At 63.9% G+C, this 112488-nt stretch carries 111 protein-coding genes and 1 pseudogene (1 of these 112 only partly in view); 71 read left to right on the forward strand and 41 right to left on the reverse strand.

The annotated features are described in order from the left end of the window. The 3 genes and pseudogenes from FJ951_RS03125 to FJ951_RS03130 form a co-directional block, all read left to right on the forward strand. Positions 1 to 659 (forward strand): annotated as a pseudogene (locus FJ951_RS03125) (EmrB/QacA family drug resistance transporter); the annotation flags it as partial. 101 nt (positions 660 to 760) lie between these two features. Next, complete coding sequence (locus FJ951_RS28355) at positions 761 to 925, forward strand: hypothetical protein (RefSeq protein ID WP_181165226.1); 165 nt, start codon at positions 761 to 763, stop codon at positions 923 to 925. 145 nt (positions 926 to 1070) lie between these two features. Continuing rightward, positions 1071 to 1514, forward strand: coding sequence for a PPC domain-containing DNA-binding protein (locus FJ951_RS03130; protein ID WP_140513575.1), 444 nt, complete (start codon positions 1071 to 1073; stop codon positions 1512 to 1514). Positions 1515 to 1533: 19 nt separating this feature from the next. On the opposite strand, the gene FJ951_RS03135 is transcribed toward FJ951_RS03130, so the two are convergent. Continuing rightward, positions 1534 to 2142 (reverse strand): isochorismatase family cysteine hydrolase, encoded by a 609-nt coding sequence (locus FJ951_RS03135; protein WP_140513576.1) that lies wholly within the window; start codon positions 2140 to 2142, stop codon positions 1534 to 1536. Between the two features lie 238 nt (positions 2143 to 2380). On the opposite strand from FJ951_RS03135, the gene FJ951_RS03140 reads away from it, so the two are divergent. The 3 genes from FJ951_RS03140 to FJ951_RS03150 are packed head-to-tail and all read left to right on the forward strand — an operon-like array spanning position 2381 to position 4235. Further along, complete coding sequence (locus FJ951_RS03140; RefSeq protein ID WP_140513577.1) at positions 2381 to 2797, forward strand: GFA family protein; 417 nt, start codon at positions 2381 to 2383, stop codon at positions 2795 to 2797. Beyond that, positions 2749 to 3804, forward strand: coding sequence for an ATP-dependent DNA ligase (locus FJ951_RS03145; protein WP_140513920.1), 1056 nt, complete (start codon positions 2749 to 2751; stop codon positions 3802 to 3804). The genes FJ951_RS03140 and FJ951_RS03145 overlap by 49 nt, the downstream gene beginning before the upstream one ends. Positions 3805 to 3818: 14 nt before the next feature. Continuing rightward, on the forward strand, positions 3819 to 4235 hold the full coding sequence (locus FJ951_RS03150) for an HD domain-containing protein (protein ID WP_140513578.1): 417 nt from the start codon (positions 3819 to 3821) through the stop codon (positions 4233 to 4235). Between the two features lie 77 nt (positions 4236 to 4312). On the opposite strand, the gene FJ951_RS03155 is transcribed toward FJ951_RS03150, so the two are convergent. Then, entirely contained in the window at positions 4313 to 4651 is a 339-nt protein-coding gene (locus FJ951_RS03155; RefSeq protein ID WP_318012459.1) for a DUF427 domain-containing protein, read from the reverse strand. Between the two features lie 363 nt (positions 4652 to 5014). On the opposite strand from FJ951_RS03155, the gene FJ951_RS03160 reads away from it, so the two are divergent. Continuing rightward, positions 5015 to 5296: a hypothetical protein gene (locus FJ951_RS03160; protein WP_140513579.1), complete on the forward strand. Its 282-nt coding sequence runs from the start codon at positions 5015 to 5017 to the stop codon at positions 5294 to 5296. A gap of 94 nt (positions 5297 to 5390) precedes the next feature. Here the strand turns inward: FJ951_RS03160 and FJ951_RS03165 are convergent, their stop codons facing one another. Next, a complete protein-coding gene (locus FJ951_RS03165; protein WP_140513580.1) occupies positions 5391 to 6008 on the reverse strand; it encodes an NAD(P)H-dependent oxidoreductase in 618 nt (205 codons plus the stop codon). Between the two features lie 151 nt (positions 6009 to 6159). Between FJ951_RS03165 and FJ951_RS03170 the strand changes: the two genes are divergently transcribed. The 3 genes from FJ951_RS03170 (at position 6160) to FJ951_RS03180 (ending at position 8690) form a co-directional block, all read left to right on the forward strand. Beyond that, positions 6160 to 6873 carry an MgtC/SapB family protein gene (locus FJ951_RS03170; RefSeq protein WP_181171972.1) on the forward strand — a complete coding sequence of 238 codons (714 nt, stop codon included), beginning with the start codon at positions 6160 to 6162 and terminating at the stop codon, positions 6871 to 6873. 162 nt (positions 6874 to 7035) lie between these two features. Further along, the gene (locus tag FJ951_RS03175; protein ID WP_140513581.1) at positions 7036 to 7422 is read left to right on the forward strand and encodes a hypothetical protein; all 387 of its coding nucleotides are present in this window, start codon (positions 7036 to 7038) and stop codon (positions 7420 to 7422) included. Between the two features lie 77 nt (positions 7423 to 7499). After that, on the forward strand, positions 7500 to 8690 hold the full coding sequence (locus tag FJ951_RS03180) for an NADH-quinone oxidoreductase subunit D (protein ID WP_140513582.1): 1191 nt from the start codon (positions 7500 to 7502) through the stop codon (positions 8688 to 8690). Between the two features lie 54 nt (positions 8691 to 8744). Here the strand turns inward: FJ951_RS03180 and FJ951_RS03185 are convergent, their stop codons facing one another. Both FJ951_RS03185 and FJ951_RS03190 read right to left on the reverse strand, forming a co-directional pair. Then, positions 8745 to 9182 carry a CBS domain-containing protein gene (locus FJ951_RS03185; RefSeq protein WP_140496149.1) on the reverse strand — a complete coding sequence of 146 codons (438 nt, stop codon included), beginning with the start codon at positions 9180 to 9182 and terminating at the stop codon, positions 8745 to 8747. A gap of 121 nt (positions 9183 to 9303) precedes the next feature. After that, positions 9304 to 9477, reverse strand: a complete 174-nt coding sequence (locus FJ951_RS03190) for a hypothetical protein (protein ID WP_140496150.1) — start codon at positions 9475 to 9477, stop codon at positions 9304 to 9306. 202 nt (positions 9478 to 9679) lie between these two features. Between FJ951_RS03190 and FJ951_RS03195 the strand changes: the two genes are divergently transcribed. Beyond that, a complete protein-coding gene (locus FJ951_RS03195) occupies positions 9680 to 9865 on the forward strand; it encodes a hypothetical protein (RefSeq protein WP_140496151.1) in 186 nt (61 codons plus the stop codon). Between the two features lie 24 nt (positions 9866 to 9889). Here FJ951_RS03195 and FJ951_RS03200 read toward each other — a convergent pair whose 3' ends face one another. Further along, entirely contained in the window at positions 9890 to 10639 is a 750-nt protein-coding gene (locus tag FJ951_RS03200) for a metallophosphoesterase (RefSeq protein ID WP_140496152.1), read from the reverse strand. Further along, a complete protein-coding gene (locus FJ951_RS03205; protein ID WP_140496153.1) occupies positions 10632 to 11441 on the reverse strand; it encodes a nucleotidyltransferase family protein in 810 nt (269 codons plus the stop codon). The genes FJ951_RS03200 and FJ951_RS03205 overlap by 8 nt, the downstream gene beginning before the upstream one ends. A 269-nt stretch (positions 11442 to 11710) precedes the next feature. On the opposite strand from FJ951_RS03205, the gene FJ951_RS03210 reads away from it, so the two are divergent. After that, positions 11711 to 13414 carry an HAD family hydrolase gene (locus FJ951_RS03210; protein ID WP_140496154.1) on the forward strand — a complete coding sequence of 568 codons (1704 nt, stop codon included), beginning with the start codon at positions 11711 to 11713 and terminating at the stop codon, positions 13412 to 13414. 99 nt (positions 13415 to 13513) lie between these two features. Here FJ951_RS03210 and FJ951_RS03215 read toward each other — a convergent pair whose 3' ends face one another. From FJ951_RS03215 to FJ951_RS03235, 5 genes are all read right to left on the reverse strand, one after another. After that, positions 13514 to 13711, reverse strand: coding sequence for a hypothetical protein (locus tag FJ951_RS03215; RefSeq protein ID WP_140496155.1), 198 nt, complete (start codon positions 13709 to 13711; stop codon positions 13514 to 13516). A 173-nt stretch (positions 13712 to 13884) separates the two neighbouring features. Continuing rightward, positions 13885 to 15231: a sorbosone dehydrogenase family protein gene (locus tag FJ951_RS03220; RefSeq protein ID WP_140496156.1), complete on the reverse strand. Its 1347-nt coding sequence runs from the start codon at positions 15229 to 15231 to the stop codon at positions 13885 to 13887. Then, a complete protein-coding gene (locus FJ951_RS03225) occupies positions 15218 to 15676 on the reverse strand; it encodes a DUF2231 domain-containing protein (protein ID WP_140496157.1) in 459 nt (152 codons plus the stop codon). The genes FJ951_RS03220 and FJ951_RS03225 overlap by 14 nt, the downstream gene beginning before the upstream one ends. Before the next feature lie 106 nt (positions 15677 to 15782). Next, entirely contained in the window at positions 15783 to 16964 is a 1182-nt protein-coding gene (locus FJ951_RS03230) for an acetate/propionate family kinase (RefSeq protein ID WP_140513583.1), read from the reverse strand. 27 nt (positions 16965 to 16991) lie between these two features. Next, positions 16992 to 19379, reverse strand: a complete 2388-nt coding sequence (locus FJ951_RS03235) for a phosphoketolase family protein (RefSeq protein ID WP_140513922.1) — start codon at positions 19377 to 19379, stop codon at positions 16992 to 16994. A gap of 164 nt (positions 19380 to 19543) precedes the next feature. On the opposite strand from FJ951_RS03235, the gene FJ951_RS03240 reads away from it, so the two are divergent. The 6 genes from FJ951_RS03240 (at position 19544) to FJ951_RS03265 (ending at position 24362) form a co-directional block, all read left to right on the forward strand. After that, on the forward strand, positions 19544 to 20146 hold the full coding sequence (locus tag FJ951_RS03240; RefSeq protein ID WP_140513584.1) for an alpha-ketoglutarate-dependent dioxygenase AlkB: 603 nt from the start codon (positions 19544 to 19546) through the stop codon (positions 20144 to 20146). A gap of 147 nt (positions 20147 to 20293) precedes the next feature. Beyond that, positions 20294 to 20734 (forward strand): DUF2267 domain-containing protein, encoded by a 441-nt coding sequence (locus tag FJ951_RS03245; RefSeq protein WP_140513586.1) that lies wholly within the window; start codon positions 20294 to 20296, stop codon positions 20732 to 20734. Positions 20735 to 20783: 49 nt separating this feature from the next. After that, positions 20784 to 22553 (forward strand): thiamine pyrophosphate-dependent enzyme, encoded by a 1770-nt coding sequence (locus FJ951_RS03250; protein ID WP_140513588.1) that lies wholly within the window; start codon positions 20784 to 20786, stop codon positions 22551 to 22553. Positions 22554 to 22907: 354 nt separating this feature from the next. Further along, the gene (locus tag FJ951_RS03255) at positions 22908 to 23372 is read left to right on the forward strand and encodes an Hsp20 family protein (protein WP_140513590.1); all 465 of its coding nucleotides are present in this window, start codon (positions 22908 to 22910) and stop codon (positions 23370 to 23372) included. Positions 23373 to 23438: 66 nt separating this feature from the next. Further along, on the forward strand, positions 23439 to 23906 hold the full coding sequence (locus tag FJ951_RS03260; RefSeq protein ID WP_140496162.1) for a hypothetical protein: 468 nt from the start codon (positions 23439 to 23441) through the stop codon (positions 23904 to 23906). Between the two features lie 153 nt (positions 23907 to 24059). Further along, positions 24060 to 24362, forward strand: a complete 303-nt coding sequence (locus tag FJ951_RS03265) for a DUF982 domain-containing protein (protein WP_140496450.1) — start codon at positions 24060 to 24062, stop codon at positions 24360 to 24362. Positions 24363 to 24503: 141 nt separating this feature from the next. On the opposite strand, the gene FJ951_RS03270 is transcribed toward FJ951_RS03265, so the two are convergent. Genes FJ951_RS03270 through FJ951_RS03285 form a run of 4 tightly spaced genes read right to left on the reverse strand, consistent with a single transcriptional unit; the run spans position 24504 to position 27740 of the window. Beyond that, on the reverse strand, positions 24504 to 25292 hold the full coding sequence (locus FJ951_RS03270; protein ID WP_140513592.1) for an SDR family oxidoreductase: 789 nt from the start codon (positions 25290 to 25292) through the stop codon (positions 24504 to 24506). A gap of 54 nt (positions 25293 to 25346) precedes the next feature. Beyond that, complete coding sequence (locus tag FJ951_RS03275; protein ID WP_140513594.1) at positions 25347 to 25682, reverse strand: hypothetical protein; 336 nt, start codon at positions 25680 to 25682, stop codon at positions 25347 to 25349. Beyond that, positions 25682 to 26548 (reverse strand): DUF6772 family protein, encoded by an 867-nt coding sequence (locus FJ951_RS03280; RefSeq protein WP_140513923.1) that lies wholly within the window; start codon positions 26546 to 26548, stop codon positions 25682 to 25684. The genes FJ951_RS03275 and FJ951_RS03280 overlap by 1 nt, the downstream gene beginning before the upstream one ends. Before the next feature lie 52 nt (positions 26549 to 26600). Then, positions 26601 to 27740, reverse strand: a complete 1140-nt coding sequence (locus tag FJ951_RS03285) for a mandelate racemase/muconate lactonizing enzyme family protein (RefSeq protein WP_246671676.1) — start codon at positions 27738 to 27740, stop codon at positions 26601 to 26603. A 133-nt stretch (positions 27741 to 27873) separates the two neighbouring features. Here FJ951_RS03285 and FJ951_RS03290 point away from each other — a divergent pair, with 133 nt between their 5' ends. The 17 genes from FJ951_RS03290 (at position 27874) to FJ951_RS03370 (ending at position 47495) form a co-directional block, all read left to right on the forward strand. Next, positions 27874 to 28632, forward strand: coding sequence for a FadR/GntR family transcriptional regulator (locus FJ951_RS03290; protein WP_140513598.1), 759 nt, complete (start codon positions 27874 to 27876; stop codon positions 28630 to 28632). Then, the gene (locus FJ951_RS03295) at positions 28629 to 29417 is read left to right on the forward strand and encodes an SDR family oxidoreductase (protein WP_140496167.1); all 789 of its coding nucleotides are present in this window, start codon (positions 28629 to 28631) and stop codon (positions 29415 to 29417) included. The genes FJ951_RS03290 and FJ951_RS03295 overlap by 4 nt, the downstream gene beginning before the upstream one ends. Before the next feature lie 79 nt (positions 29418 to 29496). After that, positions 29497 to 30741: a sugar ABC transporter substrate-binding protein gene (locus FJ951_RS03300; RefSeq protein WP_140496168.1), complete on the forward strand. Its 1245-nt coding sequence runs from the start codon at positions 29497 to 29499 to the stop codon at positions 30739 to 30741. Positions 30742 to 30764: 23 nt separating this feature from the next. Continuing rightward, a complete protein-coding gene (locus FJ951_RS03305) occupies positions 30765 to 31685 on the forward strand; it encodes a sugar ABC transporter permease (RefSeq protein WP_140513924.1) in 921 nt (306 codons plus the stop codon). A gap of 41 nt (positions 31686 to 31726) precedes the next feature. Next, on the forward strand, positions 31727 to 32524 hold the full coding sequence (locus FJ951_RS03310; RefSeq protein ID WP_140513925.1) for a carbohydrate ABC transporter permease: 798 nt from the start codon (positions 31727 to 31729) through the stop codon (positions 32522 to 32524). Positions 32525 to 32533: 9 nt separating this feature from the next. Next, on the forward strand, positions 32534 to 33559 hold the full coding sequence (locus tag FJ951_RS03315) for an ABC transporter ATP-binding protein (protein WP_140513600.1): 1026 nt from the start codon (positions 32534 to 32536) through the stop codon (positions 33557 to 33559). Positions 33560 to 33683: 124 nt separating this feature from the next. Beyond that, a complete protein-coding gene (locus tag FJ951_RS03320; RefSeq protein ID WP_140513602.1) occupies positions 33684 to 35147 on the forward strand; it encodes a phosphatidylserine/phosphatidylglycerophosphate/cardiolipin synthase family protein in 1464 nt (487 codons plus the stop codon). A gap of 107 nt (positions 35148 to 35254) precedes the next feature. After that, positions 35255 to 36055 carry an endonuclease/exonuclease/phosphatase family protein gene (locus tag FJ951_RS03325; RefSeq protein ID WP_140513604.1) on the forward strand — a complete coding sequence of 267 codons (801 nt, stop codon included), beginning with the start codon at positions 35255 to 35257 and terminating at the stop codon, positions 36053 to 36055. A gap of 112 nt (positions 36056 to 36167) precedes the next feature. Beyond that, a complete protein-coding gene (locus FJ951_RS03330; protein WP_140496173.1) occupies positions 36168 to 36500 on the forward strand; it encodes a hypothetical protein in 333 nt (110 codons plus the stop codon). Positions 36501 to 36625: 125 nt separating this feature from the next. Beyond that, positions 36626 to 37228, forward strand: a complete 603-nt coding sequence (locus FJ951_RS03335; RefSeq protein ID WP_140513606.1) for an ANTAR domain-containing response regulator — start codon at positions 36626 to 36628, stop codon at positions 37226 to 37228. A gap of 2 nt (positions 37229 to 37230) precedes the next feature. After that, positions 37231 to 38457 (forward strand): CmpA/NrtA family ABC transporter substrate-binding protein, encoded by a 1227-nt coding sequence (locus tag FJ951_RS03340; protein ID WP_181172201.1) that lies wholly within the window; start codon positions 37231 to 37233, stop codon positions 38455 to 38457. A gap of 210 nt (positions 38458 to 38667) precedes the next feature. Further along, entirely contained in the window at positions 38668 to 38988 is a 321-nt protein-coding gene (locus FJ951_RS03345; RefSeq protein WP_140496176.1) for a hypothetical protein, read from the forward strand. A 68-nt stretch (positions 38989 to 39056) separates the two neighbouring features. Continuing rightward, positions 39057 to 40358 carry a nitrate/nitrite transporter gene (locus FJ951_RS03350; RefSeq protein WP_140496177.1) on the forward strand — a complete coding sequence of 434 codons (1302 nt, stop codon included), beginning with the start codon at positions 39057 to 39059 and terminating at the stop codon, positions 40356 to 40358. A gap of 20 nt (positions 40359 to 40378) precedes the next feature. Beyond that, the gene (nirB, locus tag FJ951_RS03355) at positions 40379 to 42829 is read left to right on the forward strand and encodes a nitrite reductase large subunit NirB (RefSeq protein ID WP_140513609.1); all 2451 of its coding nucleotides are present in this window, start codon (positions 40379 to 40381) and stop codon (positions 42827 to 42829) included. 208 nt (positions 42830 to 43037) lie between these two features. After that, on the forward strand, positions 43038 to 43367 hold the full coding sequence (gene nirD / locus FJ951_RS03360; protein WP_140496179.1) for a nitrite reductase small subunit NirD: 330 nt from the start codon (positions 43038 to 43040) through the stop codon (positions 43365 to 43367). 3 nt (positions 43368 to 43370) lie between these two features. Continuing rightward, on the forward strand, positions 43371 to 46259 hold the full coding sequence (locus tag FJ951_RS03365; protein ID WP_140513610.1) for a nitrate reductase: 2889 nt from the start codon (positions 43371 to 43373) through the stop codon (positions 46257 to 46259). Between the two features lie 381 nt (positions 46260 to 46640). Beyond that, positions 46641 to 47495 (forward strand): hypothetical protein, encoded by an 855-nt coding sequence (locus tag FJ951_RS03370; RefSeq protein ID WP_140513611.1) that lies wholly within the window; start codon positions 46641 to 46643, stop codon positions 47493 to 47495. Positions 47496 to 47683: 188 nt separating this feature from the next. Here FJ951_RS03370 and FJ951_RS03375 read toward each other — a convergent pair whose 3' ends face one another. The 8 genes from FJ951_RS03375 to FJ951_RS03410 all read right to left on the reverse strand — a co-directional run bounded on the left by FJ951_RS03375 (position 47684) and on the right by FJ951_RS03410 (position 60300). Further along, the gene (locus FJ951_RS03375) at positions 47684 to 49198 is read right to left on the reverse strand and encodes an aldehyde dehydrogenase family protein (protein WP_140513612.1); all 1515 of its coding nucleotides are present in this window, start codon (positions 49196 to 49198) and stop codon (positions 47684 to 47686) included. Between the two features lie 172 nt (positions 49199 to 49370). Next, positions 49371 to 50633, reverse strand: coding sequence for an RNA polymerase sigma factor (locus FJ951_RS03380; RefSeq protein ID WP_140496183.1), 1263 nt, complete (start codon positions 50631 to 50633; stop codon positions 49371 to 49373). After that, entirely contained in the window at positions 50630 to 51004 is a 375-nt protein-coding gene (locus FJ951_RS03385; RefSeq protein WP_140513613.1) for a YciI family protein, read from the reverse strand. The genes FJ951_RS03380 and FJ951_RS03385 overlap by 4 nt, the downstream gene beginning before the upstream one ends. Positions 51005 to 51088: 84 nt before the next feature. Then, positions 51089 to 52192 (reverse strand): DNA topoisomerase IB, encoded by a 1104-nt coding sequence (locus FJ951_RS03390; protein WP_140513614.1) that lies wholly within the window; start codon positions 52190 to 52192, stop codon positions 51089 to 51091. Positions 52193 to 52322: 130 nt separating this feature from the next. Next, the gene (locus tag FJ951_RS03395; RefSeq protein WP_140513615.1) at positions 52323 to 53207 is read right to left on the reverse strand and encodes a transglutaminase family protein; all 885 of its coding nucleotides are present in this window, start codon (positions 53205 to 53207) and stop codon (positions 52323 to 52325) included. Between the two features lie 14 nt (positions 53208 to 53221). Next, positions 53222 to 55633 carry a circularly permuted type 2 ATP-grasp protein gene (locus tag FJ951_RS03400; protein ID WP_140513616.1) on the reverse strand — a complete coding sequence of 804 codons (2412 nt, stop codon included), beginning with the start codon at positions 55631 to 55633 and terminating at the stop codon, positions 53222 to 53224. Between the two features lie 6 nt (positions 55634 to 55639). Continuing rightward, positions 55640 to 58999: a transglutaminase family protein gene (locus FJ951_RS03405; protein WP_140513617.1), complete on the reverse strand. Its 3360-nt coding sequence runs from the start codon at positions 58997 to 58999 to the stop codon at positions 55640 to 55642. Between the two features lie 104 nt (positions 59000 to 59103). Further along, on the reverse strand, positions 59104 to 60300 hold the full coding sequence (locus FJ951_RS03410; RefSeq protein ID WP_140513618.1) for an acyl-CoA dehydrogenase: 1197 nt from the start codon (positions 60298 to 60300) through the stop codon (positions 59104 to 59106). 104 nt (positions 60301 to 60404) lie between these two features. Between FJ951_RS03410 and FJ951_RS03415 the strand changes: the two genes are divergently transcribed. Continuing rightward, positions 60405 to 61316, forward strand: a complete 912-nt coding sequence (locus FJ951_RS03415) for a LysR family transcriptional regulator (RefSeq protein ID WP_140513619.1) — start codon at positions 60405 to 60407, stop codon at positions 61314 to 61316. Here the strand turns inward: FJ951_RS03415 and FJ951_RS03420 are convergent, their stop codons facing one another. The 8 genes from FJ951_RS03420 to FJ951_RS03455 all read right to left on the reverse strand — a co-directional run bounded on the left by FJ951_RS03420 (position 61317) and on the right by FJ951_RS03455 (position 71929). Continuing rightward, positions 61317 to 63638 carry a Tex family protein gene (locus tag FJ951_RS03420; protein ID WP_140513926.1) on the reverse strand — a complete coding sequence of 774 codons (2322 nt, stop codon included), beginning with the start codon at positions 63636 to 63638 and terminating at the stop codon, positions 61317 to 61319. A 121-nt stretch (positions 63639 to 63759) separates the two neighbouring features. Further along, a complete protein-coding gene (locus FJ951_RS03425; RefSeq protein WP_140513620.1) occupies positions 63760 to 64938 on the reverse strand; it encodes a serine hydrolase in 1179 nt (392 codons plus the stop codon). 33 nt (positions 64939 to 64971) lie between these two features. Next, positions 64972 to 66168 carry a serine hydrolase gene (locus FJ951_RS03430; RefSeq protein WP_140513621.1) on the reverse strand — a complete coding sequence of 399 codons (1197 nt, stop codon included), beginning with the start codon at positions 66166 to 66168 and terminating at the stop codon, positions 64972 to 64974. Between the two features lie 64 nt (positions 66169 to 66232). After that, positions 66233 to 67267 (reverse strand): extracellular solute-binding protein, encoded by a 1035-nt coding sequence (locus FJ951_RS03435; RefSeq protein ID WP_140513622.1) that lies wholly within the window; start codon positions 67265 to 67267, stop codon positions 66233 to 66235. A 22-nt stretch (positions 67268 to 67289) separates the two neighbouring features. Then, positions 67290 to 68090, reverse strand: a complete 801-nt coding sequence (locus FJ951_RS03440; protein WP_140513623.1) for an ABC transporter permease — start codon at positions 68088 to 68090, stop codon at positions 67290 to 67292. Further along, on the reverse strand, positions 68083 to 69003 hold the full coding sequence (locus FJ951_RS03445) for an ABC transporter permease (protein WP_140513624.1): 921 nt from the start codon (positions 69001 to 69003) through the stop codon (positions 68083 to 68085). Before FJ951_RS03445 ends, FJ951_RS03440 begins: the two co-directional genes overlap by 8 nt. Beyond that, positions 69003 to 70097: an ABC transporter ATP-binding protein gene (locus tag FJ951_RS03450; RefSeq protein ID WP_140513625.1), complete on the reverse strand. Its 1095-nt coding sequence runs from the start codon at positions 70095 to 70097 to the stop codon at positions 69003 to 69005. Before FJ951_RS03450 ends, FJ951_RS03445 begins: the two co-directional genes overlap by 1 nt. A gap of 152 nt (positions 70098 to 70249) precedes the next feature. Then, entirely contained in the window at positions 70250 to 71929 is a 1680-nt protein-coding gene (locus tag FJ951_RS03455) for an amidohydrolase (protein ID WP_140513626.1), read from the reverse strand. A gap of 246 nt (positions 71930 to 72175) precedes the next feature. Between FJ951_RS03455 and FJ951_RS03460 the strand changes: the two genes are divergently transcribed. From FJ951_RS03460 to FJ951_RS03475, 4 genes are all read left to right on the forward strand, one after another. Next, positions 72176 to 72829, forward strand: coding sequence for a TetR/AcrR family transcriptional regulator (locus tag FJ951_RS03460; RefSeq protein WP_140496198.1), 654 nt, complete (start codon positions 72176 to 72178; stop codon positions 72827 to 72829). Between the two features lie 23 nt (positions 72830 to 72852). Next, a complete protein-coding gene (locus FJ951_RS03465) occupies positions 72853 to 73884 on the forward strand; it encodes a histone deacetylase family protein (protein ID WP_140513627.1) in 1032 nt (343 codons plus the stop codon). Between the two features lie 476 nt (positions 73885 to 74360). Then, a complete protein-coding gene (locus tag FJ951_RS03470) occupies positions 74361 to 75071 on the forward strand; it encodes a helix-turn-helix transcriptional regulator (protein WP_140496200.1) in 711 nt (236 codons plus the stop codon). Further along, the gene (locus tag FJ951_RS03475) at positions 75068 to 75838 is read left to right on the forward strand and encodes a helix-turn-helix transcriptional regulator (RefSeq protein WP_140513628.1); all 771 of its coding nucleotides are present in this window, start codon (positions 75068 to 75070) and stop codon (positions 75836 to 75838) included. Before FJ951_RS03470 ends, FJ951_RS03475 begins: the two co-directional genes overlap by 4 nt. Here FJ951_RS03475 and FJ951_RS03480 read toward each other — a convergent pair whose 3' ends face one another. Genes FJ951_RS03480 through motA form a run of 6 tightly spaced genes read right to left on the reverse strand, consistent with a single transcriptional unit; the run spans position 75839 to position 80678 of the window. Beyond that, positions 75839 to 76273, reverse strand: coding sequence for a hypothetical protein (locus tag FJ951_RS03480; RefSeq protein WP_140496202.1), 435 nt, complete (start codon positions 76271 to 76273; stop codon positions 75839 to 75841). Then, positions 76270 to 77352, reverse strand: coding sequence for a flagellar biosynthesis protein FlhB (flhB, locus tag FJ951_RS03485; protein WP_140513629.1), 1083 nt, complete (start codon positions 77350 to 77352; stop codon positions 76270 to 76272). The genes FJ951_RS03480 and flhB overlap by 4 nt, the downstream gene beginning before the upstream one ends. Before the next feature lie 9 nt (positions 77353 to 77361). Continuing rightward, positions 77362 to 78375, reverse strand: coding sequence for a flagellar motor switch protein FliG (locus FJ951_RS03490; RefSeq protein WP_140513630.1), 1014 nt, complete (start codon positions 78373 to 78375; stop codon positions 77362 to 77364). 43 nt (positions 78376 to 78418) lie between these two features. Further along, positions 78419 to 78805 (reverse strand): flagellar motor switch protein FliN, encoded by a 387-nt coding sequence (fliN, locus tag FJ951_RS03495; protein ID WP_140496205.1) that lies wholly within the window; start codon positions 78803 to 78805, stop codon positions 78419 to 78421. 17 nt (positions 78806 to 78822) lie between these two features. Next, positions 78823 to 79770: a FliM/FliN family flagellar motor switch protein gene (locus FJ951_RS03500; protein ID WP_140513631.1), complete on the reverse strand. Its 948-nt coding sequence runs from the start codon at positions 79768 to 79770 to the stop codon at positions 78823 to 78825. 32 nt (positions 79771 to 79802) lie between these two features. Further along, the gene (gene motA / locus FJ951_RS03505; protein ID WP_140496207.1) at positions 79803 to 80678 is read right to left on the reverse strand and encodes a flagellar motor stator protein MotA; all 876 of its coding nucleotides are present in this window, start codon (positions 80676 to 80678) and stop codon (positions 79803 to 79805) included. A 157-nt stretch (positions 80679 to 80835) separates the two neighbouring features. Here motA and FJ951_RS03510 point away from each other — a divergent pair, with 157 nt between their 5' ends. The 31 genes from FJ951_RS03510 (at position 80836) to FJ951_RS03660 (ending at position 109398) form a co-directional block, all read left to right on the forward strand. Next, entirely contained in the window at positions 80836 to 82647 is a 1812-nt protein-coding gene (locus FJ951_RS03510) for a DUF1217 domain-containing protein (RefSeq protein WP_140513632.1), read from the forward strand. 2 nt (positions 82648 to 82649) lie between these two features. Beyond that, the gene (flgF, locus tag FJ951_RS03515; protein WP_140513633.1) at positions 82650 to 83372 is read left to right on the forward strand and encodes a flagellar basal-body rod protein FlgF; all 723 of its coding nucleotides are present in this window, start codon (positions 82650 to 82652) and stop codon (positions 83370 to 83372) included. 1 nt (position 83373) lies between these two features. After that, complete coding sequence (fliI, locus tag FJ951_RS03520; protein WP_140513634.1) at positions 83374 to 84771, forward strand: flagellar protein export ATPase FliI; 1398 nt, start codon at positions 83374 to 83376, stop codon at positions 84769 to 84771. Continuing rightward, a complete protein-coding gene (locus tag FJ951_RS03525) occupies positions 84752 to 85411 on the forward strand; it encodes a hypothetical protein (RefSeq protein ID WP_140513635.1) in 660 nt (219 codons plus the stop codon). Before fliI ends, FJ951_RS03525 begins: the two co-directional genes overlap by 20 nt. Before the next feature lie 86 nt (positions 85412 to 85497). After that, entirely contained in the window at positions 85498 to 85878 is a 381-nt protein-coding gene (flgB, locus tag FJ951_RS03530) for a flagellar basal body rod protein FlgB (RefSeq protein ID WP_140496212.1), read from the forward strand. Between the two features lie 2 nt (positions 85879 to 85880). Further along, complete coding sequence (gene flgC / locus FJ951_RS03535) at positions 85881 to 86297, forward strand: flagellar basal body rod protein FlgC (RefSeq protein ID WP_140496213.1); 417 nt, start codon at positions 85881 to 85883, stop codon at positions 86295 to 86297. Continuing rightward, on the forward strand, positions 86294 to 86617 hold the full coding sequence (locus tag FJ951_RS03540; RefSeq protein WP_181168599.1) for a flagellar hook-basal body complex protein FliE: 324 nt from the start codon (positions 86294 to 86296) through the stop codon (positions 86615 to 86617). The genes flgC and FJ951_RS03540 overlap by 4 nt, the downstream gene beginning before the upstream one ends. An 11-nt stretch (positions 86618 to 86628) precedes the next feature. Continuing rightward, positions 86629 to 87417: a flagellar basal-body rod protein FlgG gene (gene flgG / locus FJ951_RS03545; RefSeq protein WP_140513636.1), complete on the forward strand. Its 789-nt coding sequence runs from the start codon at positions 86629 to 86631 to the stop codon at positions 87415 to 87417. A 5-nt stretch (positions 87418 to 87422) separates the two neighbouring features. Continuing rightward, a complete protein-coding gene (flgA, locus tag FJ951_RS03550) occupies positions 87423 to 87947 on the forward strand; it encodes a flagellar basal body P-ring formation chaperone FlgA (RefSeq protein WP_140496215.1) in 525 nt (174 codons plus the stop codon). Next, positions 87944 to 89185, forward strand: a complete 1242-nt coding sequence (locus FJ951_RS03555; protein ID WP_140513637.1) for a flagellar basal body P-ring protein FlgI — start codon at positions 87944 to 87946, stop codon at positions 89183 to 89185. Before flgA ends, FJ951_RS03555 begins: the two co-directional genes overlap by 4 nt. 3 nt (positions 89186 to 89188) lie before the next feature. Beyond that, positions 89189 to 89767: a MotE family protein gene (locus tag FJ951_RS03560; protein WP_181167714.1), complete on the forward strand. Its 579-nt coding sequence runs from the start codon at positions 89189 to 89191 to the stop codon at positions 89765 to 89767. Continuing rightward, entirely contained in the window at positions 89764 to 90468 is a 705-nt protein-coding gene (gene flgH, locus FJ951_RS03565) for a flagellar basal body L-ring protein FlgH (RefSeq protein WP_140513639.1), read from the forward strand. Before FJ951_RS03560 ends, flgH begins: the two co-directional genes overlap by 4 nt. Before the next feature lie 21 nt (positions 90469 to 90489). After that, on the forward strand, positions 90490 to 90984 hold the full coding sequence (locus FJ951_RS03570) for a flagellar basal body-associated FliL family protein (RefSeq protein ID WP_140496219.1): 495 nt from the start codon (positions 90490 to 90492) through the stop codon (positions 90982 to 90984). Next, positions 90981 to 91712 carry a flagellar type III secretion system pore protein FliP gene (gene fliP / locus FJ951_RS03575; RefSeq protein ID WP_140513640.1) on the forward strand — a complete coding sequence of 244 codons (732 nt, stop codon included), beginning with the start codon at positions 90981 to 90983 and terminating at the stop codon, positions 91710 to 91712. Before FJ951_RS03570 ends, fliP begins: the two co-directional genes overlap by 4 nt. A gap of 214 nt (positions 91713 to 91926) precedes the next feature. After that, positions 91927 to 92925, forward strand: coding sequence for a flagellin (locus FJ951_RS03580; protein WP_140496221.1), 999 nt, complete (start codon positions 91927 to 91929; stop codon positions 92923 to 92925). Positions 92926 to 93188: 263 nt separating this feature from the next. Continuing rightward, complete coding sequence (locus FJ951_RS03585) at positions 93189 to 94253, forward strand: flagellin (RefSeq protein ID WP_140513641.1); 1065 nt, start codon at positions 93189 to 93191, stop codon at positions 94251 to 94253. Positions 94254 to 94377: 124 nt separating this feature from the next. Beyond that, positions 94378 to 96027 carry a flagellar basal-body MS-ring/collar protein FliF gene (gene fliF / locus FJ951_RS03590; RefSeq protein ID WP_140513642.1) on the forward strand — a complete coding sequence of 550 codons (1650 nt, stop codon included), beginning with the start codon at positions 94378 to 94380 and terminating at the stop codon, positions 96025 to 96027. 3 nt (positions 96028 to 96030) lie between these two features. Continuing rightward, complete coding sequence (locus tag FJ951_RS03595) at positions 96031 to 96651, forward strand: hypothetical protein (protein ID WP_140513643.1); 621 nt, start codon at positions 96031 to 96033, stop codon at positions 96649 to 96651. After that, on the forward strand, positions 96648 to 97973 hold the full coding sequence (locus tag FJ951_RS03600; protein ID WP_140513644.1) for a MotB family protein: 1326 nt from the start codon (positions 96648 to 96650) through the stop codon (positions 97971 to 97973). The genes FJ951_RS03595 and FJ951_RS03600 overlap by 4 nt, the downstream gene beginning before the upstream one ends. Beyond that, entirely contained in the window at positions 97970 to 99334 is a 1365-nt protein-coding gene (locus FJ951_RS03605) for a chemotaxis protein MotC (protein WP_140513645.1), read from the forward strand. Before FJ951_RS03600 ends, FJ951_RS03605 begins: the two co-directional genes overlap by 4 nt. Next, on the forward strand, positions 99331 to 100698 hold the full coding sequence (locus FJ951_RS03610; RefSeq protein WP_140513646.1) for a flagellar hook-length control protein FliK: 1368 nt from the start codon (positions 99331 to 99333) through the stop codon (positions 100696 to 100698). Before FJ951_RS03605 ends, FJ951_RS03610 begins: the two co-directional genes overlap by 4 nt. Further along, the gene (locus FJ951_RS03615) at positions 100628 to 101215 is read left to right on the forward strand and encodes a transglycosylase SLT domain-containing protein (protein WP_181167718.1); all 588 of its coding nucleotides are present in this window, start codon (positions 100628 to 100630) and stop codon (positions 101213 to 101215) included. The genes FJ951_RS03610 and FJ951_RS03615 overlap by 71 nt, the downstream gene beginning before the upstream one ends. 222 nt (positions 101216 to 101437) lie before the next feature. Continuing rightward, positions 101438 to 102106, forward strand: coding sequence for a response regulator transcription factor (locus tag FJ951_RS03620; RefSeq protein ID WP_140496228.1), 669 nt, complete (start codon positions 101438 to 101440; stop codon positions 102104 to 102106). 79 nt (positions 102107 to 102185) lie between these two features. After that, positions 102186 to 103442, forward strand: coding sequence for a flagellar hook protein FlgE (locus FJ951_RS03625; RefSeq protein WP_140513647.1), 1257 nt, complete (start codon positions 102186 to 102188; stop codon positions 103440 to 103442). Between the two features lie 28 nt (positions 103443 to 103470). Continuing rightward, positions 103471 to 104922 (forward strand): flagellar hook-associated protein FlgK, encoded by a 1452-nt coding sequence (gene flgK, locus FJ951_RS03630; RefSeq protein WP_140513648.1) that lies wholly within the window; start codon positions 103471 to 103473, stop codon positions 104920 to 104922. A 3-nt stretch (positions 104923 to 104925) separates the two neighbouring features. After that, positions 104926 to 105969, forward strand: a complete 1044-nt coding sequence (locus tag FJ951_RS03635; RefSeq protein ID WP_140496231.1) for a flagellar hook-associated family protein — start codon at positions 104926 to 104928, stop codon at positions 105967 to 105969. A 30-nt stretch (positions 105970 to 105999) separates the two neighbouring features. Continuing rightward, positions 106000 to 106347, forward strand: coding sequence for a flagellar biosynthesis regulator FlaF (flaF, locus tag FJ951_RS03640; protein WP_140496232.1), 348 nt, complete (start codon positions 106000 to 106002; stop codon positions 106345 to 106347). After that, a complete protein-coding gene (gene flbT / locus FJ951_RS03645; protein WP_140496233.1) occupies positions 106344 to 106784 on the forward strand; it encodes a flagellar biosynthesis repressor FlbT in 441 nt (146 codons plus the stop codon). Before flaF ends, flbT begins: the two co-directional genes overlap by 4 nt. Next, a complete protein-coding gene (gene flgD, locus FJ951_RS03650; RefSeq protein WP_140513649.1) occupies positions 106784 to 107191 on the forward strand; it encodes a flagellar hook assembly protein FlgD in 408 nt (135 codons plus the stop codon). Before flbT ends, flgD begins: the two co-directional genes overlap by 1 nt. A 21-nt stretch (positions 107192 to 107212) precedes the next feature. Then, on the forward strand, positions 107213 to 107479 hold the full coding sequence (gene fliQ, locus FJ951_RS03655; protein WP_140496235.1) for a flagellar biosynthesis protein FliQ: 267 nt from the start codon (positions 107213 to 107215) through the stop codon (positions 107477 to 107479). Positions 107480 to 107754: 275 nt separating this feature from the next. After that, positions 107755 to 109398, forward strand: a complete 1644-nt coding sequence (locus tag FJ951_RS03660; protein WP_140513650.1) for an MFS transporter — start codon at positions 107755 to 107757, stop codon at positions 109396 to 109398. 54 nt (positions 109399 to 109452) lie between these two features. Here the strand turns inward: FJ951_RS03660 and FJ951_RS03665 are convergent, their stop codons facing one another. The 3 genes from FJ951_RS03665 to FJ951_RS03675 form a co-directional block, all read right to left on the reverse strand. Further along, positions 109453 to 110190: a DUF4336 domain-containing protein gene (locus FJ951_RS03665; RefSeq protein ID WP_140513651.1), complete on the reverse strand. Its 738-nt coding sequence runs from the start codon at positions 110188 to 110190 to the stop codon at positions 109453 to 109455. 96 nt (positions 110191 to 110286) lie between these two features. Next, the gene (locus FJ951_RS03670; protein ID WP_140513652.1) at positions 110287 to 112083 is read right to left on the reverse strand and encodes a chloride channel protein; all 1797 of its coding nucleotides are present in this window, start codon (positions 112081 to 112083) and stop codon (positions 110287 to 110289) included. A gap of 129 nt (positions 112084 to 112212) precedes the next feature. Next, positions 112213 to 112488, reverse strand: partial view of a putative quinol monooxygenase gene (locus FJ951_RS03675; RefSeq protein WP_140496239.1) — the 3' portion only. 24 nt of this gene lie beyond the right edge of the window; 276 of the gene's 300 nt are visible here — the last part of the coding sequence; the start codon falls outside the window, past its right edge — the gene reads right to left on this strand; its stop codon occupies positions 112213 to 112215.

Raw genomic sequence — 112488 nt, forward strand, 5'->3', positions numbered from 1 at the left:
CCACCTTCGACTACACCGCGACGCTTTCGGGGCTTTCGATGATGCCCGGCGGCATCGCCATGCTGATGCTGATGCCGATTTCCGGCTTCGCCTCCGGTTTCGTCCAGCCGAAATACCTGATCATGATCGGCATGTCGGCGGTTGCCGTCGGATTGTGGCATCTGACCTCACTGTCGCCGGATGCCGGTTTCAGCTATTTCACCTATGCCCGCATTTTCATCACGGTAGGGCTTCCCTTCCTGTTCATCCCCATTTCGACGGCCGCCTATGTCGGCCTGCCGCCGCAAAAGACCAACCAGGCCTCGGCGCTGATCAATGTCGCCCGCAATATCGGCGGCAGCGTCGGCGTATCGCTCTCCAACACCGTCGTGGCGCAGAACGCACAACTGCATCAGACCCATCTGATCGGCAACACGGCGCAGTCCTCGCCTGTCTATCAGCAGATGCTTCGGCGCATGACTGACTATTTCGTCGCTCAGGGCTCGCCCGCGGTCGAGGCGAAAGTCCAGGCGGTCGGCTGGATTGGCCAGACGATAGGCCGGCAGGCGACGCTTCTGGCTTACGTGGACTTGTTTCGCTACTCCGCGTTCGCGACCGCCCTGCTCGTGCCGCTCGCACTTTTGCTGCGCTCTCCCAAGTCGAGTTCCTCCGCGAAATAGCTTCTACCGAGGCAGGCGCTCCTTCGAGCAAGGCAGTTTCATGGAACCGGGCGGCGCTTGTCTGGTTACGTCCCATGACACGGAAAAAAGGAGACAGACCGATGGCCAAGGAAAAGATCCGGCCACAAGACGAAGATCGCGAAGCCGTGCATCTGGCCGAAACGACCGACGTCTCGCCCAAGCAGGCGAAAGATCTCATCCGCAAGCACGACAACGACAGGAAAGAGGTGAAAAAGGAAGCCAAGAACTTCAAGGCTGAGGGGTAGGCGTTCGGGCGGATACTGCCGGTCGCTTCGACGCCGCGCGCCTGCCGCAATATGGAACCGGGACGCGAACGGTTCGTTCGAATAAGTGGGCCGGCCTGAAAATTCACCGCCAAGGTTTCTGCACCTTGGCCACAGGACAACGGCAATGAAATCGAAACTGGTTTCGAAAGTCGCGGGACAGAGGACCTTCGTGGTGGTGCTCGAGCCTGGCGAAGAGGCGATTGGCGTGCTCACTGCCTTTGCCAGCGAAGAACAGATCGACGGCGCATCGCTGACCGCGCTCGGCGCGTTCGAGCGAGCAGCGGTCGGTTGGTTCGATTTCGAGGCAAAGGACTATCGCAAGATACCGGTCAACGAGCAGTGCGAGGTTCTCAGCGCGATCGGCGACATTGCCCTGGGCGATGACGGCAAGCCCAGCCTCCACCTGCATGCCGTGCTCGGACTGAGCGACGGAGCGACGCGGGGCGGACATCTGCTGGGCGGCGTCGTGCGACCGACCCTGGAGGTCACACTGGTCGAGTCCCCCGCTCATCTGCGCCGCAGGAAACACGCCGATCTCGGCATCGCCTTGATCGACCTGAGCGCCTGACCTGGACATTGCTTCGAGATCAGGTCCAGTTGGAAAGAACCGTCTCCATCTCGACCGTTTCGACCTGCTGCGCGAACCGCTGATGATAGACGGTCATCAGCGCGTCGTGTGTTGCATCCGAAGAGCTGCACAGGGCATCCGTCACCAGAACGACGCGGTAGCCGATATCGATCGCGCCAAGCACTGTCGCCAGAACGCAGACGTCGGTCTCGCCGCCGGTGATGACGAGAGTGTCGATCCGGCGGGATGAAAGCAGCGTGTGCAGATGCCCTTCGGGCCACGGTGAGTAGATGTGCTTGTCGACAACGATCGCCGGCGGGCAGCATGCCGCCAGCGGCGGCAGGAGTTCGATCATCTCCTCGCCGATCCTGTCGATGGTCATCGATGCCCAGCGTTCATAGTACCGCTTCCAGGTGCCGGCGCCCTGCCCCGGGCGTCGCGCCGGAAGGAAGCGAGTGAAGATCGTTTGTGAAGGATATCTTTCGGCAAGGCTGACGATCCGGGGAAGGACACGGGTGATCCAGGGTGTCGCCCACTCCGACGGCTCGGCGAACAGCCGCTGCATGTCGACACACAGATGGGCACAATGATCGCCCAGAGGTCCATATGCCAGACCCGGAGCCGACATCAGCAGCGACCCGCTTTGTCGTCTTCGGCGTCGAGCCGGCACAAGGCGGCCAGGGACGGATACCTGAACGCACATGCCAGCCGCATAGGGGTTCCGTTCAAGTCGACATCCTTGCGCTAGTCCCCAGTTTCTCGAGTGCCGACCAAACGCGAGGCAGCGAAACTCGTTCCCCTCGGGCTTTCGGAAACCACATCATCGGTGGAACGTTGACCAGCATCGAGGTTCGAGAGATCGGCCAATGGTCGCGCAGCAAGAAATGAGAGAACGAACCGGGGGGTGCCTGTGCGGCAACGTCCGCTATCGCACCATCTCCAGGCCGCGCGCTCACTATTGCCACTGCGACATGTGCCGACGCTCGACCGGCAGTGCGTTTGCAGTCCTGGCGTGGGTACCATCGGCCAGCTTGCAATGGCTTTCCAACAAGCCTTTCGGCCGCAGGTCATCACCCATCGCACAAAGAAGCTTCTGCCGCGACTGCGGATCGCCCATCGCGTTGGCCTACGATGCATCGCCGGATGAGATCGCCCTGCATGTCGGAACCTTCGACGATCCCGCCGATCTCGAGCCAGGCTACAATTACGGATCCGCGCAACGGCTCGGATGGACATGCTGCGGTGTGGACCTGCCGCACCACGACGCCGAAGAGCGGTGGTAGAGGCCGTGGCCGCTGCTTTTCCGCTGCCTTTGGATACCCGCCCCATGGAGGCCAAGGCGGCCGACGCACTGCCGGGCGACGACGGTCTCTGGCAGTATGAGCCGAAGTGGGACGGATTCCGCTGCCTGGCCTTCAAAGGCGCCGCAAGCGTCGATCTCAGGGCCAAGTCCGGCAAGCCGCTCGGCCGGTATTTTCCGGAAATAACGACACTGTTGCGCGATCTCGATACCCAGTCTTTCGTTCTCGACGGCGAGATAGTCATCGAGGTGAATGGCGATCCCTCCTTCGAGGCCTTGCAGATGCGGCTTCACCCTGCCGAAAGCAGGATTCGCATGCTGAGCGCGCAAACCCCGGCCCATCTCGTTCTGTTTGATATTCTCGCCGATCCGGACGGCGGGATCATGCTCGACAAGAGCTTGACGGAACGACGGGCCGCGATCGAGCGCTTCGTCACGAGGTCGGGCGTTTCCTCGTTGCGGTTGTCGCCGCGCACCACCGACGTGACCACCGCCAGGCGCTGGCTGGGCGAGGCCGGCCACGGCTCCACCGATGGAGTTGTCGCCAAACTGCTGACGGACCCTTATCGGCCGGGCGAGCGCACCATGATCAAGGTGAAGCGGCTGCGCACCGCGGACTGTGTCGTCGGCGGGTTCCGCTACCTGACGGGCAGCAGCCAGGTCGGATCCCTGCTGCTCGGACTCTATGACGACCACGGCAAGCTCGACCATGTCGGGTTTACGTCGACGATCGGCAAGGACGACAGGGCAGAAATTACCGCGAAGCTCGAGAACCTGAGAGGCGGACCCGGCTTTACCGGCAAGGCTCCCGGCGGACCGAGCCGCTGGAGCACCGAACGCAGCGGGGAGTGGGAGCCCGTGCGGCCGGAGCTGGTGGTCGAAGTCCGTTTCGATCATGTCACCGGCAATCGGTTTCGCCATGGAACGAAACTGCTGCGATGGCGGCCGGACAAGGCGCCGCGGCAATGCCGCTTTGAACAGATCCAATGAAGAAAGGGCTGGCAATGAGCATGCTCTACCGGGCGGCCAAGATTGCCGAGGACGCGCATCGATCGCAGACCGACAAGACCGGGCAACCCTATATCGAACACTGCAGGCGCGTGGTCGACACGGTCGAAACCCTTGACCAGAAGATCGTGGCATATCTGCATGACGTCCTCGAAAAAGGGGAGGGCTGGACAAGGACGAGGCTGAAATCCGCAGGCTTTGGTCCCTCGATTGTCGCCGCAGTCGATGCACTGACGAAGAGGCCTGGCGAGAACGAAATCGCTTTCGTGCGCCGGGCTGCGTCAAATCCCCTGGCGCGGCCGGTCAAGCGTGCCGATCTGGCCGACAACCTGTGGCAAGCGCGGCGGGCCGGGATTCCCCTCGCGAAATTTGAAGAGGGCCTGCGCATTCTCGACGAAGACCGCGCAGCGTGAAGGCGACCTGGGCCCGGTGTCATCGCACGACAACCCAATGGAATCGGTTCCCTTGGATAAATCCTGCCGCTGCCCTGCTATTCCACTATGTGAGGCGTGTGGCGCTCGTCTTCAGCGGGATCGGCGTCTATGCGAGCCTTGCCGGGATCGAAGGCGGCGTGGCGAGCAAGCACCCGGACAGGCGCCTCGGGCTCTTCATACGCCCACATGAAATCATCCGCCGATCCGCCAACGGCATGCACGCGCCAATAGCTCGCAGTGCCTTTTGGCGATATCGAGGTGGTATCGGTTTTCTCGAGCAGGTCGAAATAGATGTCCTGGAACGGGATGTAGAACACAGGATCCCTCCCCGTTTCCTGGACCTGCAGCGCATGTTCGGTGGAGGCGATGATGGCGTCGGAGAATCTGACAGTCACCGTTCCATGGAAAGGCTGAATATGGAGATTGTTTCCCGACGGTGATCGGGGCTCGGCTGAAGGGTTCATTTGAGTGTCTCTGAGATTTCCAATCGGTAAAGTTCAAGGGCGGTCTCAAAGGCAAAACGAGGTAATGCGGGATTGGTTGCGCGAATGCGGCGGCTACCCCGCGATGCTGCATCCCAGGCCCAAGGCGGAACACCAACCGATCCCGCTGAGAGGAACAACGGGCCGGGTCGGCGGTTATCCGCTAGCCTTTCCGATTCCACGATCCATCAGGATAGCCGAGTTCTGGCGGCGGAAAGAGACGCAACTGGCGACAAAGGGGCCACATGAGGCACCCGTTCATATCGGAGACATGAGATGGAACCGCGCAAGAAGCAACGATCCGAACAACGGGACGAAACTGAAGCCCCGGCAATCCAGCAGGCGGACTGGGATGCAATCAAGGGCGGCAGGGTTCTTCCAGACAAGGTGTCCGACAACGTCGACGCCGTCGTCGACGTCGAGAAGGAAGGCGACCTGCCGGAGGAGGACGATGACAACGCCTACCAGAACAGCGACGAGGCATTGCCCGACGACGAAGAGGAAGGTGCCATATCGCGCGATCTGGCCAGGCGAGCCGGGCCTTTTGACGAGACGTGACCCCAGGGGCGCCTACACTGATCTGGCGCCCGGCAACCATCGAGTGGCCGAGGGTGTCAGGGCAACGGGCACTCCGTGCGTCACGAAAATCTCTTCACTTTCCGACGCCGGGATACTGCCTTTCCTTCAGCACGCTGGCCAGATGGGCCGCATTCGAAGCCGTCATTTCGATCATCTCGACCACGGCTTCCGGCGTTCCGGGCAGGTCGACATAGTTGACGTCGCCCATAGCCTGCCCAACCCAATACACGCCGCCATTGGCAGGAATCGTGAAGCCGACGTCGTTTAGCGCCTGAAAGCACGCCGCGTGACAGGCGTGAGCGCCGTCTTCATTGCCGACGATCGCCACGATCGCGACCTTGCCGGCGGCCGGCATCCGGCCTTGTTTGTCGGTCTCCGATAGAAACGCATCCATGCGCTCCAGGATGCGCTTGGCGACACTCGACGGCTGGCCGAGCCAGATGGGCAGGCCTAGCACGAAGATGTCGGCGTCGAGGATCTTCCTGCGGAGCTGCGGCCAACCGTCTCCCTCGCCCATGTCCGACAGCACGCCGGGTTTGACGTCATGGTCGAGGGCGCGAACAATCTCGCCGCGCACCCCATGCGGCACCATTGCCGCCAGCAGATCCGCCAGCAGGCGGTCCGTGGACGATTTCTCGGCGTCGTCGGAGGCCTTCAAGGTGCAATTGAGCGCAAAGGCGGTGAGCGGCATGGAAAGATCTCCCGAGTGCGTTCTGTGCCAAACGCACCGGGACGTCGTGGGTTGCCTGAAACCCGACAAGAAGCTTCACCTTCCACCCTTGGGAACCATCGAACGCTCCGCGGTGTTGGAGAACGAGCCCATTGCGTGAGTCGTCCCCGCTATGACCATGCCGCTTCATCCAACCTTGACCGACCTCGCCCTACGCCTGGCTCTTGCTTTTGTTGCCGGCGTGATCATCGGAATGAACAGGGAAGCCCGCGGCCACACCGCCGGGCTCAGAACAACCGTTCTGGTCGGCCTGGCGGCCGCGATAGCGATGATGCAGGCCAATATCCTGCTCGAGGTGGGCGGCAAGGGCCCCGATTCGTTCAGTGTGATGGACGTGCTCCGTTTTCCGCTGGGCGTGCTGACGGGCGTCGGCTTCATTGGCGGCGGAGCCATTCTCCGCCGCGGCGACTTCGTGACAGGTGTCACCACGGCCGCCACCTTGTGGGTCATGACCGCAATCGGCCTCGCCTTCGGCGGCGGGCAACTGGCACTTGGCACAGCGGGGACGGTTTTGACGTTGATAACGCTTCAGGTGCTGAAGCAGGTCGATCTGTGGGTCCCACGAACCCATCATGCGATCCTGGCGATCTCGTCGGCGAACGGCGTTCCGCCTGACCTCGACGCGCTGGTTCAACCGCTGGGCTATCGCTGGCGCTTTCTCGGAATGCAGCACGACATCGAGCGCGGCCGGTTCGTATTCTCCTTCGAGCTGAGCTGGAAACAGCCCGACGCGGCCAAACCCTCCGTCGAGATACTGGCGCGGATCAGTCCGCGCTACGACATCGAACGGTTTGACGCGATCAGCGATAAAGGTCCCCGACCATAGGCAGGGCAGCGATGCGTCCTCGTCCCTGCCTTGGATTCGACCGGAGCCGGAACAAATCCGGACTTCGCGCTTTGAACACGCAACACTGTTCGAGGCGATGGCTTGCTGTCCCTGTCGCGCGTCATCCCGATCGACCCTCCTCGAACAAGGAAGGAAGATATCATGAACAAGGCAATCATCATCCTGGCGGCACTCACTCTGGCTTTGCCTGCCCATGCTCAGTCCCAAAACGCACCCCTTCCCCCGGACGCACCGGCACCGGAAGCCGTGCCAGGTCAGACCGGCCCCGACCAGGGCATCACCGGACAGACATTCACCAACATAGCCATCGTCGCATTGGCGGACTTGCCACCCGACCTCAAGGCCAAGGTCGAGACCGTGGTTGCCCAGACCAGCCAGGAAGACCTTCACGTCCTGCAGCGTTCGGTCAGCGCATCGCCGGAAGCTTCCTCGGTCCTGGCCGCGAATGGACTTGATGCCTCCGAAGTGGTGGCGGCCAACATTGACGGCGACGGCACGCTGACGCTGATCATCCAGACCACGACCTGACGGCGTGGGGCAGAACCCGGTGCTTCGGCGGATGTCCCATTCCCGGTACCAGGCGGCAACGGTCGAAGGAGGGCGTCATGGCTGACGCGACGGTCCGCAATTTCACGATAAACTTCGGGCCGCAGCACCCTGCGGCGCATGGCGTCCTGCGGCTGGTGCTCGAACTCGACGGCGAAGTCGTCGAACGCGTCGATCCGCATATCGGGCTGCTGCATCGAGGCACGGAGAAGTTGATCGAGTACAAGAACTACCTACAGGCCCTGCCCTATTTCGACAGGCTCGACTATGTGGCGCCGATGAATCAGGAGCACGCCTTCTGCCTGGCGGCGGAGAAGCTGCTCGGGATCTCGGTTCCACAGCGCGGCCAGCTCATTCGCGTGCTGTATTGCGAGATCGGCCGGCTGCTGTCCCATCTGCTCAATGTCACCACGCAGGCAATGGATATCGGCGCCCTCACGCCGCCGCTCTGGGGTTTCGCCGAACGCGAGAAACTGATGGTGTTTTATGAACGGGCATCGGGCGCCCGCATGCACGCCAACTATTTCAGGGTCGGCGGCGTACATCAGGATCTTCCCCCGGACCTGTTGGACGATATCTGGGATTTCTGCGACCCGTTCCTCAAGGTCTGCGACAATCTCGAAGAACTGCTCACCGAAAACCGCATCTTCAAGCAACGCAATGTCGACGTCGGCGTCATCGGTCTCGACGATGCCTGGGCTTGGGGGTTTTCGGGCGTAATGGTGCGTGGGTCGGGCGCGGCATGGGATTTGCGCAAGGCGCAGCCTTACGAATCCTACCCGCAGATGGAATTCGATATTCCCATCGGCAAGAACGGCGACTGCTATGACCGCTACCTCGTGCGAATGGAGGAGATGCGCCAGTCGGTCCGGATCATGAGGCAATGTCTTGACAAGCTACGGTCGCCGCAAGGCCAAGGACCGGTCGCAATTCCCAACCGGAAGATCACGCCGCCACGCCGCGCGGAGATGAAACGCTCCATGGAAGCGACCATTCACCATTTCAAGCTTTACACGGAAGGCCATCACGTGCCCGAGGGCGAGGTCTATGCCGCCGTCGAGGCGCCGAAAGGCGAGTTCGGCGTCTATCTGGTTTCGGATGGGGGCAATGTTCCTTACCGGTGCAAGATTCGCGCGCCGTCCTTCGCACATCTGCAGGCGATGGACTATCTGTCCCGGGGGCACATGATCGCCGACGTCTCGGCGATCATCGGCTCCCTCGACATCGTCTTTGGAGAGATCGATCGCTGAACCGCCGTCGCCGCCCGCGGGACGCGGGCAGCGCTCTCGCAATGTCATCGATGGTCAGTGTGCCGTCTGCGAATGCGCGCCGCCTGCCTGTGAGATGCCGTTCAGCGCTTCGCCGGCTCGTGCTGCCTCGCCGTTTTTCGTGAGATCGCCAAGCGAGATGATGCCAACCAGCCGTTTTTCACGGCTGATCACCGGCAGCCGTCTAACCTGAAGGTCCCCCATCTGCTGGAGCACGTCTTCGATCTCCTCGTCGTCGTAACAGTACCTGATCTCGGCACTCATCACTTCGCGTATCCGCGTATCCGGGCCCCTACCCTGGGCGACGCCACGGACGGCGATGTCGCGATCAGTGATCATTCCGACCAGCCGGTCGTCCTCGCCTACGGGCAGAGCGCCGGCATCGAGGCTGGCCATGGCGGCGGCGGCCTCCCGCAGGGTCTGGTCCGGACTGGCGACCTGAACGCCTTGCGTCATGCAGTTGCCAACTTTCATGATGTTCTCCTTTGGTTGAAGCGCCCCTTGCCGTTGCTGCGATGGAAACACGATGGGGGGACAATGGCGCCGGCCCAAGACGTTCCATTGCCACGGGATCGGGATCTCATGCGTCGCACGTTCAGACGACGCGGCTCCCGGCATGCATCGGCGATTCTTCGTTCTCGTCGGGATTGGGCAGAGGCGTCTCGTCCGGGAGTTGTTCCGGATCAGGCTCCTCGATCGGTTCGGGCTTCCAGGTCGGCGCCGGCATCGGCACGTCGCGATTGGGATCTGGTTTTCCTGGGTTTGGCATCGGGATCACCTCCCTTCATTCGGGACGCAACTCCTGGCCGGCGTCATTTGTTCCATCGCCAATTCGCGGTCGCCTCCGGCCTTGCCGCCACGGATCGAGACGGCGCGCTGCCGATCGGATCCGCCGGTCGACTTCAGCCCCGTCTTTCGGAACCGGACGGTTTTCCAATCCGTTGTCTCGGCATCGATCGAGGAGAAAGACGATGGCTGGTGACGAGAGAATTTCCGGCAGCAACTTGCCCCAAGTCGCGGTCGACAGTGAACAGGTCCGGCAACTGGTGGCGACAGCCGATCTGCCGTCCAATCAGGCACGCGAGCTCGTGCGCCGTCACGGCAACGATCCGCACAAGCTCGAAGAACTGGCAAAATCTATCAAAGCGGTAAGCTGACCGTCGGGACGGCGTCCGACTCCGTCAGATTTCAAGCAAGGCATAGGGTCGGCCGGTCGGTTTGGAAACGTGCATGGCGACGTTGTAGACCCTCGCCCCGCCGGGCGTGCGGCCCTCATAGCTTCCCCGATGCGCATGGCCGTGCACGACAGCACTGACCTGGAACCGGTCGATCGTTTCCGCCAGCCGCGACGAGCCCAGAAACGGAAATATCTCCAGGGGTTCGCCGGCGATGGTCTCGACGATCGGAGCGTAGTGCAAAATGACAAGCGTGCGTTTTGCGCGAACCTGGCGCATCGCGTTCTCAAGCCGCATGGCCTCGCTGACGCTCTCGGCGACCATCGACTTGATGGCCGGCTCGCCGAAGGAGCCGAGCATGCGTGAACCGAACCCCCCGACGAACCCTTTCACGCCGACAAAACCGACCTCCTCTATTTCGGTCGTCTGCCCGTCGAGGAGATGGACGCCCGCTTGACGCAGGATTTCCGCGACGTCCTCGACCGCACCGGATTCATAATCATGGTTGCCGAGCACGCCGACCACCGGGATAGAGCAGGCGCGCAGGTCTTCGGCGAGGATCTCGGCTTCGCGGGGCTTGCCCAGATTGGTCAGATCGCCTGGAAGAACGAGGATATCGGCCTCGCGCGACATTTCGCCGAAGAGATCGCGATACGATGTCTGGGCGTCCTCCTTCACATGCAGGTCGCCAACGGCCGCCACCTTGATCGTGGCGGTGCCCTCCATCGCCGGAGCGTCTTCGGTCCGTTCAGCCATCACGAAATTCTCCTGTACCGCCGACGCCGGCGAAGCCCCATTCCTTGACGTCGATTTCGTAATCGGTCTGCGAAAGCAGGCGCCCGCGGCAGATCTTCATTCTGGGGGAAGGCAATTGGCGCTGCTTGGCAAGGCGGTCGAGCAGTTCGTCAAGCAGCCATGTGGGGATGCGGTCGCGCTCGCTCGGATAGATCCATCTGAAACTGAGAATCTGCATCAGCAGCACTTCCCAGTGGACTTCCAGGTAGGAGAGCAGCCTGTGCCAGTCGATCTGGTCCTGCGCCTTGAGGATCGTATGGGCGATGTCCGCCCCGTCATGACGCCCTCGGTCCTGGATGAAGCATTTGGACCATATGAGCTCGGTCGGGCCGACGATCCTCACCCGGCTTCCCAGCAGTTCGGTTTGGCGGGCATGCTCCATCCACTGGTCGCTTACCGGCATCGTTCCATTCGCCGAGGCGAATATGATGTCGAAGAAATGCGTGCCCTTGAAGACCTTTCCAAGCCACCGGTCGTCCTCGATTTCGACCGCGTAGCCGAGCTGCTTGAAATGGGCCAGGATGCGCGAGAAGTCGCCTGCCTTGCAGAAGATATCGAGATCCTTGGTCTGACGGATGACGCCGGTGTAGGCGCTTACCGCATAGGTTCCGGCGACAAGGAAAGGAATGTCGGTGGCGGCGAGTTCGCGAATGGCTTCGGTATAGAACACCTCCGCCTCGGCGTTCTTGAGCGTCGGGGCGGCCTTTGCGTCGATCGCGGGAAGGGATGCCGGAACAGTTCCCGGCAACGGATCGTTGATCATGGCACGCATGGCTCCCACACATCGGCAACCGATTGATCGCCCGCGTTGTTAACAGCGGGAACCCTGCCTGGTTCCGCCATGGTCGCGTTGCGGCCTGAAGGAAATCGGGCGCAACGGGCAAAATTACCCGCGGAGTCCCGGGTTTCAATATGGTTGCATGGGCCGTTTCCCTGCATGGAACCATCGCCATTCGGCATCGTTAGCCCGGACAGCCAAAGCTGCCTTCGGGCGATCGGGGTGTCTGGTTTCAAGCGCAGACGATATCCAGGATGTATGTTCTTGCCCTAGCGACAGACTATGACGGCACGCTCGCCGAAGACGGGGTCGTCTCCGATGCGACCTATGCTGCGCTCGAACGGCTGAAGCAGACGGGCCGCAAGCTGATCATGGTGACCGGCCGCGAGATTGCCGATCTTGAGCGGGTCTTTCCGGCACTCGACATCTTCGACAGGGTGGTCGCCGAAAACGGCGCGTTGATCTATACGCCCGCTTCGAAGAAGGAACGGCTTTTGGCGCCGGCGCCCCCGGCTGAATTCGTCGACCGGCTGAAGCGTCGCGGGGTCGCGCCGCTGTCGGTCGGACGCTGCGTCGTGGCCACTTGGGAACCACAGGAAGCCGCCGTGCTGTCGGAGATCAAGGAGCTTGGACTTGAGCTCGAGATCATCTTCAACAAGGGCGCGGTGATGGTGCTGCCAAGCGGGGTCAACAAGGCCACCGGCCTTGCCTGCGCACTCGAGGAATTGGGGTTTTCCGCCCACAACGTCGTCGGTGTCGGCGATGCCGAGAACGACCATGCATTCCTGCGCGCCGTCGGCTTCGGCGTCGCCGTAGCCAACGCGTTGCCGACCGTCAAGGAGACGGCGGATTTCGTCACAGCCAGCCCTCGAGGTGCCGGCGTGGTGGAACTGATCGAACAGCTCATATCGCGCGATGCCGGCTTCGTGGAGACGGCTCGCCAACATGTGGAAGTGGGAACCGACATATCGGGCGCGCAGGTGCACCTTTCACCGCATGGCGGCGGCGTGCTGCTGGCCGGCACATCCGGCATCGGCAAATCCACGCTTGCCACCGCGTTGACCGAGCGCTTTGTCGAGAAGGGTTTTCAGTTTTGCGTTCTCGACCCCGAAGGCGACTATCAGGAACTCGAGAATGTGGTGGTGGTTGGCGACGCCAAGACCCCGCCGATCTCGCGTGAGGTCTTCGATCTTCTGTCCAAGCCAACCAACAATGTCGCTGTCAACATGCTGGGGCTGAAGACCGCCGAACGGCCCGGCAATTTTGCCAAGCTGCTGCCGGACATGGCTAGCATTCGCGCGCGCACCGGCCGACCGCATTGGCTGATCATCGATGAGGCGCATCATCTTTTGCCCCAGGCCCGTGACGGCGCGTCTTTCGCGCTGCCCAAGAGCCTCCCCGCGACCATCCTGATCACCGTGCACCCCGATCTGGTTTCGCGCGACGTCCTGGCTGGCGTCGAAACCGTCCTGGCGCTTGGACCGGAAGCCGACAAGATCGTCGCAAGCTTCTGTGCCGCCACCGGCATAGACGTTCCCGACGGCGCCGTGCCGCCGCCAAAGGACGAGGTCCTGTTTTGGAACCGATCATCGGGCGAGCCGATCAGGACGGTCAAGGTCGAACGGCCCCGCCAGGTTCGCAAGCGGCACATGCGCAAATATGCCGAGGGCGACCTTGGCGACAACAGCTTCTATTTCCGGGGGCCGGACGGAGCGCTTAACCTGAAAGCGCAGAACCTGATGATGTTCCTTCACATCGCAGAAGGCATCGACGATCGCACCTGGGAACATCACCTGCGCGCCGGCGACTATTCGAAATGGTTCCGCAGCAAGATCAAGGACAAGAACCTCGCCGACGAGGTGGCGGACATAGAAACGGATACCGGCACGGACATGCAGGAGAGCCGCGCGGCCATCGCCGAGGCCATTGGCCGCCGTTACACTGCTCCCGCGGACTGACCTTGAGCCGGGGTAGACACAAGCCCATCCCGATTCCTCGGGATGGACCTTTCTCATGTCATGATACGGAGCGAGCGTCAGCGCGCCTGGCTGAAATGCCTAGCGGTTTTTGTGGCTCTGTTGGCCCGCTCTTACATGTTGTTCGTGCGAGCCGCCCCGCATGTTGGAGCCGTCGCCCTGTTGCCGCTCATTGTTGCCTGCGGCCTGTTGCTGCTGGCGGTTCTTGTTTTCCGTGTTCTTGTGGCTCTGCTGGCCCGCCTTCACATGTTGCTCGTGGCTACCACCTTGATTGGGCATGGTAATTCTCCTTTCAATCCAACTTCGAGACGACGGTCGTCTCCCCCGGAGAATGCAGATTTCGGCGCCGACGTTCCCTCACATAATATTTCGTGACATCCTGCCAAAGGGACGAAGGCGGACCGAGCTTGATGCCGACCGGCGGGAGAGCGACATGCCTGAAGCAGCGATCATCACCCCGAGGGTGTGACGCGCCACACTGTGTTTCCGACATCGTCCGCGATCAGCAGCGCTCCGGTTTTGTCGATGGCAACGCCGACCGGCCGACCACGCGCCTCCTCCTGGTCGTTGAGGAAACCTGTGACGACGTCTTGAGCCATGCCGCTCGGACGGCCACCGCTGAATGGCACGAAGACGACTTTGTAGCCATTCAGCCCGGGACGGTCCCAGCTGCCGTGCTCGCCGACAAAGGCGCCGCCTCGATATGTCTGCGGCAGGCTGGTTCCGGTGTAGAAGGCCATGCCCAGCGGTGCCACATGCGAGCTCAGCGCATAGTCGGGAACGATCGCCTTGGCGACCAGATCGGGGCGCTGCGGCATTACCCGGGGATCGACATGCTGGCCGTAATAGCTGTACGGCCAGCCGTAGAAGCCGCCATCCTTCACCGATGTCATGTAGTCTGGAACCAGATTTGGCCCAAGTTCATCGCGCTCGTTGACGACAGTCCAGAGTGCTCCGGTCTGTGGCTCGAAGCTCAAGCCATTCGGATTGCGCAATCCGGTGGCAAAAATGCGCGATCGCCCGGTGGCCCTGTCCACCTGCCAGATCGCGGCGCGGTCCTTTTCCGCGCCGATGCCGTTTTCGGTAATGTTGCTGTTCGAACCCACCCCGACATAGAGCAACGAACCGTCCGGACTGGCGACGAGGCTTTTGGTCCAATGATGATCGATCGGACCGCCCGGCAATTCCGTCAACCTGACGCCCGGCGCGGTGATCTTGGTGTCGCCTGGCTTGTAGGGGTAGCGCATGATCGCGTCGGTGTTGGCAACGTAGAGGTCGTTTCCCACCAGGGCGACGCCGAAGGGCGAATTCAGGTGATCGAGGAACACATCCCGGACGTCAGGCACGCCGTCGCCATTTCTGTCACGCAGCAAAGTGATGCGGTTGCTCGGTCCCGTATCGCCGCCCGAGGTGACAAGCGATTCGATCAGGCCCATCACGATATCCTTCGGCCGTTTGGCTGGCGGTTCCGGCGGGGCCTTCGATTCGACGACCAGCACATCGCCGTTCGGCAGGATGTAGAGCGAGCGCGGATGCTGAAGCCCGGTCGCCAGCGCATGGATCTGCAGGCCCTGCGCTACCGTCGGCGTTTCGTCCTTCTTCCAACCGACGACGGATGCAAGATGCATCGGCGGGAACAGATATTGCTTTATCTCCGGCAAATTCGGGTTGGGGCCGATCTGAGTGCTTGGGTCGGCGGCGTCGTCGCTGCAGCCCGCGGCGCCGAGCGTGGCAAAGCAAAGGAACGCAAGCCCTGTACCATAAGCGCGTCGCTTGCCGGATCGATCAAACGGTTTCATCGGCCACTCCCACGTGGTGGCGGTAGACAAGGGCCCAGCCCAGCCAGCCGGTAAATATCAGGATGAGTACCACCAGCGCCGACAGGATCAGGCCTGTCGGCAGGACCGAGGTCCAGGCATCACGGGTATGTATGAGCATGTTGAAGAAGGAGAGTATGACCGCCAGCGCATTGCCCAGCATGTGCAGCCACGCAGTTTTATGTGCGCGCACCCGGCGATCGCCCAGGAAGTCGGTGAAGCCGGCAATGGCGGCTAGGACGCCGACGATCACCCCGACCGTCAGCAGCCAGGCGGAGAAATTCGCCCACATCATCTCCGCCGTCCGCCAGTAGTTCAGGTCCGTCAGCAATGCGCCGACGAAGCAGGCGATGGGAATGGGCACGAGCATCGGATGGATGGGATGGCCGGCGATGCTGGCCGTGGAAGCCGGATTCTCCCTTGCCATGAGGAAGTCCTTCCATATCAACTCTTGGTTGGCCCATAAACAATCCCCAAGGCCGGAGGTTCCTGCCTGATGGTCCCGGCGGGTCGCCGCGGACCGAGTTCAGCGGTCAGATCGGCACGGTCGCCAGCTCCTGGCGGGCGATGATCAATTCTTCGTTAGTGGCGATTGCGTAAACATCGACCGCGCTGCCCTCGCCGGTGATCCGCCCTTTTCCCGACCGGTTTGCATTCGCGTCGAGCAACACGTCCAGCCATCGCAGGCGCTCGCAAACCGCTTCACGGATCTGCCAGGAATGCTCTCCGATCCCTCCCGTGAACACCAGCGCCTCGATACCCTGGAGCGTGGCTCCCATCGCCGCGATCTCGCGGGCGATCCGAAACGTGAAGAGATCGATCGCCTCCGCCGCACGAGGATCCTTGCTGCCAAGCAAGGTCCGCACATCTGCCGACACTCCCGAAACGCCGAGCAGGCCGGACTTGTGATAGAGCAAGGTCTCCAACTCTTTCACGGACATGCCGCGCGCCTGCTGAAGGTAGAGAAGCACGCCGGGGTCGATGGCGCCCGGCCGCGTGGCCATCATCAACCCGTCAAGCGCGGTGAACCCCATGGTGGTGTCGAGACTTCTGCCTTCGCGCATGGCGCACAGGCTGCATCCGCTGCCGAGATGCGCGACCACGCAACGCTTGCCCCGGAGTCCGGGCGAAAGCGCCTGCAGCTGGCCTGCGACGAATTCGTAGGAAAGGCCGTGGAAGCCGTAACGGCGGATCCCGCTTTCCTCGAACTCGCGCGGCAGCGCATAGCGGTTGACGGGCGGCTCCAGCGTGCGGTGAAAGGCGGTGTCGAAGCACCCGATCTGGGGCACGCCCGGCAGCAGTTTGGAGATCGCGCGAACCGGCGCCAGGCCGGCTGGCTGGTGGAGCGGTGCCATCGGCGTCAGCGCATCGAGTGCCTCGATGATCTCGTCGGTCAGCACGACCGGAGCCGAAAACCGCTCGCCGCCATGGACGATGCGATGGCCGACGGCGCTCAGCGGAGCCTGCGCAAGATACGGATCGAGGACATCGAACAAGTCCCGCAGGAGAACCTCTACGGGCGGGCTTGCGGGCTTGACGGAGCGTTTGACGATGGATTTGCCCGACGCGTCCTTGGCGACGAGGCTTGGCTCGTCATCCAGGTCTTCGAACGCGCCGCTCACCGTGAGCACCGATCCCTCCTGTGATCCGGCTTCGAACAGGCCGAACTTCAGGCTGGACGAGCCCGCATTGAGGGTGAGTATTGCGCTGGTCACGAGCGGCGCTCCCCGGCGGGCGCGGCCTCAATCATCCGCAGCGCCCGCCCTGTCGCGCCAGGCCCAGTTCCGGATCTCGGGCATGTCCTCGCCATGTTCGCGAACATAGCGCGTGTGCTCGCTCAGGCCGTCGGCAAATCGGGCCCTCGCATCGGCTGCCGTGGCGCTCAGCCCCGGCACCCGGTCGATGGCCTCGATGGCAAGGTGAAAACGGTCCAGTTCGTTGAGCACCGCCATGTCGAAGGGCGTGGTCGTCGTGCCCTCCTCCTTGAAGCCGCGGACGTGGAAGTTGTCGTGATTGGCCCGTTTGTAGGTCAACCGGTGAATGAGATAGGGATAGCCGTGATAGGCGAAGACCACCGGACTGGCGGTCGTGAACAGCCTGTCGAATTCCGCGTCCGCCAGGCCGTGGGGGTGCTGCTCCTTGGGTTGCAGCGCCATCAGGTCCATTACATTGACGACGCGTATCGCGAGATCCGGTATCGCCTGGCGAAGAAGGTCGACAGCCGCGAGCGTCTCCAGCGTCGGCACGTCTCCCGCGCAGGCCATCACCACGTCGGGATCCTCCCCTCCACGCTCGGTTCCCGCCCAATCCCAGATCCCGATGCCGGCCTCGCAATGACGTATGGCGTCGTCCATCGGCAGCCACTGGGAAGCCGGCTGCTTGCCGGCAACGATCACGTTGACCCGATTGTAGGTTCGCAGGCAGTGATCCGTGACCCAGAGCAGCGTATTGGCATCCGGCGGGAAGTAGATGCGCACGATGTCCGCCTTCTTGTTGGCGACGAGATCGACGAAGCCGGGATCCTGGTGGCTGAAACCATTGTGGTCCTGCCTCCACACATGGGAGGTCAACAGATAGTTGAGCGACGCGATCGGCCGCCGCCAGACAAGTTCACGCGAGACCTTCAGCCATTTGGCGTGCTGGTTGAACATGGAATCGACTATGTGGATGAACGCCTCGTAGCATGAGAAGAGGCCGTGCCGGCCGGTCAGCAGGTATCCTTCCAGCCAGCCTTGGCAAAGATGTTCGCTCAGCACCTCCATGACGCGGCCGTCGCGCGCCAGATGCTCGTCATAAGGCTCGATCTTTTCCATCCAGACGCGCTCGGTCGCGTCGAAGACCGCATCCAGCCTGTTGGACGATGTCTCGTCCGGTCCCATGAGCCTGAAATTGCGGGCATCGGCATTCAGCCGTATGACCTCCTCGATGAACGCTCCCATGAGCTTCGTCGCCTCGGCCCTTGCGCCGCCGGGTTTCGGGACCGCGACCCCGAAGTGGCGGAAATCCGGCAATCGCAACTCCTGCTTGAGCATCCCTCCATTGGCATGTGGATTGCTGCCCATGCGCCGCTCGCCATCCGGTGCCAGGGCCTGTAGCTCGTTTCGAAACCTGCCCGCTTCATCGAAAAGCGTCTCGGGCCGGTAGCCGCGCATCCAACTTTCCAAAGCTGCGAGATGGCCTGCATCGTTTCGCGGGTCGGTGATCGGCACCTGATGCGCACGCCAGAAACCCTCGACCTTCTTGCCATCCAGCTCCTTCGGGCCGGTCCAGCCCTTCGGGCTTCTCAGCACGATCATCGGCCAGCGGGGACGATGATCCATTCTGCCGGTCTCGCGCGCTTCCTTCTGGATTTCATCGATCCGATCGAAGACAGTATCGAGCGTTTCGGCCATCAGCCGGTGCATCACCCGGGGTTCGTCGCCTTCGACGAAAAAAGGCTCATAGCCATATCCAGCCAGCAGGCTTCGCAACTCCTGCGCCTCGATCCGGGCGAGCACCGTCGGATTCGCGATCTTGTAGCCGTTGAGATGAAGGATCGGCAGGACAGCCCCGTCCTGGACCGGATTGAGGAATTTGTTCGAATGCCAGGAGGCTGCCAGCGCGCCCGTTTCCGCCTCGCCGTCGCCGATCACGCAGGCCACGACGAGGTCCGGGTTGTCGAACGCGGCGCCATAGGCGTGAGCCAGCGCATAGCCGAGTTCGCCGCCCTCATGGATCGATCCCGGCGTTTCCGCGGCGGCATGGCTCGGGATGCCGCCCGGAAAGGAGAATTGGCGAAAGAGCTTGCGCAACCCATCCTCGTCGCGACTGACCTCGGGATAGATTTCGCTGTAGGTCCCTTCGAGATAGGTATTGGCGACCATCCCCGGTCCACCATGGCCTGGGCCGCAAATGTAGATTACGTCGGCATCACGCTGCCTGATGATGCGATTGAGATGGACGTAGATGAAATTCAGCCCAGGCGTGGTCCCCCAGTGGCCAAGCAGGCGAGGTTTGATGTGCTCCGGCCGCAACGGCTCCTTCAGCAGCGGGTTGTCGATCAGATAGATCTGTCCGACCGACAGAAAATTCGCCGCCCGCCAATAACGGTCGATAAGATCGAGCTCTCCTTGTTCAGGCCGGCTACGCATTGCCCGCACGAGTTTCTCCTTGGCAAAGCTGGTTGAAATACGATGCGTCCCGCCCGCATTGAATAATCCGACAGCGAAGTCGAGGTTCCCATGAAATGCGAGCCGCACCACGCGGCCGGCCGGGTAAATCTTGCCTCAGCCGCGGATTTCACCATCTAAGGGCGATGCCATCGCCCGGATCCAGCAATCCCACGGACCCTCGCCAGGACGACCTCTTTGGTGCGCCCGACAGCTTGCCGGAAGGATTTCGTTACCGGCCCGAACTGATCGCGCTGGCGCAGGAAGCTGAACTGGTGCGGGAGCTCGAGAGCCTGCCCTTCCAGCCATTCGATTTCCACGGCTATCTCGCCAATAGGCGCGTGGCAGGCTTCGGCCTGCGCTACGACTATGAGCGGCGCCAGGTGATGGAGGCGCCGCCCATACCAGGTTTCTTGCTGCCCTTGAGGGACAAGGTAGCCGGCTTTGCCGGCCTGCCTGCCACCAATTTCGTGCAGGTCCTGATCAACGAATATCGACCGGGCGCCGGCATCGGATGGCATCGCGACAAGCCGCACTTCGGCATTGTCGCCGGAGTGTCGCTGTTGGCTGCGTGCAGTTTCCGCCTGCGCCGCAGGAACGGTGCGAAATGGGACCGCGAAACCGTCACGGTCGAGCCGAGATCCGCATATCTGATGGCGGGCGCCTCGCGGACCGAGTGGGAGCACAGCATACCGCCGGTGAAAGAGCATCGCTATTCGATCACGTTGCGGACGCTCCGGCCGTTGTGATTGTCGGACAGCGACTGCGACAGCCGGTGCAGCATCTCGCGTGAACTGCCGAAGCGAAGAAATTTCGGCCGGGCATGAAACTTTCCCTGCCACCGATGGTTTTGCCGACGGGTTTTGCGGGTGAGCGATTCGATTGAGGAGGCGGCGATGAGCGCTACCGGACTCGAGATTTTCGACAAGACCACCCAAACCACCAATGTCTGGCTGGACGAGATCATGGCCGACCACGGACAGGATCGCCAGTTCGCTTGGCACCTGCTCGGCGTCGTCTTGCGCACCGTCAGGGACCGGCTTCCGGTCGACATGGCTTCGCATCTTGGAGCGCAGTTGCCGCTGCTCGTGCGCGGCACCTACTATGAGCAGTTCGAGCCGTCACGCATGCCGCAACAGAGCCGTTCCCTGGAAGAGTTTCTCGGCCCCGTTGAGCAGGGCATGGACGATACGCGTCCCGTCGACCCGAAAGCCGCGGTTCAATCGGTCTTCAAGGTCCTCTTTCACCATATCGACCCCGGCCAGATCAGAAAGGTCCGCGCCTCGCTGCCTGAGGACGTACGGCAGCTCTGTCCCGATCCCGATACGAAACACTGAACCTCCTCCCGGTTCGAGAGGCCGGCGTGCTCAATAAAGGAAATCCGCCATGCCCAATGCCGCCGAAATCCTCGTCGACACGCTGATCAACTGGAAAGTGGAGGTCGTCTTCGGCCTGCCGGGCGACGGCATAAACGGCATCATGGAGGCGTTGCGCACCCGTCAGGACCGCATCCGGTTCGTCCAGGTCAGGCACGAGGAATCTGCCGCCTTCATGGCGTGCGCCTATGCCAAATGGACCGGCAGGCTGGGCGTCTGCCTGGCCACCTCGGGACCGGGGGGCACACACCTCCTTACCGGGCTCTATGACGCCAAGCTCGACCAGGCTCCCGTGCTTGCCATCACCGGCATGCAGTTCCACGACCTTATCGAGACTTTTACGCAGCAGGACGTCGACCTGACCCGCGCCTTCAACGACGTAGCGATCTTCAACGCACAGGTCTCCGATGCCGCCCATATGGAAAACCTGGCCGGTCTCGCCTGCCGCTCGGCCCTTGCCCGGCGCGGCGTCGCCCATCTGTCGATTGCCAGCGATGTACAGGAAAACGAGTTGCCCGAGGCGGACCGCTCGAAGCGAAACCGGCCCTCGCACACCCCCGATCGATGGTTCGAAGGCAGCCGGCTTCCGGCTGCCGACCAGCTCGACCAGGCGGTTGAGATTCTCAATGCAGCGAAAAAAGTCGCTATCCTGGCCGGGCGCGGCGCACTCGGCGCGCGCGAAGAACTTGAACGCGCGTCGGACCTGCTGGCGGCTCCCGTCGCCAAGGCGCTGCTCGGCAAAGCCGTGCTGCCCGACGACCATCCGAATACGACCGGCGGCATCGGCATTCTCGGCACCCGCGCTTCGCAGGATGCGCTGAGCAAATGCGACGCCCTGCTGATTGTCGGATCGACGTTCCCCTACATCGAATACTATCCCGAACCCGGCAAGGCGCGCGGCGTCCAGATCGACCGTGACGCGCAGAGGATCGGCCTGCGCTACCCCGTCGAGGCAGGGCTCGTAGGCGATGCCGCCGACACCTTGCGTCTTCTCAACGAACGCCTCGAGCGCAAGAGCGACCGCTCCTTCCTGGAAAAGGCGCGGCAGGAAATGACCCGCTGGCGCGATGCAATGGCATTATCCGAAGCCAAGCCGGATGTGCCGCTGAAGCCGCAACTCGTGGTCAAGGCATTCGGCAGGCGTATGCCTGAGAACGCGATCCTGGCAGCCGATTCAGGACAGAATACCGAGATGGCTGCCAGGCACATCGACATGAAGGCCGGACAGGCATTCGGGGTTTCTGGAGCGCTCGCCTCTATGGCCTGCGGCCTTCCCTATGCGATTGCCGCCGGCATTGCCTTTCCGGGGCGGCCTATCTTCGCAGTGGTTGGCGATGGTGGGCTTGCCATGCAACTCGGCGAATTCTCGACCGCGGTACGGCACGGCATTCCCCTCAAGGTCCTCGTGCTCAAGAACGGCATGCTGAACCAGATCGCCTGGGAGCAGATGATGTTCCTTGGCAATCCGCAATTCGGCTGCGAGCTGCAGCCCATCGATTTCGCCATGGCCGCCGAGGCCATGGGCGGCATCGGCTACAGCGTCTCGCGGCCGGAAGAGGTCGAGGGCGTGCTTGAGGCGGCCTTCGCCACGCAGGGACCGGTGATCATCGAAGCCGTCGTGGACGCCTATGAGCCAATGATGCCGCCCAGGATGCCGCCGGATTATGCGAGGAATTTCCGCAAGGCGCTGCCGGACACGCCTGGACACGACCAGATCGAGGACAATGTCGGCGAGGAGCCGCTGAAGTCCATGATGAACGAAGTTTCCGAGGAAGCGTAGGCACAGCCGATCTCGCCCCACGTCCGCGACGGATGGCGACGTGCGCGGCGACACTGCATAGGGATACTTCTGCCGAGTCCGTGGGATCGGTATCGGCGCCCCGACCATCGCGGAAGTCTCGGGCCATGTACCGCTTCGGGGCAGATCCTGCTGTTGCAAGAGTGAAAGGGTCGTGCGGCAGAACTACCGCAAGCCACTGTTCTTGCATGGCAACTTAGCATCAAAAAATTTTTGGGACCCCTCTTGAAGAGATTTCTGGCCGTTCCCAGATCGTTTCGCGTCGAGGCTTCGGCTCGATGAAAAAGGCGTCGCGACACCCGCGGCGTCCCATGTTGCTTTTCGGAGGATATGGATATGAGAAGCGTGGATTTTGCACCCCTTTACCGCACGACGGTCGGCTTCGACCGTCTTTTCGACATGCTCGACAGCAGCATTCGCTCGGACTGGCCTCCCTACAACATTGAAAAGAATAATGAGAACAATTACCGCATCACCATGGCGGTAGCAGGCTACGACCTGGACGAGCTCGAACTCGTGCAGAACGGCGCCGAACTGTGCGTTACCGGACGCAAGAAGCCAGATCCAGAACAGCGGCAAGTTCTCCACCAAGGCCTTGCGATAGGTAATTTCAGACAGGCCTTCAGGCTGGCCGACCACGTAAGGGTGAAGGCTGCGACGCTGAACTGCGGTTTGCTCGCCATCGAGCTCGTGCGTGAGGTGCCCGAAGAACTCAAGCCGCGTCGCATCGAGATTGGCGTCCGCGACCCTGAAAATACAACGAAGTCGATAAGCCAGGATGTGTCGCGCAAGGCGGCATAGAATGTCGCAACAACCTGCGGTCCGCCTCCCGGCAACGCCGGGAAGCCAAGATTGCGGAGAACGGAGATGACAAGCGAAGCTGATATCTTTCTTCAAGCCGGCACAAGAAAACCGACCCGCATCGACGTCTCGCCGGTGCCGAAAAACCCCGGCGACGTTCTCAACTGCTCAACCATGAGCCTTGAGGCGAAGCGTGCCTTGCTTGCCTCATGGGCCTCGGACGCGCATGCGGTTGACGACGCTCCGTCGCTGCGCAGGCTGGATGACGGCTCGGTCATGAATGTGGATGAGATCCTTCGCGCGCTGAAGGCACTGGATGAGCGCGAGCAAGGGCATCCGCCGCACAGGGCGGCGTCTCGGTCCCAGCGGCGTTCTTTCGGCCGCTTCCGTCGAGGGAGTTGGTCCCGCTGGATCGCGGGCACCCGAGGTGAAGACGATGATGACGATCCACCTCCGAGCCCGGTCTGCGCGGCGATCCCGCCGAGGGCAGGCGGTGGCGGGGCATTTTCCCTGCCGGAACCTGAAGCAGCCTAGAGCAATCCCGGGAAAAGCGCATACCGCTTTTTCCCTGGAGATTACGTAGAAACAAACAGTTAGAGCAGTTCGGCGTCTCGTGAAACGATGAACTGCCCCAATGAAGGGGTTGGGGCCAACCCCTCAAAAGCATCCAGCCAATGGAGGAAGTTCATGAATGACAAGATGTTCGAGCAGCCTGTTCTGGTGAAGAACGGGGATTTCATGATCGAGGAAGTAGCGTGCCTCGAAGATGCATTCGAGTTTCTGCAGAATTGGCCCCGGAACCGCAGAGGCCCGATTTTCGAAACCGCCCTGCGCGCGTGTCAACGCGCCTATGACGGCCATGTCCCAGCCTCGCTGGCACGCGATGCTTTTGCCGGCTTTGCGCGCTCGGCCAGGATCCTTGAAGACGTCTCGACCTCCATACCCTGGATGGCGGGGATCAAGACGGGCAGAGGCGGCATTTCCGCCTGAGGAGAACGTTCGCCGAACCTTCGGTTTCAAGTATGTCAGGTTCCGAGCAAAGTCATGGAGAGCGCCTAATTCCGTAGGTCGTGCCGCCGGCAGGGCGCGGTGACCGGTGCTAACGCCGGTCACCATGCTTGGCGGTGCCGGTCAGCGGAACATCGAGCCGCCATCAACGTCGAGCGCCGCGCCATAGACGAAGCTCGCGGCGTCCGAGCAAAGAAATAGGATCGCGGCGGCCATGTCGTCGGGCCGGCCCATGCGGCGCATCGGCAAATTGGCCGCGATGCGGTCCTTGAGAGCCTGGTCGATATGGGAATGCATCGGCGAATCGGTCGGCCCCGGATTGAGGGCGTTGATGCGCACCTTCTTTCCCGCCAATTCGCGCGCAACCGACTTCACCAGCGACAGCGTGCCGGCCTTGGACGCCGCATAGGCGGTGTCGGCGATGAGCCCGCCGCCGCCATGCACACCGGCGTCGGAGGCCACGCACACGATATTCCCCCCGCCGGCATTGCCTTGCATGCGCTGCACCGCCCCCTGGACGGTGAAGAAGGTGCCCAGCAGATTGACGCCGAGGACGCGCTGCCAGTGCGCCCAATCCTGCTCCGCGATTCTCTTGGCAGTGATGATCGCCGCGCAGGTCACGACGTTGTCGAGCCGCGCCAGCCTGGCGTCGCAATAGTCGAACATGCGCGCGATGCTGTCGGGGTCGCCCATGTCGGCCACCACCTTGTGCGGTGGTGTCCCGGCCGTTCCGCTCAATTCGTCATGGCGCTTCGCCAACCCCTCGGTATCGCGGTCGCACATCACGACCTCGGCGCCCTTGGAGAGAAAGGCACGGGCGGTCTCGAAACCCATGCCGCTCGCGGCACCGGTCACCAGCACGGTCTTGCCGGCAAAACTGTCCTGGGCAAACGTCGCATAGGGGTCGATCATGATGTCTCCGTGAACAGTAAGGGTTGGCCGGCGGCAACGTTTGGCGAGGTGTGTTCAGGCCTTCAGGTGCAGCGTCACGAGCACGCTGCACTCCGCGCCGCTCTCGAAACGCGCCGCGACGCGCAGCCAGTTGCCAAAATGGCTAAGCCGCGCCATTGCCATGCCGTCGCGCTCGGCCGGCATGACAAACTCGGTGCCTTCGCGCAGCCAGTGCATTCCATCCGGCGAGATCTCGATCCACGCCGTTGCCGCAGGGCCGACAGGTTGCTTCAACGCGCGCACGAAGAAGATCGCCTCGCGCGCCCATCCTGCCTCGTAAGGCTCGCTGGCGGCCTCGCCGCGCCAGCGCTCGTTGCGCGAGACGACCGCGGTGATGTTCTCGGGCAGCATCAGAAGTCTCCGGAAATGCAGATGGAATCGACATAGAGGAAGGCCCGTTTGGCAACGTCGGTTTCAGCGAAGAGGCCGAAATTGAGCATGCACCACAGGTTCTTCATCGCCGGAATGCGAATCGAATCGAATCCCGAGAGATCGAAGCTGCGATCGTTGCAGCGCAGCCCGAGCGCCGTCATCGATTCCAGATCGAAATCGAAGCACAGATAAGTCCAGTTCACCTTGGTGGGGATCTCGTTGTAGCACAGGCGCTGCGATCCGCCGGGAAGGTCGAGCCATCCCTCCGGCGACAGGTGATAGTGGCTGATCGTCTTGTCGTCGCTGCCGATCGGGATGATCTTCTCGGTCTCGCGCTTGTATTGCCATTTTTGCAAGTGCTGGCCGTCGAGCGCGTTCAAAAAGCGCAGATGCGGCATGACCCGATCGCTGTTGCCATCCTGATCTCCGCCCTGCAGGTCGAACAGGAAGCCGACGGAGCGCACATCGGTTTCGGACAGCTTCAGCGCATTGGCTTCGGGCTTGAAGGTGAAATACATTTCGAAGCGGATCGGTCCGCGCTTCCTGAATGTGTGGCGTTTGATGGCGACGTTGCGGGCTCCCGGCAGGGGACGTGTCGCAACCTTCAACGCATAGGATGAATCCATCCCCCCGTGTGAGCCGGCGTCCCAGTGCGCGAGCGTCGACAGCATCGCGCTGGTATGTTGCGCGTAGCCCGGCAGCATGGTGTCCAGATCGTTCTCATAGTTGCCGACAAGCTGCGACCAGCCGCAATGGCCGCGCGCGAAATCGTCGAACGACAATATCCGCGGCAGCGGGTCGAAGCGGCTGAGCGCGGGGTCCGCGCGCAGCAGCGCCAGCCGCATCGCCTCGGCGAGGTCGGCGCCCTGGTTTGGAACCTGGTTCTTCATCTCGGCCTCATCCGGCTTTCAGTTTCTTGACGGCGTCCCAGTCGATCTCGATGCCGAGCCCGGGTTTCTGCGGGACGTCGAGCGTGCCGTTCTTCTGCCTGACGCAACCGGGCGCGAGATCGGCCAGGCTGGCCTTGAACGGGCTGGCGTCGCACTCGCACTCCATGACGCCAAAGTTCGGCATCGCGGCTGACAGATGGACGCTTGCGGTCTCGCAGACGATGCCAGACATGCCGATATGCGGCGCGTACCGGACGTCATGCGCCGCGGCGTAGTCGGCCATGCGACGCGTCTCGGAGATGCCGCCCGCGCGTGCCACGTCGGGCTGCAGCACGGACAACGTCCGGTTGGCGATCAGGCGCTGCGCCTGGTCCAACGTGAAATTGCTCTCGCCCGCGGCCAGCGGCACGTCGCAGCGCCGGCGCAGTTCCTCATAACCCTGCTCGTTTTCCGGTTGCAGCGGCTCCTCGAACCAGAAATAGCCGTTTGCCGAAAGCGCATGACCTACCTCGACCGCCTCGTCCAGATTGTAGGCCCAGTTCGCATCGACGCAGAGCCCGATCGCATCGCCGGCGCGCTTGCGGATGCGCTCGATCCGTTTGCAGGCTTCGCGCACGGGCCGCGCCATCTTAACCTTGATGCGCGTAAAGCCCTCGCCGAGATAACGATCGAGTTCAGCGTCGGCGGCATCGTCGTCGACCCAGTTGACCGCGGCGGCATAGACGTCGATGCGGTCGCGTCCGACACCGCCGAGAAGCTTCGCGATCGGCTGCCCGGTCGCCTTGCCCAATATATCCCATAGCGCGATGTCCACGCCGGCGATGGCCTCGATCAGCACGCCGCCCGCCCTGCCCGAAAGCACGCGGCGCATGGACTGCCATAGGGCGCCGATGTTGCGCGCGTCCTGGCCGAGCAGGCGCGGCTTGAGCGAGCTTTCGATCAGCTCGACATAAGCCTTGGGCGAGAACCGCGCCAGGGTTTCGCCTACGCCGACAATGCCCTCGCTCGTGCGCACTTCGACCAGGACCAGCGAGACCTTTTCATAGACGCCCCAGGACGTGACCGTGGGCCGGGGCAATGTCTGGCTGAGGGGATGGGCAATCACCTCGGCAATCTTCAGCGGCCCCGCCGCGATTGGATCGCTCACGTGCATCGGCTCCAGATTTCTCCCTTGGTCCTCTCGCACCGCCTTCATAGCTTTCACTTGTAAACTTAGCAACCAAAAAACTTAGTTGCTATGTTCGGGAAAACCGTGCTAGTGAGCTCTGAAAGGATTCCGAATGCCCCTGGACGAAGCACGCAAGCCGATTTTCTCCGCGAAACTCGCGAGCCCTTCCCGCCTCGCGGACGGCGTCTCGGATGCGATCGCCGCGGCGTTGTTCGACGGACGCATCGCGCCTGGCGAAGCGCTGCCGCCGGAAGGCGAGATCGCCCGGGAATTCGGCGTCTCCAAGCCCATCGCACGCGAGGCGCTGCGCCAGTTGACCAGCGCCGGCCTCGTTTCGACGCAGCAAGGAAAAGTTGCCCGCGCCAAGGCACTCAGCGGCGAGCCGATGGAGCGCATCTACGCCTATGCGGTCCGTTCGAGCCTGACGCGGCTTCAGGAAGCCAACGAGATGCGCCGCGTCATCGAGGTTGGCATAGCCAGGCTGGCCGCCGAGCGCCGCGATCCGCGCGGCCTGGAAATGATGCGCCAGGCCGTGCTCGACATGCACGCCGGCATCGGCAGGCCTGGCGATTTCACGCAAGCCGACATTCTGTTCCACCTCGGCCTCGCGACGGCCACGGGCAACTCCATGATCCGTATTCAGATGGAAGGGATGCGGTCTGTCCAACGCGAGGTTTCTGAACTGTTCTCCCAGCGCTCCAACCGCACGGAAGCGGATTGGCGGGCGACCGTCGAACGGCACCAGGCGATCTACGACGCGATCATGGCGGGCGACACCGATCTCGCGGACCGGCGCATTCACGAGCATTTCGACGCGGCCGATATCGCCTCGTTCGAGGTGGCCGGCAAGCTCGGGGAGCCGTCGCCGTGAGCAAGGACCGTTTTTCCCTTGCCGGACGGCGGGCGCTGGTGACCGGCGCCAGCTCCGGCATCGGGCGCGCGGTTGCGATCGCCCTGGCGCAGCATGGTGCCAGCGTCGCGCTGCATCACTTCGGCGACGCCGCCGGCGCGCGCGAAACGGCTGCCGCCATCGGCCCGGGCACCGCGGTTCTCGAGGCCGATTTCACCGATAGCAAGTCAATGTCGGCCTTTACCGATGAAGCCGCCGGCGCCGGGCCCATCGACATCCTCGTCTCGAACGGCGCGATCGAGCGGCGCCGTGCATGGAGCGAGATCGACGAAGCGCATATCCAGGCCCATGTGGCGGCAAACTTCACGGCCCTGCTTACCCTGGCCACGCGGCTCGTTCCCGCCATGGCCAAGCGCGGGTGGGGACGCGTGGTCGCGACCGGCAGCGTGATGGCGAGGCGTCCGCGCGCGGAAACAATCGTCTATGCTTCGCTGAAGGCGGCGCAACTTACGGCGGTGCGCGCCATGGCACGCGAGGTTGCGCCGCATGGCGTCACCATGAATGTGGTATCGCCCGGCGCGATCGAGACGGAGGCAACCGCCGAGCGCTACCGGGACGCAGCCTTCCGCCAAGCGGTCGCGGCGAAGATTCCCGCCGGCCGCCACGGCCAGGCCGACGACCTCGTCGGCGCCTTCGTTTTTCTGTGCAGCGACGCCGCCCGCTACGTCACCGGGGCTGACCTGCCCGTCGACGGCGGCTGGACGATCGGCGACGCGCCCAGCGCGCTGCCGGGGACAACAGCATGACAAGTCGCCGCCGCCTGCCGGCCCGTTCGTTGCGCGCCCGCAGTTGTTGATTGGACCATCGGCGTTTCGGGAGGAAACCATGAAGACCGCAATCAAACTTGCACTATCGACCTTGGCGCTGTGCGCCCTGTCGGCGCACTCGCTGGCCCAGGAACTCCGAGTGACCGTGTGGACGGGCAGCGAGGCCCACCTCAAGATGCTGAACGGCATCGCCCAGGGCTTCATCGCCAAGCATCCGGGCGTCACGGTGAAATTCGAGACCGTTCCGGTCGCCGACTACACGCAGAAGCTCACTTTCCAGGTCGCCGGGGGCAACGCCCCCGACATCGCCTGGATGATGGAGGATGCCGCACCCGCCTTCGAGAACGCCGGGCTGCTGATGGACATCGGCCCGACGCTCAAGGCGACCGAGGGATACAATTTCGACGATTTCTCCCAGCCCGCCATGGCGCTCTGGCAGAAGGACGGCAAGGTCTACGGCGTGCCCTTCTCCACCTCGCCTTTCCTGATCTACTACAACAAGGACATGTTCGACAAAGCAGGTGTCGAAGATCCCAACCAGCTCGCCGCGAAGGGCGAGTGGAACATGCAGAAATTCCAGGAGGTCGCCAAGAAGATCACCGAGGCTAATCCCGGCAAATGGGGCTTCGAATTCAAGGATGGCGAAGGTTACGCATCGCGTATGACGCACGCCTTGCTGCCGCCCGTGCGCGCTTACGGCGGCGATCTGTGGGCCGACGGCCAGTGCGGCCTCGACAAGCCTGAAGCGGTGGCTGCCATCAAGCAGCTCCATGATATGGTGTTCAAGGACAGGTCGATCGTGCCGCCGGGAGAGCAGGGCGACTACTTCTCCGGCAATTCGGCGATGACCGTGAACCAGATCTCGCGAGCCTCGAAGATGCCCGAGGCAGGCTTCAAATGGGGCATCGCCCCCTTGCCTTCGGGACCCGCCGGCGAAGCTCCGGTCATCGGCCAGGCCGCGCTGACAGTCTTTGCGTCCGGCAAGAACAAGGAGCTTGCCGCGCAACTGGTGGCCGACATGACCAGCAAGGACAATGTGGCTGTCATGGCCCAGTTCTTTCCGCCGGCCCGCAAGAGCGTCCTGGAGAGCGACGCCTTCGTCAACTCCAACAAGCTGATCCCGCCCGAGCAGATGAAAAGCGTCGCCGCAGCGATCGTCAACGGCCGCGTTCACCCTTCGCATGAGCATGTGCCGCAGATATTCGCCGCGATGGCGCCGCGCGTCGACGCGCTGTGGCGGGCCGACGCCAATGTCGAAGAGGCGCTGAAGGGCGTCTGCGCCGCCATTCAGCCATTGCTCTGACAGGATTTCGGTTCATGGCCGGCATGGCATCCCGGGACAATGCGGCGCGCCCTGCCAGCGCGCCGTGGCTGAGCTTGAAGGCCAGGGAGATGCTCGAGGCATGGCTGTTCGTCAGCCCGACCTTGATCGGCTTCCTGGTCTTCTTCCTTGGGCCGCTGGTCGCCATCTTCTATTATTCGACGACCGAGTGGAACCTGCTCAGCCAGCAGGCGACCTTCGTCGGGCTTCGCAATTTCCAGAATGCGCTGCTGGAGAACCCCGACTTCTGGCATGTCGTGCGCAATTCCGTGATCTTCGCGCTGGGGCTCGTTCCCCTGAACATGGCGCTGGCGCTCTCCCTCGCGCTGGCGCTTTCGCGGCCGTTCTTCGGTGTCGTCTTCTTTCGCACGGTCTTCTTCGCGCCGGTGGTCACATCGGCAATCGCCTGGGCCATCGTCTGGAAATTCATGCTGCAGGGCGAAGGCGGCGCCGTGAACCAGATGCTCGCCTGGATCGGCATCGATGGCCCGAATTGGTTGCGCGAGCCCAACTGGGCGATGGCGGCCGTCATCGTCACCCGAGTCATCAAGATGGTCGGCCTCAACATGATCCTCTACATCGCCGCGCTCCAATCGATACCGCGCGACTACGAGGAGGCAGCGGCGCTGGAAGGCGCCTCGCGCTGGCAGGTCTTTCGCATGATCACCTGGCCGCTGCTCGCGCCGACGACGCTGGTCATCATGGTTCTGACGACGATCGGCTCGTTCAAGGTGTTCGACCACATCTACCAGATGACCGGCGGCGGCCCGGAAAACGGTACCCTGGTGCTGGCCTTCTACATCTATCAGCAAGGCTTCAAATTCTTCAACATCGGTTACGCGGCCGCGCTCGCCCTGATCATGTTCGTCATCGTGATGGCGCTGACCCTCGTGCAGGTGATGTTGCGGCGGAAGGAGATGGAGTGACCCCGCCCCGCACCGAGATTCTCTATCGCATCTGCTGGACCATGGCGCTGCTGCTTTTGGCCGTGCCCTTCGTGTTCCCGTTCCTGTGGATGATTTCCGGCGGCTTCAAGAGCACCACCGAAATCTTCGGCGCGCCGACCTTGATTCCCCGCGTCTGGCGCTTCGAGAACTTCGCGGAAGTGTTCACCTATCAGCCCTTCGCGCGGCAGTATTTTAACTCGCTCTATATCGCCGCGACGGTGACGGTGCTGACCCTGTTCATTGCCTCGCTCGCGGGCTACGCGCTGGCGCGCATCCGCTTTGCCGGCGCCGGGCTGTTGATGCTGTTCCTGGTGATGGCGCTGATGGTGCCGGAAGAGGTCACCATCATCCCTAACTTCTTCCTGATCCGCGCCATGGGCCTGATCGACACGCACTGGCCGCTCATCCTTCTGCCGGTCTTCGGCCCGCAGGGCGTGGTGGCGACCTTCCTGATGCGTCAGTTCTTCCTGGCGCTGCCCAGGGAACTCGAAGAAGCCGGCAAGATGGATGGCCTGTCGCGGTTCGGAGTCTGGTTGAAGATCGCCCTGCCCATGGCGCGGCCGGCGCTCGCCGCGGTTGCTATCATCACCTTCCTGCATTCGTGGAACCTCTTCCTCGAGCCGCTGATCTTCCTCAGTTCGCTCGAAAAATTCACGCTGCCGCTGGCGCTGTCCAACTTCAACGACAGCTACGGCCTGCCCTTGTGGAATCTGCAATTGGCGGCGACCAGCCTGGCCGTGGTTCCCATCCTCATCATCTATCTGATCGCCCAGCGCCAGATCATCGAGAGCTTCGCCCTCTCCGGCGTCAAGGGATAAGGGGGAGTCATGACAAAGCTTCTGCTCAAGGACATCCGCAAGCGGTTCGGAACGGTCGAGGTCATCCGTGGCGTCGATCTCGAGATCGAGGATGGCGAGTTCGTCGTCTTCGTCGGCCCGTCGGGATGCGGGAAGTCGACGCTCTTGCGGCTGATCTCCGGCCTCGAGCATCTCAGCGAGGGCGAACTCCACATTGGCGGCCGTCTGGTCAATGAGGTTCCGGCGGCCAGGCGCGGCGTGGCCATGGTGTTCCAGTCCTACGCGCTCTACCCTCACCTGACCGTCCGCGACAATATGGGCTTCGGCCTCAAGGTCCGCAAAGTGCCGGCCGGCGAGCGAGCCCGGCGCGTCTCGGAGGCCGCCGCGACGCTGAAGCTCGAGCTATTGCTCGACCGTTTCCCGCGTCAGCTATCGGGCGGGCAGCGCCAGCGCGTGGCCATCGGCCGCGCCATCGTCGCCAATCCCGACGTCTTCCTTTTCGACGAGCCGCTTTCGAACCTCGACGCCGAACTGCGTGTGCACATGCGCTCCGAGATCGCGGCGCTCCACCAGCGCCTGTCGACGACGATGATCTACGTGACGCACGATCAGATCGAGGCCATGACGCTTGCCGACAAGATCGTCGTGTTGCGCGACGGAAGGATCGAACAGGTCGGCTCACCGCGCGAGCTCTACGACAGCCCCCGAACCATTTTCGTCGCCCAGTTCATCGGCAGCCCGAAGATGAACATCCTGCCGCTCGCCGATGGGCGGCCAATCACCCACGGGGCGTCCGTGCCTGCGGCGGCCGTCTCGATCGGCGTTCGGCCCGAGCACCTGTCGCTGGCCCAGCCTTCGTCCGCCACGCTGCGCGGTAAGGTAAAGCTTGCCGAATACACTGGCGCCGTCACGCTCATCCACGTGGAATTGAACGCGGGCCAGACATGCCTTGTCATCCACAATCAGGGGACGGCGCCCGAGATTGGCGCCGAGATCGGCCTGAACGCAGCCCCCGCGCACCTGCATTTCTTCGACGGCGAAGGGCGCGCGGTCTGACGCGATCATGAATGGCCGCCAGCGCGTAGCCGGCGTGCGGACGCAATAACCCGCGGAAGCATGGGAACGCGGCGAATGACCGGCTGCATTGCCTTCTGTATCCGCTCGCTGGATAGTTCCGGCCATGCTGCAGAGCCTGGCGACTCACTGGCCTCAAATCCTGGCGATCATCTCGGTGGTGATCGCGAGCGTTGGCATTGCCCATGCCGTCATGACCAAGGAGGACGTCCGGGCCGCCACCGGCTGGGTCGGCGTGATGGTGCTGTCGCCGATCCTGGGGGTGCTGATCTATGCCGTGGCCGGCATCAACCGCATCCGGCGCGCCTCGATCAGCGCACAGCGCTCGCTTGCCGGCGATCTGGCGTCCGCCAGGCACGACCGCGACATTGCCGCCGAGGAGGCCCTGATCGTCGAACGATACGGGCCGCGCTTCATCGGCCTCAGGACGCTGGGCGACAGGGTGGCGCGGCGCGCGCTTCATCCGGGAAATGCCATCACGGTCCTGGAAACAGGCGACGAAGCCTACACCGCGATGTGTGCGGCCATCGACGGCGCCGAACGCAGCGTCCTGCTCGAAACCTATATTTTCGACAATGACCCCGTCGGCCTGCTCTTCGTGGAATCCCTTGCCCGGGCGGTCCGCCGCGGCGTCAGCGTGCGCGTGTTGATCGACGCCGTAGGCGCCCGCTATTCCGTGCCCAGCATATTGGGCCACCTGCGCGGCGCCGACATCACCGCCGGGCTCTTCAACGGCAACATCGTCATGGGCCTGCACCTGCCCTATGCCAATCTGAGGACCCACCGGAAGATCCTGGTGGTCGACGGCACGGTTGCCTTTACCGGCGGCATGAACATTCGCAAGGGCTTTTCCGCCGAGTTTGCCGGCTCCAACAGTTCCAGGGACACGCATTTTCGCGTGACCGGTCCAGTGGTAGCCGACCTCTTTTCGGTTGCCGCCGAAGATTGGCGTTTCGCCAGCAACGAGGCGCTGAAGGGCGATGCCTGGCGAATTGCCCCGCTGTCGCCGGCGCCGGCCACGCCCATGCTGGTGCGGGCGGTCGCGTCCGGCCCGGACGCCAGCGTCGAGACCAATCACAAGCTGCTGATCGGCGCCTTCTCCGTCGCGCGCAAATCGATCCGCCTCATGTCGCCCTATTTCCTGCCGGACCGCGAACTGATCAGCGCCCTGACGACCGCGGCAAGACGCGGTCTCGAAATCGATATCGTGGTGCCGGCGGTGAACAATCTTTTCCTTGTCGACCGTGCGATGACGGCGCAATTCGACCAGGTTCTGAAGCACTATTGCCGCGTCTGGCGCACGGAAGGACCTTTCGACCATTCGAAGCTGCTTTCGATCGATGGCGCATGGGCCTATATCGGGTCTTCCAACCTTGACGCCAGGTCGCTACGGCTCAATTTCGAGATCGACCTGGAGGTACTCGACGCCGGCTTCGCCAGCGAGGTCGAAAAGCGGATCGCGGCGGCGATCGAGACGGCCGTCCCTGTCACGCTGGAAGCATTGCGGGCGCGGCCATTCGTCATCCGTCTGTTCGATCGCATCCTGTGGCTGGGCTCGCCCTATCTTTAACAAAAGGACGTGTTTGCCAGATAGCTTGAAATCGATGATGGAACAGATGCCGAAAGGTTCTATTTTTTGAGGTGCATGGTGCAAGCAGCAGGAATGGCGGGCAAACGATGCGGGTGAACGGGCGCAGCCTGCCGGCAAGCATGCTTTTGTCCATTCGCGACAAGCGGATGCGGAAGGCCAATGCCACGTCGACCAACAAGGCGGACGCCACCGGAACGCTGGTCGCCTCCTACAATGTCCACAAATGCATCGGCGTCGACCGCAAGTTCGATCCCGACCGCACCAGCCGCGTCATCCGCGAGATCGACCCGGATGTCATCGCCCTGCAGGAAGCGGACAACCGTTTCGGCGACCGGACCGGACTTCTCGACCTGTCCCGGCTCGAACTGGAAACCGGCTTGGTGCCGGTGCCGATTTCGGCGACCGGCAAGGGCCATGGCTGGCACGGCAACGTCTTGCTTTTCAAAAAGGGCGTCGTGCGCGACGTGCATCAGATCAGGCTTCCCGGGCTGGAACCGCGTGGCGCTCTGGTGGCGGAAATCGACCTCGACGGAAGCCAGTCCCTGCGCGTCATCGCGGCGCATTTGGGCCTGCTGCGCCGTTCGCGGTCGCAGCAGGCACAGGTCGTCCTGGATATCATGAACAGCCCCGACGAGAAGCCGACGCTGCTGCTCGGCGACCTTAACGAATGGCGCCTCGGAAACCGCTCCGCGCTGAACACGCTGCATCTGACGTTTGGACCGCTGCCTCCGGCTGTTCCCACCTTCCCCTCGAACCTGCCGCTGCTGGCGCTCGACCGCATCATGGCCAACCGGCACGGAATGATCGCGGCCGTCGAAGCGCATGACACGCCGCTGTCGCGGGTCGCCTCCGACCATCTGCCGCTGACCGCCTTTGTCCGCCTGTAGCCACGCGCCGATAACGCCTTGATGTCGACCGCGTTGGAAAGCGTGTAGGGCGGTATCGGAACGGCGGCTCCTTTTGCGAGTTGATATGGCTTGGACAACAGGAGGACGAGACATGAGAAGCTTTTTCCTGGCCTCGATGATGGCGTTGGCCGCTTCGGCTTCCGTCATTGCGCCGACGCAGGCCGCGAGCGTCACCATCCAGTCCGGCGACGAGCCCCAGTATTCGCCCGACGACGACTATGACAATGGCGAGGTCGTCGTGCGCCGCCATCACGATCGCCAGCGTTATATCGACAATCGCTATAACGACGACGAGGACAGCGATGTTCGTTACAGCGACCGCGAATACCGCCGCTACCATCGTCACCACCGCTGCCACATCGAGTTGGTGAAACACTGGCGCCACCATCACAGGGTGATCGAAGAGGTTCGTGTCTGCACCTGACCCGAGGATCGCTGAAGTGCATCTGCGTGGCCTGATTGCAATGCGGTAAGCTGCGGCCACGCCCCTTCCGCTGCACTGGTTATGCCGCATTGCACAATTCCGTGACCTTGCCCACAATGCGGGGCATGGTCCTATCCTCCCTAGCCGTCCTGGTGATCGACGAAAACCGTATCCGCGCCTCGATCATCGAGGCGGGACTGCGCGAGGCCGGCCATCAGCGGGTGACCGTCGTCCATGACGTGGCGGGCATTGCGCGCCGCATCGCCGAGATCCAACCCGACGTGATTGTCATCGACCTCGAAAACCCCAACCGCGACATGCTGGAGAACATGTTCCAGCTGTCGCGCGCGGTGAAGCGCCCGATCGCCATGTTCGTCGACCGTTCCGACCAGGCCTCTATCGAGGCCGCGGTCGATGCCGGCGTGTCCGCCTATGTCGTCGATGGCCTCAGGCAGGAACGCGTGAAACCGATCCTCGACATGGCCGTCAGCCGCTTCAACGCCTTTTCGCGCATGGCACGCGAACTGGAGGAAGCGCGCAGCGAACTCGAGAACCGCAAGGTCATCGACCGCGCCAAGGGGATATTGATGAAATCGCGGGGTCTGAGCGAAGACGCGGCCTACACGCTGCTGCGCAAGACGGCGATGAACCAGAACCGCAAGATCAGCGACATCGCCCATAGCCTGGTGACGACAGCCGGGCTGCTCGGGCCGCTGGAGGATGAATGAGCATGACAGCTGCGCATCAGATCACCGCCGGCTTCATGCCCCTGTTCGACAGCGCCGTGCTGGTCGCGGCCGGCGAAATGGGCTTTGCCGCGCGCGAAGGCGTCGATCTCGTCCTCCACCGCGAGACCTCCTGGGCCAACATCCGCGACCGCATCGCCATAGGCCATTTCGACCTTGCCCATATGCTTGGGCCGATGCCGCTCGCCTGCAACCTCGGGCTCACGCCGCTGGCATCCGAGACGATCGTGCCCTTTTCGCTCGGCCTCGGCGGCAATTGCGTCACCATCTCCAACGCCGTCTGGGAAGGCATGGCGGCGCATGGCGCCGTATCGGATCTCGATCCGGCCCGCGCCGGCACGGCGCTCGGCGCGTTTATCCGCGAACGCGCGGCGGCCGGCCGCGACCCGCTGCGCTTCGCCGTCGTGCATCCGCATTCCGGGCACAATTACGAACTGCGCTATTGGCTCGCCGCCTGCGGCATTGACCCCGACGGTGAGATCGAGATCGTCATCGTGCCGCCGCCCTTCATGGCCGACGCGCTGGCCGCCGGCCGCATCGACGGCTATTGCGTCGGCGAGCCCTGGAACAGCGCCTCCGTCTCGGCCGGCACCGGCCATATCGTCACCGTCAAGGCGCTGCTGTGGCGCAACAGCCCCGAAAAGGTAATCGGCGCGCGCAAGGCTTGGACCGAAGCGCAGCCGGAGGCGCTGGCGGCGCTGCTCAGGGCATTGCACCACTCCGCCCGCTGGTGCCAGGACCCGGCCAATCGAGGCGAACTGGCGGCATTGATGGCGCAGCCCGGCTTCCTGGGCCAGTCCACCGAGATCCAGATGCCGGTCCTGACCGGACATCTCCGCCTCGGCAGCGGCGCCGAGCGGAACGTCGAGGACTTCTTCGTTCCGTTCGACAAGGCGGCGAACTTTCCCTGGAAGAGCCATGCGCTGTGGTTCTACACCCAGATGGTGCGCTGGGGCGATATCGCGCACACGCCTGAAAACCTCGCCGTCGCCCGCGACTGCTACCGGCCCGACCTCTATCGGGCGGCGCTGAAGCCGCTCGGCGTGGCGCTGCCGGGCGCCAATGCCAAGGTCGAGGGGGCGTTGAAGATCGCAACGCCCGTCGGCTCGGCCGGGGCAAGCCTGGTGCTCGGCCCCGACGGTTTCTTCGACGGCCGCATCTTCGATCCGGACCAGATCGACGCTTATATCGGGGCGCAGCGGCCAGGGTGATCATTTCCGCGCCGTTCTTGTGCATTGCACAAAATTTATGCGGACTGATCGCATAGCTGACCAATGTTTGGCCTTGTCACCTGGTGGCCGGATCTGCCCGTGAATCGGCTATTCAGCTGAATTCATTCGAAATTCCTTTCTAAGGCGAGACTGGCACGGTTCCTGCATTGAAATAACCGGACCCTTAGTGGGTCACGGAACAGGCGTCCAATGGCGGGCGCCCACAGGCAAAGCTGCCGCTCAGGTCAAGACGCGATCCGGATTCCCGGACGCGAAGACCTGGCCGGCGGCTTTTTTGTTTGGCCGAACACGCAATCGACGGTGCTGGTCCCAGGCAGCGCCCAACCGGAGACGACGATGACGAAACGGATCGGAACTGGAACAACCCTCAAGGATTTCACGCGCCGCGATTTTGTCGCCAGCAGCGCGCTGGCGGCGGCGCTGTTCGTCGCAGCGAAGATGCTGTTCCCGGTTGGCGCCGTGGCCGAGGGCAAAGGTGCCCAAGTGAACGCGCCAAGCTCGCCGCGCTGATGCCGCGCCGCTGACCATCGATCAAGAAAACACGCGCGGTGCTTCTCCATCGCAAACCGGAGCCTAACATGACCGCAATCCTCCCAGCCGCGCCCAGCCAGGACAATGCCCCCCGGCAGGCGCTCGTGATGTCCACCATCGCGTTCACAGTCTGCTTTGCGGTGTGGACGATCTTTTCCATCATCGGCGTGCGCATAAAGCAGGAACTTGGGCTGAACGAGACGGAGTTCGGCCTGCTCGTCGGCACGCCGATCCTCACCGGCTCCCTCGTGCGCATGGTGCTCGGCGTCTGGACCGACCGCTATGGCGGACGGCTGGTTTACACCGCCACCATGCTCGCTGCGGCGGTAGCGACCTTCCTGCTCGCTTTTGCGCACACTTACGGACAGATGCTGATCGCTGCACTCGGCGTCGGGCTTGCCGGCGGCTCCTTCGCCGTTGGCGTCGCCTATGTCTCGCGCTTCTTCCCGGCGGGCAGGCAGGGCACGGCGCTCGGCATCTTCGGTGTCGGCAATGTCGGCGCCGCTGTCACCAAATTCCTGGCGCCTTTCGTGCTTCTCGCCTGGGGCTGGCAATCGGTCGCGCTGATCTGGGCGGCAGCACTCGTCATCATGGCCGCCATCTTCTGGTTCACGACCGGCGACGATCCCGTGATTCGCGAGCGCCGCGCCGGCAAGACCACGCCTGCGAGGAGCTTCTGGCAGGAATTCGCGCCGCTGAAGAACCCGCAGGTCTGGCGCTTCGCCTTCTATTACTTCTTCTCCTTCGGTGCGTTCGTGGCGCTGTCGCTGTGGCTGCCGCGCTACCTGATCGGCGTTTACGGCTTCGGGCTGGCGACCGCCGGCATGATCGGCGCGGCTTATTCGATTCCCGCGAGCATCTTCCGCGCCTATGGCGGAGTGCTTTCCGACCGCGTCGGCGCTCGTACCGTACTCTACTGGACCTTCTCCGTTTGTGCCGTCGCGACCTTGGTGCTGTCTCTCCCCTCGGCAGACTATGTGGTGCGCGGCATCAGCGGGCCGATCGCCTTCCATTTCGAGATCGGCCCGCTCGCCTTCATCGCCGTCGCCTGCGTGCTCGGCTTCTTCATGAGCCTCGGCAAGGCCGCCGTCTACAAACATATCCCGGCTTACTATCCGCAGAGCGTCGGGGCCGTTGGCGGCGTCGTAGGCATGATCGGCGGCCTTGGCGGCTTCATCCTGCCGATCGCCTTTGGCGCGCTGAACGATCTCACCGGCGTCTGGTCGAGTTGCTTCATGCTGCTCTTCGTCCTCGTCGTCGCCTGCTTTGCCTGGATGCATGTCAGCGTCAGGCGGATGGGGCGGGCCGCATCAACCAAGGCGTCGACCCTTTCCTATGCTGCAGAGTGACACCGGAGCGGATTAGGAACATGACCCAAAAACTCGTCATCATCGGCAACGGCATGGCCCCCGGGCGCATGCTGGAGCACCTGCTGGAACAGGCGCCGGACCGCTACAGCGTCACCATCTTCAACGCGGAACCGCGCGTCAATTACGACCGCATCATGCTGTCGCCGGTCCTCTCGGGCGAGAAGGCCTACGAAGAAATCATCATCCATGGCGACGGCTGGTACATCGCCAACAACATCACCCTCTACAAGGGCCACAAGATCGTCGCCATCGACCGCGCAGCGAAGACCGTCACGTCGGACCACGGCGTCACCGAACCCTACGATAAGCTCGTCATCGCCACCGGCTCGGTGCCGTTCATCATCCCGGTGCCCGGCCACAACCTGCCCGGCGTTCTCACCTATCGCGACCTCGACGACGTCCAGGCGATGATGCTCGCGGCCCAGTCGCGCGCCAAGGCTGTGGTCATCGGCGGCGGACTGCTCGGACTGGAAGCAGCAGCGGGCCTCAACGCGCAAGGCATGGACGTCACCGTGCTGCATGTCATGCCGACGCTGATGGAGCGCCAGCTCGATCCGGCGGCAGGCTATCTGTTACAGCGCGCCGTCGAGCAGCGCGGGATCAAGGTTGTCACCAAGGCCAATACAAAGGCGATCACGGGCAACGGCAAGGTCGAGCAGGTCGAACTCGTCGACGGCACCGTCATCCCCGCGACGCTGGTGGTGATGGCCGTCGGTATCCGGCCGAACGCAGCGCTGGCGAAGGAGGCGGGCATCGCCGTCAACAGAGGCATCGTCGTCGATGCCGGCATGCGCAGCAACGACCCGGACATCTACGCGCTCGGCGAATGCGCCGAGGTCAACGGCCAGATCTATGGGCTGGTCGCCCCCCTATACGAGATGGCCCGCGTCGCCGCCCGCCAGCTCGCCGGCGACGAGGCGGCCGGTTTTGTCCACATGGACACGCCGACCAAGCTCAAGGTCACCGGCATCGACCTGTTCTCGCTCGGCGACTTCGCAGAGGGCGAGGACCGCCAGGAGATCGTGCTGCGCGACGCGGCGGCCGGCGTCTACAAGCGCCTCGTGCTCAAGGACGACCGCATCATCGGCACCGTGCTCTACGGCGAGACCGCGGACGGCGCCTGGTTCAACGACCTCAAGAAGAAGCAAACAGACATATCGCAAATGCGCGATACGTTGATCTTCGGCCAGTCCTACCAGGGGGGTGCCCCACTGGACCCTATGGCGGCCGTTGCAGCCTTGCCGGATGATGCGGAAATCTGCGGCTGCAACGGCGTCTGCAAGGGCAAGATCACGGGCGCGATCGCGGCCAAGGGGCTGACTTCGCTCGACGACGTGCGCGCGCACACCAAGGCGTCGGCCTCCTGCGGCTCCTGCACCGGGCTGGTCGAAAAACTGATGGTGCTGACCATCGGCGACAAGTACAACCCGGCCGCCGTACAGCCCATGTGCTCCTGCACCACGCTCGGCCATGACGAGGTGCGCCGGCTGATCAAGGCCAAGGGGCTGAAGACCATACCTGCCGTCATGCAGGAGCTGGAATGGAAGACCTCCTGCGGCTGCGCCAAATGCCGGCCGGCACTCAACTATTATCTCGTCTGCGACCGGCCGGACGAATACGCCGACGACTACCAGTCGCGCTTCATCAACGAGCGCGTCCACGCCAACATCCAGAAGGACGGTACCTATTCGGTGGTGCCGCGCATGTGGGGCGGCGTCACCAATGCCGCCGAACTGCGCGCCATCGCCGATGTCGTCGATAAGTTCGAGATCCCCATGGTGAAGGTCACCGGCGGCCAGCGCATCGACATGCTGGGCATCCGCAAGGAAGACCTGCCGGCGGTGTGGGCCGATCTCGGCCAGGCCGGCTTCGTCTCCGGCCATGCCTATGCCAAGGGCCTGCGCACGGTGAAGACCTGTGTCGGCTCCGACTGGTGCCGCTTCGGCACGCAGGATTCCACCGGCCTCGGCATCCGCATCGAGAAATTCATGTGGGGCTCGTGGACGCCGGCCAAGGTCAAGATGGCGGTGTCGGGTTGTCCGAGGAACTGCGCCGAGGCGACCTGCAAAGACGTCGGCGTCATCTGCGTCGACAGTGGCTACGAGATCCATTTCGCGGGTGCGGCAGGCCTCGACATCAAGGGCACCGAAGTGCTTGGCCTGGTCAAGACCGAGGACGAAGCGCTGGAGCATATCGTGGCGCTGACGCAGATGTACCGCGAGCAGGCCCGCTATCTCGAACGCATCTACAAATGGGCCAAGCGCGTCGGCATCGCCGAGATCAAGCGCCAGATCATGGACGATGGCGACAAGCGCAAGGCCTTCTACGACCGCTTCGTCTTTTCCCAGAAATTCGCCCAGGTCGATCCGTGGTCGGAACGCGTGTCAGGCAAGGACAAGCACGAGTTCCGGCCGATGGCCTCGGTCGGGTTCGCGGAGGCGGCGGAGTGATGGAGATGTTCGCGCGAGCCACCCTCTGTCCCGCCGGCCATCTCCCCCTCAAGGGGGGAGATTGGATGCCACAACGGCCTTTGCCAATCGCCAACTTCGCAGAACGGACGCCATCAGCAAAACTGCCGATCTCCCCCCTTGAGGGGGAGATGTCCGGCAGGACAGAGGGGGGCGCCTGGGCGCATTCGTATCAAATAAAGGCGACCCAATGACCTGGACACCGATCGGCTCCCTGTCCGACATCCCCCGCCGGGGCGCGCGCTGTGTTGCCACGCCGCAGGGCAAGATCGCTATCTTCCGCACCGCCGAGGACCAGGTCTTCGCCATCGACGATCATTGCCCGCACAGAGGCGGGCCGCTGAGCCAGGGCATCGTGCATGGCGCGGCGGTCACCTGCCCCCTGCACAGTTGGGTCATCTCGCTGGAGACCGGCAAGGCGCTCGGCGCCGACGAGGGCGCGGTGCGCACCATTCCGGTGAAGATCGAGGGCGAGCGTTTGTTCATCGCGCTCGAAGCGCTGGCAAGCCGCGCGGCCTGACCCATGCAGATTGGCGAAGCACGCGAGGTGAGGACCACTTGCCCCTATTGCGGGGTAGGCTGCGGCGTGCTGGCGAAGGTCGCCGCGGACGGGCAGGTGTCGGTCCGCGGCGACCCCGATCATCCCGCGAATTTCGGCCGGCTCTGCTCCAAGGGCTCTGCTCTTGCCGAGACCATAGGTCTTGACGGCAGGCTGCTCCATCCTGAGATCCACGGCCGCCGCGCCTCCTGGGACGAGGCACTCGATCTTGTCGCGTCGACCTTCTCGCAAACCATTGCCGAACATGGGCCGGATGCGGTCGCCTTATATGTCTCCGGCCAGTTGCTGACCGAGGACTATTATCTCGCCAACAAATTGATGAAGGGGTTCATCGGCTCGGCCAATATCGACACCAATTCGCGCCTCTGCATGGCCTCCTCGGTCGCCGGCCATCGCCGCGCCTTCGGCTCCGACACGGTGCCCGGAACCTACGAGGATCTGGAGCTTGCCGATCTCATCGTGCTGGTCGGCTCGAATCTCGCCTGGTGCCATCCCGTGCTCTACCAGCGCATAGCTGCCGCGCGTGAGAAGCGCCCGGAAATGAAGATCGTCCTGGTCGACCCCCGCCGCACCATGACATCCGATATCGCCGACATGCACCTGGCGATCGCACCGGATGGCGACGTCGCCCTGTTCACCGGCCTGCTCGCCTGGCTCGGCCAGCACAATGCGCTCGACCGCGCCTACATCACCGCTCACACGACCGGCTTCGGACAAGCCCTTTTCGCCGCCTCGGCACTAGACCTTGCCGGCATCGCTGCCGCCACGGGCCTGAGCGAGGACGAGCTCGCCCGCTTCTACGGCCTGTTCGCCGCGACCGGCAAGACTGTCACGGTCTACAGCCAGGGCGTGAACCAGTCGTCGTCCGGCACCGACAAGGTCAACGCCATCATCAATTGCCACCTCGCCACCGGTCGCATCGGCAGGCCCGGCGCCGGGCCGTTCTCGGTCACCGGCCAGCCCAACGCCATGGGCGGACGCGAGGTCGGCGGCATGGCCAACATGCTGGCCGCCCACATGGAGATTGAAAATCCCGGGCATCGAGAACGCGTGAAGCGCTTCTGGAATGCACCTGACATCGTGCAAAAGCCCGGCCTGAAAGCGGTCGACATGTTCCGGGCGGTCGCCGACGGGCGGATCAAGGCGCTGTGGATCCTCGCCACCAATCCTGTCGATTCGATGCCCGATGCCGACGCCGTCGAAGCAGCGATCAAGGCCTGTCCGTTTGTGGTGGTGTCGGACGTGCTGGCAGAGACCGACACGGTGCGCTATGCCCATGTCCGGCTGCCGGCCACCGCCTGGGGCGAGAAGGACGGCACCGTTACCAATTCCGAGCGCCGCATCTCGCGCCAGCGCCCGTTCCTGGCCGCGCCCGGCGAGGCGCGGCCAGATTGGTGGATCATCGCCGAAGTGGCGCAGCGGATGGGTTTTGGCGAAGCGTTCGCGCATGCGTCCCCGGCGGAGGTTTTTGGCGAGCATGCCGCGCTGTCGGGATTTGAAAACGACGGTGCGCGCGATTTCGACATTGGGATTTATGCCGGCCTCGATGGGGAGGAATACGACGCGCTGGCGCCTTTCCAATGGCCAGCACCGAGCCCGGCCACCCCTCTCTGGCCTGCCGGCCATCTCCCCCTCAAGCGGGGAGATTGGATGCCACGACGGCCTTCGCCAATCGCCGATATCTCAGGACGAGCGCCGTCGACAAAACTGCCGATCTCCCCCCTAGAGGGGGAGATGTCGGGCAGGACAGAGGGGGGCGCCTGGGCTCGACATCTCTCGGAGGGGACTCAAGCTGAGCCCCAGCCGGAGAACGATAAAGCAGGGCCACCGAACACCCGCTTCTTCGCCGACGGCAATTTCTACACGCCCGACCGCAAGGCGCGCTTCATCGCCGTCCGCCCTGTCACGGAAACCCGCACGGACGAGAAATTCCCCCTCGTCCTCAACACCGGCCGTGTCCGCGACCATTGGCACACCATGACGCGCACCGGCAAAAGCCCGCGTCTGTCGCAGCACATGGCCGAACCCTTCGTCGAGATCCATCCCGACGACGCCGCGCGATACGGCATCGGCGACGCCGACATCGCGCGCGTTTCCAGCCCGCGCGGCGCCGTGCTCGTGCGCGCGCTGATCACGTCCCGCCAGCGCCGGGGCAGCATCTTCGCGCCGATGCACTGGACGGACCAGTTCACCGCCAAGGGCCGGCTCGACACGCTCACCGCGCCGCTCACCGACCCGGTTTCCGGCCAGCCGGCACTGAAGCACGTCGCGGTGCACATCGAGAAATTCGCCGCGATGGCGTTCGGCTTCGCCGTGACCCGACAAAGGCCCGAAGCGGTCGCCGGCGACTATTGGGCCGTGGCCCGCTGCAGGGATGGCTGGCGGGTCGAGCTCGCCTTTGCAGACGACAAAATCGACTGGACGACTTTTGCCCAATCCCTGTTCGGCGCCTCGACCGATGCCGAAATACTCGCCTATCACGACCGCGATGCCGGCCAGCATCGCATCGCCGCCTTCGATGGCGTACAGCTCGCGGGCGCCCTGTTCGTCGCTCCCGGCCCGGTCGCCGTGTCGCGCGGATGGGCAACGCAGCAGCTCGAAGAGGCCCATGCCAGCCAACGCGAGCGCTTCCGCATCGTCGCCGGCCGCGCCGGTGCCGAACGGCCCGATGCCGGCGCGACCGTCTGCTCCTGTTTCAACGTCGGGATCAACCAGATCACGGCGGCGGTGGCTTCCGGCTGCACGAACGTGGAAGCCATCGGCGCCGCGCTGAAGGCAGGCACCAATTGCGGCTCCTGCCGCTCTGAGATCCGCGCCATCATCCAGGCACATCGCGTTCAGGCGGCCGAGTAGGCGGCAGAACCCGCCATCGGCGGCCTCCCGATGCGTATGCGCCGGCGGACCCCGCGTCAGCCCATCATAGCCGGGCGGCAGGACGACAACCGCGGCTAGCTGCGGTTGTCCAAGATCGCTGAACGCGCCGTGCTTGCCCGTGTGGGGTTGCCGCCGACGTCTCGCCGCCATCATTGGCTACAGAACTGGACTTTAGTCCGAGCCGTCTCATCTGGACACAAATGCGCAAGGCTGAAAATGTCTAAATGCGTGTCGCCCAAGAGTGACCTCGGTTTTGGGAGAACGACGTGCACTAAAGAAGCCAAAAGCGCGTCGCATGAATCCGCTTCGACGCGACCCGCTCTTGGAGCGCAGTAAGCTTGGCCAACCAGAAGGAGGCGGATGCTGGACATCGAGGACATAGCCGCTCATCCGGATCTGCACCGCCACGTCCAGGAGCAGTCGCTGGCGCTGATCCACATCTACGAAGCCAGCCCGCGGCTTGCTTCCATATTCGCCACGCAGCAGCGCTGGCTGATGGGCCATGTCGGCCTTGCCATGCATTTCAGGCGCGACCCGGGCGACCGTCGCACCGCGTTGACGGTGTCGCGCTTCATCGAGTTCGTGCATCAGCACAAGGTCGCCAGCCGCAACACCGCCGACGCTTTCATCAAGGAGATGTTGAATTACCGCATCGCCGAATACGTAGCGGGCGGAGACGGGCGCACCCACCCGTTGCAGCCGACAGCGGACACGGTGCGGACATTCACCGGATGGGTGCACGCACATCTACGGACCCTTGACCGACTCGACGGCGCGGACCGGCTGGCGAAATACCTGGAGCGGCCCGATATGCTCGCCGCCCTGCAGCCCCTCGTGGCCGATGGCCTGCTTTCGTCCAAACCGGTGCGCGAACCCAACCAGACTTTTTCCCTGTTCATCTGGCTCAACAATGGCGGCATCGTCATGGACCGGCTCATGTCCGGCATCGACCCCGACCATGCCGGCCTAGATCGGATTCCGACCAGCGTGGTCTCGGTGGCGGAATTCGCCAGTTGGCTCAAACTGTCGCGCACCCACCTCGCCCGAAAACTACGCGATGCCGAGGCGCTCGGCAGCATCGGCTGGCTGGGCCAGCGCGGCAATTCCGTGATGTGGGTCTCGCACCGCTTCTTTCAGGAATACATGACCGTCCAGGCCGCCAAGCTGGCCATCGTGGATGCCGCCTTCGCAGCATGCTTTTCCACCGACCACTGAGAGACTCGCCGCTGCCCAGGCTATGAAGGCGGTCCGTGCCGCTGCGTATCCTTCGAAACAAAAAAACCGCCTCGGCGGCGGGACGTCAGCACCATATGAAGAATGACAGCATAACTGCCCTCAGCAGTGAACCTCAGGCCGCAGAACGGCCCGGGTGCGCAAGGTCACCCGAGCCGGAACCCGCAATGTCACTCGATGTCGAAGGAGACACCCTGGGCGAGCGGCAGCGCCTTGGAATAGTTCACCGTGTTGGTGGCGCGGCGCATATAGGCTTTCCACGCATCGGAGCCGCTCTCGCGGCCGCCCCCGGTTTCCTTTTCACCACCGAAGGCGCCGCCGATCTCGGCGCCCGACGTGCCGATATTGACATTGGCGATGCCGCAGTCCGAGCCGTCGACGCCGAGAAAGCGCTCGGACTCCTGCAGGTCGCGGGTGAAGATCGACGACGACAGCCCCGCTCCCACCGCATTGTGCTCGTCAAGCACGGCGTCGAAATCGGAATACTTCATCACATAGAGGATCGGCGCGAACGTCTCTTCGGTCACCGGCGACACTTGGCTGGGCATTTCGACCAGCGCCGGATGCACGTAGTAGGCGTCCGGATGGCCATTCTCGACCCGCGTGCCGCCGGTCACCTTGCCGCCGTGGGCGGACGCTTCCTGCAGCGCCTTCTGCATGGCTTCGTAGGCTGCCTTGTCGATCAGCGGCCCAACGAGGGCCGACGTCTCCAGCGGATTGCCGACAGAAACGCTCTGATAGGCCTTCTTCAGCCGCGGTACCAAGGCGTCGTAGACGCTGTCATGCACGAACAGGCGCCTCAGCGTCGTGCAGCGCTGGCCCGCCGTGCCCATCGCGCCAAAGGCAATCGCGCGCAACGCCATGTCGAGATCGGCGGTCGGGCAGACGATGCCGGCATTGTTGCCGCCGAGCTCCAGCACCGCGCGTGCAAAGCGCTTGGCCAGGCGCGGGCCGACGTCGCGGCCCATGCGGGTCGAGCCGGTGGCGGAGACCAGCGGCACCTTGGGATGATCGACCAGAATCTCGCCGACGGCGCGGTCGCCGATCAGCACCGACGCGAGCCCTTCCGGCGCATCAGTGCCGAAGCGCTTGACGGCGCGCTTGAAGATCGCCTCGCAGGCCAGCGCCGTCAGCGGCGTTTTTTCGGAAGGCTTCCATACCACCGCATCGCCGCAGACCAGCGCCAGCGCCGCATTCCACGACCACACCGCGACCGGGAAGTTGAAGGCGGAGATGACGCCGACCACGCCGAGCGGATGCCAGGTTTCCATCATGCGGTGTCCTGGACGCTCGGTCGCGATGGTCAGCCCGTACAATTGCCTGGAAAGACCGACGGCGAAGTCGCAGATGTCGATCATCTCCTGCACTTCGCCGAGCCCTTCCGAGGGGATCTTGCCGACCTCGATCGACACCAGCCGGCCAAGTTCGGCCTTGTGCGCGCGCAATTCCTCGCCGAGCAGCCGCACCAGCTCGCCGCGCTTCGGGCCCGGTACCAGCCGCCAGGCCTGGAACGCCTTGTGCGCGGCATCGATGGTCCTGGCCGCATCGGCCTGTGAGATCGTGCTCAACGCCGCGATCTGCTCGCCCGTCACCGGGCTGCGCACGATCAGGTCGCCGCCGGCAAGCGTCTCCTTGGCAACACCCAGTTTCGCCAGCAGCTCGGCGGTTTCCTTCGCTATCGTCATGTCTGTCCCTTTCAGATCCCGCCATTCATGTGGCGTGGTCAAAGCATTTGCGCCGTGCGTTCCCTGTGCGGTCAGGCGCAGGGAGGCGCTGTCTTGGCGTGCCAATAGCGGTTTCAGGAAAAAATCGCCACCCCGGCATGGTCCAAGCCCGGGCCAGACCATTGAACCAGGGTCAGCTTGCGGTGCGCGCTGCGCTGTCCTTCATCAGCCGGTCGATATGCATGCGTATATGGGCCGCTTCCGCCGCGGTGTTGGCAAGCGCGATGGCGCGATCGAAGGCGACCCGCGCCTCCTCGCCCCGGTCGAGTTGCATCAAAAGCCCGCCCTTGAGGCCGAAGAAGTGGAAATAGCCGGAAAGCCTCTGCTCCAGCGGCTCAATCATGGCGAGCGCGGCCTCCGGGCCACGCACCTTGGAGACCGCAACCGCACGGTTGAGGGTGACGACAGGCGACGGCTGCATCTGTTCGAGCAGGCCGTAGAGCAGGTCGATCTCCACCCAGTCCGTGTCCTCGGCCTTTTCAGCCCGCGCATGCAGCGCGGCAATCGCCGCCTGCACCTGGTAAGGGCCGGGCTTTCGGTGGCGCAGCGCCTTGTCGACCAGCGCCAGCCCCTCATCGATCATCTTGCGGCTCCACAGGCTGCGGTCCTGATCCTCGAGCAGAACGATCTCTCCGTCCGCATCGAAGCGGGCCGGTGCGCGCGCATGCTGGAGAAGCAGCAGCGCCGTCAGCCCCATGATCTCCGGCTCGGTCTGAAACAGCCTGAGCAGCAGCCGGGCCAGCCGGATCGCCTCCTCGCACAGCGGCGCGCGGGCCGGCGCCTCGCCGCTGTTGGTCGAATAGCCCTCGTTGAAGATCAGGTAGACCATGGCCGCGACCGCGGCGAGCCGCTCCGAGCGCTCCACCGCGCCCGGTGTCTCGAACGGCACGCCGGCGTCGGCAATACGTGCCTTGGCGCGGGTGATGCGCTGCTCCATGGCGCTTTCGCCAACCAGGAAGGCGCGCGCGATCTGCTTGACCGTAAGGCCGGAGACAATGCGCAGCGCCACCGCGATCTGCTGCGTTGCCGGCAGGTCGGGATGGCAGCAGATGAACAGCAGTCGCAATATGTCGTCGCGGTAGTGCGCGCCATCGAGCCGCTCGGCGATGTCGCTCTCTGCGTCCTCGAGATCAGATATCTGGTCCTCTTCCGGCATCGGCGCCTGCTTGGCGCGCTTGCGCACCGCGTCGATGCCGCTGTTGCGTCCGACGAAGATCAGCCAGGCCGCCGGATCGCGCGGCGGACCGTTCTGCGGCCAGTTCTTCAGCGCCCTGAGGCAAGCGTCCTGGAAAGCTTCCTCCGCCGTATCGAGGTCGCGGAAATAGCGCAGCAGCGCACCCATCGCCTGCGGGCGGGCGGCGCTGATCGCTGAGCTGATCCAGGCAAGTTCGGTCATACGGCGGCCCTAGTGGGATTGAAGATGGATACCGGCCGGATTTCGTAGGAGCCGCCGCTCGGATTGACCTCGGAAAGTTCGCGCGCGAACTCCACCGCCTCGTCGAGATCGGCGCATTCGAGCGTGTAGAAGCCGAGGAACTGTTCCTTGGTCTCGGCGAACGGCCCGTCGATGACGATCGATTCGCCCTTGACCTTCCTCAGCGTCGTCGCCGCCGTCGTCGGCAAAAGCCGCGCCACCGGGCCAAGCCGGCCGGCGTCCGCGTATTTCTGCTGGACATCGAGAATGTTGGCCATGACCTTGTCGTCCTGTTCCTTGCTCCAGGAGCAGACGACGTCTTCGGAAGCATAGCACAAGATCGCGTAGAGCATGGTTTGTCCTCTTCTGTGTCAAAGGACGAAACACTAGGACCGATCCCGACACGGCGTCGATAAAAAAATCGAGGCGCTGCGGATTCAGCGGCCGCTGGTTGCCGCGGGTCCGCTTTCGTGCGTCTTCAGCCATCGCAGCACGAGCGCTTCCTCGTCATCGAGACCGTCTATCGATCCTTTGCGCTTGTTGGCTTCCGCCATTTCGGCAAGCAGCCGTCCCTGCAGCCATGCTTCGAAGACTTGCGGATGGATATAGCATTGGCGGCAGACGGCGCGCGTGTTGCCCAGCCGCTCGGCGACCCTGTCGATGACGCTGTTCATCGCCCGTTTCTGCTGTGCCTGGCTGTCGGGCAGCACCGTTTGCGCAAATAGCGACGCGGCGTGGATGGTGCCGCCCCATGTACGGAAATGTTTCGAGCTGAATGCATCCCCGATGGCCTCGCGGATGTAGCGGTTGACGTCCTCGGAGCGCACCGGGTGTCTGTTGCCGTCCTCGTCGAGATACTGGAACAGCTTTTGGCCCGGCAGATCCTGCGCGCCGCGCACGATTCGCGCGATGCGGCGATCGACCAGCTTCAATTTCCATTCCTTGCCCGATTTGCCCTTGAAGGCGAACCGCAGGCTCGATCCCTTGATGTCGACATGGCGGTCCCGCAGCGTCGTCAGGCCGAAGCTCTTGTTGTCGCGGGCGTAAGCGGCGTTGCCGACTCGGATCATGGTGTTGTCGAGCAGCCAGACGATCGCGGCGACGACGCGTTCGAGCGGCAGGCCATGGCGGCGCAGGTCGCTGTCCATCCTACGCCGAAGCTCCGGCAGGCTTTCGGCGAAAGCGACAAGGCTCGAATATTTGGCGCTGTCGCGTTCCTCGGCCCAACGCGGATGGTAGCGATATTGCTTGCGCCCGCGCTGATCCCTGCCGGTTGCCTGGATATGGCCGTCCGCCTCGGGCGAGATCCACACATCCGTCCAGGCCGGCGGGATAACGATCGCCTCGATGCGCGCTCGGGTGGCATCCGAGACCGGCCTTCCGTCAGGTCCCCTGTAGGAAAATCCCTTGCCCGCTTTCAGTCGGCGGATACCGGGCTCGGTATCGCTGACATAGATCAGTGCGGCATCCTCGGCAGAGATCTGAGCGCCGTTCTTTGGTGCGGCCTCGCCGTCGATAGTCAATCCGGATTTCTGCAGCATGCTGGCCCCACGGAAACACCCGTAGATAAGCCTCTGGGCCGAGCACTGGTTCCATTCCTGTCCGAAAAGTCGGCGGCCACCCACGCCGGGGCGGAACCCTGCAAGGCGCTTTGCGCAAGCAGGCCGGACGTCAGGTCTTCTCCAGCACCACCGGAATAACATCGACGGCTTGCTCTCCGACCTGTCCGCCGGTGGTCTTGAGAACGCCGACGATCGGCGCGACATCCGAATAGTCACGGCCATAGCCGACGGTGATGTGATCGTTGGAGGCCCGCATGCCGTTGGTCGGGTCGAACTCCTGCCAGCCGGCATCGCGCCCGCACCACACCTTGACCCATGCATGCATGGCGTCGGCGCCCTCCAGCCTGGCCTTGCCCTTGGGCGGAATGGTGCGCAGGAAGCCGCTGACATAGCCGGCCGGTATGCCAAGCCCGCGCAGGCCGGCGATCATGATATGCGAGAAATCCTGGCACACCCCGCGCTTCAGCCGGAATGCGTCGCCAGCCAGGGTCCGCACGGTTGTCGCCTCGCCATCATAGGTGAAATCGCGGTGGATGCGATTGCAGAGGTTCATCGCCGTACCGGCGGCCGAGCCGCCGACGCTATCGCGCGCATAGGCGGTGATCGCCGCATTGATGCCGGCGTGACCGCTGGGGGCCAGGAAATGGTGCGGTGTATCCGGTGCCAGCGAGCGCACGGCGGCGAGCTCCTGACGCAGCCGGCTAAGGTCGGGCGACACGTCGAGCCCGGGCTCGGGCCGCGACACCGCCACGCGCGCGCTCATCCTGATGTCGAGTGCGTCATGCGCGTCGCGGAAGGCGATCGAGGTGACGTTGTTGCCGAAGAAATCGGAAAAATCCGAGCGTTCGTTGGGCGCCGGCGCGAAGGATAGCGACGCAGCGACGACGCGCTGCACGCCCTCGATGGTCGGCGGCAGTACGCGCACCTGGTGACGGCCGCCGCCGGCGACGGCGGCGTAATCGTAGTGAAGGTGAAGCCTGATGTCGTAGAGCATGCCGGAGCGCCGCCTTACCCGAAATAGGCCTTGGCGAGGCTGCTGTAGAGCCCGCCTATCTCGCCGGCGAGATCGTTCAGCGCCTTCACACTCATGTCCGCTGGCTCCTTGATGGCGATGGCTGTGTTGAGCTGCAGGATCTCCTTGGCCGCAGGCGACATGTGCCCTTCGCCGCCGATCGCCGGCAGCAGTCCGATCTCGGCCTTCAGCCGTTCGAGCTGGAACAGGATGGAACGCGGATTGAGCGGATCGAGCGCAAGAAGGTCGATCACCGTGCGGCGGCCGGCTTGCACAGGGTACTGCCGCCGGTGCGTCATGACGCTGTCGCCGATCTCCAGCATCATGTCGAGCGAGCCGTCCGGCGCCTTGTCACTGGTCAGCCGGGCGAGCGTGCTGGCGATCTGTATGCCGCGCTCCAGCCGCCGGCCGATCTCAAGGAAGCGCCAGCCCGCAAAGCGGTACATGTTCTCGTGCAGCAGGCCGGAAAAACCGGCGAGCTTGCGCAGGATGACGGTCATGGCCCGTGTCGCATCATCCCCCGGCGCCACCGTCGTCGCGAACTGATGGATGGTCTTCGACAGGTCCTTGAGGGCCAGCCAGCCATCCGGCGAGAAACGGTCGCGGATCTGGCCGGCGCTGTAGACGGCGCTGTCCAGCGTGCCGATCAGCCCCGATGGGATCGCTGTTTCGACATCGATGCCGAACGGTTCGAGATGATCCCTGATGTCGGCCAGCAACGGCATATCCGGGTCGGAGGTTTCGGCGAGCCGCACATGATAGGCGCGCAGGATGCGCACGGTGTCTTCCGAGCGTTCGATGTAGCGGCCCAGCCAGGTCAGGTTTTCCGCTGCGCGGCTGGGCAGGCTGCCCGGCCTGGTGCGGCTGAAGCTGTCACCCTCTTGTGGCAGCAGCGTCTCGCGCTCCACCGGCCGGTCGCTGACCACCCATACGTCGGCCGCCTGGCCGCCGCGCTGCATGGCGATTGCCGTCGGATCGAGCGACAGGCCGACGCGGGCGAACCCGCCCGGCATCACCGTCCAGCCCTCGGGCGTGCGCGCCAGGTAGACACGCAGGCTCGCCGGCCGCGGCTCCAGCCATCCGCCCACATAGACGGGCGTCGTCGAAAGCGTCACCGCTTCCTGGCCGACGAAAGCGTCGCCGTCGCGCTCGATGCGCGCCACCAGGTCGGCCCGCTCCCCGGCCGACAGCGCCGCGCCGAGCTTGGTCTGGTCGTCGTCCTCGAAGGCCAGCCTCGTCGACAGCGCCGGCCCAATCACCATGCGGTCGATATTGGCGAGCACATGCGCTCGGTCGGATGCCTGACCGCACCACCATGTCGCGACGGTGGGCAGCTTGAGTTCTTCGCCCCGCAATTCGCGCGCGATCTTGGGCAGGAAGGCAAGTAGCGCGCGCGTTTCCATCAGGCCCGAGCCGAGCGCATTGACGGTGGACACGCTGCCTTGCCGGATCGCCTCGATCAGGCCCGGCGTACCGATCTGCGACTCCGAGCGCAGTTCCAACGGATCGGCGAACGCCGCGTCCAGCCGTCGCCACAGCACGCTGATCGGCATCAGCCCGGAAACGGTGCGCACCATCAGCCGGCCCCCGGAAACGGTCAGGTCCTCGCCTTCGAGCAGCATGATGCCGAGATAGCGGGCGATATAGGCGTGTTCGTAATAGGTTTCGTTGAGCGGTCCAGGCGTCAGAATGGCGACGCGGCCGTCGGCTTCCCTGGCCATGCCGATCAGCGCATCGCGAAAGCGCCGGAAGAAGCCGGCGAGGCGATGCACATGCATCTCGCCATAGATGTCCGACAGCGCGCGGGTCGTGGCGACGCGGTTCTCCAGAGCGAAACCGGCGCCGGATGGTGCCTGAGTACGGTCGCCCAACACCCACCAGCGGCCGTCCGGCCCGCGGCCGAGTTCGAAGGCGCAGAAATGCAGGAAATGGCCGTCGGCCGGACGAGTGCCAACCACGGGCCGGAAATATTCGGGGCTCGCCGCGATCAGTCCGGCCGGCAGGATGCCCTTCTCGACCAGCCGGTTCGGCCCGTATATATCGGCGATGATCTCCTCGAACAGCTCGGCGCGCTGCACCAGGCCGGCGCTGATCGCTGCCCACTCGGCGTCCTCGATGAGCACCGGGACATGCGCCAGCGGCCATTCGCGCTCGTTGGCGCCGGCCTTGTCGTAGACGCGGTAATAGACGCCGGCGTCGCGCAGATACTGGTCGGCACGGGCAAAACGCTGGGCGAGTTCTTCGGCGCCGAGATCGTCGAGCGCCTCGATGAAATGCTTCCAGGCCGGACGGGGATTGCCCGAAGCGTCGACCATCTCGTCGACGACGCCGTCGATCGGCTGGTAGTGCTCCAGCAGGCGATGGATCTGCGCCTTGCCGCGTACCCGCTTGTGATTCCCCTTTGCCATGTCAGATCAGAATCTTGGTGGACGCCGAAGGTCAAGCGTCATGGGGAAATCTTCCGTGGGTTGTTCCTCGCGCAACACATAGGCCGACGGCGTGTGGCCGCGCGCTTCGAAGCGGGCGAGCCGGCGCGCTTCCGCCTCGTTGCCGTTGACCGGAAAAGTGTCGTAGCTGCGCCCGCCCGGATGCGCGACATGATAGACGCAGCCGCCAACCGCCCGACCCGACCAACGGTCGTAGATATCGAACACCAGCGGCGTATTGACCGGCAGTGCCGGATGCAGGCCCGAAGCGGGCTGCCACGCCTTGAAGCGCACGCCCGCCACCGCGACCTCCCTGTTGTCGGCAACCTTCATCGGCACGATGCGGCCGTTGCAGACGACGGCATGGCGCTCCGGATTGAGACCTTCGGTCTTGACCTGCAACCTTTCGACCGAGGAATCGACGAAGCGCACGGTGCCGCCGATGGCCCCCTGCTCGCCCATGACATGCCACGGCTCCAGGGCCTGCCGCAGTTCCAGCTTGACGCCCGCATATTGGACCTCGCCGCAGAAGGGAAAGCGGAACTCGAGCTGCGCGTCGAACCATTCGGGGCGGAACGTGAAACCGTTGAGCTTGAGGTCGTCGAGAACGTCGAGAAAATCCGCCCAGACATGATGCGGCAGCATGAAGCGGTCGTGCAGCGACGTGCCCCAGCGCACGAAACGGCCGTCGAGCGGGTTCTTCCAGGCACGGGCGATGATCGCCCTGACCAGCAGTTGCTGCGCCAGGCTCATGCGCGCATTGGGTGGCATCTCGAAGCCGCGGAATTCCACCAGGCCCAGCCGTCCGGTCGGTCCATCAGGCGAAAACAGCTTGTCGATGCAGATTTCCGAGCGATGCGTGTTCCCTGTGACGTCGGTCAAAAGGTTGCGGAACAGCCGGTCGACCAGCCATGGCAAAGGCAGGCTGCCCTGGTCCGGACGCGGCACCTGCGCCATGGCGATTTCAAGCTCGTAGAGCGAATCGTGGCGCGCCTCGTCGAAGCGCGGCGCCTGGCTGGTCGGGCCGATGAACAGGCCGGAGAAGAGATAAGACAGCGAGGGATGCCGCTGCCATTGCAGCACTAGGCTCTTCAAAAGATCGGGGCGGCGCAGAAACGGGCTGTCATTGGGGGTCGCGCCGCCGACCACAACATGGTTGCCGCCGCCGGTGCCGGTGTGGCGGCCGTCGATCATGAATTGATCCGCGCCAAGCCGCGTTTGCCGCGCCTCCTCGTAGATCGCCGTGGTCGTCGCCACGCAATCCTGCCAGTTGGCAGCCGGGTGGATGTTGACCTCGATGACGCCAGGGTCCGGCGCGACGCGGATGACGTTGAGGCGCGGATCATGCGGCGGGCCGTAGCCCTCGATGTGCACTGGCAACCTGATCGCCTTGGCCGCGTTCTCGGCTGCTGCCACCAGCTCAAGATAATCCTCCAGCGCCTCGACCGGCGGCATGAACACGCAGAGCCGTCCCTCGCGCGGCTCGACCGAAAGCGCGGTACGCACCGCGCCGCCGATCTCGGTGATCTCCTGCTCGACCCGGTCCTGCTGGGCGGTCGCGGCCGTGAACGATGCCGCCTGCTGGCGGCGTGCCATTTCATCGGCGCCCTGAGGATCGGCCGGAGCCGCCATGGGCAAGATCGCCTCCCGCACGGGCAGCGCACCGCGCGGCTGCGACGGATCGACCGGAACGATGTAGGGAAACTGCTCCGGCGGCACGTGAGGCAGCGTGCCGAGCGGCAGGCGGTAGCCGACCGGTGAATCGCCCGGCACCAGGAACAGCCGCCCGCGCCGCGTCGTCCATTTTTCCGAGCGCCAGCGCTGGCCCGACGCCTGGCTGTTCCAGCGCTGCACCGGCAGCACATAGCCCGACGGCTTGGTCAGCCCGCGTTCGAACACCGTCGCCATGCGGCTGCGCTCTTCGGGATCCTCCAGCTTCGAATTGGACGGATCGACATTCTCCGGCAGCTTGCCTTCCTTGAGCAGCCACTCGGCCGGATCCTCATAGGCTTCGCTGACCATGGACGTTTCGATGCCGAGCTCGCCGGCGATCGCGGTCAGCAGGCTCTCGGCCTGCTTCGGACCGATATCGGCTTCGCTTTTCTCCCGCGCGATCAGCGACGGGTCGCTCCACACCGGCTGGCCGTCGGTGCGCCAGTAGAGCGAAAAGGTCCAGCGCGGTAAGCTTTCGCCGGGGTACCATTTGCCTTGGCCATAATGGAGGAAGCCGCCAGGCGCGAAGCGCTCGCGCAGCCTCCGGATCAGCGCATCGGCCTTTTCGCGTTTTGTCGGGCCGACGGCGGCGGTGTTCCACTCGGCGGACTCGAAATCGTCGATCGACACGAAGGTCGGCTCGCCGCCCATGGTCAGCCGTACATCCCCGTCCGCCAGCGCCGCATCGACCTTGTTGCCGAGCGCATCAAGCGCATGCCAGCTTTCATCCGAGAACGGCTTGGTGATGCGCGGATGCTCCGCGATGCGGTCGACCCGCATGTCGAAGCCGAACTCGACATTGGCAAAGCTCGCCATGCCGGAAATGGGCGCTGCATTGCGAAAATGCGGGGTGGCGGCAAGCGGTACATGGCTCTCGCCGGTAAGCAGGCCCGAAGTCGGGTCGAAACCGATCCAGCCAGCGCCGGGAAGATAGACCTCGCACCAGGCGTGCAGGTCAGTGAAATCCACGGATGTACCGGCCGGCCCATCGAGCGCGACGAGGTCGGGCTTGAGCTGGATCAGATAGCCCGAGACAAAGCGCGCGGCGATGCCTAGATTGCGCAGGATCTGCACCAGCAGCCAGCTCGAATCGCGGCACGACCCTTTGGCGGCCGCCAGCGTTTCCTCCGGCGAGAACACGCCGGTCTCCATGCGCACGATATAGGCGATTTCGCGCTGCAGCCGGGCATTGAGGTCGACGAGAAAATTGACCGTGTTTTTCGGGCTGGTATCGATGGTTTTCAGGAACGCCGACAGCAGCGGGCCTGCCGGTTCCGGTGTGCGATAGATGGCGAGGTCGTTGCGTGTCTCTTCCGGATACTCGAACGGGAAATTTTCCGCCGTCTCCTCCACGAAGAAATCGAACGGGTTGTAGACCGTCATGTCGGCGACGAGGTCGACCTCGATCTTGAGTTCGCTCACCGGGTCGGGAAAGACGAAACGGGCGAGGAAATTGCCGTAGGGGTCCTGCTGGAGATTGACGAAGTGGTTCGCCGGCTCGACCTTCAACGAATGGCTGAGCACTTTGGTGCGCGAATGTGGCGCCGGCTGGAGCCTGATCACCTGGGGACCAAGAACCACCGGCCGGTCGTATTTGTAATGGGTCAGGTGATAGACGGCGGCCAGAATTGCCATGGAGCCCCGGAAGATCGGCGTTTAGCTGGCCGAACCCTGACACATCTGGCCGTCATTCTCCAAGCGGATGTTGCGCTGCACCTAACTTAAACGGCTACCGAACCTCAGAAAAACGCTTGGATCCCCGTCTGCGCCCGTCCCAGGATCAGCGCGTGCACGTCATGCGTGCCCTCATAGGTGTTGACCGTCTCCAGATTCTGCGCATGGCGCATCACGTGATAGCCGATCTGGATGCCGTTGCCGCCATGCATGTCGCGCGCCTGGCGGGCGATGTCGAGCGCCTTGCCGCAATTGTTGCGCTTGACGATCGAGATCATCTCCGGCGCCATCTTGCCTTCGTCGAGCAGCCGCCCGACGCGCAACGAGGCCTGCAGCCCGAGCGCGATCTCGGTCTGCATGTCGGCGAGCTTCTTCTGGTAGAGCTGCGTGCTGGCCAGCGGCTTGCCGAACTGCTTGCGGTCGAGGCCATACTGGCGCGCGCGATGCCAGCAATCTTCGGCCGCGCCCATCGAGCCCCAGGAAATGCCGTAGCGAGCCCGGTTGAGGCAGCCGAACGGCCCCTTCAGCCCCGACACGTTGGGCAGCAGAGCATCCTCGCCGACCTCGACGCCTTCCATAACCACCTCGCCGGTGATCGACGCCCGCAGCGACAGCTTGCCGCCGATCTTCGGCGCCGAAAGCCCCTTCATGCCCTTTTCCAGGACGAAGCCACGGATCTCATCCTTGCCGTTCTCGCCCTTCAGCTTCGCCCAGACGACGAACACGTCGGCGACGGGCGCATTGGAGATCCACATCTTGGAGCCGGTAAGCTTGTAACCATTGGCGGTCTTCTCGGCGCGCGTCTTCATGCCGCCGGGGTCGGAGCCGGCATCCGGTTCGGTCAGGCCGAAACAGCCTATCCACTCGCCGCTGGCCAGCTTGGATAGATACTTCCTGCGCTGTTCGTCCGAGCCATAGGCATAAATGGGATACATCACCAGCGACGACTGCACCGACATCATCGAACGATAGCCGGAATCGACGCGCTCCACTTCGCGGGCGACCAGGCCGTAGGTGACATAGTTGGCGCCGAGGCCGCCGAATTCTTCCGGAATGTTGATGCCGAGCAGGCCGGCCTCGCCCATCTCGCGAAAAATCGCCGTGTCGAAGGTTTCGTTGAAATAGGCCTCCTCGATGCGCGGCGCGAGCTTGTCGGCGGCGAAGGCCGCCGCCCCGTCCCGCACCATGCGCTCGTCTTCCGAAAGCTGGTCCTCGATCAGGAACGGGTCTTCCCAGACGAATGCATTCTTGTCGGCAGCCATGGCCTCTCGATCCTTAAAAACGGGTGAAGCCCGGCTTATCGGCCCACGGCCTGACAAAATCAAACGAAATTGCTTCACCGATCAATGAGCGTTAGGAATAGATCATGAGCGTCCAACGTCGTCTTTTGCCTAACATCAACGCGCTTGCCGCCTTCGAAGCGGTGGCCCGGCTTGGCAGTTTCACCGCTGCAGCCCAGGAGCTGGATTTAACCCAGGGCGCCGTCAGTCGGCAGATCAGGCTGATCGAGGGCCAGTTTGGCCGCCGGCTGTTCGAGCGCGACAGCCGCAATGTCCGGCTGTCGGCGGCGGGCGAAACCTACGCCGAAGTGGTCCGTTCGGCACTTGGCCAATTGCGCGACGCAGCCCTTGGATTGATGAGTAATCGGCATAGCGGCATCCTGAACCTCGCAATCCTGCCGACCTTCGGCACGCGCTGGCTGATGCCGATGATCCCAGACTTCGTCGACAACAATCCCGACATCACCATCAACTTCGTCACCCGCGTCGGCCGCTTCGACTTCGCCAGAGAGCGGCTGGATGCCGCCATCCATTATGGCCTGCCGGACTGGCCCGAGGCAGACTCGACGCTGCTGGTGCGGGAGGTGGTGGCCCCGGTGGTGTCGCCCGAATTTCTCGCCGAGCGCTCCATCGCCACGCCGGCCGACATCGGCCGTCTGCCGCTGCTGCACATGGCGACGCGGCCTGGCGCCTGGACAGAATGGTTTGAGCATCAGGGCCTGAGCGCGCCGACCGGACCGGGTATGCAGTTCGAACAGTTCGGCACCGCCGCCCAGGCCTGTATGGCGGGTCTGGGCGTGGCTCTGCTGCCGCAAATCCTCATCTCAGGCGAGTTGCAGCGCGGCCAGCTGGTGCCCGCGCCCGGCCAGCCTATGCACAGCCGCAGCGCCTATTATCTAGTCGTCCCGCACGACAAGCGCGGCCATCCGCCGGTCGCGAGTTTTCGAGATTGGCTGACGAGCCAGGTTGAAAAGGACCCGGCTGTTCTGGCGTGGTAGCTACTTCCGCTTCAACGCATCCGCCAACGCCGCGCCGAACGCACCTTGCTGTGGCGGCCGCTCCGGCTGGCGCTGCGGCGCGGGCGAGCGTGGCGCCGGCCTGCCGCCGCCATTGTCTCGCGGGCCGCGCGATGCGCTGCCCTCGCCACCATCCCTGCGCATGGAAAGCGCGATTCGCTTGCGCTTGATGTCGACGTCGACGACCCGCACCTTGACCACGTCGCCGGCCTTGACCACCTCATGCGCGTCCTTGATGAAACGGTCGGCCAGTTGCGAAACGTGCACCAGCCCGTCCTGGTGGACGCCGATGTCGACGAAGGCGCCGAAGGCGGCGACATTGGTGACGGTGCCTTCCAGCAGCATGCCGGGCTTCAGATCCTTGATGTCATCGATGCCATCGGCGAAGGTTGCCGTCTTGAAGCCGGGGCGCGGATCGCGGCCGGGCTTTTCCAGTTCGGTCAAAATGTCGCGCACCGTCGGCAGGCCGAACCGCTCGTCGACGAAAACGCGCGGATCGAGCGCCTTCAGCGCCGCACTGTCGCCCATCAGCGAACGCACATCGCGCCCGCAGGCGGCGACGATCTTTTTGGCCACGCCGTAGGCTTCCGGATGCACGGCCGAGGCGTCGAGCGGCTCGGAGCCGTTCGGGATGCGCAGGAAGCCGGCGCATTGCTCGAACGCACGCGGCCCGAGGCGGGAGACCTTGAGCAAATCCTTGCGGCTGGCGAACGGGCCGGTGGCATCGCGATGCGCGACGATGGCGTCTGCGAGCGACGCCCCGAGCCCTGAAACCCGCGCCAGAAGCGGCGCCGAAGCCGTGTTGAGATCGACGCCAACCGCGTTGACGGCGTCCTCGACCACCGCCTCCAGCGAGCGGCCAAGCCGGTACTGGTCGACATCGTGCTGATACTGGCCGACGCCGATCGATTTCGGCTCGATCTTGACCAGTTCGGCCAGCGGATCCTGCAAGCGGCGCGCGATCGACACCGCACCGCGCAATGATACGTCGAGACCGGGGAATTCCGCCGCCGCCGTCGCCGAAGCCGAATAGACCGAAGCGCCGGCCTCGCTGACGATCACCTTGAGCGGCTTCGGCCCGCCGTCGGAAGGCATGTCGGACAGCATGTCGGCCACCAGCTTCTCGGTTTCGCGGCTGCCGGTGCCATTGCCGATCGAGATCAGCTCGACCTTGTGCAGGCGAACGAGCTTGGCGAGCTCCGCCTGCGTGCCACGCACATCGTTCCTGGGCGGGAACGGATAGACCGTTGTCGTCGCCACCAGCTTGCCGGTGCCGTCGACCACCGCGACCTTGACGCCGGTGCGGATGCCAGGGTCGAGCCCCATCGTCGGCCGCGATCCGGCGGGGGCGGCGAGCAGCAGATCCTTCAAATTGCGGGCGAAGACGTGGATCGCCTCTTCCTCGGCCCGTTCGCGCAGGTCGCGCATCAGATCGAGCGTCAGGTGCAGGGATAGTTTTATGCGCCAGGTCCAGCCTGCGACCTCCATCAGCCAGCGATCGCCCGGCAGGCTGCCGCCGATGGCGTAGGCATTGGCGATCATCCGCTCTACCGGCTTCACCGGCGAAGAGTCGTCGGCATCGACCTCGATGTCGAGCGACAGCACCTCCTCGTTGCGGCCGCGCAGCATCGCCAGCGCGCGGTGGCTCGGCACGGTGGCCCAGCGCTCGACATGGTCGAAATAATCGGAGAATTTCGCACCCGCCTCCTGCTTGCCGTCGACCACCCTGGCGCGCATGAAGGCGCGTTCCTTCATGTAGCTTCGCAGCTTGCCGACCAGGTCGGCATTCTCGGCGAACTGCTCCGACACTATGTCGCGCGCACCCTCAAGTGCCGCCTTGGCGTCGGCCACGTCCTCGGTCAGATAGGCCAGTGCGAGTTCCGCCGGCACCAGCGAGCGGTCGGCCAGGATGGCTTCCGCCAGCGGCCCCAGCCCACGCTCCCGGGCGATCTCCGCCCTGGTGCGGCGCTTGGGCTTGTAGGGCAGGTAGATGTCTTCGAGCTCGGCCTTGGTGACGGCGGAGGCGAGCTTGGATTCAAGCTCGTCGGTCAGCTTGCCTTGCTCCCGGATCGAGCCAAGGATGGTGTCACGCCGCGCGTCGAGCTCACGCAGATAGGCAAGACGCTCCGACAGCAGGCGCAATTGCGTGTCGTCGAGCCCGCCCGTCACCTCCTTGCGGTAGCGCGCCACGAACGGCACGGTCGCGCCTTCGTCGAGCAGCCCGATGGCAGCGGCGGCCTGTTCGGGCCGCGCTGTGATCTCGGTCGCGATAATGGCTGCGATGCGCTTGATGTCGGATGCCATGCCGTTCCTGCTCTTCTCGAAAAGAGCGGCGACCATAGGCGCAGTTATCCTGCCCGCCAACCTTCGCGGTTTCACCGGCGACAGAGGTCCACAGGAAAGCGCGCCCTAATGTTGCGGCCGCTCAGACCATCCGGCTCAGCGCTTCGAAGAATGCGACGATCTCGAGATCGAGCGGATCGTCGACCGGCTCGGGCTGCGATGACATCTTGGCGATCACCACTTCCGTCCGGGGGTCGACATAGAGCCACTGGCCATGGATCCCGATGCCGCAATAGGCCCCGTTCTCATGTCCTGTCTGGTACCATTTGTTGCGGTAGCGGCCCTTGGGAAACAGCGGCAGCATGGCGCCACGCTGCCAGGCTTCAGAACTGCCGCCGGTTACCGTGGTGTCGCGCACCCAGGCCTCGGGCACGATGCGGCGGCCATTCGCAGTGCCCCCTTGCCGCATCATCTCGCCGACGCGCGCCAGATCGCGCGGCGTCACCGAGATGCCGCCGGCAGTGCGCGCCGTGCCCTCCATGTCGACCGCCACCGAAGCTTCGCCGGCAGCACCCAGCGGCAGCCACAGTTTCTCGCGCATCAGGTCGGCGAAGCGCTGGCCGGACGCCCGTTCGAGCAGCAGGCCAAGCAGGTCGGAATTGGGGGACCGGTAGCGGAAGGTCTGGCCATGCGGCTCGGCGAGCCGCTGCAGTGTCAGGAGGAATTCACGCAGGCTTTCCGTGCCGCCGCCCGGGTTCCACAAGGTGGCGCGACGGTAACGAGCAAAGGCGCTTTCGGGATCGAGGTAGGCCTCCTCGAAATCGAGGCTGACACTCATATCGAGCACATGCCGCACGGCAGCCTCGCCATAGGCCGAATCGCCGGCTTCCGGTATGTAGGCCGTCACCGGGGCTTCCGGATCGAACACGCCCTCGCCTTCCAATATGCCGGCCATGATCGCGGTCACCGACTTGCTGATCGAAAAGATGATGTGGCGGGCGCCGAAATCCATATGCGGCGCAAACCAGTCGCCGACGATCCTGCCGCCTCTCATGACGGTCAGCGCATCCGTGTGCGAGCGGCTGAGAAAAGCCGCGACGGTTTCCGGCGTGCTCGCCACCGCGATCTTTTCGTCGAGCAATCCGCCGAAATCCTCGGCCGGCGCCTCGTTGACCGGCAGGGCGGCGACACGCGCGCTCGGCACCAGCTCGCCGACGTTCTGGAATGACCATCGGTTGAACGGATTTTCCCGCCAGTTGGCGAGCAGCACCTGGTTGCGGCGGAAGCCGTAACGGGTCTCGAACGCGGTCTTGCCGGTCATGGCATTTCCTTCCAGGTCGTGTCTTGTGGGGGTTCAGCTCAGCGCGGCGGCGATGGCATGCACGGCCTTCAGCGTCGCCATGGAATAGGCGACGTTGCTGAAATCCGGCCAGCTCGAAAGCTTGACCACGACCATCCGCGTATTCCAGTCGATGTGGATCATCTGCCCGAACACGCCCCGGCACATCAGCGCCCGCGAATGTGGATTCTCGATCCAGAACTGGTTGCGATAGCTGCCCTCTGGCAGGCTCGGACTAAAGCCCGGCCCGTGGCTGCCGCTGCGCGTCGCCTCGATCCAATCGGCCGGCACGATGCCGCCGCCATTATCGAGGATCAACTGGCCGAAGCGGGCATAATCGCGCAGCGTCGCGTTGAAGCCGCCATCGGCCAGCGCGTAGCCGGCGCTGTCGACGGTGAAGCAGGCGCTTTCATCGGCGCCGAGCTTTTGCCAGAGTTCTTCCGAGACCAGTTGCGCCAGCCGCTTGCCGGTCACCCGCTCCAGGATGAACGCGAGCACATCGGTTTCGACCGAGCGGTACTCGAATGCCGCCCCATGTGGCCGGACCGTCTCCGTCAAGCCCAGGATCAGCTCGAACATGTGCGCGGGCCAGCGAAAGTCCGGGTCGCTGCCCGGCGGCACCGGCTTCCAGCCGGTGGCGACATCGACCTGGCCTATGTCGGAATAACGATTGTTATATTCCTCCGAGAAACACACGCCCGTCGTCATGTCGAGCACGTGCTGGACTCTGGCGCCGGCCCACCCGGTTGCCTTCAATTCCGGCAGGTAGTCCGTCACCGGCCTCGCCGGATCGACCAGCCCGCGCCCGGCCAGTATGCCGAACACCGAGCCGGTGACCGACTTGGCCATCGACTGCGACAGATGCAGCGTGCGCTCGTCCATGCCGTTGAAGTAGCGCTCAAAGGCTATCTTGCCGTCCTTGAGCACCAGGAAGCCATCCGTATAGGTCTCGTCCAGCAGGCCCGCGAGCGTCGTCTTCCGTCCCGTGCTGTCCTCGACCGGCAGCCCGTCGAGATCGATCTCGGCGCGTTCGAGGCGGTGACGGTGGCCGTTGCCGCGCCAGACTTCGACGGTCGGCAGAATTTCCCTGATGTGCTGGAAAGCCCAGCGGTTCCAGGGCGGCCTGTCCCAGTCGAGCCTTGGTGGCACCATGGCGGGCGGCGAGCCCTGCATGATCGGCGGCCGCGGATCGCTGTTGCGATAGGAGTCCATGAAAGCCATTCCCGGAAACGGAAAAGACCCGGCGGCATGTGCCGCCGGGTCCGTCATGCGGCGATTACTTCTGCAGTTCGGTCCAGATCTTGGTGTAGAGTTCCTGCGTCTCTGGCGCGCACATCTGCTGCAGTTCGCCAAGCGGCTTGGCGTCGGCCGGAATGACGACTTCCGGCGCGTCCTTCATGTCGGCCGGCATGTATTTGTCCGAACCGGCGATGGCATTGGCGTAACGATGGAAGGCCGAGAGGCCGGCCGCGTTTTCCGGATCCATGATGAAGTTCTGGAACAGCTTGGCGTTCTCGACATTCTTGGCCTCTTTCAGGACGACGACGTTGTCGCTCCACAGGCCATAGCCTTCCTTCGGATAATTGAAGTGGATGGCCGGGTTGGCAAGGCGCTGACGCAAAGCCGAGCCATTCCAGTCGCTGGTTGCCTTGAAGTCGCCGGCGCCCATCTTCTCTATGGTGTTGTATTCCATGGCGATCCAGTTCGGCTTGGCCGCCACCAGCAGGTCACGTACTTTCTTCAGCACCGTCTTGTCGTTGGTGCATTGCTGGCCGCCGACATATTTGATCGCAGCGAACATCACGTCGCCCATCTCCGGTACGACATTGACCTTACCCTTCAACTCTTCAGGCGTGTTGAAGATGATGCCCCACGTGTTGGCCGGGCCCTTGTAGGCGTCGGTGTTGACGACGACGCCGATCGTGCCCCAGGCCCACGGAACCGTGTATTTACGGCCCGGATCGAATTCAGGATTGGCCCATTCGGGCGCGATGTTCTTCGCGTTCTCCATCTTGCCCGGATCGGTCTCCTGGACGAGGCCTTCCTTTATCCAGATCGGCACGTAGGTCTGCGAGGGCACCGCTATGTCGAAGCCGGTGCCGCCCTGGCGAACCTTGGCGAGCGCCGTGTCGTTGGAATCGTAGTCGGTGATGGTCACCTTGACGTTGTATTTCTGCTCGAACTTCTTGATTACGTCGGGGCTGGTGTAGTTGCCCCAATTGTAGATGTTGAGCACGCCGTCGGCGCGCGCAAGGCCCGTCGAAGCGAGCAACGCCAACCCCAAGGTGGCCGTTGTTGTCTTCCAGTTCATCGTTCCAGCTCCCATTTCAGGTTCAGTCTCGTTTCCTGCTGACGAAGAAAAACAACGTGACGATCGCAACCGAAAGCAGCAGGAAGGCGGTCGATATCGCGTTGATCTCGGGTGTGATGCCGCGGCGGATCTGGCCGAGCATATAGGTGGGCAGCGTGTCCTGGCCGCCCGACTTGACGAATTCGGTGATGACGACGTCATCCAGCGAGATGACGAAGGCCAGCATCAGTCCGGCAAGGATGCCGGGCCACAAAAGCGGCAGCGTGATGCGGCGGAAGGTCTTCCACGGCGTCGCGTAGAGGTCGGCGGCGGCGCGTTCCAGAGTCAGGTCCATATTCTCCAGCCGCGCCCTGATCGGCAAATAGGCGAAAGGAATGCAGAACGCCGTATGCGCGGCGATCAGGTAACCGAGGCCCGAATAGCCGGTGAAGATCTTGATGCGCGAGAAGAAGATCAGCAGCGCCACGCCGGTGACGATCTCGGGCACCATCAGCGGCTGGTTGATCGCTGCGTATTTGAAGGTGAGGCCGGGATAGGGCGCGGTGCGCGTGGTGGCGAGCGCCGCCATGGTGGCGAAGATGGTCGACAGCACCGCCGCGGTGGCGCCGATCTGGAACGAGCGCAGCGTCGCGTCGATGACCTGCGTGTTCTGATATGCCGACTGGAACCATTTCAGCGAAAAACCGCCCCATTCGGAAGTCGAGGTCGCCGCGTTGAAGGCATAGATCACCAGCACGACGATCGGCAGATAAAGCACGACGAAACAGGTCGCCGCGATCGCGGTGAATCCGGGCTGGTGCTTGATGGAGAAGTTGCTAGCCATGCCGCACCCCCGACTTGCCGGCATTGCGCACATAGGCAAGCAGCGCCACCATGACGATGATCATGACCGTGATCGACAACGCCGAACCGAGTGGCCAGTTGCGGCCCTGTCCGAACTGCAATTCGATCAGGTTGGACAGCATCATGTTCTTGCCGCCGCCAAGCACGCTCGGCGTCACATAGGCGCCGAGGGCCGGAATGAAGACCAGGATGGAGCCGGCGATGACGCCGGGTTTGACCAGCGGGAAAATGATCTTGCCCAGCACCTTGAAGCGTGTCGCGTAGAGATCGTAGCCGGCCTCGACCAGCCGGAAATCGAGTTTTTCCATGCTGGCATAGATCGGCAGCACCATCAGCGGCAGGTAGACATAGGCCATGCCGATCAGGATCGCCGTGTCGGTGTAGAGGATCTGCACCGGCGCCGAGACGATGCCGAGCTTCAGAAGGATGGTATTGACGATGCCTTCGTTGCGGATGATCTGCAGAACAGCGAAAGTGCGGATCAGAAGGTTAGTCCAGAACGGGATGGTGATCAGGAACAGCCAGAGATCCCTGGTCTTTTCACTGCGCGTCGCCATGAAATAGGCGGTCGGGAAGCCGAGCGCCAAAGTCGCCAGCGTCGTCACCACCGCGAGCTTGATCGAGCGCAGGAAGATGGTGACGTGGGCGGCCGCCAGCGACAGCGTGTCGTCGAAAATGTCGCGTTCCATGAACACCGACACCCAGGCTTCCGGCGAAAATTGCCACTTCACGTCGCCATAGGCGCCGGGCGTCAGGAACGAATAGACGAGCACGGTTAGCAACGGGCCGGTCGCGGCGAGCAGAATGACCAGCAGCGCCGGCGCTGACAGCAACCAGCGGGCGCGGACGTCGCGCCGCTCCGCTGCCTTGGCGACTTCTTCGGCGGTGGCCATCAGTCCCTCAGCACTTGCGCGGCGTCGTTGCCGATCAGGATGCCGACCTTGTCGCCGCGCTCGAAACCGCAGCCGGCGCTGCGCGTGTTCTGCTGGCGCACGGTGAAGGCTTCGCCGCTGTCGAGCTGGACATGGATATGCGTGTCGGTGCCGAAATAGACGATGTTGTCGACCGTGCCCGCCAGGTCGCCCTTGCTCCTGGTCAGCTTGGCATGCTCCGGCCTCACCACCACGGTGGCGTTGTCCTTCGGCTGGAAGCCTTCGGCAACGGTCGCCTCGATGGTTGTGCCGGATTTGAGCGTCGCGCGCGCCTTGCCGTTGCCGGTGCCTGATATGGCCGCGGTGAGAAAATTGGTCTCGCCGATGAAGTCGGCGACGAAGCGTTCGGCAGGCTTGTCGTAGATATCCCACGGCGAGCCGACTTGCAGGATCTTGCCCGACGACATCACCGCGATGCGGTCCGACATCGTCAGCGCTTCTTCCTGGTCATGGGTGACGAAGATGAAGGTTATGCCGGTCTCGTGCTGCAGCCGCTTCAACTCGATTTGCATCTCCTTGCGCAGCTTGTAGTCGAGGGCGGAGAGCGGTTCGTCGAGCAGCAGCACCTTCGGTTGCGGCGCGAGCGCCCGGGCCAGCGCCACGCGCTGCTGCTGGCCGCCGGAAATCTGGCCGGTGCGCCGGCCCGCCAGCGCCTCCATCTTGACCAGCTTCAGCATCTCGGCAACGCGCGCCTTGATCTGCGCCTTGGGCTTGCCCAGCATCTCCAGGCCGAAGCCGATATTGTCTGCCACCGTCATGTGAGGGAACAGCGCATAGGACTGGAAGACGGTGTTGACCGGCCGCTTGAAGGGCGGCAATGGCGCGATGTCCTGGCCGTAAAGCAGGATTTCGCCGGCGGTTGGAAAGTCGAAGCCGGCGATCAGCCGCAGCAAGGTGGTCTTGCCGCAGCCGGATGGTCCCAGCAGTGTGAAGAATTCGTTCTCGCGGATGGATACCGAGACTGTGTCGAGGGCAGCGACCTGCCCCTCACCCGATCCGAAAATTTTGCTGACGTTTACTACTTCAATCGCATTCCGATCCGGTTTGTCCGGCACGATTACGCCTCACTGTTGACCCCGCTCTTGCTGGCGGAGCTTTTCCCCTATTGGATGTGACCACACGGCCGGTGGGTTGGCAAGTCCGGCATTGAATCACAGTTCAGTCGGTCATTTCAGTCCGCCATTTCAGCAGGCAGGCCGCATGCATGTCAGGCCTGGTAGGTGACTTTGCCGCCGCAGATCGTCGTTACCGGGCGCACCTTGTGCAGGTCGGCCGGTGCCGTTTTTTCGATGTCGGCCGACAAAACCACCAGATCGGCCATATAGCCTGGCTTCAGCGTGCCCTTGCGGTGCTCGGCGAATTCGGCATAGGCGCCCTCGACCGTGTAGGCGGCAAGCGATTCACGCAGCGAGAAGCTCTGGTCCGGATCGCTTGATGCCCATGGTTTGCGCATTACTGCCGCCTGGATGCCCAGGATCGGATCGATCGGCGACACCGGCCAGTCCGACGCGAACACGACATGCGCGCCGGCATTCTTCAGGGTGCGCCAGGCATAGCTCAGCGGCCAGCGCGCCGGCCCGATGCGCGAGACGGTCGGCTCCAGCGGAAAATCCATGGCGCCGGGCGGATGCGGCGGCTGCATGGAGGCGATGACGCCGAGTTCGGCGAAACGCGGCACATCAGATGCAGCGATGACCTCTATATGTTCGACACGATGCCGGCTGTCGCGCTTGCCATTGGCCTTTTGCGCCGCCTCGTAGCCGTCGAGCACGGCGCGCACCGCGCCGTCGCCGATCGAATGCACGGCGATCTGCAGGCCGCGCCTGTCGACGGCGACGGCGAGATCGATGAATTGCTGGGGCGTGAACAGTGGTTCACCCACCCAGTCGGGACGGTCGGCATAGGGCTCGATCATGACGGCCGTCCAGGAATCGAGCACGCCGTCGTAGAACACCTTGACCATGCCTGACGACAGCCACTCGCCATTGTAGCGCTCGGCCATCGCCGAGGCCTTGTCGAGTATGTCGAGCGTCATGAAATTCTTGTAGTGGAAGGGTATCTGCACCCGGCAGGACAGACCCTCCTCGGCCTCGATCTCGGCCAGCAATTCGAGCTGGTAGAGATTGCCGTCCATGTTCTGGATCGAGGTGATGCCGTGGCGCGCGCACCAGGCGAGCCCGCGCCGCATGATGTCGCGGTCGGCGGCGCGTTCTTCCGCCGATGGCATCGGGTCTGGCTCGCCGCCCGTCGCCAGCCCGAGCCGCACCCGGCCCTCGCCGGCAAGATTGAGCACCGGGCCGAAAGCCTCGCCCTCGCGCAGTTCGCCATTTGCCAGACCGTCGTCGCCCATGACGATCTCATTGCCGGGGCCAAGCGTGCGCCCATTCAGGATGCCAGCCAAGTCCAGCGCCTTGGTGTTGGCCCACATCGTATGGTGGTCGGGCGCGGCCATGACGAAGGGCCGGTCCGGCAGGATCGCATCGAGATGATGACGCGTCACTCGCTCGTCGTCGAGCACGGTGTAGTCGACGCCCTGTCCGACCAGCATCTTGGCATCGGGGTGCGTCGACGCGTAGTCGCGGATCGCCTTTTGCAGCGCCTCGAAACCGTGGACGCCCGACAACTGGAGATGGGCAAGCTCGGCCGCGCCTGAAAACAGATGCATGTGGGCTTCGATGAAACCCGGGATCACCGAACCGCCCCTGGCGTCGATGACCCTGGTGGCCGGCCCCTTGAACTCTTCGATGGAGGCGTGGCTGCCGAGAGCGACGATGGCGCCATCCTTGACGGCAACGGCTTCGGCGGTCGGATTGTCATCGTCCATGGTCAACACACGACCATTGATGACGATCAGATCCGCCTTGTGACCCGCACCCGTGACAGACATCGCGACTCCGCGCTTTTGACTGAGACCGACAACCACTGCCCACGAGCTGCCGCTCCGCGGGAGGGGCGATGGGGAAAGATGATGCCGGCGCGCTGTCTTCGAAATTCCCCTTGTTATCCCCAAGGCAGCGTGGATAAAAGAATGCGACTAATCATTCGCGTTTGTCAACATGCGGAATTTGCAATGTATTGTGGACAACACTCTGCGCCGATGTTGGGACTGGGCGGGGAACGAGGACGTCAAGCCGTGAAGCGCAGTCTCGATCGCAAAACCAGGATAGCGCTCGAACCGCGCAAGCAGCCGCGCCAACAACGGTCGAGCAAGGTGGTGGACCGGATCCTCGACGCGGCGCTGATCCTGACCCGCGAGCAAGGCACAAGGACGCCGACCACGCTCGCCATAGCGCAGCGCGCGGGCCTGTCGGTTGGTTCGGTCTACCAGTACTTCCCCAACAAGGAAGCCATTCTCCTGGACCTCGCCCGGCGCTGGCTGTCATCCTTTCCCGAAGTGATCGCGAGGCGCATCAGGGTCGATCCGCCCACCAACCGCGAGGAGTTTCGGCGGGAGGTGCGCAGGCTCTTCACCGATACCTCCAGGCTTTATCTCGACAATGCCAGCCTGATGCCGGTGATCGAGGCGATTTCAGGCAACGCCGACCTGAGACCGATCCAGAACGAGTATGACGACCAGATCATCGCCCTCTATGCGGCGTGGCTGCGGCACGTGAACCCGGCTCTCGAAGACAAGGTCGCCAACCGGCTCGGCGTGCTGATGATGGAGGTCGGACACGCCTGCCGTCTTGTCGGCCTGAAAAGGGATCGCCGGACATACGACCTCATCGAGGACGATGTCGAAACCATGTGGCTCGCTCTGGTGACCCCCTACCTCAACCTTGACTGATTTCGCATTTCGAGAGGAATTTTATGAAGACTGTCTATTCGCCGCTTCACGCCGGCCACGCCGGCCAGATGGAACTGGTCACATCGGCGATCGTGCCGGGTTTCGAAAAACCCTCGCGCGCCGAGTTCATCAAGGCGCGGGTCGACAGCGAGAAACTCGGGCCGATCATCGCGCCGGCCGAGCATGATCTTGCCGCCGCCAAGCGCATCCACAGGGCCGACTACGTCGATTTCCTGCCGACGGTCTGGCCGCAATGGATCGCCGAGGGCCACACAGGCACAGCCATGCCCTTCACCTGGCCGACACGCGGCCTGCGCGGCGACGTGCCGCCCAAGCGCGTCGACGCCCTGCTCGGCTATTATTCCTTCGACGGCGGCGCCACCTTCGTCGAAGGAACATGGGATGCGATCAAGTCCTCCTACGACGTCGCGCTGACCGCCGCGGGCCTGGTCAAGGCCGGCGAAGCCTCCGCCTTCGCGCTCTGCCGTCCGCCCGGCCACCATGCCGGAGCCGGCTTCATGGGCGGCTATTGCTACATCAACAACGCGGCCGTTGCCGCGCAGTGGTTCCGCGACCAGGGGGCCAGCCGCATCTCGATCCTCGATGTCGACTATCATCACGGCAACGGCACACAGGAGATCTTCTACGACCGCGCCGACGTGCAGGTCCTCAATTTGCACGGCGACCCGATGGTCGAATATCCGTTCTTCCTCGGCCATGCCGACGAGCGTGGCGCCGGCGCGGGCGAAGGTTTCAACATCAACTATCCCATGCCGTTCGGCACCGGCTGGGACGCCTGGAGCGCCTCGCTGGAAGACGCCTGCGCCAGGCTCGCCGCCTACGCTCCAGACGTCGTCATCGTCTCGCTCGGCGTCGACACGTTCGAGAAGGATCCTATCAGCCAGTTCAAGCTGAAGTCGTCGGACTATCCCATGATCGGCCGCCGCATCGCCAGGCTCGGCCTGCCGACGCTGTTCGTCATGGAAGGCGGCTACGCCGTCGAGGAAATCGGCATCAATGCCGTCGGCGTGCTGACCGGCTTCGAGGGCCGGTGACACCGGCTGCCCGAAGCGCGGCAGCTCTCAGGGAAACCACGAAAAAGGGCGGCGTCAGCCGCTCTTTGACATCCTCTAGCCCCTTGGTGGGCGCGACTGAAACAGCCCCGGCCGAGAAGACTGGCTTGCACGGCTCGAACATTTTCACGCACCGAAACGCGCGAAAATCGGCGCCTGAGTCGCAGCTTGAGTCCACTCGATTCGATTTTGTCAAATCGCGTTTGATGTCAGATTCATCTACGGGTAGATTAGACCCGAATCAGCCGGTCCTCGGGGGGCGCGGCGACCACCCAAAGTCTCAAGTGCCGGAATTTTCTGGCGCCAGACGCGGACGGCTTCGCGTTCCCTGAATGGATTCCGTCTGATCGGGCGCGACCCCGCGCTTGTGTGTGTCTCGTAAATGTAACGCGTTTTCAGGTTCGGCGGCTGGCTCTCCAGCATCCGGACATCAGCATCGATTCCGGCCAAAAACAGCAATGAGCAGTCCCGCCGCGCTTCTTCAATCCGACACATTGGGCTCGCGCCTGACGTCGCGCGGCGATCTCACCAGCTTTTTCATGGAGTTGACCGCCGAGATCGGTGCCGACAGCTATATGCTGGTCGCCATCGTCCACGATCAGGACCGCAACGACGCGCGCATCGTCTCGTCCAATTGGATTTTCGACGCCATCGAACTGATCGGCAAGCGGCTGATCGCTGGCCTTGCCCAGGGCGCGCTCACCGTTGCGCCGGGCATGCGTCCAAGGCCGCTGGTGTCGGCGCAGGCACCACAGGCCGAGGGGCTGGTCTCCGGCGAAGAGGCACGTCTGCTCGACGTGCTCGGCCACGCCGAGATCTATTCGCTCAGGCTGAATGTCGGCCGCCAACGCCTGTTCGCGCTGTTCTCGGCGGCAGCCGCCGGCCGGATCGACCAGCCAGCGCTGATGAAGGCGCAGCTGAAGTGCTGCTACGCGCTCTCGCATATTCCGCAACTGATCGCCGCCGCCGCCATGCAGGATCCGCTGTCGGACCGCGAGCGCGAATGCCTGTTCTGGGTCTCGGAAGGCAAGACCACGGACGAGGTTGCCGTCATCCTTGGCGTGTCCTCCAACACCGTCAACAGCTACATCACCCACGCCATCCAGAAATTCGCGGCCAGCAACCGCGCGATGGCCATCGCCACGGCGATCAGGAGCGGCATCATTTGAAACAGGCCGACGTCAAGCAGGCCGCCGAGGCCCTTTTCAACGACCAGCGCAATCCGTTCGGTGCCTTCTCGCTCGGCTCCGAAACGCACCACGCCGTGACCATTCCCGATGCTGTGCGGCGCTGCCGTTGGATCGCCGTCGACATCAATGCCTCGGCCTTCGGCCTGTTCTTCGTCAGCCCGTCGCTCGAGCGGGCGCGGCTGGTGCCGTGCTTCGATTCCGACTATCCCGGCATATCGGTGGCGACCAAGTTCATCTCGGGCGCCAATGGCGAGGAGATCGTGCGCCATAGCAGGATCTCGACCGAACCGCGCTGGTGGACGGATGACGGTGTGGCGGCCATGAGCGAGATGTTCGGCGGCCTTGCCTGGACCGAGCAGATGGCGCCGCTGGCGCCCGGCAGCAGCGGCATCGCCTTTCCCGTCCACGCCGATCGCGGCCAATGCGGCCTCGTCGTCTTCCTCGGCTCGGAGATCGCCCTGCCGCAGGACGCGCTCTATGAAATCCACGCCCGTTGCTTTTCGCTGTTCGCCGCTGTCGCCCGCATGCGGCCGGGCGATGTCGGCAAGACGCGCGCGATCTCCAAGCGCGAGCTCGAATGCCTGAAGCTGACCGCCAACGGCAATACCAGCGAGGAGATAGCGCGGCTGCTGAAACTGTCGGTGCATACCGCCAACCAGTATCTCACCCAGTCGACCCAGAAGCTCAACGCCGTCAACCGCAACCAGGCGGTCGCCAAGGCGCTGCGGCTCGGCCTGATCGAATAGTTAGAACGCCAGCGGCTCGACCTTGCGGATACGCGCCTGTTCGACCACCGCCTCGAGCAGGGCGGTGTTGTGCTCGGGGTCCTCGCCGGGCTTTTCGAACGACACGTAGTTGACCGCGACCGAGGCGCCTTTTTCGCTCAGCGTCAGCTGGAAATAGACCGTGACACCGGGCGGCCGAAGCTCGAGATCGAGCACGATGCGCGGGCTGCCGCTCCAGTCGACATGCGCCTCGCCGCCATGGCCGAGCCTCAGCGTGCCCGGCTTGAAGAACAGCTCCGCCGCGGAATCGACTAGGTCCGACAGGCAGGCGAAATGCTCCAGCCGGATGAAGGCGATATAATCGGCGACATCGATCAGCCTGAGCTCCGCCACGACTTGCTCGATGGCGCTGGCGACGATGATCTCGCGGGAGTTGGCGTGCGGTTGGCGGTTCATGAAATCTGTCTGCGCTCAGCCTTTTTCGAGTAGACGATCCGCACCAGTTCGGCGACGGCCTGGTAGAATTGAGACGGGATCACACTATCGACCGAAACTTGCTTGTACATGGAGCGGGCGAGCGCCACGTCCTCGAAGATCGGGATGTTGTGCTCGCGCGCGATTTCGCGGATCTTGAGCGCCACCAGATCCTGCCCCTTGGCCAGCACCAGCGGTGCCGAATCCTCGTCGCGCACATATTTAAGCGCGATCGAGAAGTGCGTCGGGTTGGCGATGATCAACGTCGCGCGCGGCACCGCCGTCATCATCCGCTTGCGAGCGCGGTCGCGCGCCAGCGAGCGCAGCCGCGACTTCACGATCGGGTCACCCTCGGACTGCTTGAACTCGTCCTTGACCTCCTGCTTGCTCATGCGCAGGTCCTGCTTCCAGTGGAAGCGCGACCAGACGATGTCGATCGCCGCGATCAGGCCCATGACGAAGACGATCGCCACCAGTATGTCGACCGCGATGCCGCGGATGACGAGGCCGAAGGCGACGGGATTGGTGATCATGCCGGCGAGCAGCTTGCGGTGATCCTCGGACAGCGTGAAGGCGAGCACGACGATGGCGAAGCCCACCTTGCCGAGCGCCTTCAGGAACTCGACCCAGCCCTGCACCCCGAACAGCCTGTTCCAGCCCTTGACGATCGAGATGCGCGACAGCTGCGGCCTGATGCGTTCGCCGACGAACTGCGGCATGTTCTGGAACACCGAGGCGCCGATGCCGGCGATGGCCAGGAGCACCAGCAGGCTGAGGATGGCACGGCCCACCTCCAGCATGACGATCTTGTAGAGCGCGATGACGTCGGTCTCGGTGTCCATCGGCCAGGCTTCCGGCTTCTCCAGGAACATCGACAGGAACATGCCGAGATCGACAATGGCATCCTTGGCGTAGAAGACGGTGAACACCAGTATGGCGACGAAGGAGGCCAGGAGCGCGGTCTCCCTCGAATGGGGCAGCTTGCCCTGTTCGATGGTGTCGCGGATCTTCTTTTCCGTCGCTTCTTCGGTTTTGGAATCCTTGTCGACCGCCTCTGCCATGATCCGGCCTTAGGCGGCGGCGTTCTGGGTCGCGGGAAGCTCGAACGCGCCTTCGCGCGCCAGCCGGATTGTCGTCGTCACGATCGTCTTGCGCGCCGCCATGATGTCGGCGAGGGGAACCCCTTCGGATCCTTGTCCGAGTTCGGCTTCGATCATGCGCCGCGAGCGCGCGCCGATCGCCGACAGCGCCGCTTCGGCAAGGATCGCCGAAGTGCCGCGCAGCGCCAGCGTGACCAGTTCGGTCGACAGCCCGTCGAATAGAAGCACGCGCGCTTTCTGGGTAAGCAGCGGCAAATCGTCGAAGGAGAACAGCCGAGCCCGGACGCCGTCGAGATCGGGCGTGCCGGCGGCCTCCAGGTCCTGCATGACCTCCTCGAGCAGCGGCTTGTCCAATTCGTTGAGAACGCTGGCGACGCGCGCCTGTCCGGCCGATGTATCCTTGGTCGCGGTTTCCGCCAGCACGCTGGTGCGCAGCCGGTTTTCGACGATCCTGCTGGCGGCGTCGGGAACATTGGCCATCGTCACCATGCGCTTGATGATCTCGCCGCGCGTCGGCTTGCTCAACGTCAACAGTACGCTCGCCGCCGCCTGCGGCGCCAGCTTCGACAGCACCATGGCCGCAGTCTGCGGATGTTCACCGGCCAGGAAAGTACCAAGCCGCACCGGCTCGAGCTTCTCGAGCTCGGGCCAGATCGGCGGCGGACCTTCCGGCGCAACCTCGAATTTCTTGTCACCCATGATCGCGCTCATCTCTTCGGGTGACAGCGATTCATTGAGGATGGTGTCCATCCTGTCGGCGGAATCGAGCAGTCCCGCCCCTTCGGTGAACTCCGCCTCGAACTCGGCGACGATGCGCTCGAGATCGCCTTGCGGAATGGTCCTGAGCAGCCGGGCGCCCTCGATAAGCGCCTTCAATTCCTCCTGCTTGAAGAATTTCAAGAGGCGGCTGGCCGACGGCTTGCCCATCGCCACCAGTATGGCGGCCGCCTTCTGCGGACGCGTCAGGGAAAGGGACGTCGTCATGCCTTTCGCTCCCGCTGCCGCCGGCAAGACCCGCGACGCATCTTCACGCGCCCTTCGTGCCGGCGATGATTTCGGTCAGCCTGATGCCGAAGCGCGACGGGTCGCTTTCGAGCACGGTGATCTCGCCGCGCGCTATTCTGCGGCCGTTGACCACCACGTCGACCGGTTCGCCGATGCGGCGGTTGAGCGCCACCGTGGAGCCCTTCTGCAGCGCCATCAGGTCGGACACCGGCATCTCGGTGCTGCCGAGGATGATCTGGACGTCGACGGGGATGTTCATGATGACGCTCGAATTGGCAGCGGACGCGGCCTTGAACGCAATATCGGGGCGCTGTTCCTCTTCATGCAGAACCCCGCGCAATTCCTCGATGGCGCGGTCGAGCTGCTCGTCCGGCTGGTCGATTTCGGCTTCTGCCTTGGTCTTGGCCATGCATCGTCTCCAAAAGCTCAGGCGTGCCCGGCACCAGCCGGCATGAGCCCGTCGATAAAATCCTGTCCGGCATCATAGGGATGCTTGATCCGGACGGTGTAATTCTGTCCCAGCTTGCCGAACTCGCATACGAACAGCGTCTTGCCGCGCGCGCCGAGACGCGCTTGCGATTGCGCCGTTTCCTCGAATTCGATGATCTGGCCAATTTCGAAATCGGCAAGATCGCCGAGCGTCAGTCGGGCCAGCGGCATGGTCGCCTCGAGCGCTACCGTGGAGCGCATCACTTCTTCCGAAAAGCGCGCGCGCCAGCTGGCGCCCTGATCGTTCTCGCCGCCGGCAGCAGCGCTGTCTCGGCTGGCCAGCACGACACGCTGCGGCATCGTCACCGTGACGGTGCCGCTGTCGGCCGGCGTCGAGATGCCGAAGACGATGCGGATTGCGGCGCCATCGCGCAACACGTGCCGTTTGGCTTCGCTGCCCGACATCGCCCGCGTCACAGGCAGGCGCAGGTCGAGCGACCGTCGCCCCGATCCGTTCAGTGCCTGCGCGACCTGCTGGAACACCATGGTCGAAACATCGACCTCGATCTGCGACAGATCACGCTCTATCGGCGATGCCGGCATCTCCGGGTCGCCGCCGAACAGCGTGCAAAGCGTGACCGCGATCGCCGGCGCATCGATCACCAGGGTCATGGCATCGGAGGACGTGGCTGACGCAACGATGGTCATGGCAAACGTATCGCCGGCACGGGAGCGGGCCTCCGCGACGCGGCTGACCTCGACGCCCCTGAGATCGACGGTGACAGGAACTCCAAGCTCACTGGTCAGGCTCTTCTGCAGCAGCGGCGCAGCGCGCTCTGCCATGCCCCGGCCGGTGCCGATGACCTGGGCGGCCTCGCCGCTGTCGCCGACCAGGCGCTCGATGATCAGCGAGCGCGCTTGTGAGGGACTGCCGGGACTGGTCATGACAATGTCGGCACCGATCTGTCGCGCATCGCTCAGGCGGCCCTTTTCTCGGCGGAGCCGGTGTTCATCGTGCTCTGCTCGACGGCGTCGATGGTCGGCCGTTCATAGGACGATATGGTCTTGCGGCCGAACTCGATCGCCACCTGCGGCAGGGCGCCGTTCATGTAGGCGAGCAACGTCTGCTTGACGATGATGTAGAGCCGGTTCTTCTTCTCGCGCACCGTCTTGATCTTGGTGGCGACGGGCCCGACCACCGCGTAAGACAGGAAGATGCCGAGGAAGGTACCGACGAGGGCGGCGCCGATCAGGCCGCCAAGGATTTCCGGCGACTGGTCGAGCGCGCCCATCGCCTTGACCACGCCGAGCACGGCGGCGACGATCCCGAGCGCCGGCAGGCCGTCGCCGACCGCCACCAGCGCGTGGTAGGCTTTCATCTTGTCGGACTTGATGGTCTGGATTTCCTCATCCATCAGCGCCTCGATCTCGTGCGAACGGGCGTTGCCGATGATGATGATCCGGCAATAGTCGCAGATGAAATGCGTCAGGTCGTGGTTCTTCAGCACGGTGGGGAATGCCTGGAAGATCGCCGATTCCTCGGGATTGTCGATATGCGCCTCGACCTCGCTGCGCGACTTCGAACGCAGTTCACGCATCAGGCTGTGCAGCACGCCGAGCGTTTCCAGATAATCCTGCTCCTTCGGCACGGCCTGCTTGAAGGCTTCGAGGATGCCCCTGCCGGTGTCCTTGACCGTTTTCATCGGATTGGCGACGAGGAAGGTGCCGAGTGCGGCGCCGCAGATGACCACCGCTTCCCAGGGCTGCATCAGCACATGCAGATGCCCGCCCATGGCCATGAAGCCGCCAAGGACGCAGCCGAGCGTCACCACCAGTCCAATCAGAATGCCCACGAGAGGTCCTTCCGCATTTCAAGTCAGGTGCAAGGGATAGTCCCCGTGCCTTGTGTGAGGCTTGAATCGGAGCGGCACCGAGCCGATCGGCGCGATTCAGTTTCGCGCAAGGAAGTGAGTCTACTGTGCTGGCATAGCTTCGGCCGGAGGCGCGTCCTTGCTCAGTACCTATACCAGCTACCAGTTGATCACCAGGGACATCGACAAGTCGATCGACCGCATCGAAAAGCAGCCGACGGTCGATCGCGACACCAAATATTATCTGGACAACATCACCAAGGTGAAATCGATCGACGATTTCGTCAACAATGACCGTTTGTTCAAATATGCCATGAAGGCCTACGGCCTGGAGGACATGGCTTACGCCAAGGCGTTCATGGTCAAGGCGCTCAAGGAAGGCGTTTCCGACCCCGACAGTTTCGCCAACAAGCTGACCGACAAGCGCTACGCCGAATTTGTCAGCGCCTTCAACTTCGCAGCCAACGGCGCCAATACCACGGTTTACAACAAGGCGCAGCAGCTGGTGACCGGCAACTATGCGCTGCAAGTCCAGATCGGCGCCTCGCAGGCGGGCTTCTCTTACTATCAGAGCGAAACCGCCTATTATGTCACCAACATCTCCAAGGTTAAGTCGATCGACGACCTGATGGGCGACAGCCGCCTGCTGACATACGCGATGGCCGCATTCGGGCTCGACGCCGAAACCGAACCGGCCGCAACGGTCAGGGCGATGCTCGAAGGTGGCGTCAGCGATCCCAACAGTCCCGCCAACAAGCTGACCGACAAGAGTTACGCCAACTTCGTCTCGACGTTCGACTTCGCCCAGTATGGCGATCAGACGACCACGCGCGACAACGTCCAGCAGGCGGTGCCTAAGGGCTACATGGCCGGAGCCGGGCTGACGTTGGTCAAGCCGAGCGCGCAGTACGTCAAGGGCGAGGCCGACTACTACGCGGCAAACGTTTCCAAGGTGAAGTCGATTGACGACCTCATGGCGGACAAGCGCCTGCTTACATTCGCCATGGCGTCCTATGGACTGGATGCGTCAACCGAAACCCCGCGGCAGATCCGCGCCATGCTCGAGGGCGGCGTGAGCGATCCCAACAGCCCTGCAAACAAGCTGACCGATAAACGATACGCCAACTTTGTCACGGCCTTCGATTTTGCCCAATACGGCGATCAGACAACCTCGCGCGACGCAGTGCTGAAAGATACGCCGAAAATCTACACGACAGAGTCGGCGCTTGGCCTGATCAAGCCGAATGCGGACTACATCAAGTCGGAGACCGCATATTACCTGGCCAACATCACGAACGTGAAATCCATCGACGATCTGATGGCCAACAGCCGCTTGTACAATTATGCCCTGTCGGCCTACGCGCTCGATCCGGCGACAGAGAGCAAGGATCTCATCCGCAGCGTCCTGGCCGGTGGCGTCCGCGACCCCGACAGCGTCGCCAACAAGATGACCAACAAAGCCTATGCCGGGCTCGCCTCCGCCTTCAACTTCGAACAATACGGCGAAGCGGCCACCACGACCAATCCGGCACAGCAGCCGACCGTCGACAAATACATGCGCCAGACGCTGGAGGAGGATGCCGGCCAAACAAACGAGGGCGTACGGCTGGCGCTCTATTTCCAGCGCAAGGCGCCTGATATCACCAGCTGGTATAATGTGCTCGCCGACACCGCTCTTGCCAGTGTGGTGCGCACAGTGCTCGGCTTGCCCGATTCCTTCGCCACCGCCGACGTCGACAAGCAGGCGCAGCTGTTCGAGCAGAAGCTCGACATTTCCGATTTCTCCGACCCCGAAAAGCTCGGCAAGTTCCTGACCCGCTTCACCTCCATGTACGAGATCAACCACCCGACCTCGTCAGCCGTGTCGTCGATCAGCGTGCTCTTCGCCAAGCCGGTCACGGCGGGGATCTCCACCGACCTGATGATGGCCATGCAGAAGTTGAAGTTCTGACCATGCGGGACAGTCTCTACGTCGCCCTTTCCTCGCAGATCGCGCTCGAGCGTCGGCTCGACACGATCGCCGACAATGTCGCCAACGCCTCGACCGTCGGCTTTCGCGCCACCGGCGTGAAGTTCGAGGACGTGGTGTCCGGCACCGGGCCGAAATCCGTGTCCTTCGCCTCCTCGGGCAAGACCTACCTTTCCGGCGCCCATGGCTCTCTGACCGAGACCGGCAATCCGTTCGATTTCGCCATACAGGGCGACGCCTGGTTCGCCATCGAGACGCCGGTCGGCACCGTCATGACCCGCGATGGCCGCTTCTCGATGAACGAGAATGGCGAGCTGATGTCGGTCGAGGGCCATCCCGTGCTCGACGCCGGCGGCGCACCGATCCAGCTCGACCCCCGCAACGGCCCGCCCAAGGCCGGAGCCGACGGATCGTTGCGCCAGAACGATCAGCTGGTAGGCTCCATCGGCCTGTACAATTTCGATCCGGGTGAGAATTTCGTGCGCTACGGCAATTCCGGTATCGTGCCGGCGCGCACGCCCGAGCCGGTGACCGATCGCGCCGATATCGGCGTCGCCCAGGGCTTCGTCGAGGAATCCAACGTCAATCCGGTGCTGGAGATGACGCGGCTGATCATGGTCCAGCGCGCTTTCGAGAACACCGCCGCCTTGATGCGGCAGACTGATTCCTCCACCGACGAGGCGATCAAGACGCTCGGCTCGAAGTAACATGTCGCTCGACCAGCCAACCCTGCGCGCACCCGAAAGACTGCCCCAGCCAACGCCGGAAGACCGGCTTGCCGCGCTGGAGCGGATATGGCGGCGCTTCAGCGATGCCGAGGGACTGCTCAAACGCGGCGGCCTCGTCACCGAAGTCACATCGACGCATTACAAGGTGCGCGGCCTTTCGGATTTCGCCAGGCTGGGCGATCTTGTCGAACAGCGCGGCCATGCCGGCACGCGCCGCGGCGAGATCGTCAAGATCAGCCGCGACGAGATTGTCGTGGCCCCCTTCGAACGCAGTGCCGATGCCGGCATAGGCGACGCCGTTTTCCGTCGCGGTCCGCTCGCCGTGGCGCCGCATGCCTCGTGGCGCGGCCGCACGATCGACGCGCTCACCCGGGCGATCGACGGTGGCCCGCCATTGATCAGGGGCGACGGCATGTCCGGGGCCGCCACGCCCGGCGCCATGGCGCGCCAGCGCGTCGGCACCGCCTTCATGACCGGGGTCAAGATCATCGACATTTTCACGCCGCTCTGTTTCGGCCAGCGCATGGGCGTCTTTGCCGGTTCCGGTGTCGGCAAGTCGACGCTGCTGGCCATGCTCGCCGGCGCAGACGCCTTCGACACCGTGGTCGTGGCGCTGATCGGCGAACGCGGCCGCGAGGTCCGCGAATTCCTCGAGGACACGATCGGCGACAGCATGGCCAAGACCGTAGCCGTCGTCGCCACCAGCGACGAAAGCGCCATGATGCGCCGGCGGGCGCCGGACACCGCGATGCGTGTCGCCGAACATTTTCGCGACCAGGGCCACCGCGTGCTTCTGGTGCTGGATTCGATCACCCGCTTTGCCCACGCCCTGCGCGAAGTGGCGACGGGAACGGGTGAGCCGCCGGTCGCGCGCGGCTATCCCGCTTCGGTTTTCACCGAGCTGCCGAAGCTGCTCGAACGCGCCGGGCCGGGAGTGGAAGGGAAAGGATCGATCACCGCGATCATTTCCGTGCTGGTCGACGGCGACGACCACAACGATCCAGTGGCCGATTCCGTGCGCGGCATCCTTGACGGCCATGTCGTGCTCGACCGCGCGATCGCCGAACAGGGCCGCTATCCGCCGGTCAATCCGCTGTCGTCCATATCACGCCTGGCCGGCAAGGCCTGGAGCGTCGAGCAGCGCGCGCTGGTGACGCGGCTGAAGTCGATGATCTCCCGCTTCGAGGACACGCGCGACATCCGCCTGCTCGGCGCCTACCAGGGCGGCGCCGACGTGGAACTCGATATGGCGGTGCGCCAGGTACCCCTGATCTACGAAGCGCTGATGCAATCGCCGAAGGACCGCCCGTCCGCTGATCCGTTCTCCGATCTCGCCCGCCATCTCAAGGGAAAGCAGAATGCCGAACAAGGGGACTGAGCTCCAGCATACCGAGCGTATCCTGCGCGAAATGATCGCTGAGGCGAAAGCCGAAGAAGAGATCGAAGCCAGCCGCAACTCGGCCATGGACGGGCTCTTCGCCGCGCCGCAATGGCCGCAGCCGCCCAAGACCGCGTTTCCCAGGCTGGGCAAGAAGGTCGGCCGGCGCAGCGATTTCGTCATCGCCGCGCTCGGCATCACGCTCGGCCTGATCTGCGCGCTGTTCCCCTGGTATATCTTCTTCAATCAGGAACAGTTCGGCGTCCAGGCAATCAAGTTCGGCGGCACCGGCACCAATTCTGGACGCGAGGGCGGCGGCGTGGTTGCCGAGCGCAGCGCGCCGCTGACGGCCAAGGACGTTCCGAATGCCAATATCGACCTGCTTGCCACCGGAACCGTGCAGGACGATCCCAGCGCCGCCCCGGCACCAGATGACCAGCCCTTTCCGGCCGACGTCACCAAATTCCGCATGGTCCACGTCGCCAATGGCCGCGCCATGATCGAGGACGACACCGGGCTGTGGATGGTCCAGCGCGGCTCGATACTGCCGGATTCCAACAAGGTGTCGTCGATCGAGCAACGCAACGGCAAATGGGTGATGGTCACCAGCGCCAACCAGGTGATCGAGCTTTCCAGATAAGTTCGCCGCGCTTGCCGGTTGCGTCCGCCCGCAAGGTCCGCGCAAGACTGGCGGCCTAGTCTTTGGGCACACGCCCGGAGATTCCCATGGAGCCCGTTTCTCTTTTCGATCTCGCCGCCAAGCAGGCGCAATGGCTGGCCGTGCGTCAGTCGGCGGTCGCCGGCAACATCGCCAACGCCAACACGCCGGGCTATACGGCAAACGATGTCGAGCCGTTCGAAAAGGTGCTCGACCGCGCGGCGGTGTCGTTGCAGACGACACAGGCCGGACACCTCGGCAGCGCCGCGACCAATGCCGGTTTCGCGATCAAGCCACAGGAAGACGACGGCGTCGTCATGCCGTCAAAAAACACCGTCGTGCTCGAGGACCAGCTTCTCAAGGCCGGTGAGGTGCGCCGCTCCTTCGAGCTCAACACGGCAATCGTCAAGGCATTCCATTCGATGATGATGATGGCGGTGAAGAGCTGACCATGGACGCGCTCACAGCAGCCCTCAAAGTAGCAGCCTCCGGCCTCGGCGCCCAGTCGGAGCGGCTGCGCGTAGTTTCCGAAAACCTCGCCAATGCCCAGTCGACCGGCACCACCCCCGGCTCCGACCCCTATCGCCGCAAGACCATCAGCTTCGTCTCGGAGCTCGACCGGACCACTGGCAGCTCAACGGTCGAAGTGAACTCGATCGACCGCGATCCCAGCGATTTTCCCGTGGAATTCCAGCCCGGCAACGAGGCCGCCGACGACAAGGGCTACGTCAAGATGCCCAACGTCAACGTGCTGATCGAAATGGCCGACATGACCGAGGCCAACCGCTCCTACGAGGCTAACCTGCAAGTCGTGAAGCAGGCGCGCGATCTCATTTCAATGACCATCGACCTGATGAGGAACCAATGATCGTGAACGGCATCGGCGCGCTAAACCTGAAGCCTGGACTTGGCGACACGGCGACTGAGCTGCTTCAGGGCGGCGTTGCGCCCGCGACCGCAGGCAACCTCGGCACCTCCTTCGCCGAGGCGCTGAGCCAGGCGGCCACAAAGACCGTCAACACGTTGCAGAACGCCGAGCAGGTCTCGGTCCAGGCGCTTAAGGGCGACGCCGACACCCGTCAGGTCGTCGATGCCGTGATGAGCGCCCAGCAGGCGCTGCAGACCGCCGTCGCCATCCGCGACAAGGTGGTCTCGGCCTATCTCGAAGTCAGCCGCATGGGCATCTGAGGAGTTCGGCCATGAAAGCACTCGCCATCGCCGCCACCGGCATGAACGCCCAGCAGACCAATCTGGAAGTCATCGCCAACAATATCGCCAACATCAACACCACCGGCTACAAGCGGGCGCGGGCCGAATTCTCCGACCTGCTCTACCAGGTCGACCGCACGCAAGGCGTGCCCAACCGCTCCAACGCTTCGCTGGTGCCGGAGGGCGTCTCGATCGGCCTCGGCGTCAAGACCACCGCCGTGCGCAACGTCCACACCCAGGGCGAACTGACCAGCACCGGCAACAGTTTCGACATGGCGCTCACCGGCAGGGGCTGGTTCCAGATCGAAGGCGCCGATGGCGGCACGCTCTATACCCGCGCCGGCGCCTTCAACACCAACGCCACAGGCCAGCTGGTGACGGTGGACGGCGCCAGCGTCATTCCAGCGATCAACGTCCCGGTCGACGCCGTCGAGGTCATCGTCAACAAGACGGGCCAGGTCTTCGCCCGCATCGACGGCCAGACCGATCTGCAGAATCTCGGCCAGCTCCAGATCGTCAACTTCGCCAACGAAGCGGGACTGGCGCCGCTCGGCGACAATCTGTTCCAGGAAACCACCGCTTCCGGCCCCGCCAATGCCGGCGTGCCGGGCGATCCCGGCTTTGCCACCATCCAGCAAGGCTATCTCGAGGCCTCCAACGTCGACCCGGTCAAGGAAATCACCGAACTGATCTCGGCGCAGCGCGCTTATGAGATGAATTCCAAGGTCATCCAGGCCGCCGACGACATGGCCTCGGTCGTCTCCAAGAACATCAGGTAACGACAATGGCCGGTCCGGTCTCCTGCTCCGCGTTCCGCCGCACCGCGCTCGTCCTTGCGCTGGTGACCGGCGGCATGCCGGCTTTCGCGCAGGACGCGGCCAACCGGTCGGCAACGCAGATCGCCAGCAGCCAGCCTGCCGGCGAGGTCGTGCTGATCCCAAACCGGGTCATTTATCCCGGCGAGACCATCGAGCTCGCGGCCCTCAAGCAGGTGACCCTCATCCCCGGCAAGCACAAGCCCGACGCGGTGGCGACCCTTGCCGAGGAACTCCAGGGCAAGATCGCCAAGCGCACGCTGCTGCCCGGCCGCTACATCCCCGCCGCCGCCATTCGCGACGCCTGGCTGGTCGAGCAGGGCGCAGCCGTGCAGGTCTTCTTCATCGCCGGCGGACTGACGATATCGGCCACCGCCGTGACCTTGCAGCCAGGCTCGGCCGGCGATCTCATCAAGGTTCGCAACAGCGACAGCGGCAAGATTCTCTCCGGCACGGTGATGGCCGACGGAACCATCCAGGTCAGCGCTTCATGATGCGTCCGCTTGCTCTTCTGCTTGCGGCCGCGCTCGGCCTGCAGCCTGCCTTGGCCGACGGCCTCACGCCCAAGGCCAAGCGCGAACTCGCCGCCAGGAATGGCGGCGTCTATGACGATCCTGAATATGATCCGGCCACCACCACGCGCATGTTCCGCGTCTCGCCCGGGCCAAGCTCGCTGCCGCCGGGCCAGGTCGCCTCGCGCATCAAGGACATCGCGCAGCTGCAGAGTTCGCGCGACAACCAGCTCGTCGGCTACGGCCTGGTCATCGGCCTCGCCGGATCGGGCGACAGCTTGCGCAACTCGCCGTTCACCGAACAGTCGATCCGCGCCATGCTGGAGAATCTCGGCATCGCCACCGAAGGCGGCAGAGCGCGCGCCAAGAACGTCGCCGCCGTCATCGTCACCGCCAACATGCCGCCCTACGTGCAGTCGGGCGCGCGCATCGACATCGATGTCTCCTCGATGGGCGACGCCACCTCGCTCGCAGGCGGCACGCTGATCATGACGCCGCTGAAGGCGGCGGACGGTGAGATCTATGCTGTCGGCCAGGGCGCGGTCATCGTTTCGGGCTTCACCGCCCAGGGTCAGGCCGAGCAGCTGACGCAAGGCGTGCCGACAGCCGGCCGCGTGCCAAACGGCGCCATCGTCGAACGCGCGGTGAAGGCCGAGTTCGACGATCAGTCGACACTGACGCTGCAACTGCGCAATCCCGATTTCTCGACCGCCATCCGCATCGCCGACGCGATCAACGACTACACCAGCCAGCGCTTCGGCATGCGCGTGGCGGCCGAGCGCGATTCCCGCACCGTGCAGATCAGGCGGCCGAAAAGCGTCTCGGCGGCCCGCTTCTACGCCGAGATCGAAAACCTCGTGGTCGAATCCGACACGCCGGCGCGCGTGGTCATCGACGAACGCACGGGTACCATCGTCATCGGCAACGACGTCAAGATCTCGCGCGTGGCCATCAGCCACGGCACGCTGACGGTGCGCATCACCGAAGCGCCGCGCGTCGTGCAGCCCGAACCATTCTCCAAGGGCGAAACCGCCGTCGAGCCGTTCACCGCCATCGACGCCAGCCGGCCCGACGCGCGCGTCGCCGTGCTCGACGGCCCGGACCTGCAAACCCTTGTTTCCGGCCTCAACCGCCTCGGCGTGAAGCCCGACGGCATCATTGCCATCCTGCAAGGCATCAAGTCGGCCGGCGCCCTGCAAGCCGATCTGGTTCTCCAATAGGCGATGCCGATGATCTTCTTCCCCTCATTCCATCAAGGATGCCGCCCCGCCGCGATCCTGTTCGCGGCCTGCGCTCTGGCGGCCTTTTCCAGCGGCGTGCATGCCGAGGAAGCCGTCCGCCAGGTCCTGCCGGGGGCGCCGCCCGCACCCGCGCCGCAGCTGTTGGCCCGGGAGAAGGCTCCCGACCAAAGCGAGATCGAGCGCTTCTGCTCCAACATAGCCGACGCCGCCCGCGACCGCCGCTACGTGTTGCAGGCGGAGGAGTTGAAACAGCTCCAGGCCGGCATCGACCAACGCATGAAGGCACTGGACGAAAAGCGGGCCGAATACGAGACCTGGCTGAAGCGGCGCGAGGTGTTCCTAGCCCGGGCCGAGGACAGCGTCGTCAAGATCTATGCCGGCATGAAGCCCGACGCGGCGGCCGAGCGCCTGGCCATCGTCAATGCCGATCTCGCCGCGGCCATCCTGATGAAGCTGGATTCGCGCAAGGCCGGCGTCATCCTCAACGAAATGGACCAGAAGGCGGCGGCGACGCTCACCGGCATCATGGCCAGCGCAGCCCGAAGGGTAGATCCGTCATGATCCGCAGAACGCTCATCCTGTGCGCGGTCGCAGCTTTGTCCGGCTGCGGCACCAATCTCAAGGAGATCGGCAGGGAGCCTTCACTGTCGCCGGTCGGTTCCGGCATCGGCAGTGAAGGAGCTTCGCCCTACAGCTATCCTGAGCCGCCTGCCGCGCCGGTCAAGAAATTCTCGCTGTGGGACGATCGCCAGAGCCGGCTGTTCACCGACCCCAGGGCGTTGCGCGAAGGCGACATTCTCACCGTCAGGATCAAGCTCAACGACAAGGCCAACTTCAAGAACCAGAACGACAGGAGCCGCACCGCCTCGCGCAAGCTGGGTTACGACGTCACGCTCGGATGGGAAGACAAGAGCACGAGCGGCAAGGGCGACGCCGGCCTGAGCTCCAGCACCGAAACCAATGCGGACGGCGAGATCAAGCGCTCGGAGAACCTGGAGCTCAACGTCGCTGCCGTCGTCACCGAAGTCCTGCCCAATGGCAATTTGATGATCAGGGGCTCGCAGGAAGTGCGTGTCAATTATGAGCTCAGGGTGCTTACCATCGCAGGCATGGTGCGCCCGTCGGATATCGGCGCGGAGAACACCATCTCCTATGAACGCATCGCCGAGGCGCGCATCTCCTATGGCGGCCGCGGCCGCGTCAGCGAGGTCCAGCAGCCGGCCTACGGCCAGCAGATCCTCGACCAGGTTCTTCCGTTCTAGGGCATTGGAGACCGCAGCAGCGTGGCCAGCGTCGAACAGGTTCCGTCTCGCAAGGGTCCTTCCCTTGCCGTCCAGGGCGCCATGCTGCTCCTGGTGACGGCTGCCGCCATCGGCATGGGCTGGCTGTCCGGCGGCTATCTCAAGGGTGTGGGGGCACCGGCATCGGTACCCGTCGCGCCGGAAAACGAGGGCAAGGTGCCCAAGCCCGCCGACGCGCAAGAGCCCGGCACGGGACCGTCACTCGTCGCGCTGGCGCCGATCACCACCAACATCGCCTCGCCCGCCGAGACCTGGATCAGGATGGAAGTGTCGGTGGTCTACGACGCGCCGCAGCCGCCGGCAATGTCGGATGAGATCCATCAGGATCTTCTGGCCTTCGTGCGCACCCTGAAGATGCACCAGATAGAAGGCGCCAGCGGCTATCAGCACCTGAAGGCCGATATCGAGGAGCGCGCCTCGATCCGCAGCCAGGGGCATGCCAAGCAGGTACTCATCAGGACGTTGCTGCTCGAATGAAGAAATTTCTTCTTGCCGCGGCGCTGCTCGGCGCCGCCACATCGATCGCGACGGCCCAGCAACTGGACCTCGGCGGCATCGGCAAGGCCGACGGCACCACCGTCGGCTACATCATCCAGATGTTCGGCCTGCTCACCGTGCTTTCGGTGGCGCCGGGCCTGCTGATCATGGTGACAAGCTTCACCCGTTTCGTCATCGCCTTCTCGATCCTGCGTGCCGGCATCGGCCTGCAGTCGACGCCGGCGAACCTTATCCTCATTTCGCTGTCGCTGTTCATGACCTTCTATGTCATGGCACCGACCTTCGACCAGGCCTGGAATACCGGCGTCAAGCCGCTGATGGACAACCAGATCAGCCAAACCGAGGCTTTCGAGAAGATTTCCGATCCCTTCCGCACCTTCATGCTGCACAATGTGCGCGACAAGGACTTCGACCTGTTCGCCGACCTCGCGCGCGAACGCGGCCAGACCGTTGCGAAGGAAACCGTCGACCTGCGCATCCTGGTGCCCGCCTTCATGATCTCCGAGATCAGGCGCGGCTTCGAGATCGGCTTCCTGATCGTGCTGCCGTTCCTGGTCATCGACCTGATCGTCGCCACCATCACCATGGCGATGGGCATGATGATGCTGCCGCCGACGGTGGTGTCGCTGCCGTTCAAGATCCTGTTCTTCGTGCTGATCGACGGCTGGAACCTGCTTGTCGGCAGCCTGGTGCGCTCCTTCAACTGATCGCGCCCGGCGCCGAACCGCGCCCTCCCGTTTTTCTCGACAATATTTTTCGATTAACCGTCCGGTTTAGTCCTTTGGTAGGGACTTGCCGCCATATTCCCCGCAGATGGCGGGTGATCGGGTCTCAGACAGATCATTGGCATGATGCCGCTCCGTCATACCGGCCAATCCGGTATGTCAAAAAACACCTGTAAAAAGTAAGGTACGAGTAGACATGGCCAGTATCATGACCAATGCCTCGGCGCTGACCGCGCTGCAGAGCTTGAACGCCACCAACAAGAACCTCGAAACCACCCAGGCCCGCATCTCGACGGGCTATCGCGTTTCCCAGGCTTCGGACAACGCCGCTTACTGGTCGATCGCCACCACGATGCGTTCCGACAACCAGCAGATGTCGACCGTTTCGGACGCGCTCGGCCTCGGCGCCTCGAAGGTCGATACCGCTTACACCGGCATGAACAGCGCGATCGACACCATCAACCAGATCAAGACCAAGCTGACCGCCTCTTACGGCCAGACGGATGCCGACAAGGAAAAGACCCAGACCGAAATCGCCGCCCTTCAGAAGCAGCTGAAGGCCTATGCCGACGGCGCCAGCTTCTCCGGCACCAACATGCTGTCCGTGGACAGCGGCACGGGCACGTCCGTGGCGGACATCAAGATCGTTTCGGCCTTCAACCGTGACGCTTCCGGCGCGGTATCGATCTCGACGATCGACGTCAACGTGGAAAGCACCAAGCTGTACGAGGCGGGTACCACGGCCGGCACCGCGAAGGGCATCCTCGACGCCGCGCGTCTGGGCACCGACGGCAGCGTCACCGCCACGGCGGCTACTCCGGCTGCTGGTGCTACCGTTGCGGCCGGCGACACCTATTCGGTCGCCAGCCTGAAGATCTTCGACTCCGCAACGGGCAAAGGCTTCAGCGACGACCAGATCTCGGGGATGATGAACGTCGTCGACGCCGCGCTCAAGGACATGACGAACGCCGCCACCACGCTCGGCGCCGCCAAGAGCAGCATCGACCTGCAGAAGACCTTCACGCAGAGCCTGATGGACTCCATCGACCGCGGCGTTGGCCAGCTCGTCGATGCCGACATGAACAAGGAATCGACCCGCCTCCAGGCCCTGCAGGTTCAGCAGCAGCTCGGCATCCAGGCGCTGTCGATCGCCAACGGTTCGTCGCAGTCGATCCTGTCGCTCTTCCGCGGCTGATCGCCTTCACCATCCACGAACAGCACCAAGATATCGGGCCGCGCCAAAAGCGCGGCCCGATTGCGTTTGCTCCAGCCCCGCGCAATCCTCGTTCCTTAACTGTCGAAAGCTGACTTTTAACAGGGCGTTAACCATATCGCGCTAGCTATGGTTAACCAATAGCTTACGACAGGTTGTCGAATCGGCCCGACCGGCACGATCGCAGCCGATGGGCAGGCCGACCAGGCCTGTGGGCATGCCGGCTTAGAGAAGGAGCGAGTTTCTTGGCGAGCATCATGACGAACGCTGCGGCGTTGACTGCACTTCAAAGCCTCAACGCCACCAACAAGTCGCTCGAGCAGACACAGGCCCGCGTCTCGACGGGCTATCGCGTCTCCGAGGCCTCCGACAACGCGGCCTACTGGTCGATCGCCACCACCATGCGCTCCGACAACCAGGCGCTCTCGACCGTGCAGGATGCGCTCGGCCTCGGCGCGTCGAAGGTCGACACCGCCTATACCGGCATGAACAATGTGCTGGACACGATCGGCAAGATCAAAACCAAGCTGCTTTCGACCGTCGGCCAGACGGATGCCGCCAAGGCAAAGACGCAGACCGAAATCACGGCGCTTCAGGCGCAGATGAAATCCTTTGCCGACGCCGCCACCTTCTCCGGTTCGAATTTCCTGTCGGTGATCTCCAAGCAGGTGTCGGCCGCCAATGACGGCGTCCAGCCCGACTCCAAGATCGTGTCCTCGTTCAACCGCACCTCGTCCGGCGCCGTCCAACTCGGGACGATTGACATCGATGTCGAGAGCACCAAGCTTTTCGATTCCGGTCTCGCCGGCGAGGTCAAGAACCAGGGCATTCTCGACCGCAAGACATCGGTCTATTCGACCGCGGCCGCGCAGACCCTGTATGACACCGCCTATGCGGCATCGATCGCGGGTGGATCAACGGATATCGCAGCCAACACCGCCGGCCAGACCGCGGCTGGGGCGGTTACCAAGGTCGACAATATTTCCGCCTACAATCTCGACATCACTGCGGCAGGCGTGACCGACGACATCATCACCCAGATGATCACCAAGATCGACAACGTCATGAGCCAGCTGACCGATTCCGCCACCATCCTCGGTTCGGCCAAGAGCAGCATCGACCTGCAGAAGACCTTCACGCAGAGCCTGATGGACTCCATCGACCGCGGTGTCGGCCAGCTCGTCGACGCCGACATGAACAAGGAATCGACCCGCCTTCAGGCGCTCCAGGTGCAGCAGCAGCTTGGCATCCAGTCGCTGTCGATCGCCAACAGTTCCTCGCAGTCGATCCTGTCGCTGTTCAAGAGCTGACCGCTCACTCGACGTCTTCACCTCAAGGTTGACGGGCCGCGCGCCGAGCGCGGCCCGATTTCATTTTCGCACAAGCTTCGAGGGCTAGTGTTCCAGCGGACAGTCATGCTGGGAGTAGTCGACCGTGCCGGAACAGATCCAGAGCATCATCGCGAATCTCCGCGGGTTTGGCGTGAAGCGCCTGGCCATGCTGGCGGGCATCGCCGCATTGGTGATGAGCGTCATCGGTGTCGCTTCCGTCTATCTCAACCGTCCGGCCTACGACACGCTCTATGTCGGGCTCGACCGCGCCGACGTGAACCAGATCGGCCTCGTGCTGGGCGAGGCCGGCATCGGCTTCGACGTCGGCTCCGACGGGACCTCGGTCCTGGTCCCGGCCGGCACCACCGCGCAGGCGCGCATGCTCTTGGCCGAAAAGGGCCTGCCGACCAGCGCCAATGCCGGCTATGAACTGTTCGACAATGTCGGCTCGCTCGGCCTGACCTCCTTCATGCAGCAGATCACGCGAGTGCGCGCGCTGGAGGGCGAGATATCGCGCACCATCCAGTCGATCGCGGGCGTCAAGGCTGCGCGCGTCCATATCGTCATGTCCGAGCGTGCCAATTTCCGCCGCGATGAGCAGCAGCCCTCCGCGTCGGTCGTCATCCGCTACGCCGGCATCGACGCCGAGAAAAGCGCCATGTCGATCCGCCATCTCGTCGCCGCCGCCGTTCCCGGCCTGTCGGCCGACAAGGTGACGGTGCTCGATTCCAACGGCAATCTGCTCGCGGCGGGAGATGATCCCTCCAACACAAGTGCCGCCCGCACGCTTGGCGTCGAGCAGACCGTCGAGGCGCAGATCGGCGACAACATCCGGCGCGCCCTCAGCCCATATCTCGGCCCGGACAATTTCCGCGCCAGCGTCAAGGCCGACGTCAACACCGATACCCGCCAGACCGAGGAGACGATCTTCGATCCGGAGTCGCGCGTCGAGCGTTCGGTGCAGTCGGTGCGCGCCAACGAGAACAACAACCAGAAGCAGGCCTCGACGCCGGCCAGCGTCGAGCAGAACCTGCCCGAGACGCAGACGACCGCCACCGAGGGTCCGCAATCCTCCTCGCAGAACGACCGCAGGGAAGAGATCACCAACTACGAGATCAACTCCAAGAAGATCGCCACCGTCTCTAACGGCTACAGCGTCACGAAGATGTCCATCGCCGTGGTCGTCAACCAGGATCGGCTGAAGGCGATCCTGGGCAAGGACGCCACGCCCGAACAGATCGCCAAGCGCGTCGCCGACATCCAGAAGATGGTGACCTCTGCCACCGGCTTCGACGACAAGCGCGGCGATGTCATCGACGTCTCGGCGGTCGAGTTCATCGACGGGCTCGACGGCGAGGCGGTCCCGCAGGCCGGAATGCTCGATTCCGTCGGCCAGCATGCCGGCACGCTGATCAATGCCGGCGCCTTCATCGTCGTGGTGTTCCTGGTGGCCTTCTTCGGCCTGCGCCCGATGGCGGCGGCCCTGACAGCAAAGGCGACGCCGTCCATAGCCGGTCCCAATTTCGACGAGGTCCAGCGCTCGCTGCCGACGCCGGAGGGCACGGCTTCCGCCGAAGCCGGCTCGGCCGTCGGCGCCTTGCCGGGCGTGCGGGCCGGCTCCACGCCGCTCGACGACCTGCGCCAGAAGATCAGGCCCGCGCCGCAGGAGCGGCTTGCCCGCATGGTCGACCTCAACGAGGAGCGCACAGCGCAGATCCTGCGCAAATGGGCGGCCCAGGAAGTTGCGGTGTAGTCCATGCCTTCCCTAGCCCTTTTCGATCTCCTGCCGGATTTCGGCCCGCGCCCGCAACGTGTCAGCCAGCCGAGGGCCGCCGCAGAGCACGAGCCGGAAGCAGCCGTGCCTCAAGCCGATATCGGCACGCTGATCGCCGAAGCGGTCGCCCAGGCGGAGGCAGCGCTTGGCGAGCGGCTTGCGGCTGCCCACGAAGCAGCGATGGACGCTGAACGCCGGGCGAATGCCGAGGAAGCGAAGGCCTTTCTCGAGAGCTTCGGCGGCGATGTCGGCGAGGCGGTCTCGCTGCGCATTGATGCCATGGAGGCGCGCGTGACGGACCTCGTCGCCGCCACGGTCGCCCGCATCATCGGCGGCATCGTCAGTGATGACCTGCAAAAGCGCTCGCTTGAAGCGCTTGCCGGTGCGGTCCGCGAAGCGGTCGGCGATGGCGAAGCGGTGCGCATAGTCGTTCGCGGCCCGCTTTCCCTTTTCGAAGCGCTGAAGGCGTCGCTCGGAGCGCGCGCCGCCAATCTCGACTTCATCGAAGCTCCCGGCTTCGATCTCACGGTCTCCATCGACGAAGCGGTGTTCGAGACGCGCATGGCCGAATGGTCGGCAACGCTCTCTCAGGTGTTGGCATGAGCGTCGCCGATGCCGATCAGGCCAGGCACGAGATCATTATCGTGCGTCGCGGCCATGACGACCACGAGGAGGGCCATCACGGTGGCGTCTGGAAGATCGCCTTCGCCGACTTCATGACGGCCATGATGTGCTTCTTCCTGGTCATGTGGCTGATCAACGCCGCCAACGAACAGACCAAGGCGGCGGTCGCCAGCTATTTCAATCCGGTCAAGCTGGTCGACCGCACCTCGAGCCGCAAGGGCCTGGAGGATCTCGGCGACGGTCCGCGCGCCATCGGGCTGACCGCCGACAATCCGGAAGAGGCGGCCACCAAGGCCGGACAGGATGGAGCTGGCGGCGCGGGTTCATCCGATCCCAAAAAGGAAAAGCAGGAGCCGCAGCAGTCGGAGCAGTCCGACGAACACCTGTTCGCCGATCCCTACGCGGTGCTTTCGGAAATCGCCACCAACACCGGCATCATGCAGAACGTCAGCCAGAAGGGCGATGGCGGCGCGCAGAGTGCCGGCCCGGCAACGGGCGCTTCCGGCGGCGCCTCCTATCGCGATCCGTTCGAGCCTGATTTCTGGTCTCAGCAGGTGGCCTCGCCGGGCGCCGAGGCCAGCGCGCAGCGCGCCAGGATCGAAGGTGATCCGGTGAAGCCCGGCGACAAGGCCGCCGAGGCGCAGGTCGCCAAGGTCAAGGCCGTGCCGCCTGCGCCGCCGGTCATCGCGGCGCCTCTGGCAAAGGACGGCAAGCCCGCAACGGCAATCGCCGAGGCCACCGATGCGAAAGCCGGCACCGCCGGACCCGCAGACGCCAAGGTTGCCGCCGCCCAGGAGGCGGCCAAGCCCGATGCCGGCGAAAAGAAGCCGGGCGCGGCCGCGCTCAAGGCTGCGGCCGATGTCAGGCAGCAGCTGGCCGATGCCTTCAAACCTGGCGACAAGTTGCATGATGGGGTTTCCGTCGAAGCCACCGACAAGGGCGTCGTCATTTCGATCACCGACCAGCTCGACTTCGGCATGTTCGAGGTCGGGTCGGCGATGCCGCGCCGCGAACTGGTGCTGGCGATGGAAAAGATCGGCCGCATCGTCAACAGCCAGAAGGGCACGATCAGCATCAACGGCCACACCGACGCGCGGCCGTTCCGCAGCGCCGGCTACGACAATTGGCGGCTGTCGACGGCGCGCGCGCATTCGGCGTACTACATGCTGGTGCGCGGCGGCGTCGACGAGCGCCGCATCACCGAAGTCGCCGGCTTCGCCGACCGCCAGCCGAAGGACCCCGCCGATCCGCTGTCGGCGGTGAACCGCCGCATCGAGATACTGATGGCGACCGGCGGATGAGGCGGGCGGTCTTCACCAGCCGCTTGATGGGCCTTTTGCTGTTGGCCGGCCAGCCTACGGCCGCCCTCGCGCAGGATTCGTTGCAGCCCTATCAGCTGGTGCGCTCGTTACAGCTTATTCAGGACCGTATCGCCGTCGGCGACCACGCCGCGCTGCCGATGCAGTCCAAGCTGCTGGAGATGATCGATACGCGCTTGCGCGAGGCGGACAAGGACGATTTCAAGGATCCGAAGAATTTTCGCGCGCTGCTGGTCTACGGCATGAGCGGCGGCAACTCGGTGACCGTCGAGGCGGCCGTGTCGCGCGCCACCGCCGATGCGCGGGATCTAGCCCTTGCCAGGGGCGTCATCGATTACCTGAACGGCCGCCCCGGCGAGGCCATCGAAGCCTTGAAGCCGGTCGATCCGATGGCGCAGCCCAGCGACCTCGGCGCCTTCCTTGCCCTGGTCAAGGGTTCGCTGCTCGCCAGCGACCAGCCGGCCGCGGCGCTGGTGCTGCTCGACGAGGCGAAATTGCTCGGCCCCGGGACACTGGTCGAGGAGGCGGCATTGCGCCGCTCGGTCGGCATTGCGGTCGCGCAGCGCGACGCGGCGCGCTTTGCGCTTGCCTCCACACAATATGTCGAGCGCTATCTCTATTCGCCCTATGCCAGCCAGTTCGCCGACTCCTTCGTCTCGGGCGTGATTGAGCTGCACATGTCGATCAGCCAGGACAAATTGGCCGATATCACCTCGATGATGGATCCCGAGCGCGAGAAGGTCATTTATCTGCGCATCGCCCGCCGCGCCGCGATCGACGGCCTGAACGAACTGTCCGCCTTCGCCTCGGCGCGGGCCGAGCAAGGCCGCGACGGCAACACCAATCAGGGCGATCCGCGCGCCCTGCTCTACTCAAGCCTGTCCACCGTGACATCGGGTACCATCGAGGACGTGCGCGCCAAGCTGGGCAAGATCGACCGCAGCCGGCTGTCGGACGGCGACCGCGCGCTGCTCGACGCCGCCGAGGCCATCGCCGGCGAAGTGGTGGCGCCGCCCGCTTCCCTTCCGACCGCCAGCCCGGCACCTGCCGAGGTCATGCCATCGCACGAGCCCGAGCCTGCCGCCGCGCAGACGGCCGACGCCGCCGGATTGCCGCCCGTCGAGGGTGCTGTGTCCGAACGGCCGGCCGTCGCGCCATCCGGCGATACAGTGGCAGTTGCGCCGAACGCGCCGGCTCCGGGCGATGCGGCAACTGTCCTGCCGGCATCGGCGCCGGCGGCCGCGGCCAGCACCGACACGTCAGACCCAACCGATGCCGCCATGGTCAAAACCCGTCGACAGCTCGACCTGATCGACCAGATGCTTGGAGCCGCTCCGAAATGACCCCCAGCCTCGGTCCGGCGCTGCCGGGAATCACCACCGCGCGCACGACGGCGGAACAGCCGGCGGCGACCGGAAAAAATGACGACACGGGTTTCGGCAAGATGCTCGACGACAAGGCCGGCCCGGCCCACCCGGACAAGCATCCGGCAGCCGGGGCCGGATCGCGCGATGAGCGCTGGAGCAGGCTTGCCGCCGGTCCTGCCGGGCAGAAGGACGAGCCACTGCCGGCTGGCAAGGCAAGGATCCCATCCAGCGGAATGCCGGCCACGAAAACGGCCAGGGACGACAAGACCGCCGAGCCGGACAAGGACTCCGATGGCGCAGCGGCCGCGACAGGTGCGACGCCGCTCGAAGACCATCTGCCGTTGCTGATCGCGTTGCATGACCTGCGCCATTTCTCGACATCGGCCAGACCGGCCGATACGAACGAAACCGGACAGGAACCGGCGCTCGACGGGCAGCTCCTGCCGAAGGCCTACCGGCCGAAATCCGCCGCCGGGCATGACGATCTCGACCCGATCTCGAAGCCCGAGCGGACATCGCTCGTGGATGGGTCGCTGACCAAGCTCGATGGCCAGACCGTCCACGACGCCGCCGGCAGGCCAAAACGCGACAATGCGATCGCGGCCGGGCCACTGCCCCAGACAGCGCCGGCCGAAGTGCCGGACCTGGATCCGAAGCAGGCGGCACCGCAGCTGAAATCCATGGCCGATGTTCAGTCCTCGTTGCGGCACGAGCCCGGAAAACAACTGTCGGCGGCAGGGCGCATCGACGTGGTTTCCGAGCGCAGCTTCCCTGCCCCGCCGCAGGCGCCGATGAGCCAGGCCGCCCTCAACGTGATCGGCGCCATAACAGCCGATGGCGGCCCGAAAACGACGCTTTCGACACACTCCGCAACTGCGCAACTGACAGGCCCTGTTGCCGCCGCGACACATGTGTTGAAGATCGAACTTCATCCGGCCGAGCTTGGCATGGTCACCGCCAATCTTCGCCTCTCCGGAGAACAACTTTCGATTGAGTTAAAGCCTCAAACACATGACGCCTACCACCGGCTGTCCTCTGATAGCGATGCCATCGTCAAGTCCCTGCGCGGACTCGGCTTCGAGGTTGACAAGGTCACGATACTACAACCTTCGGTAGCGGCCCCCGCAACGACCCGCACTGATGCGACCGCATCCTTGCAGACGGCGGCGGGCCGCGACCAGTCGTCCTTTCAACCCGGGAATTCCGGCGGCGGCAACAGCGGCGCCGGCGGCCAGCAACCGGGCCAGCGATCCGCCGGAAGACACAATGATGACGCGCAAGCACACGGCCGCCCCGCTTCGCCTTCTCGCGAGCGCGCTGGCGGCGATATCTTTATCTAGTCTTGCGAGCGCCGCCGCTGCCGCCGCCAATGCTTGCGAACCGGAGATCCTGCGCGCCGCCGACCGCTACGGCGTGCCGGCTGGCATCCTCTATGCCGTCGGCTTGACCGAGACCGGCAAGAAGGGCAGCTTGCAGCCCAACGCATTGAATATAGAAGGAAAAGCGGTCTTCCCGACAAGCCGCGCCGAAGCTCTTGCCACCTTCGCCAATGCCCGACGCGAAGGCAAGACGCTGATTGATCTCGGCTGCATGCAAATCAATCACCACTACCACGGCGCGCATTTTCGCAGCGTCGAGGACATGCTAGATCCGCGTCAGAATGTCGACTATGCGGCGCGTTTCCTGGCCAGCCTTCATGCCCGTCACGTGACCTGGTCGATGGCTGTCGCCCGCTATCACGCGGGGCCCGACAACGACCCGGCGCAGAAGGTCTATGTCTGCCGCGTGATATCAAACATGGTGGCCACAGGCTTCGGCAAATGGACCGGCAACGCTCGCACGTTCTGCAATCCATGAGTGTATTGTTGCATCTCATGCAATCGGTCGCAAAGTCTCGGCGTTGCGCTTCGACTTGGCCGGGACTTGGAGCACCAAGCATATCTCACCCCATGCTAATGCAACCGATGCGATTCCGGACTCCCAAGAAACTAGTTACAAGAAATGACGGTTGTTCAGGATTCCTGCCAGCGGATACGGCTTTCCCCACGGGGCAGATGAGCTGATTCGGAGGCGGGGCCGATGATCGTTATCGTTGACGAGCGAGAGCTCGTGACAGACGGATACAATTCACTTTTTGACCGCGAGGGCATCGCCTGCGCGGGCTTCGCTTCCGGCGAATTCGGCGAGTGGGTGAACTCGGCCGCCGATGCCGATCTGCGCTCGGTCCGGGCCTTCCTCATCGGCGACTGCCGCGAAGGCGCGATCTCTCCGCGCCAGATCCGCGACCGCACCGGAGCCCCGGTGATTGCTCTCAGCGAGCAGCATTCGCTGGAGAACACGTTGCGGCTGTTCGAGAGCGGTGTCGATGACGTCATCCGCAAGCCGGTCCATATCCGCGAGATCCTGGCTCGCATAACAGCCATCCGCCGCCGCGCCAACGAAGATGCCGCCTTTACCGAGATCGGCGCCATGCGCATCTTCATGGATGGCCGCGACCCTGAAATCAATGGCCAGCCGCTTCCCTTGCCGCGCCGTGAGCGCCGCATTCTCGAATATCTGGCAAGCAATCGCGGCCGCCGCGTCACCAAGACCCAAGTATTCAACGCCATCTACGGCATCTTCGACGAAGAGGTCGAGGAGAACGTGGTGGAAAGCCACATCAGCAAGCTGCGCAAGAAGCTGCGCGAGAAGCTGGGCACCGATCCGATCGATTCCAAGCGCTTCCTCGGCTACCGGCTGGTGTTCTGATGCACCGCCGCGCCAGCCTCGCGCAAGACAGGACGCGTAGCCTCGCTGCCAATGGCATGGACATTGCGGAGACATTTCGATGAGCCTCTACGGGATGATGCGGACCGGCGTTTCCGGCATGAACGCGCAGGCCAACCGTCTGTCGACGACAGCCGACAACATCGCCAATTCCGATACCACCGGCTACAAGCGGTCATCCGCCGAATTCTCAACACTGGTCATGCCATCGACGGGCGGCGCCTATAATTCCGGCGGCATCACCACCACGATCCGGCAGGCGGTCAGCGATCCCGGCGTGCTCCAATACACCACCTCTGTCTCCGATCTTGCCGTCAGCGGCGACGGCTTCTTTGTCGTCCAGGACCCGAGCGGTACGCCTTTCCTGACCCGCGCCGGTGCCTTCGTTCCCGATGGACAGGGCAGGCTGGTCAACTCGGCCGGCTTCCAGCTGATGGCCTACAGCTACGAAAATGGCGTGCCGGCGGCGACGGTGAACGGTTTTGAAGGACTGGTCCCGGTCGTCATCTCCGACCAGGGAATGACCGCGACCCCGAGCACCGAGGGTCTCTACAGCGGCAACTTGCCCGCAGGCGCGACGCCGGTCGCGGCCGGCAACCTGCCCACCACCAACGCCGCAGGCGCGCAGTACACCTCGAAATCCTCGATGGTCGCCTATGACAATCTCGGCAACAAGAAGCTGCTCGACGTCTATTTCACCAACACCGGCGCCGGCACCTGGCAGGTGTCGGTCTTCGACCAGTCGAAGGCGACCGCCGGAACGTCATTCCCCTACGCCGGCGGCGCACTGGGCTCGGCCAACCTGACGTTCGACACGACCACGGGCAAGCTCACCGGCGCCGTCGACAGCGTCTCGCTCACCGTGCCCAACGGCAGCACCTTTTCACTGGATCTGTCGGCATTGACTCAGCTCGGCACCGGCTTCACGGTTTCGGACGCTCAGGTCAACGGCAACGCGCCGAGCACCATCGACAAGGTGCAGATCAGCAAGGACGGCACCATCTACGCCCAGTACAAGGACGGCTCCACCAAGCCGCTCTACAAGATCCCGCTGGCCGATGTGCAGAGTCCCGACCAGCTCACCGCGCTGCCCGGCAATGTGTACTCGCAGGGCACCGAATCCGGCGCGGTCCGCGTCGGCTTTGCCAATGAAGGCAAGCTCGGCTCCATCATCTCCGGCGCGCTCGAGAATTCGAACGTCGATATCGCCGAGGAACTGACCAACATGATCGCGGCGCAACGCAGCTACACCGCCAATTCGAAAGTCTTCCAGACGGGTTCCGACCTGATGGACGTCCTTGTCAACCTGAAGAGATAAAACCGGGCAACGCCCGTGAAAGACCCGCATGTCGCTTTCCACCGCATTGAGCATCGCCCAATCGGCGCTTATGAACACCGCTCGGCAGACCAGCGTTGTCTCGCGCAACGTCGCCGACGCTTCCAATCCGGACTATACGCGCCGTATCGCCGTCATCACCAGCACGGCGCCGGGCGCGCGCTCGGTTGATATCCAGCGCGTAGCCAACGACCTGCTCTTCCGCCAGAATCTCAGCGCCCTGTCGGCATACAGCGGCCAGAACGCGCTCTATAGCGGCCTGGATCAGCTGGATGTTTCGGTCAATGGCGTCGACAATGCGTCCTCTCCCTCGACCGCGATCGGCAATTTGCAGCAGGCGCTGCAGCTCTATGCCACCTCGCCGTCCAACCAGAATCTCGGCTCCAGCGTTATCGACGCGGCTAAGCAGGTCGTGCGCTCCCTGAACGAAGGCTCCAGGGCCATTCAGGACTTTCGCACCCAGACCGACGGCCAGATCGCCACCGCGGTAGACGATCTCAACTCGCTGCTCAGCCAGTTCCAGGATGCCAACCAGGCTGTCATATCAGGCACGCGCTCCGGCACCGACGTTTCCGATGCGCTGGACCAGCGCGACGCGCTTTTGAAGAAGATCTCGGACTATGTTCCGGTCTCGACCTTCACGCGCGGCGACAATGACATGGTCATCACCACGGGTGACGGCACGACGCTGTTCGAAACCATCCCGCGAACGGTCAGCTTCGCCCCGTCCTCCGGCTACAGCGCCGGTACCGTCGGCAACGCACTCTACATCGATAACGTGCCGATCTCGGCGGGAACCGGCGGCAACACCAGCGCCAGCGGTAAGCTTGCCGGTTTGCTGCAATTGCGCGATGGCGTCGCCTCGACCATGCAGAGCCAGCTCGACGAGACCGCGCGCGGCCTGATCACGGCCTTCGCCGAGACCGCGCCGTCAATGCCCAACGCCGCCGGGCTGTTCACCTGGTCTGGCGCGCCGGCGGTGCCGGCCGCTGGCACGCTGGTCAATGGCCTTGCCGGCACGATCAGCGTCAATGCCGCCATGGATCCAAGCGCCGGCGGCAATCCGGCACTGCTGCGCGACGGCGGCGCCAACGGCGCGGCCTATGTCGTCAACACTGGCGGCGCCTCTTATTCCAGCCTTCTGGTCGCGTATGGCGACCGGCTCGATCAGCCGATGACATTCGACCCCGCCGCCGGGATTTCGGCGACGTCGAGCGTTGCCGACTATGCCGCCAATTCGATCGGTTGGCTCCAGAGCGTGCGCCAGCAGGCTTCGACCGCAGCCGACGCCAAGCAAGCCCTGGCGTCGCGCAGCGCCGAGGCGCTGTCCAACGCGACCGGCGTCAATGTCGACCAGGAAATGTCACTGCTTCTCGATCTCGAACATACCTATCAGGCATCGGCCCGAATGATGAAAACCGTCGACGACATGTTGGCGGCTCTGCTCAGCGCGGTGGGATAATCCATGACCTCAGTCTCTTCGGCCGCTCTCTCGAACGCCATGCGCTATCAGCAGATGCGCATGCAGGCCGAGCTCGTCAAAGCCACGAAGGAGTCCTCCACCGGCAGGGTCGCCGATGTCGGCCTGGCACTGGGCGGACGCACCGCCCAGTCCGTAACCTTCTCGCGCGATCTCGACCGGCTCAATGTCATTATCGATTCCAACGGCCTGGTGGCCGCCCGGCTCTCCTCGACGCAGACCTCGCTCGGCCAGCTCTCCAGCGTCGCGCAGACCTTGCTGTCGAGCCTGACCACCTCAACGTCGGGCGATTCTTCCGCCAACCTCACCCAGTCGGCCGGCAAGACGGCCGTCCAGCAGCTCGCCTCGATCCTCAACACCAGCGTCAACGGCGAGTATCTGTTTGCCGGCACCAACACCGACGTCAAGCCGATCAACGATTTCACAGCGGCCGGATCACCCGCCAAGGCTGCCTTCGACGCCTCCTTCGTCGCCAATTTCGGTTTCACGCCGGATGACCCCGCCGCGGCAAACATCACCGCGGCCCAGATGGACGATTTCATCACCAACGACGTCGAGCCGCAGTTCTTCGGTTCGGGCTGGCAGGCCAACTGGTCGAACGCCACCGACCAGCAGATCGTCAGCCGCATCGCGCTCAACGAAACCACCGCGACCTCGACCAGCGCCAACAGCGACGGCATCAAGAAGCTCGCCATGGCGGCGGCCATGGTCTCCAGCCTGATGTCGACCAACATCAGCCAGGCGGCGAAGGACACCATCGTCGGCCGCTCGCAGTCGCTGGTCGGCGAAGCGCTCAGCGGCATCGGCCAGGTTCAGTCCGAAACCGGTATCGTCCAGAAGCGCGTGTCCGACGCCGTCGACCGCATGAAGACGCAGGTCGACCTGTTCGAGCGCCACATCCTCGATCTCGAAGCGGTCGACCCGGCCGAAGCCGCGACCCGCGTCGCCGACCTGACGCAGCACATCGAGACCTCCTTCGCATTGACGGCGCGGCTCCAGCAGCTCAGCCTGTTGAATTACCTGACCTGACAACTCTGAACCGGAACGGTAGAGCCAACGATGTACCAATTCTCCTACGCCGACATCCAGAGCACCTCTGTCGCCGATGCGAAGGACCGTGAACGGGAGCTGCTGACCCGCTCGATCGACATGCTGGCGGCGGCCGCCGCCCTTGGCCCCGCTTCGATGGAGGCAGTGGAGGCGCTGCATTTCACCAACCGCGTCTGGACCGCCTTTGTCGAGGATCTCGGCTCCAACGACAACGCGCTTCCCAAGGAACTGCGCGCCAACCTGATTTCGATCGGCCTTTGGCTGCTGCGCGAGGCGGAAGACATCCGCCAGGGCCGCACCCAGAATTTCGAGGGACTGATCGAGGTATCCCAGATCATCCGCGACGGCATTCAATGACCAACACGCTGAAGATATCGCTGAAGCCGAACGAGAAGATCTACATCAACGGTGCCGTCATCCGCGTCGACCGCAAGGTCACCGTCGAACTGATGAACGACGTGCAGTTCCTGCTCGAAAGCCATGTGATCCAGGCCGATGACGCCTCGACGCCGCTCAAGCAGCTGTATTTCATCCTCCAGGTGATGCTCATGAATCCGGCCGGCGCCGGCGAGGCGCGCGAAATGTTCCGCCGCTCCCTGCCGCTGCTGCTTGCAAGTTTCGAGGACGCCGAGATCGGCAGTGCGCTGAAACAGATCGACCGCATGGTCGGCGAGGACCACATCTACGAGGCGCTAAAGGCGATCCGGTCGCTCTATCCGCTCGAACGCCGCGCGCTGGGCGGCAATGACGACGTTCCGGGCGCCTCGCGTCCGCTGGCTGTGGGAGCACGCTGATGACCGTGGACATGACGACGACGATACCGGTTGGCACCAATCAGGCCAGCCAGCAGACCTCAAAGACCGCTGTCGACTACCAGTCCTTCCTGAAGCTTCTGATCGCCGAGATGAAGAACCAGGATCCGACCAAGCCGATGGATTCGACACAGTACGTCGCCCAGCTCGCCACCTTCTCGCAGGTCGAGCAGTCTGTGCAGACCAATACCAAGCTGGACCAGATCATGCAGTCCTCGGCGCTGTCGCAGGCCGATGCGCTGATCGGGCGCTCGATAACGTCCGCCGACGGCAAGACGACGGGCACCGTCGCGTCCGTGCGCCTTGCCAGCAGCGGCCTCATCGCCGTGCTGGGCAACGGCACCGAGATCGCGGTCGGCCCCGGCGTCTCGGTCAAGGCGGCAAGCTGACGGCTCCGGCGGGCCGATCCCATGAACGAGGCCGACGCACTCGACATCGTCCAGTACGCGGTGTGGACGGTGCTGACCGCATCCGCGCCGGTGGTGCTGGTCGCCATGGCGGTGGGTATCGGCATCGCCTTGATCCAGGCCCTGACGCAGGTCCAGGAGATCACCTTGACATTCGTGCCGAAGATCGTCGCCATCATGCTCGTGGCGGCGCTGACCGGTCCCTTCATCGGCAGCCAGATATCGGCCTTCACCAACGTCGTCTTCGAGCGCATTGAAAACGGGTTCTAGCCGCTGCTTGCGGCGAGCCGGCCCGTTCTGTCCCGACGACTTACCGGCACCGGCCTGCTCTCGCCGATCGCGGACCGTGTACGGCATAGGGCTGCATCCGCGGCGCGGCGTCGAAGCAAGGCCCCACGGCTGCGTGGTCCTCCTCTATCCCCTTGTTGGACCATGATCTTTTTTTCAAGACGTTCGCTCTTTGCGGCACGATGCCATAGTTTCGGCAAACCATCCGGGGAAACGGATCACCGCAACGATCGGCAAGCCATGGCAGGGCCTTTCCTATGATTGACGAAAAGCCGGAGAGCGAGAGCGTTTCGGCGCTGGCGCCGTTCCGGCACGGCATCTTCCGCGCCGTGTGGTCGGCCAGCCTCGTGTCGAATTTCGGCGGCCTCATCCAGGGCGTCGGCGCCGCCTGGATGATGACCACGATCGCCACCTCGCCCTATCAGGTCGCGCTGGTCCAGGCCTCGACCACCTTGCCGATCATGCTGTTCGCACTCGTCGCCGGCGCCATCGCCGACAGCTTCGACCGGCGCAAGGTTATGCTGGTCGCCCAGATCTTCATGCTGGTCGTCTCGGTGCTTCTGACCCTATTCACCTATTCCGGCTTGATGACGCCGTGGACGCTGCTTGCCTTCACCTTCCTGATCGACAGCGGCACGGCACTGAACAGCCCGTCCTGGCAAGCCTCCGTCGGTGACATCGTGCCCCGCAACAAGGTGCCGGCCGCCGTCGCTTTGAACTCGATGGGCTTCAACCTGACCCGCAGCGTCGGTCCGGCGATCGGCGGCATCATCGTCGCCGCAGCCGGGGCGGCGGCCGCCTTCGCGGCCAACGCGGTGAGCTATATCGGTCTCATCGTCGTGCTGGCGCGCTGGAAGCCGCAGGTTCAGCCATCGACGCTGCCGCGCGAATCGCTTGGCGCGGCCATGGGCGCAGGCCTGCGCTATGTCGCCATGTCGCCCAACATCGGCAAGGTGCTGGTCAGGGGCTCCGCCTTCGGCTTCAGTGCCGGCGCGGTGCTGGCGCTCCTGCCGCTGGTGGCGCGCGACGTCGTCAAGGGCGATGCCTTGACCTATGGCATCATGCTGGGCGCCTTCGGCATCGGCGCGGTCGGCGGCGCGCTGATCAGCGTGCGGCTGCGCCAGCTTTTGTCCAGCGAGACCATGGTGCGCTCGGCCTTCGCCGGCTTCGCCGTCTGCGCCTTCAATGCCGCCGTCAGCCACAACGCCTGGCAGACATCGCTCGGCCTGCTGGTCGGCGGCGCGTGCTGGGTGATCGCGCTTTCGCATTTCAACGTCACCGTGCAGATGGCGACGCCGCGCTGGGTCGTCGGCCGGGTGCTGTCGGTCTATCAGACCGCGACCTTCGGCGGCATCGCGCTCGGCAGCTGGATCTGGGGCATCGTCGCCGACGCGCATGGCGCCGGGACAGCGCTGATCGCGGCGGCCATCGCCATGCTGGCTGGCGGCGCCATCGGCCTCGTGCTGCCGCTGCCGCAGCAGCAGGTGCTGAACCTCGATCCGCTCAACCGCTTCAAGGAGCCGCATCTCGCGCTCGACCTGAAGCCACGCAGCGGCCCCATCGCCATCATGATCGAATACATCATCCGCGACGAGGACGTGCCGGAGTTCCTGGCCACCATGGCCGAGCGCGGCCGCATCCGCCGCCGCGACGGTGCCCGCAACTGGACGCTGGCGCGCGATCTCGAAAATCCGGCGATCTGGATCGAGCACTACCACACGCCGACCTGGCTCGAATATGTCAGGCACAACGGCCGCATCACCCAAGCCGACGCCACGGTCGGCGAGCGCCTGCGGGCGCTGCACAGCGGCGACGAGCCGCCGCGGGTGCGCCGCGTGATCGAGCGCCCGACAACCGCGGGCACGGCGCTGGTCATGGCAAAGGGCCCGATCGAGCATTAGGAGTGCAGGATAGCGCGAAGACGTTTTCGTCCGGGCTTGCATCAACACAAAGCGTTAGAGCGGACCCAGCCAGCGGAACGCGCGCTTCAGTTCGGCGACGCCATCGCGTTCGTACCAACGGCCGTGCGCCATGATCACGCGTTCCGGATTCCATTCTATCATCTTTTCGACTGCCGCCTTGAGTTGCCCCCTGGGGAAGGTCAATCGCAAATCGCGCGGCGTCTTGCCATCGGGATCAACGACACCAGCCGCCCTGGCAAGCCAGCGCCACGGCCAGCCAAGCTTCCGCGGTTCGAAGTTCTCGATCAGGTCTGTCAGGATCAATGTTCGGCTGACGGAATGGAAGAAAACCATCTCTGTCATGAAGCTGCCTTCCACCGGCAGCGACTTGAGGTCATCGTCCCACGGGTAGCCGCTCTCGGCACCAAGCTCGTTCGCCTCGAAATCGATCCTGTCGCCCGCCTGCTCGCGAATCCGCGGTGCCAGCCAGATGCCCGCATCCGCAAAGGCCCTGCGCCACATCGGAATCCACCAATAGTGGATCCGGTTCGGCCCGATGATGTGGCGGACCTTGCCCAATCCAGCGATCTCGGCCTCGAGGCTCCCTGTCAGCAAGGTGGGTGAATGGACGAACAAATCGCCATCGTTGACGCGGATGACGGTCATCCGCGTCGGAAACCGCATTTTCGGCCAAGGCATGCCGAAGCGGATGACCGGGCCATCCACGATCCAGATGTCCTTCGAAACCAGCTTTAACGTGTTGAGCGGCGGATATGGTGCGCGGTCGGCCATGATCTGCTGAAGTAGGGCGGAGAACAAGCTTGGCCACGGCAGCTTCGCCCTGCACGAGCTCAGCCAGGCCGGCTCGGCAGCCTACCTTCGCCCGACCTACCCTTCGCCCGACAAGTCCCGGCGCGCTTTTTCCAGCTCCTCGGCATAGCGCCGCATCAGATGGCCCTCGGTCAGCAGTCCGAGCACGATGTGGTCGGTGAAATCCTCGACCACGGCCAGCTCCTCGGCGCCGGCCCGCTGGAAGGTCTCGGCGGCCGACTGCACGTTCATGCTCGGCACCAGGACGGCATCCTTGTATTGCGCGAGGTCGCGCACCGCCGTCTCGCCGTCGGACAGGTCGCTGTGCAGTTCGGCAACGATCAGCACGCCGACATACTGGTCACCCGCGTCGACGGCGATGACGCGCTGGGCCGAGCCCAGCGGTACCTGCTTGCGGAAGGCCGCAAGCGTCGTGTCGGCATTGATGGTCTTGATGTCCTTGCGCATCATCGAGCCGACGGTCAGGCTGCGCATCCAGCCGACGTCATGGGCGCTGCGGATCGTTTCGCCGCGCAGATGAAAGCGCCACGTCGAGAAGGAGTAGCCGAAGGTCTCGCGCACCAGGATCGCCGCCATGATCGAGGCCGCCAGGACGACGCCGGTTAGCGTCAGGTCGCGGGTCGATTCCAGCGCCAGGAACGTCATCGTCAGCGGCCCGCCGACGACGCCGACCGCCAGCGATGTCATGCCGACGACGGCAGCGACGGCGGAATCGATGCCGGTCGACGGCGAGATGAAAGCCATCACATCGGCGAATGCCTTGCCGAGCAGGGCGCCAAGAAACAGCGAAGCGAAGAACAGTCCGCCGCGAAACCCCGAACCCAGCGAGATCGCGGAAGCCGCCAGCTTCAGCACGAAGACGCTGGCCACCACGCTCAGCCCATAGTTCATGGCGAATTCGCGATGCAGCGCGCCGTGGCCGCTCGACAGCACCTGCGGCGTGACCAGCCCGAGCAGGCCGACGATGACGCCGCCGATGACGGGACGCAGCGAGGCGTCGACCGACAGCTTGGCAAAGGCGCGTTCGACCAGCGTCACCAGATGCATGATGGCGATCGAGGCGGCCCCGCCAAGCAGTCCAAGCAGCAGGAAGGGCACGTACTGGCTGGCCGTGAGTGCCGGCAGGCCCGCAAGCTCCAGCGGGAACGGCACGCCGCCGAACATCTCGGCGGTGAGCGAGGCGGAGATCGCCGCCGTCATGACAGGCACCACATTGGCGACCGAATAGATGCCGATGACCAGTTCGAAACCATAGAAAGCACCGGTCAGCGGCGCATCGAAAGCCGCCGCGATGGCGCCGGCGGCGCCGCAGCCGACCAGGATGCGGACATCGTTGCGGCGTAGCTTGAACAGCCGCGCCAGCCGCGAAGCCAGGCCGGAACCGACCTGCGTGTAGCCGGCCTCCAGCCCGACAGAGGCGCCGAAACCGCTGGAGAGCATGGTCTGGCCGGCGATGATGAACGTATCGGTCAGCGACATGCGACCGCCATAGAGCGCGTTGGCCTCGATCGGGTCGACAGGCGTGCGAAATCTCCGCTTTCTCAGCCAGATCACCGTCAGCCCGAGCAGGATGCCGCCGATCGCCGGGATCAGGGCTTGCATGGGGTGGGCGAGAGAGAACATGCCGGAAAGCCGGCCGCCGGCCTGCACGCCGAACAACAGCCCGTGCAGGTCCTGCACGATCTGGCTCATCGCGGTGACCAGTATGCCCGCCATCACGCCGACGATGCCGGCAAGGACGACAACCGCGATGCCTCGCGCTTCGAGCAGCGGGATCGAATTGATGAGCACCGCGCGCAGCCGGCGGGCGTAGACTTGCGGTTGATTCCTGGGCGATTGGTTTTTGGTAAGCACCGGAGCGGCTCGCCGACATCAGCAAGGCATTGAAAAGACTGCCGTGCTGATACGCCGAGCGGCACCGCATGGCAACCACAATGACGGCGCCCGCGCGCCGTTTGGAGGGGCCCGTCCGGCCGCCGATGGTCAGGTCGGCTTCGGGTCGCCGGCCTCGTAGAGCACGAGATTGCGCTCGCCGATGCCGAGCGACGGCCAACTTGCGCGCCAGTCCACAAGGTGTGGCGCGGCGAAATGTGCGTCGAGCGCCGCCCTGTCATTCCAGACTTCCGTGACCCGGATCAACCCGGCGTCGAGGACATCCTGCGCATAGGAGTATGCGAGGCAACCGGGCTCGGCACGGCTGGCAACAACCATGCGTTCCATCGCTGGCCTTGCCTGTTCGAGCTTGTCGGGTGGCAGACG

Origin of the sequence: Mesorhizobium sp. B2-2-3, from assembly GCF_006442405.1 — a bacterium.
Classification (GTDB): Bacteria; Pseudomonadota; Alphaproteobacteria; order Rhizobiales; family Rhizobiaceae; genus Mesorhizobium.

Excerpts from the sequence above, each read along its gene's own strand:
- FJ951_RS28355 (WP_181165226.1), top strand. The coding sequence starts at position 761 with ATGGCCAAGGAAAAGATCCGGCCACAAGACGAAGATCGCGAAGCCGTG.
- FJ951_RS03200 (WP_140496152.1), bottom strand. The coding sequence starts at position 10,639 with ATGGCTGAACGGACCGAAGACGCTCCGGCGATGGAGGGCACCGCCACG.
- FJ951_RS03265 (WP_140496450.1), top strand. The coding sequence starts at position 24,060 with ATGAATGACAAGATGTTCGAGCAGCCTGTTCTGGTGAAGAACGGGGAT.
- FJ951_RS03275 (WP_140513594.1), bottom strand. The coding sequence starts at position 25,682 with ATGCTGCCCGAGAACATCACCGCGGTCGTCTCGCGCAACGAGCGCTGG.
- FJ951_RS03405 (WP_140513617.1), bottom strand. The coding sequence starts at position 58,999 with ATGGCAATTCTGGCCGCCGTCTATCACCTGACCCATTACAAATACGAC.
- FJ951_RS03445 (WP_140513624.1), bottom strand. The coding sequence starts at position 69,003 with ATGGCCACCGCCGAAGAAGTCGCCAAGGCAGCGGAGCGGCGCGACGTC.
- FJ951_RS03270 (WP_140513592.1), bottom strand. The coding sequence starts at position 25,292 with ATGATCGACCCCTATGCGACGTTTGCCCAGGACAGTTTTGCCGGCAAG.
- FJ951_RS03415 (WP_140513619.1), top strand. The coding sequence starts at position 60,405 with ATGAGCGTCCAACGTCGTCTTTTGCCTAACATCAACGCGCTTGCCGCC.
- FJ951_RS03490 (WP_140513630.1), bottom strand. The coding sequence starts at position 78,375 with ATGACGACGTCCCTTTCCCTGACGCGTCCGCAGAAGGCGGCCGCCATA.
- flaF (WP_140496232.1), top strand. The coding sequence starts at position 106,000 with ATGTACCAATTCTCCTACGCCGACATCCAGAGCACCTCTGTCGCCGAT.
- FJ951_RS03260 (WP_140496162.1), top strand. The coding sequence starts at position 23,439 with ATGACAAGCGAAGCTGATATCTTTCTTCAAGCCGGCACAAGAAAACCG.
- FJ951_RS03620 (WP_140496228.1), top strand. The coding sequence starts at position 101,438 with ATGATCGTTATCGTTGACGAGCGAGAGCTCGTGACAGACGGATACAAT.
- FJ951_RS03345 (WP_140496176.1), top strand. The coding sequence starts at position 38,668 with ATGGCGGGCGCCCACAGGCAAAGCTGCCGCTCAGGTCAAGACGCGATC.
- FJ951_RS03470 (WP_140496200.1), top strand. The coding sequence starts at position 74,361 with ATGAGCAGTCCCGCCGCGCTTCTTCAATCCGACACATTGGGCTCGCGC.
- FJ951_RS03220 (WP_140496156.1), bottom strand. The coding sequence starts at position 15,231 with ATGAAACCGTTTGATCGATCCGGCAAGCGACGCGCTTATGGTACAGGG.
- FJ951_RS03215 (WP_140496155.1), bottom strand. The coding sequence starts at position 13,711 with ATGCCCAATCAAGGTGGTAGCCACGAGCAACATGTGAAGGCGGGCCAG.
- FJ951_RS03325 (WP_140513604.1), top strand. The coding sequence starts at position 35,255 with ATGCGGGTGAACGGGCGCAGCCTGCCGGCAAGCATGCTTTTGTCCATT.
- fliP (WP_140513640.1), top strand. The coding sequence starts at position 90,981 with ATGAAGAAATTTCTTCTTGCCGCGGCGCTGCTCGGCGCCGCCACATCG.
- FJ951_RS03560 (WP_181167714.1), top strand. The coding sequence starts at position 89,189 with ATGCCGATGATCTTCTTCCCCTCATTCCATCAAGGATGCCGCCCCGCC.
- FJ951_RS03240 (WP_140513584.1), top strand. The coding sequence starts at position 19,544 with ATGCCATCGCCCGGATCCAGCAATCCCACGGACCCTCGCCAGGACGAC.
- FJ951_RS03180 (WP_140513582.1), top strand. The coding sequence starts at position 7,500 with ATGGCTGACGCGACGGTCCGCAATTTCACGATAAACTTCGGGCCGCAG.
- flgH (WP_140513639.1), top strand. The coding sequence starts at position 89,764 with ATGATCCGCAGAACGCTCATCCTGTGCGCGGTCGCAGCTTTGTCCGGC.
- FJ951_RS03660 (WP_140513650.1), top strand. The coding sequence starts at position 107,755 with ATGATTGACGAAAAGCCGGAGAGCGAGAGCGTTTCGGCGCTGGCGCCG.
- FJ951_RS03370 (WP_140513611.1), top strand. The coding sequence starts at position 46,641 with ATGCTGGACATCGAGGACATAGCCGCTCATCCGGATCTGCACCGCCAC.
- FJ951_RS03455 (WP_140513626.1), bottom strand. The coding sequence starts at position 71,929 with ATGTCTGTCACGGGTGCGGGTCACAAGGCGGATCTGATCGTCATCAAT.
- nirB (WP_140513609.1), top strand. The coding sequence starts at position 40,379 with ATGACCCAAAAACTCGTCATCATCGGCAACGGCATGGCCCCCGGGCGC.
- fliI (WP_140513634.1), top strand. The coding sequence starts at position 83,374 with ATGTCGCTCGACCAGCCAACCCTGCGCGCACCCGAAAGACTGCCCCAG.
- FJ951_RS03185 (WP_140496149.1), bottom strand. The coding sequence starts at position 9,182 with ATGAAAGTTGGCAACTGCATGACGCAAGGCGTTCAGGTCGCCAGTCCG.
- FJ951_RS03540 (WP_181168599.1), top strand. The coding sequence starts at position 86,294 with ATGATCGTGAACGGCATCGGCGCGCTAAACCTGAAGCCTGGACTTGGC.
- FJ951_RS03305 (WP_140513924.1), top strand. The coding sequence starts at position 30,765 with ATGGCATCCCGGGACAATGCGGCGCGCCCTGCCAGCGCGCCGTGGCTG.
- FJ951_RS03150 (WP_140513578.1), top strand. The coding sequence starts at position 3,819 with ATGAGCATGCTCTACCGGGCGGCCAAGATTGCCGAGGACGCGCATCGA.
- FJ951_RS03175 (WP_140513581.1), top strand. The coding sequence starts at position 7,036 with ATGAACAAGGCAATCATCATCCTGGCGGCACTCACTCTGGCTTTGCCT.
- FJ951_RS03665 (WP_140513651.1), bottom strand. The coding sequence starts at position 110,190 with ATGGCCGACCGCGCACCATATCCGCCGCTCAACACGTTAAAGCTGGTT.
- FJ951_RS03525 (WP_140513635.1), top strand. The coding sequence starts at position 84,752 with ATGCCGAACAAGGGGACTGAGCTCCAGCATACCGAGCGTATCCTGCGC.
- flgG (WP_140513636.1), top strand. The coding sequence starts at position 86,629 with ATGAAAGCACTCGCCATCGCCGCCACCGGCATGAACGCCCAGCAGACC.
- FJ951_RS03625 (WP_140513647.1), top strand. The coding sequence starts at position 102,186 with ATGAGCCTCTACGGGATGATGCGGACCGGCGTTTCCGGCATGAACGCG.
- FJ951_RS03635 (WP_140496231.1), top strand. The coding sequence starts at position 104,926 with ATGACCTCAGTCTCTTCGGCCGCTCTCTCGAACGCCATGCGCTATCAG.
- FJ951_RS03420 (WP_140513926.1), bottom strand. The coding sequence starts at position 63,638 with ATGGCATCCGACATCAAGCGCATCGCAGCCATTATCGCGACCGAGATC.
- FJ951_RS03160 (WP_140513579.1), top strand. The coding sequence starts at position 5,015 with ATGGAACCGCGCAAGAAGCAACGATCCGAACAACGGGACGAAACTGAA.
- flgK (WP_140513648.1), top strand. The coding sequence starts at position 103,471 with ATGTCGCTTTCCACCGCATTGAGCATCGCCCAATCGGCGCTTATGAAC.
- FJ951_RS03430 (WP_140513621.1), bottom strand. The coding sequence starts at position 66,168 with ATGGACTCCTATCGCAACAGCGATCCGCGGCCGCCGATCATGCAGGGC.
- FJ951_RS03330 (WP_140496173.1), top strand. The coding sequence starts at position 36,168 with ATGAGAAGCTTTTTCCTGGCCTCGATGATGGCGTTGGCCGCTTCGGCT.
- FJ951_RS03375 (WP_140513612.1), bottom strand. The coding sequence starts at position 49,198 with ATGACGATAGCGAAGGAAACCGCCGAGCTGCTGGCGAAACTGGGTGTT.
- FJ951_RS03465 (WP_140513627.1), top strand. The coding sequence starts at position 72,853 with ATGAAGACTGTCTATTCGCCGCTTCACGCCGGCCACGCCGGCCAGATG.
- FJ951_RS03255 (WP_140513590.1), top strand. The coding sequence starts at position 22,908 with ATGAGAAGCGTGGATTTTGCACCCCTTTACCGCACGACGGTCGGCTTC.
- FJ951_RS03210 (WP_140496154.1), top strand. The coding sequence starts at position 11,711 with ATGTATGTTCTTGCCCTAGCGACAGACTATGACGGCACGCTCGCCGAA.
- FJ951_RS03165 (WP_140513580.1), bottom strand. The coding sequence starts at position 6,008 with ATGCCGCTCACCGCCTTTGCGCTCAATTGCACCTTGAAGGCCTCCGAC.
- FJ951_RS03195 (WP_140496151.1), top strand. The coding sequence starts at position 9,680 with ATGGCTGGTGACGAGAGAATTTCCGGCAGCAACTTGCCCCAAGTCGCG.
- FJ951_RS03435 (WP_140513622.1), bottom strand. The coding sequence starts at position 67,267 with ATGAACTGGAAGACAACAACGGCCACCTTGGGGTTGGCGTTGCTCGCT.
- FJ951_RS03340 (WP_181172201.1), top strand. The coding sequence starts at position 37,231 with ATGACAGCTGCGCATCAGATCACCGCCGGCTTCATGCCCCTGTTCGAC.
- FJ951_RS03605 (WP_140513645.1), top strand. The coding sequence starts at position 97,970 with ATGAGGCGGGCGGTCTTCACCAGCCGCTTGATGGGCCTTTTGCTGTTG.
- FJ951_RS03315 (WP_140513600.1), top strand. The coding sequence starts at position 32,534 with ATGACAAAGCTTCTGCTCAAGGACATCCGCAAGCGGTTCGGAACGGTC.
- FJ951_RS03235 (WP_140513922.1), bottom strand. The coding sequence starts at position 19,379 with ATGCGTAGCCGGCCTGAACAAGGAGAGCTCGATCTTATCGACCGTTAT.
- FJ951_RS03555 (WP_140513637.1), top strand. The coding sequence starts at position 87,944 with ATGATGCGTCCGCTTGCTCTTCTGCTTGCGGCCGCGCTCGGCCTGCAG.
- flgA (WP_140496215.1), top strand. The coding sequence starts at position 87,423 with ATGGCCGGTCCGGTCTCCTGCTCCGCGTTCCGCCGCACCGCGCTCGTC.
- FJ951_RS03300 (WP_140496168.1), top strand. The coding sequence starts at position 29,497 with ATGAAGACCGCAATCAAACTTGCACTATCGACCTTGGCGCTGTGCGCC.
- FJ951_RS03320 (WP_140513602.1), top strand. The coding sequence starts at position 33,684 with ATGCTGCAGAGCCTGGCGACTCACTGGCCTCAAATCCTGGCGATCATC.
- FJ951_RS03205 (WP_140496153.1), bottom strand. The coding sequence starts at position 11,441 with ATGATCAACGATCCGTTGCCGGGAACTGTTCCGGCATCCCTTCCCGCG.
- flgD (WP_140513649.1), top strand. The coding sequence starts at position 106,784 with ATGACCGTGGACATGACGACGACGATACCGGTTGGCACCAATCAGGCC.
- FJ951_RS03400 (WP_140513616.1), bottom strand. The coding sequence starts at position 55,633 with ATGGCAAAGGGGAATCACAAGCGGGTACGCGGCAAGGCGCAGATCCAT.
- FJ951_RS03610 (WP_140513646.1), top strand. The coding sequence starts at position 99,331 with ATGACCCCCAGCCTCGGTCCGGCGCTGCCGGGAATCACCACCGCGCGC.
- FJ951_RS03350 (WP_140496177.1), top strand. The coding sequence starts at position 39,057 with ATGACCGCAATCCTCCCAGCCGCGCCCAGCCAGGACAATGCCCCCCGG.
- FJ951_RS03480 (WP_140496202.1), bottom strand. The coding sequence starts at position 76,273 with ATGAACCGCCAACCGCACGCCAACTCCCGCGAGATCATCGTCGCCAGC.
- FJ951_RS03410 (WP_140513618.1), bottom strand. The coding sequence starts at position 60,300 with ATGGCTGCCGACAAGAATGCATTCGTCTGGGAAGACCCGTTCCTGATC.
- flgB (WP_140496212.1), top strand. The coding sequence starts at position 85,498 with ATGGAGCCCGTTTCTCTTTTCGATCTCGCCGCCAAGCAGGCGCAATGG.
- FJ951_RS03335 (WP_140513606.1), top strand. The coding sequence starts at position 36,626 with ATGGTCCTATCCTCCCTAGCCGTCCTGGTGATCGACGAAAACCGTATC.
- FJ951_RS03425 (WP_140513620.1), bottom strand. The coding sequence starts at position 64,938 with ATGACCGGCAAGACCGCGTTCGAGACCCGTTACGGCTTCCGCCGCAAC.
- FJ951_RS03190 (WP_140496150.1), bottom strand. The coding sequence starts at position 9,477 with ATGCCAAACCCAGGAAAACCAGATCCCAATCGCGACGTGCCGATGCCG.
- FJ951_RS03390 (WP_140513614.1), bottom strand. The coding sequence starts at position 52,192 with ATGCTGCAGAAATCCGGATTGACTATCGACGGCGAGGCCGCACCAAAG.
- FJ951_RS03250 (WP_140513588.1), top strand. The coding sequence starts at position 20,784 with ATGCCCAATGCCGCCGAAATCCTCGTCGACACGCTGATCAACTGGAAA.
- FJ951_RS03130 (WP_140513575.1), top strand. The coding sequence starts at position 1,071 with ATGAAATCGAAACTGGTTTCGAAAGTCGCGGGACAGAGGACCTTCGTG.
- nirD (WP_140496179.1), top strand. The coding sequence starts at position 43,038 with ATGACCTGGACACCGATCGGCTCCCTGTCCGACATCCCCCGCCGGGGC.
- FJ951_RS03135 (WP_140513576.1), bottom strand. The coding sequence starts at position 2,142 with ATGTCGGCTCCGGGTCTGGCATATGGACCTCTGGGCGATCATTGTGCC.
- FJ951_RS03395 (WP_140513615.1), bottom strand. The coding sequence starts at position 53,207 with ATGCTCTACGACATCAGGCTTCACCTTCACTACGATTACGCCGCCGTC.
- FJ951_RS03280 (WP_140513923.1), bottom strand. The coding sequence starts at position 26,548 with ATGCGGCTGGCGCTGCTGCGCGCGGACCCCGCGCTCAGCCGCTTCGAC.
- FJ951_RS03310 (WP_140513925.1), top strand. The coding sequence starts at position 31,727 with ATGGCGCTGCTGCTTTTGGCCGTGCCCTTCGTGTTCCCGTTCCTGTGG.
- FJ951_RS03385 (WP_140513613.1), bottom strand. The coding sequence starts at position 51,004 with ATGCTCTACGCGATCTTGTGCTATGCTTCCGAAGACGTCGTCTGCTCC.
- flbT (WP_140496233.1), top strand. The coding sequence starts at position 106,344 with ATGACCAACACGCTGAAGATATCGCTGAAGCCGAACGAGAAGATCTAC.
- FJ951_RS03245 (WP_140513586.1), top strand. The coding sequence starts at position 20,294 with ATGAGCGCTACCGGACTCGAGATTTTCGACAAGACCACCCAAACCACC.
- FJ951_RS03365 (WP_140513610.1), top strand. The coding sequence starts at position 43,371 with ATGCAGATTGGCGAAGCACGCGAGGTGAGGACCACTTGCCCCTATTGC.
- FJ951_RS03290 (WP_140513598.1), top strand. The coding sequence starts at position 27,874 with ATGCCCCTGGACGAAGCACGCAAGCCGATTTTCTCCGCGAAACTCGCG.
- fliQ (WP_140496235.1), top strand. The coding sequence starts at position 107,213 with ATGAACGAGGCCGACGCACTCGACATCGTCCAGTACGCGGTGTGGACG.
- FJ951_RS03595 (WP_140513643.1), top strand. The coding sequence starts at position 96,031 with ATGCCTTCCCTAGCCCTTTTCGATCTCCTGCCGGATTTCGGCCCGCGC.
- FJ951_RS03615 (WP_181167718.1), top strand. The coding sequence starts at position 100,628 with ATGACGCGCAAGCACACGGCCGCCCCGCTTCGCCTTCTCGCGAGCGCG.
- FJ951_RS03225 (WP_140496157.1), bottom strand. The coding sequence starts at position 15,676 with ATGGCAAGGGAGAATCCGGCTTCCACGGCCAGCATCGCCGGCCATCCC.
- flgF (WP_140513633.1), top strand. The coding sequence starts at position 82,650 with ATGCGGGACAGTCTCTACGTCGCCCTTTCCTCGCAGATCGCGCTCGAG.
- fliN (WP_140496205.1), bottom strand. The coding sequence starts at position 78,805 with ATGGCCAAGACCAAGGCAGAAGCCGAAATCGACCAGCCGGACGAGCAG.
- FJ951_RS03170 (WP_181171972.1), top strand. The coding sequence starts at position 6,160 with ATGACCATGCCGCTTCATCCAACCTTGACCGACCTCGCCCTACGCCTG.
- FJ951_RS03380 (WP_140496183.1), bottom strand. The coding sequence starts at position 50,633 with ATGACCGAACTTGCCTGGATCAGCTCAGCGATCAGCGCCGCCCGCCCG.
- FJ951_RS03600 (WP_140513644.1), top strand. The coding sequence starts at position 96,648 with ATGAGCGTCGCCGATGCCGATCAGGCCAGGCACGAGATCATTATCGTG.
- FJ951_RS03580 (WP_140496221.1), top strand. The coding sequence starts at position 91,927 with ATGGCCAGTATCATGACCAATGCCTCGGCGCTGACCGCGCTGCAGAGC.
- flhB (WP_140513629.1), bottom strand. The coding sequence starts at position 77,352 with ATGGCAGAGGCGGTCGACAAGGATTCCAAAACCGAAGAAGCGACGGAA.
- FJ951_RS03440 (WP_140513623.1), bottom strand. The coding sequence starts at position 68,090 with ATGGCTAGCAACTTCTCCATCAAGCACCAGCCCGGATTCACCGCGATC.
- FJ951_RS03500 (WP_140513631.1), bottom strand. The coding sequence starts at position 79,770 with ATGACCAGTCCCGGCAGTCCCTCACAAGCGCGCTCGCTGATCATCGAG.
- FJ951_RS03140 (WP_140513577.1), top strand. The coding sequence starts at position 2,381 with ATGGTCGCGCAGCAAGAAATGAGAGAACGAACCGGGGGGTGCCTGTGC.
- FJ951_RS03145 (WP_140513920.1), top strand. The coding sequence starts at position 2,749 with ATGCTGCGGTGTGGACCTGCCGCACCACGACGCCGAAGAGCGGTGGTA.
- flgC (WP_140496213.1), top strand. The coding sequence starts at position 85,881 with ATGGACGCGCTCACAGCAGCCCTCAAAGTAGCAGCCTCCGGCCTCGGC.